Source organism: Methylomicrobium lacus LW14, assembly GCF_000527095.1.
Lineage (GTDB): Bacteria > Pseudomonadota > Gammaproteobacteria > Methylococcales > Methylomonadaceae > Methylomicrobium > Methylomicrobium lacus.
This window is the reverse complement of the sequence record NZ_AZUN01000001.1, coordinates 287,740-403,082: the sequence shown is the minus strand read 5'-3', so window position 1 is coordinate 403,082 and position 115,343 is coordinate 287,740. Positions and strand designations below refer to the sequence as shown.

General features: G+C 55.6%; 109 protein-coding genes (2 of these 109 only partly in view). 34 read left to right on the top strand and 75 right to left on the bottom strand.

Translation table 11 applies throughout. The annotated features are described in order from the left end of the window. A protein-coding gene (locus tag METLA_RS0101805) for a transglycosylase SLT domain-containing protein (RefSeq protein ID WP_024296924.1) crosses the window boundary here: on the bottom strand, window positions 1–77 show its 5' portion. Its footprint begins 1,831 nt before the window's first position; the window shows 77 of its 1,908 coding nt (coding positions 1–77); the start codon lies at window positions 75–77; its stop codon lies beyond the left edge, outside the window. A 108-nt stretch (window positions 78–185) separates the two neighbouring features. Here METLA_RS0101805 and METLA_RS0101800 point away from each other — a divergent pair, with 108 nt between their 5' ends. After that, window positions 186–1,997, top strand: coding sequence for an ABC transporter ATP-binding protein (locus tag METLA_RS0101800; RefSeq protein WP_029646322.1), 1,812 nt, complete (start codon window positions 186–188; stop codon window positions 1,995–1,997). A gap of 56 nt (window positions 1,998–2,053) precedes the next feature. Beyond that, window positions 2,054–2,887, top strand: a complete 834-nt coding sequence (locus METLA_RS0101795) for a PHP domain-containing protein (protein ID WP_024296922.1) — start codon at window positions 2,054–2,056, stop codon at window positions 2,885–2,887. 103 nt (window positions 2,888–2,990) lie between these two features. On the opposite strand, the gene METLA_RS0101790 is transcribed toward METLA_RS0101795, so the two are convergent. The 10 genes from METLA_RS0101790 to rpsB form a co-directional block, all read right to left on the bottom strand. Then, complete coding sequence (locus tag METLA_RS0101790; RefSeq protein ID WP_084480040.1) at window positions 2,991–3,947, bottom strand: quinoprotein relay system zinc metallohydrolase 2; 957 nt, start codon at window positions 3,945–3,947, stop codon at window positions 2,991–2,993. A gap of 181 nt (window positions 3,948–4,128) precedes the next feature. Next, on the bottom strand, window positions 4,129–4,872 hold the full coding sequence (locus METLA_RS0101785) for a DsbC family protein (protein WP_024296920.1): 744 nt from the start codon (window positions 4,870–4,872) through the stop codon (window positions 4,129–4,131). A 67-nt stretch (window positions 4,873–4,939) separates the two neighbouring features. Next, the gene (rseP, locus tag METLA_RS0101780) at window positions 4,940–6,313 is read right to left on the bottom strand and encodes an RIP metalloprotease RseP (RefSeq protein WP_024296919.1); all 1,374 of its coding nucleotides are present in this window, start codon (window positions 6,311–6,313) and stop codon (window positions 4,940–4,942) included. A gap of 6 nt (window positions 6,314–6,319) precedes the next feature. Then, the gene (gene ispC / locus METLA_RS0101775; protein ID WP_024296918.1) at window positions 6,320–7,504 is read right to left on the bottom strand and encodes a 1-deoxy-D-xylulose-5-phosphate reductoisomerase; all 1,185 of its coding nucleotides are present in this window, start codon (window positions 7,502–7,504) and stop codon (window positions 6,320–6,322) included. Next, on the bottom strand, window positions 7,504–8,373 hold the full coding sequence (locus METLA_RS0101770; protein WP_024296917.1) for a phosphatidate cytidylyltransferase: 870 nt from the start codon (window positions 8,371–8,373) through the stop codon (window positions 7,504–7,506). Before METLA_RS0101770 ends, ispC begins: the two co-directional genes overlap by 1 nt. Window positions 8,374–8,393: 20 nt before the next feature. Then, entirely contained in the window at window positions 8,394–9,161 is a 768-nt protein-coding gene (locus tag METLA_RS0101765; RefSeq protein WP_024296916.1) for an undecaprenyl pyrophosphate synthase, read from the bottom strand. 14 nt (window positions 9,162–9,175) lie between these two features. After that, on the bottom strand, window positions 9,176–9,733 hold the full coding sequence (frr, locus tag METLA_RS0101760) for a ribosome recycling factor (RefSeq protein WP_024296915.1): 558 nt from the start codon (window positions 9,731–9,733) through the stop codon (window positions 9,176–9,178). Then, entirely contained in the window at window positions 9,733–10,458 is a 726-nt protein-coding gene (pyrH, locus tag METLA_RS0101755) for a UMP kinase (RefSeq protein WP_024296914.1), read from the bottom strand. Before pyrH ends, frr begins: the two co-directional genes overlap by 1 nt. 55 nt (window positions 10,459–10,513) lie before the next feature. After that, window positions 10,514–11,395, bottom strand: coding sequence for a translation elongation factor Ts (gene tsf / locus METLA_RS0101750; RefSeq protein WP_024296913.1), 882 nt, complete (start codon window positions 11,393–11,395; stop codon window positions 10,514–10,516). Window positions 11,396–11,481: 86 nt separating this feature from the next. Beyond that, window positions 11,482–12,225: a 30S ribosomal protein S2 gene (gene rpsB / locus METLA_RS0101745; RefSeq protein WP_024296912.1), complete on the bottom strand. Its 744-nt coding sequence runs from the start codon at window positions 12,223–12,225 to the stop codon at window positions 11,482–11,484. Between the two features lie 411 nt (window positions 12,226–12,636). Here rpsB and map point away from each other — a divergent pair, with 411 nt between their 5' ends. Next, window positions 12,637–13,401, top strand: coding sequence for a type I methionyl aminopeptidase (gene map / locus METLA_RS0101740; RefSeq protein WP_024296911.1), 765 nt, complete (start codon window positions 12,637–12,639; stop codon window positions 13,399–13,401). 5 nt (window positions 13,402–13,406) lie between these two features. Next, the gene (glnD, locus tag METLA_RS0101735; RefSeq protein WP_024296910.1) at window positions 13,407–16,037 is read left to right on the top strand and encodes a [protein-PII] uridylyltransferase; all 2,631 of its coding nucleotides are present in this window, start codon (window positions 13,407–13,409) and stop codon (window positions 16,035–16,037) included. Window positions 16,038–16,080: 43 nt separating this feature from the next. On the opposite strand, the gene METLA_RS0101730 is transcribed toward glnD, so the two are convergent. Genes METLA_RS0101730 through METLA_RS0101720 form a run of 3 tightly spaced genes read right to left on the bottom strand, consistent with a single transcriptional unit; the run spans window position 16,081 to window position 20,252 of the window. Continuing rightward, window positions 16,081–19,482 (bottom strand): NAD-glutamate dehydrogenase domain-containing protein, encoded by a 3,402-nt coding sequence (locus METLA_RS0101730; protein WP_084480038.1) that lies wholly within the window; start codon window positions 19,480–19,482, stop codon window positions 16,081–16,083. Then, window positions 19,479–19,904, bottom strand: a complete 426-nt coding sequence (locus METLA_RS0101725) for an ATP-binding protein (protein ID WP_024296908.1) — start codon at window positions 19,902–19,904, stop codon at window positions 19,479–19,481. The genes METLA_RS0101730 and METLA_RS0101725 overlap by 4 nt, the downstream gene beginning before the upstream one ends. A gap of 9 nt (window positions 19,905–19,913) precedes the next feature. Further along, window positions 19,914–20,252: an STAS domain-containing protein gene (locus tag METLA_RS0101720; RefSeq protein ID WP_024296907.1), complete on the bottom strand. Its 339-nt coding sequence runs from the start codon at window positions 20,250–20,252 to the stop codon at window positions 19,914–19,916. A gap of 289 nt (window positions 20,253–20,541) precedes the next feature. On the opposite strand from METLA_RS0101720, the gene METLA_RS0101715 reads away from it, so the two are divergent. Further along, window positions 20,542–21,054 (top strand): peroxiredoxin, encoded by a 513-nt coding sequence (locus METLA_RS0101715; protein ID WP_024296906.1) that lies wholly within the window; start codon window positions 20,542–20,544, stop codon window positions 21,052–21,054. A 48-nt stretch (window positions 21,055–21,102) separates the two neighbouring features. Here METLA_RS0101715 and METLA_RS0101710 read toward each other — a convergent pair whose 3' ends face one another. Together METLA_RS0101710 and METLA_RS0101705 are read right to left on the bottom strand one after the other, a co-directional pair. Next, a complete protein-coding gene (locus tag METLA_RS0101710) occupies window positions 21,103–23,274 on the bottom strand; it encodes a zeta toxin family protein (protein WP_024296905.1) in 2,172 nt (723 codons plus the stop codon). Between the two features lie 54 nt (window positions 23,275–23,328). Beyond that, the gene (locus tag METLA_RS0101705; RefSeq protein ID WP_024296904.1) at window positions 23,329–23,559 is read right to left on the bottom strand and encodes a sulfurtransferase TusA family protein; all 231 of its coding nucleotides are present in this window, start codon (window positions 23,557–23,559) and stop codon (window positions 23,329–23,331) included. A gap of 82 nt (window positions 23,560–23,641) precedes the next feature. On the opposite strand from METLA_RS0101705, the gene cysG reads away from it, so the two are divergent. After that, complete coding sequence (gene cysG, locus METLA_RS0101700) at window positions 23,642–25,042, top strand: siroheme synthase CysG (protein WP_024296903.1); 1,401 nt, start codon at window positions 23,642–23,644, stop codon at window positions 25,040–25,042. Window positions 25,043–25,298: 256 nt separating this feature from the next. Next, entirely contained in the window at window positions 25,299–25,637 is a 339-nt protein-coding gene (locus METLA_RS0101695; protein ID WP_024296902.1) for a cytochrome c, read from the top strand. 163 nt (window positions 25,638–25,800) lie between these two features. Here METLA_RS0101695 and METLA_RS0101690 read toward each other — a convergent pair whose 3' ends face one another. From METLA_RS0101690 to METLA_RS0101680, 3 genes are all read right to left on the bottom strand, one after another. Continuing rightward, window positions 25,801–26,400, bottom strand: coding sequence for a hypothetical protein (locus tag METLA_RS0101690; RefSeq protein WP_024296901.1), 600 nt, complete (start codon window positions 26,398–26,400; stop codon window positions 25,801–25,803). 135 nt (window positions 26,401–26,535) lie between these two features. Next, window positions 26,536–27,750 carry an argininosuccinate synthase gene (locus METLA_RS0101685; RefSeq protein ID WP_024296900.1) on the bottom strand — a complete coding sequence of 405 codons (1,215 nt, stop codon included), beginning with the start codon at window positions 27,748–27,750 and terminating at the stop codon, window positions 26,536–26,538. 52 nt (window positions 27,751–27,802) lie between these two features. Further along, window positions 27,803–29,323: a fumarate hydratase gene (locus METLA_RS0101680; protein WP_024296899.1), complete on the bottom strand. Its 1,521-nt coding sequence runs from the start codon at window positions 29,321–29,323 to the stop codon at window positions 27,803–27,805. A 31-nt stretch (window positions 29,324–29,354) separates the two neighbouring features. Here METLA_RS0101680 and METLA_RS23680 point away from each other — a divergent pair, with 31 nt between their 5' ends. Then, window positions 29,355–29,489 carry a hypothetical protein gene (locus METLA_RS23680; RefSeq protein WP_281171922.1) on the top strand — a complete coding sequence of 45 codons (135 nt, stop codon included), beginning with the start codon at window positions 29,355–29,357 and terminating at the stop codon, window positions 29,487–29,489. A 39-nt stretch (window positions 29,490–29,528) separates the two neighbouring features. Here METLA_RS23680 and METLA_RS0101675 read toward each other — a convergent pair whose 3' ends face one another. From METLA_RS0101675 to METLA_RS0101620, 12 genes are all read right to left on the bottom strand, one after another. After that, window positions 29,529–32,138: a glycosyltransferase gene (locus METLA_RS0101675; protein WP_024296898.1), complete on the bottom strand. Its 2,610-nt coding sequence runs from the start codon at window positions 32,136–32,138 to the stop codon at window positions 29,529–29,531. 311 nt (window positions 32,139–32,449) lie between these two features. After that, window positions 32,450–33,868, bottom strand: coding sequence for a dihydrolipoyl dehydrogenase (gene lpdA, locus METLA_RS0101670; RefSeq protein WP_024296897.1), 1,419 nt, complete (start codon window positions 33,866–33,868; stop codon window positions 32,450–32,452). A gap of 23 nt (window positions 33,869–33,891) precedes the next feature. Next, window positions 33,892–35,205, bottom strand: coding sequence for a 2-oxo acid dehydrogenase subunit E2 (locus tag METLA_RS0101665; protein WP_024296896.1), 1,314 nt, complete (start codon window positions 35,203–35,205; stop codon window positions 33,892–33,894). Between the two features lie 13 nt (window positions 35,206–35,218). After that, window positions 35,219–37,897 (bottom strand): pyruvate dehydrogenase (acetyl-transferring), homodimeric type, encoded by a 2,679-nt coding sequence (gene aceE / locus METLA_RS0101660; RefSeq protein ID WP_024296895.1) that lies wholly within the window; start codon window positions 37,895–37,897, stop codon window positions 35,219–35,221. A gap of 386 nt (window positions 37,898–38,283) precedes the next feature. Then, window positions 38,284–41,745 carry a DEAD/DEAH box helicase family protein gene (locus METLA_RS0101655; protein ID WP_024296894.1) on the bottom strand — a complete coding sequence of 1,154 codons (3,462 nt, stop codon included), beginning with the start codon at window positions 41,743–41,745 and terminating at the stop codon, window positions 38,284–38,286. Then, window positions 41,746–42,888 (bottom strand): restriction endonuclease subunit S, encoded by a 1,143-nt coding sequence (locus METLA_RS20450; protein ID WP_029646318.1) that lies wholly within the window; start codon window positions 42,886–42,888, stop codon window positions 41,746–41,748. Between the two features lie 12 nt (window positions 42,889–42,900). Then, entirely contained in the window at window positions 42,901–43,662 is a 762-nt protein-coding gene (locus METLA_RS23825) for a GIY-YIG nuclease family protein (protein ID WP_084480037.1), read from the bottom strand. 26 nt (window positions 43,663–43,688) lie between these two features. Beyond that, entirely contained in the window at window positions 43,689–45,287 is a 1,599-nt protein-coding gene (locus METLA_RS0101640; RefSeq protein ID WP_024296891.1) for a type I restriction-modification system subunit M, read from the bottom strand. Between the two features lie 273 nt (window positions 45,288–45,560). Beyond that, complete coding sequence (locus tag METLA_RS0101635) at window positions 45,561–47,390, bottom strand: LTA synthase family protein (RefSeq protein WP_024296890.1); 1,830 nt, start codon at window positions 47,388–47,390, stop codon at window positions 45,561–45,563. A gap of 334 nt (window positions 47,391–47,724) precedes the next feature. Continuing rightward, on the bottom strand, window positions 47,725–48,450 hold the full coding sequence (locus tag METLA_RS0101630) for a GTP-binding protein (RefSeq protein WP_161635373.1): 726 nt from the start codon (window positions 48,448–48,450) through the stop codon (window positions 47,725–47,727). 157 nt (window positions 48,451–48,607) lie between these two features. Further along, window positions 48,608–48,961, bottom strand: a complete 354-nt coding sequence (locus METLA_RS0101625; RefSeq protein WP_152539346.1) for a PleD family two-component system response regulator — start codon at window positions 48,959–48,961, stop codon at window positions 48,608–48,610. 411 nt (window positions 48,962–49,372) lie between these two features. Continuing rightward, complete coding sequence (locus METLA_RS0101620; RefSeq protein ID WP_024296887.1) at window positions 49,373–49,912, bottom strand: chemotaxis protein CheW; 540 nt, start codon at window positions 49,910–49,912, stop codon at window positions 49,373–49,375. Window positions 49,913–50,424: 512 nt separating this feature from the next. Here METLA_RS0101620 and fae point away from each other — a divergent pair. From fae to METLA_RS0101595, 5 genes are read left to right on the top strand one after another with little or no spacing between them, the layout of a single operon-like run. Continuing rightward, on the top strand, window positions 50,425–50,976 hold the full coding sequence (fae, locus tag METLA_RS0101615; RefSeq protein ID WP_024296886.1) for a formaldehyde-activating enzyme: 552 nt from the start codon (window positions 50,425–50,427) through the stop codon (window positions 50,974–50,976). A 15-nt stretch (window positions 50,977–50,991) separates the two neighbouring features. Further along, entirely contained in the window at window positions 50,992–51,621 is a 630-nt protein-coding gene (locus tag METLA_RS0101610) for a paraquat-inducible protein A (protein ID WP_024296885.1), read from the top strand. Next, window positions 51,618–52,232, top strand: a complete 615-nt coding sequence (locus METLA_RS0101605; RefSeq protein WP_024296884.1) for a paraquat-inducible protein A — start codon at window positions 51,618–51,620, stop codon at window positions 52,230–52,232. The genes METLA_RS0101610 and METLA_RS0101605 overlap by 4 nt, the downstream gene beginning before the upstream one ends. Then, window positions 52,232–53,812 (top strand): PqiB family protein, encoded by a 1,581-nt coding sequence (locus tag METLA_RS0101600; RefSeq protein WP_029646315.1) that lies wholly within the window; start codon window positions 52,232–52,234, stop codon window positions 53,810–53,812. The genes METLA_RS0101605 and METLA_RS0101600 overlap by 1 nt, the downstream gene beginning before the upstream one ends. Then, complete coding sequence (locus tag METLA_RS0101595) at window positions 53,805–54,458, top strand: PqiC family protein (RefSeq protein ID WP_024296882.1); 654 nt, start codon at window positions 53,805–53,807, stop codon at window positions 54,456–54,458. Before METLA_RS0101600 ends, METLA_RS0101595 begins: the two co-directional genes overlap by 8 nt. A gap of 32 nt (window positions 54,459–54,490) precedes the next feature. Here METLA_RS0101595 and METLA_RS0101590 read toward each other — a convergent pair whose 3' ends face one another. The 9 genes from METLA_RS0101590 to METLA_RS0101550 all read right to left on the bottom strand — a co-directional run bounded on the left by METLA_RS0101590 (window position 54,491) and on the right by METLA_RS0101550 (window position 62,090). Beyond that, a complete protein-coding gene (locus METLA_RS0101590; protein ID WP_024296881.1) occupies window positions 54,491–56,038 on the bottom strand; it encodes an HAL/PAL/TAL family ammonia-lyase in 1,548 nt (515 codons plus the stop codon). A gap of 94 nt (window positions 56,039–56,132) precedes the next feature. Next, window positions 56,133–57,059, bottom strand: a complete 927-nt coding sequence (locus METLA_RS0101585; RefSeq protein WP_024296880.1) for a lysophospholipid acyltransferase family protein — start codon at window positions 57,057–57,059, stop codon at window positions 56,133–56,135. Then, the gene (locus METLA_RS0101580; RefSeq protein ID WP_024296879.1) at window positions 57,056–57,790 is read right to left on the bottom strand and encodes a glycosyltransferase family 2 protein; all 735 of its coding nucleotides are present in this window, start codon (window positions 57,788–57,790) and stop codon (window positions 57,056–57,058) included. Before METLA_RS0101580 ends, METLA_RS0101585 begins: the two co-directional genes overlap by 4 nt. Next, on the bottom strand, window positions 57,787–59,493 hold the full coding sequence (locus METLA_RS0101575) for an ApeI family dehydratase (RefSeq protein WP_024296878.1): 1,707 nt from the start codon (window positions 59,491–59,493) through the stop codon (window positions 57,787–57,789). Before METLA_RS0101575 ends, METLA_RS0101580 begins: the two co-directional genes overlap by 4 nt. Continuing rightward, on the bottom strand, window positions 59,483–60,034 hold the full coding sequence (locus METLA_RS0101570) for a COG4648 family protein (RefSeq protein WP_024296877.1): 552 nt from the start codon (window positions 60,032–60,034) through the stop codon (window positions 59,483–59,485). Before METLA_RS0101570 ends, METLA_RS0101575 begins: the two co-directional genes overlap by 11 nt. 36 nt (window positions 60,035–60,070) lie before the next feature. Further along, entirely contained in the window at window positions 60,071–60,319 is a 249-nt protein-coding gene (locus tag METLA_RS0101565; RefSeq protein ID WP_024296876.1) for an acyl carrier protein, read from the bottom strand. A 7-nt stretch (window positions 60,320–60,326) separates the two neighbouring features. After that, window positions 60,327–60,575, bottom strand: coding sequence for a phosphopantetheine-binding protein (locus METLA_RS0101560; RefSeq protein ID WP_029646313.1), 249 nt, complete (start codon window positions 60,573–60,575; stop codon window positions 60,327–60,329). Beyond that, complete coding sequence (locus METLA_RS0101555; protein WP_024296874.1) at window positions 60,565–61,362, bottom strand: lysophospholipid acyltransferase family protein; 798 nt, start codon at window positions 61,360–61,362, stop codon at window positions 60,565–60,567. The genes METLA_RS0101560 and METLA_RS0101555 overlap by 11 nt, the downstream gene beginning before the upstream one ends. Then, on the bottom strand, window positions 61,347–62,090 hold the full coding sequence (locus tag METLA_RS0101550; RefSeq protein WP_024296873.1) for a beta-ketoacyl synthase chain length factor: 744 nt from the start codon (window positions 62,088–62,090) through the stop codon (window positions 61,347–61,349). Before METLA_RS0101550 ends, METLA_RS0101555 begins: the two co-directional genes overlap by 16 nt. Before the next feature lie 170 nt (window positions 62,091–62,260). Here METLA_RS0101550 and METLA_RS0101545 point away from each other — a divergent pair, with 170 nt between their 5' ends. Together METLA_RS0101545 and METLA_RS0101540 are read left to right on the top strand one after the other, a co-directional pair. After that, window positions 62,261–62,662 carry a Rossmann-fold NAD(P)-binding domain-containing protein gene (locus METLA_RS0101545; protein WP_024296872.1) on the top strand — a complete coding sequence of 134 codons (402 nt, stop codon included), beginning with the start codon at window positions 62,261–62,263 and terminating at the stop codon, window positions 62,660–62,662. A 297-nt stretch (window positions 62,663–62,959) separates the two neighbouring features. Beyond that, on the top strand, window positions 62,960–63,751 hold the full coding sequence (locus tag METLA_RS0101540; protein ID WP_024296871.1) for a hypothetical protein: 792 nt from the start codon (window positions 62,960–62,962) through the stop codon (window positions 63,749–63,751). 79 nt (window positions 63,752–63,830) lie between these two features. Here METLA_RS0101540 and METLA_RS0101535 read toward each other — a convergent pair whose 3' ends face one another. Next, window positions 63,831–64,661, bottom strand: coding sequence for a quinoprotein dehydrogenase-associated SoxYZ-like carrier (locus METLA_RS0101535; RefSeq protein ID WP_024296870.1), 831 nt, complete (start codon window positions 64,659–64,661; stop codon window positions 63,831–63,833). 217 nt (window positions 64,662–64,878) lie between these two features. Between METLA_RS0101535 and METLA_RS0101530 the strand changes: the two genes are divergently transcribed. From METLA_RS0101530 to METLA_RS0101505, 6 genes are all read left to right on the top strand, one after another. After that, on the top strand, window positions 64,879–65,484 hold the full coding sequence (locus tag METLA_RS0101530) for a LemA family protein (protein ID WP_024296869.1): 606 nt from the start codon (window positions 64,879–64,881) through the stop codon (window positions 65,482–65,484). 1 nt (window position 65,485) lies between these two features. Continuing rightward, a complete protein-coding gene (locus METLA_RS23675; protein ID WP_281171920.1) occupies window positions 65,486–66,328 on the top strand; it encodes a TPM domain-containing protein in 843 nt (280 codons plus the stop codon). Further along, complete coding sequence (locus METLA_RS0101520; RefSeq protein WP_024296867.1) at window positions 66,322–66,828, top strand: TPM domain-containing protein; 507 nt, start codon at window positions 66,322–66,324, stop codon at window positions 66,826–66,828. The genes METLA_RS23675 and METLA_RS0101520 overlap by 7 nt, the downstream gene beginning before the upstream one ends. Beyond that, a complete protein-coding gene (locus tag METLA_RS0101515) occupies window positions 66,829–67,365 on the top strand; it encodes a DOMON-like domain-containing protein (protein WP_024296866.1) in 537 nt (178 codons plus the stop codon). 70 nt (window positions 67,366–67,435) lie between these two features. Further along, window positions 67,436–68,638 (top strand): exo-beta-N-acetylmuramidase NamZ family protein, encoded by a 1,203-nt coding sequence (locus METLA_RS0101510; RefSeq protein WP_024296865.1) that lies wholly within the window; start codon window positions 67,436–67,438, stop codon window positions 68,636–68,638. A 91-nt stretch (window positions 68,639–68,729) separates the two neighbouring features. After that, window positions 68,730–69,380, top strand: a complete 651-nt coding sequence (locus METLA_RS0101505; protein ID WP_024296864.1) for a DUF599 domain-containing protein — start codon at window positions 68,730–68,732, stop codon at window positions 69,378–69,380. 33 nt (window positions 69,381–69,413) lie between these two features. Here METLA_RS0101505 and METLA_RS0101500 read toward each other — a convergent pair whose 3' ends face one another. Genes METLA_RS0101500 through METLA_RS0101480 form a run of 5 tightly spaced genes read right to left on the bottom strand, consistent with a single transcriptional unit; the run spans window position 69,414 to window position 78,915 of the window. Further along, window positions 69,414–70,973, bottom strand: a complete 1,560-nt coding sequence (locus METLA_RS0101500) for a complex I subunit 4 family protein (protein ID WP_024296863.1) — start codon at window positions 70,971–70,973, stop codon at window positions 69,414–69,416. Then, the gene (locus tag METLA_RS0101495) at window positions 70,970–72,559 is read right to left on the bottom strand and encodes a complex I subunit 4 family protein (RefSeq protein WP_024296862.1); all 1,590 of its coding nucleotides are present in this window, start codon (window positions 72,557–72,559) and stop codon (window positions 70,970–70,972) included. Before METLA_RS0101495 ends, METLA_RS0101500 begins: the two co-directional genes overlap by 4 nt. 7 nt (window positions 72,560–72,566) lie before the next feature. Then, window positions 72,567–74,129: a proton-conducting transporter transmembrane domain-containing protein gene (locus METLA_RS0101490; protein WP_024296861.1), complete on the bottom strand. Its 1,563-nt coding sequence runs from the start codon at window positions 74,127–74,129 to the stop codon at window positions 72,567–72,569. Window positions 74,130–74,131: 2 nt separating this feature from the next. Continuing rightward, a complete protein-coding gene (locus tag METLA_RS0101485) occupies window positions 74,132–77,428 on the bottom strand; it encodes a DUF2309 domain-containing protein (protein ID WP_152539345.1) in 3,297 nt (1,098 codons plus the stop codon). A gap of 23 nt (window positions 77,429–77,451) precedes the next feature. Beyond that, window positions 77,452–78,915, bottom strand: a complete 1,464-nt coding sequence (locus METLA_RS0101480; protein ID WP_024296859.1) for a complex I subunit 4 family protein — start codon at window positions 78,913–78,915, stop codon at window positions 77,452–77,454. 690 nt (window positions 78,916–79,605) lie between these two features. On the opposite strand from METLA_RS0101480, the gene METLA_RS0101475 reads away from it, so the two are divergent. The 4 genes from METLA_RS0101475 (at window position 79,606) to METLA_RS0101460 (ending at window position 85,915) form a co-directional block, all read left to right on the top strand. Beyond that, on the top strand, window positions 79,606–82,224 hold the full coding sequence (locus METLA_RS0101475; RefSeq protein WP_024296858.1) for a YbcC family protein: 2,619 nt from the start codon (window positions 79,606–79,608) through the stop codon (window positions 82,222–82,224). Further along, window positions 82,221–84,128: a proton-conducting transporter transmembrane domain-containing protein gene (locus tag METLA_RS0101470; protein WP_024296857.1), complete on the top strand. Its 1,908-nt coding sequence runs from the start codon at window positions 82,221–82,223 to the stop codon at window positions 84,126–84,128. Before METLA_RS0101475 ends, METLA_RS0101470 begins: the two co-directional genes overlap by 4 nt. A gap of 596 nt (window positions 84,129–84,724) precedes the next feature. Then, window positions 84,725–85,141 (top strand): exosortase system-associated protein, TIGR04073 family, encoded by a 417-nt coding sequence (locus METLA_RS0101465; protein ID WP_024296856.1) that lies wholly within the window; start codon window positions 84,725–84,727, stop codon window positions 85,139–85,141. Between the two features lie 75 nt (window positions 85,142–85,216). Further along, window positions 85,217–85,915, top strand: coding sequence for an OmpA family protein (locus tag METLA_RS0101460; RefSeq protein ID WP_024296855.1), 699 nt, complete (start codon window positions 85,217–85,219; stop codon window positions 85,913–85,915). 173 nt (window positions 85,916–86,088) lie between these two features. On the opposite strand, the gene METLA_RS0101455 is transcribed toward METLA_RS0101460, so the two are convergent. The 3 genes from METLA_RS0101455 to METLA_RS20445 all read right to left on the bottom strand — a co-directional run bounded on the left by METLA_RS0101455 (window position 86,089) and on the right by METLA_RS20445 (window position 87,827). Beyond that, window positions 86,089–86,280: a cyclase family protein gene (locus METLA_RS0101455; protein WP_024296854.1), complete on the bottom strand. Its 192-nt coding sequence runs from the start codon at window positions 86,278–86,280 to the stop codon at window positions 86,089–86,091. A gap of 143 nt (window positions 86,281–86,423) precedes the next feature. Further along, a complete protein-coding gene (locus tag METLA_RS0101450) occupies window positions 86,424–87,452 on the bottom strand; it encodes a 3-oxoacyl-[acyl-carrier-protein] synthase III C-terminal domain-containing protein (protein ID WP_024296853.1) in 1,029 nt (342 codons plus the stop codon). 111 nt (window positions 87,453–87,563) lie between these two features. Further along, window positions 87,564–87,827, bottom strand: a complete 264-nt coding sequence (locus tag METLA_RS20445; RefSeq protein WP_024296852.1) for a hypothetical protein — start codon at window positions 87,825–87,827, stop codon at window positions 87,564–87,566. 195 nt (window positions 87,828–88,022) lie between these two features. On the opposite strand from METLA_RS20445, the gene METLA_RS0101440 reads away from it, so the two are divergent. Further along, window positions 88,023–89,390 carry a class II fumarate hydratase gene (locus METLA_RS0101440; protein WP_024296851.1) on the top strand — a complete coding sequence of 456 codons (1,368 nt, stop codon included), beginning with the start codon at window positions 88,023–88,025 and terminating at the stop codon, window positions 89,388–89,390. 76 nt (window positions 89,391–89,466) lie between these two features. Here METLA_RS0101440 and METLA_RS0101435 read toward each other — a convergent pair whose 3' ends face one another. The 8 genes from METLA_RS0101435 to gshB form a co-directional block, all read right to left on the bottom strand. Continuing rightward, complete coding sequence (locus METLA_RS0101435; RefSeq protein ID WP_024296850.1) at window positions 89,467–90,465, bottom strand: sterol desaturase family protein; 999 nt, start codon at window positions 90,463–90,465, stop codon at window positions 89,467–89,469. 616 nt (window positions 90,466–91,081) lie between these two features. After that, window positions 91,082–92,362 (bottom strand): dihydroorotase, encoded by a 1,281-nt coding sequence (locus METLA_RS0101430; protein WP_024296849.1) that lies wholly within the window; start codon window positions 92,360–92,362, stop codon window positions 91,082–91,084. After that, window positions 92,359–93,324, bottom strand: a complete 966-nt coding sequence (locus tag METLA_RS0101425) for an aspartate carbamoyltransferase catalytic subunit (RefSeq protein WP_024296848.1) — start codon at window positions 93,322–93,324, stop codon at window positions 92,359–92,361. Before METLA_RS0101425 ends, METLA_RS0101430 begins: the two co-directional genes overlap by 4 nt. Before the next feature lie 3 nt (window positions 93,325–93,327). Further along, complete coding sequence (gene pyrR, locus METLA_RS0101420; protein ID WP_024296847.1) at window positions 93,328–93,846, bottom strand: bifunctional pyr operon transcriptional regulator/uracil phosphoribosyltransferase PyrR; 519 nt, start codon at window positions 93,844–93,846, stop codon at window positions 93,328–93,330. Beyond that, window positions 93,836–94,336, bottom strand: coding sequence for a Holliday junction resolvase RuvX (ruvX, locus tag METLA_RS0101415; protein ID WP_024296846.1), 501 nt, complete (start codon window positions 94,334–94,336; stop codon window positions 93,836–93,838). Before ruvX ends, pyrR begins: the two co-directional genes overlap by 11 nt. Further along, window positions 94,329–94,892 (bottom strand): YqgE/AlgH family protein, encoded by a 564-nt coding sequence (locus METLA_RS0101410; RefSeq protein ID WP_024296845.1) that lies wholly within the window; start codon window positions 94,890–94,892, stop codon window positions 94,329–94,331. The genes ruvX and METLA_RS0101410 overlap by 8 nt, the downstream gene beginning before the upstream one ends. Window positions 94,893–94,938: 46 nt before the next feature. Beyond that, a complete protein-coding gene (gene tolA, locus METLA_RS0101405) occupies window positions 94,939–95,856 on the bottom strand; it encodes a cell envelope integrity protein TolA (RefSeq protein ID WP_342665846.1) in 918 nt (305 codons plus the stop codon). A 4-nt stretch (window positions 95,857–95,860) separates the two neighbouring features. Then, window positions 95,861–96,808, bottom strand: a complete 948-nt coding sequence (gshB, locus tag METLA_RS0101400; protein ID WP_024296843.1) for a glutathione synthase — start codon at window positions 96,806–96,808, stop codon at window positions 95,861–95,863. 313 nt (window positions 96,809–97,121) lie between these two features. Here gshB and rpmB point away from each other — a divergent pair, with 313 nt between their 5' ends. Both rpmB and rpmG read left to right on the top strand, forming a co-directional pair. After that, the gene (gene rpmB / locus METLA_RS0101395; protein WP_024296842.1) at window positions 97,122–97,358 is read left to right on the top strand and encodes a 50S ribosomal protein L28; all 237 of its coding nucleotides are present in this window, start codon (window positions 97,122–97,124) and stop codon (window positions 97,356–97,358) included. Window positions 97,359–97,370: 12 nt separating this feature from the next. Next, window positions 97,371–97,526, top strand: a complete 156-nt coding sequence (rpmG, locus tag METLA_RS0101390; protein ID WP_006890747.1) for a 50S ribosomal protein L33 — start codon at window positions 97,371–97,373, stop codon at window positions 97,524–97,526. Window positions 97,527–97,596: 70 nt separating this feature from the next. On the opposite strand, the gene METLA_RS0101385 is transcribed toward rpmG, so the two are convergent. Beyond that, the gene (locus METLA_RS0101385) at window positions 97,597–98,922 is read right to left on the bottom strand and encodes a cyclic nucleotide-binding domain-containing protein (protein ID WP_245598714.1); all 1,326 of its coding nucleotides are present in this window, start codon (window positions 98,920–98,922) and stop codon (window positions 97,597–97,599) included. A 216-nt stretch (window positions 98,923–99,138) separates the two neighbouring features. On the opposite strand from METLA_RS0101385, the gene METLA_RS0101380 reads away from it, so the two are divergent. Genes METLA_RS0101380 through METLA_RS0101370 form a run of 3 tightly spaced genes read left to right on the top strand, consistent with a single transcriptional unit; the run spans window position 99,139 to window position 101,476 of the window. After that, complete coding sequence (locus METLA_RS0101380; protein WP_024296840.1) at window positions 99,139–100,503, top strand: DegQ family serine endoprotease; 1,365 nt, start codon at window positions 99,139–99,141, stop codon at window positions 100,501–100,503. 51 nt (window positions 100,504–100,554) lie between these two features. Continuing rightward, on the top strand, window positions 100,555–101,070 hold the full coding sequence (gene moaB, locus METLA_RS0101375; RefSeq protein WP_024296839.1) for a molybdenum cofactor biosynthesis protein B: 516 nt from the start codon (window positions 100,555–100,557) through the stop codon (window positions 101,068–101,070). 1 nt (window position 101,071) lies between these two features. Further along, window positions 101,072–101,476 (top strand): DUF423 domain-containing protein, encoded by a 405-nt coding sequence (locus tag METLA_RS0101370; protein WP_024296838.1) that lies wholly within the window; start codon window positions 101,072–101,074, stop codon window positions 101,474–101,476. 123 nt (window positions 101,477–101,599) lie between these two features. Here METLA_RS0101370 and METLA_RS0101365 read toward each other — a convergent pair whose 3' ends face one another. From METLA_RS0101365 to METLA_RS0101340, 6 genes are read right to left on the bottom strand one after another with little or no spacing between them, the layout of a single operon-like run. After that, a complete protein-coding gene (locus METLA_RS0101365; protein WP_024296837.1) occupies window positions 101,600–101,845 on the bottom strand; it encodes an HP1242/YdcH family protein in 246 nt (81 codons plus the stop codon). Between the two features lie 51 nt (window positions 101,846–101,896). Beyond that, entirely contained in the window at window positions 101,897–102,538 is a 642-nt protein-coding gene (locus tag METLA_RS0101360; protein ID WP_024296836.1) for a ribonuclease T2 family protein, read from the bottom strand. 16 nt (window positions 102,539–102,554) lie between these two features. Further along, the gene (locus tag METLA_RS0101355) at window positions 102,555–102,875 is read right to left on the bottom strand and encodes a non-heme iron oxygenase ferredoxin subunit (protein ID WP_024296835.1); all 321 of its coding nucleotides are present in this window, start codon (window positions 102,873–102,875) and stop codon (window positions 102,555–102,557) included. A gap of 17 nt (window positions 102,876–102,892) precedes the next feature. Further along, complete coding sequence (locus tag METLA_RS0101350; protein WP_024296834.1) at window positions 102,893–103,678, bottom strand: class I SAM-dependent methyltransferase; 786 nt, start codon at window positions 103,676–103,678, stop codon at window positions 102,893–102,895. A 49-nt stretch (window positions 103,679–103,727) separates the two neighbouring features. Continuing rightward, a complete protein-coding gene (sufU, locus tag METLA_RS0101345; RefSeq protein WP_024296833.1) occupies window positions 103,728–104,180 on the bottom strand; it encodes a Fe-S cluster assembly sulfur transfer protein SufU in 453 nt (150 codons plus the stop codon). Then, window positions 104,180–105,403 (bottom strand): cysteine desulfurase, encoded by a 1,224-nt coding sequence (locus tag METLA_RS0101340; RefSeq protein WP_024296832.1) that lies wholly within the window; start codon window positions 105,401–105,403, stop codon window positions 104,180–104,182. The genes sufU and METLA_RS0101340 overlap by 1 nt, the downstream gene beginning before the upstream one ends. A 90-nt stretch (window positions 105,404–105,493) precedes the next feature. Between METLA_RS0101340 and METLA_RS0101335 the strand changes: the two genes are divergently transcribed. Next, the gene (locus METLA_RS0101335; protein WP_024296831.1) at window positions 105,494–106,054 is read left to right on the top strand and encodes a Uma2 family endonuclease; all 561 of its coding nucleotides are present in this window, start codon (window positions 105,494–105,496) and stop codon (window positions 106,052–106,054) included. Window positions 106,055–106,099: 45 nt separating this feature from the next. Here the strand turns inward: METLA_RS0101335 and sufD are convergent, their stop codons facing one another. From sufD to METLA_RS0101295, 7 genes are all read right to left on the bottom strand, one after another. Next, window positions 106,100–107,422 carry a Fe-S cluster assembly protein SufD gene (gene sufD, locus METLA_RS0101330; RefSeq protein ID WP_024296830.1) on the bottom strand — a complete coding sequence of 441 codons (1,323 nt, stop codon included), beginning with the start codon at window positions 107,420–107,422 and terminating at the stop codon, window positions 106,100–106,102. Continuing rightward, window positions 107,422–108,165: a Fe-S cluster assembly ATPase SufC gene (gene sufC / locus METLA_RS0101325; protein ID WP_024296829.1), complete on the bottom strand. Its 744-nt coding sequence runs from the start codon at window positions 108,163–108,165 to the stop codon at window positions 107,422–107,424. Before sufC ends, sufD begins: the two co-directional genes overlap by 1 nt. 51 nt (window positions 108,166–108,216) lie before the next feature. Next, a complete protein-coding gene (locus METLA_RS0101320) occupies window positions 108,217–109,149 on the bottom strand; it encodes a bestrophin family protein (protein ID WP_024296828.1) in 933 nt (310 codons plus the stop codon). 244 nt (window positions 109,150–109,393) lie between these two features. After that, window positions 109,394–109,603, bottom strand: a complete 210-nt coding sequence (locus tag METLA_RS0101310; protein WP_024296827.1) for a type II toxin-antitoxin system HicB family antitoxin — start codon at window positions 109,601–109,603, stop codon at window positions 109,394–109,396. A 45-nt stretch (window positions 109,604–109,648) separates the two neighbouring features. Beyond that, window positions 109,649–109,855 (bottom strand): type II toxin-antitoxin system HicA family toxin, encoded by a 207-nt coding sequence (locus tag METLA_RS20440; protein ID WP_245598713.1) that lies wholly within the window; start codon window positions 109,853–109,855, stop codon window positions 109,649–109,651. Next, entirely contained in the window at window positions 109,855–111,303 is a 1,449-nt protein-coding gene (gene sufB / locus METLA_RS0101300; RefSeq protein WP_024296826.1) for a Fe-S cluster assembly protein SufB, read from the bottom strand. Before sufB ends, METLA_RS20440 begins: the two co-directional genes overlap by 1 nt. 51 nt (window positions 111,304–111,354) lie before the next feature. Continuing rightward, window positions 111,355–111,819 carry an SUF system Fe-S cluster assembly regulator gene (locus tag METLA_RS0101295; RefSeq protein WP_024296825.1) on the bottom strand — a complete coding sequence of 155 codons (465 nt, stop codon included), beginning with the start codon at window positions 111,817–111,819 and terminating at the stop codon, window positions 111,355–111,357. A 179-nt stretch (window positions 111,820–111,998) separates the two neighbouring features. Between METLA_RS0101295 and ppnP the strand changes: the two genes are divergently transcribed. Continuing rightward, window positions 111,999–112,313, top strand: a complete 315-nt coding sequence (ppnP, locus tag METLA_RS0101290) for a pyrimidine/purine nucleoside phosphorylase (protein WP_024296824.1) — start codon at window positions 111,999–112,001, stop codon at window positions 112,311–112,313. A gap of 27 nt (window positions 112,314–112,340) precedes the next feature. After that, window positions 112,341–112,769, top strand: coding sequence for a YcgN family cysteine cluster protein (locus METLA_RS0101285; protein ID WP_084480205.1), 429 nt, complete (start codon window positions 112,341–112,343; stop codon window positions 112,767–112,769). Between the two features lie 92 nt (window positions 112,770–112,861). Here the strand turns inward: METLA_RS0101285 and arsB are convergent, their stop codons facing one another. The 4 genes from arsB to METLA_RS0101265 all read right to left on the bottom strand — a co-directional run. After that, the gene (gene arsB / locus METLA_RS0101280) at window positions 112,862–113,965 is read right to left on the bottom strand and encodes an ACR3 family arsenite efflux transporter (RefSeq protein WP_024296822.1); all 1,104 of its coding nucleotides are present in this window, start codon (window positions 113,963–113,965) and stop codon (window positions 112,862–112,864) included. A gap of 21 nt (window positions 113,966–113,986) precedes the next feature. Then, window positions 113,987–114,466, bottom strand: coding sequence for an arsenate reductase ArsC (locus METLA_RS0101275; protein ID WP_024296821.1), 480 nt, complete (start codon window positions 114,464–114,466; stop codon window positions 113,987–113,989). Between the two features lie 53 nt (window positions 114,467–114,519). Next, window positions 114,520–114,975 carry an ArsI/CadI family heavy metal resistance metalloenzyme gene (locus METLA_RS0101270; protein ID WP_024296820.1) on the bottom strand — a complete coding sequence of 152 codons (456 nt, stop codon included), beginning with the start codon at window positions 114,973–114,975 and terminating at the stop codon, window positions 114,520–114,522. A 93-nt stretch (window positions 114,976–115,068) separates the two neighbouring features. Then, window positions 115,069–115,343, bottom strand: the 3' portion of a protein-coding gene (locus METLA_RS0101265) for a metalloregulator ArsR/SmtB family transcription factor (RefSeq protein WP_024296819.1). 73 nt of this gene lie beyond the right edge of the window; only the last 275 of its 348 coding nucleotides appear in the window; its start codon lies off the right edge, out of view; it ends in the stop codon at window positions 115,069–115,071.

Sequence of the window (115,343 nt, the reverse complement as noted above, 5' to 3'; positions counted from 1 at the left end):
AGCCATTCGCGCGCCCAACCGGCATCGGCCGGTAATATCAGGCATAGCGCCAGGAAAAGAAATTGCAAAGACTTCATTCGGTTTGAGAAGTGGATGGAAACGGCAGCGCCGGTCAGTTAAGCCGTGCGCGGACAAACTATGCCGGAGCCCGAGGCTCCGCTATAATGATGCGGAAAATGAAGACTATGAATGAAAACGTGCACTCCAAGCCCTCCCCATCCCAGGCGGCGCCTTTTAGCTGGAATTATATCTTTCAAATCGCCCGGCAACATAAAAAAGCGCTGATTTATTCGCATATCATCGCGATATTGGCGATGATCTCCAGCGTGCCGGTGCCGCTGTTCATGCCGCTCCTGGTCGATGAAATTCTGCTGCATAAGCCCGGCCTGATCATCCAGACGCTGAACCCGCTGGTGCCGTCCGCCTGGCAGGTGCCGATCTTCTATATCGGGGCCGTGCTGGTCGCGAGCCTGCTGCTCCGGATCATCGGGATCATTTTCAACATCATCCAGGCGCGCAAGTTTTCCTGCATCGCCAAAGACATCATCTTCCGCATCCGCCAGAACCTGATCGATCATCTGCAGACGATTTCGATGGCCGAATACGAAAGCCTCGGCACCGGCTCGATCGTGACGCATCTGGTCACCGATCTCGACACCATCGACAATTTCATCGGCAACACGATCAGCAAGCTGTTGGTCGCCAGCCTGACCATCTTCGGCACCGCGGTGATCCTGCTCTGGATGAACTGGCAACTGGGCCTGTTCATCCTGCTGCTGAACCCGATCGTGATCTATTTTACGCGCGTGGTCGGCAGCAAGGTCAAGGATCTTAAAGCCAAGGAAAACACCGCCTACGGCATCTTCCAGGAAGCGTTGACCGAGACGCTCGAGGCAATCCATCAGATCCGCGCCAGCAACCGCGAAAAACATTATTGCAAACAACTGGTCGAATCCGCGCTGTATGTGAAGGATTACTCGGCCGCCTATGCCTGGAAAAGCGATGCGGCGAACCGGCTCAGTTTCCTGATTTTTCTGTTCGGTTTCGACGTGTTCCGGGCGCTGGCGATGCTGATGGTGTTTTATGCGGACCTGACGATAGGCCAGATGCTCGCGGTATTCGGCTATCTCTGGTTCATGATGGCGCCGGTGCAGGAAATCCTGAACATCCAGTACGCCTTTTACGCGGCGAAGGCGGCCCTGGCCCGGATCAATAGGCTGAAGGCGCTGAAACAGGAACCGCATTATCCTCATCTTGAAAATCCGTTTCGGGATAAAAAAACGGTCGCTATCCGGATCGATGATCTGCATTTCAGCTACGGCGACCAAACCGTGCTGAACGGTATCAACCTGACGATCAACGCCGGCGACAAGGTCGCGCTGGTCGGCGCCAGCGGCGGCGGCAAATCGACCCTGATCCAGACCCTGATCGGCCTGTATCCGGCCCAGAGCGGCACGATTTATTTCGATGAGACGCCGATGGAACGGATAGGCCTCGAAGTCGTCAGAGAGAACGTAGTCACCGTTCTGCAGCAGCCGATTTTATTCAACGACACGATACGCGCGAACCTGACTTTGGGACGCGACGCGACCGACGAGGAATTATGGCGGGCGCTGACGACCGCGCAACTCGACGACATCGTGAAGGACTTGCCGACAGGACTCGACACGATCGTCGGCCGCCACGGCATGCGTTTGTCGGGAGGACAACGGCAGCGCCTTGCGATCGCCAGGATGATCGTCGCAAAACCGAAGGTCGTGATTCTGGACGAGGCGACCTCCGCGCTCGACAGCGAAACCGAACACAAACTGCATCAGGCGCTGGCCGAGTTCCTGAAAGGCCGGACCACGATCATCATCGCGCACCGGCTCAGCGCGGTCAAGCAGGCCGATCATGTCTATGTATTCGAAGAAGGCAAAATCTGCGAACAGGGGCGGCATGAAACGCTGATCGCGCAGAAAGGGCTGTATGCGAAGCTGTACGGCGAATATCAATAAGCGCAGGTCAAGGCAATAAAAAAGCTTGCCGGATTACACAAAATAATAACGATACCATGTCAGAAATTTACGACCTGCATTGCCATTCCACCGCCTCCGACGGCGCGCTTGCTCCGGCCGCACTGGTCGAACGCGCCCATCTGCAAGGCGTGACCGCGCTCGCGCTGACCGATCACGACACCACCGCGGGACTCGACGAAGCCCAACGCGCCGCCGAAGCCGCCGGCATCCGCTTGATTTCAGGCATCGAACTGTCCACCAGCTGGCAAAACAAATGCCTGCATATCGTCGGGCTCGGCATCGACCCCGCCTATGCACCGCTCGCCGAAGCGACGCATAGGCTGCGCAACACGCGCCTTGAGCGCGCCGAACAGATCGCCCTGAAACTCGAAAAGAAACGCATTCCCGGCGCCCTCGAAGCGGTCAGGCGAATGGCCGGCGACAGCATGATCACACGCACGCATTTCGCCGACTTCCTGCTCTCGCAAGGCCATGTGCTGAGCCAGCAGGAAGCCTTCGACCGTTACCTCGCGAAAGGCAAAGCGGCCTACGTCGCCACGCCCTGGGCGGAGATGAGCGTCGCGGTCGACTGGATCATCCAATCCGGCGGCGTCGCGGTGCTCGCGCATCCCTTGCGCTACCAGTTGACCGCCAGCTGGCTCAGACGCCTGCTGACGGCCTTCAAGGAAACCGGCGGCCAGGCCGTCGAGATCGTGACCGGACGCTATAACGCCGAAGAAATCAAGAATATGGCCGATTATGCGAAGCGTTTCGGCCTCGCAGGCTCGGCAGGCTCGGACTTTCACAACCCGGCCAATCAATATGTCGAACTCGGCCGGCTCGCGCCCTTGCCGGCGGGCATCCAACCGGTTTGGGAGTTGCTGCACTAGGCCCGGCCGTCGCTGTGTTTGAGCGCTCCATTGCCGGCGGCGACGCGCGGGTTCTGCCGGAATTTATGCGGTCAAAAACGCCGATCCTCTCGGATCGGCGCGTTCAATCTTCCCATTCCAGTTCCGCAAACGCGGTCGAAACATTTTTGCGGTGAAAATCGTCGAAGAGCTTCCATTCGGATTTTGCCTGATAGCCGATCGATTCGAGCGCCTGCTCCAAGAAACCTCCGCTTTTGATCAAGGCCCTGATGTCGGTCAGCAGCGCCTGCAAATAACGCTTTTCGGCTTGCAGGCTTTGCGGCCAGTCGGTGACTATGGGGCCGTGCCCCGGAATCACCGTTTTGTAAGGATGACGTTCCAGTTGCTCGATCTCCGCGAGCCAGCCTTTCAAACTGCCGTCGATGACCGGCAGGTGTTCGAGGAACAAGAGATCGGCCAACCAGAGGGTATCGGTCAACGGATCATAGATCGACAAATCGTTGTCGGTATGCGCGGGCCGATGCGCGGTCAGTTTCAGGATGCGTCCGCCGAGATCGATGTCGAGTTGCTTTTCGACCGCAATATCGGGCGGAATGATGTCGCCCGCGGTTAAATCTATCCCCAACAATTCCTTGGCCTTGGCCAGATAAAACCGGCCGCGCGCGGCCATCGCCCGGGCCAGATTATGATGGCCGACAAACTTGACGCCGTCCGCCTTGAACACGCTGTTGCCGTAGATATGGTCGGGATGCACATGGGTGTTGATCACATAACAGATCGGCTTGTCTGTCGTATGCTGGATCGCAAGGTATAGCGCCCGGCCCTGATCCGGATTGCCGCCGGTATCGATCACCGCGACACAGCGTTCGCCGACGATGAAGCCGATATTCGCGATCGCGCCATGGTTGTGAGTGTCCGGGATTTCATGCGGCCCCTGATGCACGTAGATGCCCGGTGCGACCTGGGTCACCGACAGCACGTTGGCGGCTGCCGCGGGCCGCATCGCAAATAACAGCAGCGCCGAGCACACCAGCAGCAAGGCTCGAAACGGGATTTTATTCGCTCGATCGCGACTCGACATGGGCTTGCCTTGAGGATGATTGAGGAGATGAATAGAGGGACGAAAAGCCCCGCTCGATTGCAGATTATATAGAGGAAACGTAAGCCGCGAGAAGCGAATCGATTCGCCTCTCGCCATTGCCTGTCCTGTCCCAAGGCTGGGTAAAAACAGCTGGATTCCGGGACCGAAAGCTCGGGAGAGCTTATTTTTCGGCCGCTTCCTTTTTCAGCTCTTCAACCAATTGTTTGGCCGGAACATAGCCGGGCAACAAATCGCCTTTTGCGGTGATGATGGCGGGCGTACCGTTCAGTCCGAACTCCTGAACCAATTGCATGTGTTGGTCGACCGGATTCTTGCAGGTCTTTTCTTTTAACGGCAGGCCTTTTTTGGCATTGGTCAGAGCGGCATTACGGTCGTCGGCACACCAGACCGAAATGGCTTTTTTATAAGAGTCCGAGCCCTTGCCGGCGCGGGGAAAGAACATGTAGCGTACCGTGATGCCTTGAGCAAGATACTGATCGATTTCGGAATGCAGCTTGCGGCAATAGCCGCAGTCGATGTCGGTAAACACCGAAACCGTGTATCTTGCAATTTTCGGCTTGAAGATGATCATGTTGTCTTCGCCGAGCTTTTCAATCGCCGCCTTGCGCACGCCGCTCATTTTCTTCATCACCGCAACCATTTTTTCTTCGGTCAAATCGGTGCGTGAAGCCAGGTCGACCAGATGCCCCTGCAGCAGATATTTGCCGTCTTCGGAAACGTAGATAATATTCGCCCCGACTTCGACCTCGAGCAGACCTTTGATTTCGGAGGGTTTGATCGAATCGATCTTGATCGACGGATCGGCCTTTGCCAGCGCTTTCTTGACGTCGTTCTCATCCGCACGCAGCGTGCCCACGGACAATGCCGATACAGCAAAAGCAACAACAGAAATAATTTTCTTCATGATCTGCTCGTTTTAAGTTGTGAATAAATTCTTGCGGAACTTGGAAAGGATGCCATCAAAAGATCGGCTATTGGAACAGACGTTGAATATCCATGATCATGCCCAATGCCATCAGCGTGACCAGGATCGCAATGCCGATCTGCTGAAAGAATAGCTGGCTTCTCTCGGAAAGCGGTTTGCCTTTAACGGCTTCGATGCCGAAAAACAGCAAATGGCCGCCGTCCAGCACCGGTATCGGCAACAAATTCAACACGCCAAGACTCACGCTGACCAGCGCGATGAACTTCAGGAAATGTACGAAGCCGATGTTAGCGGATTCGCCCGCATATTGCGCGATGCTGATCGGGCCGCTCAAGTTTTTGACCGAGGCCTGGCCGAGCACCATCTTGCCCATCATTTTCAGCGTCGAAAACGAATAGTCGTAGGTCTTGATGAAGGCCGCGGGCACCGCTTCGAGCGGGCCCAGCGAATAGTTGGCCGTCAGCGAGTTTCTGATGTCTTCGGGAATGAACACCGAGGCGCCGATTTTGCCCTCGGCCTTCGGCGCTTCGCCTGCGCGGGCCGACGGAATCTCTACGACTTTCGGCGTGATCGACAAGGCCTGGCGCGCACCGTCACGCTCGACTTCGATTGCTATCCGTTGGCCTGGATGGCTTCTGACATACTCGACCCATTGCTGCCAGTCGCCGATCGGCGCGCCGTCCGCGCTGATCAGCAAGTCCCGAGGCTTCAGACCGGCCACCAAGGCCGCCCCGTCCGGCAACACCTTGTCGATAACCGGCGGCAATTTCGGCACCCAGGGAGTGAATCCGAGACGCTTATACAGCTTCTCGGGATCGGAGACATCGGCATGGTCCAATTTGACCCACCGGACATCTTCCCTGCCCTCCCTGTCTTTGACGATCAGCTTGATTTCCTGGTCGCCGTCGAGCGCCGCGCCGATCAAGACATTCAATGTCTCGGTCCAGGTCGGCGTCGGCTTATTATTGACCGAAATAAATTCGTCGCCTTCGAGCAGACCCGATTCCGCGGCGATCGTGCCCGCTTCGATCTTGCCCAGAATCGGCTTGACGCCTTCTTCGCCGACGACCAAGGCCACCCAGAATAACAATACGGCCAGAATCAGATTAAAAATCGGCCCCGCCGCGACGATCGCGGACCGTGCCGCCAGTCCTTGCCGGTTAAAGGCATAAGGCAGATCCTGGCTTTTGACTTCACCCTCGCGCTCATCGACCATCTTCACATAACCGCCCAGCGGTATCGCCGAGAGCACATATTCGGTCGCCTCCGGCGTTTTCTGGTAAGACCATAAGACCTTGCCGAAGCCGACCGAAAAGCGCAACACCTTGACGCCGGCCTTGCGCGCGACCCAGAAGTGCCCGAACTCGTGGAACGAAACCAGAATGCCGATCGTGAGGATGAAATAGAACAGAGTGCTCATGAAAAATTAGCCGGTCAATTGATCGATAATTCGATTAGACACGATTCTAGCTAATTTATCCTGATCCAAAATAATTTCGAGCGAGTCGGCCGCCCTGACTTCGACCGCCTCCATGCAGCGTTCGATGATCACCGGAATGTCGGTAAAGCGCACCCGGCGATTCAGGAAGGCATCGACCGCGATTTCGTTGGCCGCATTCAATACCGCCGGCATCGTGCCGCCGGTCTCGATCGCCTGGTAGGCCAGGCGCAAGCAAGGAAAGCGTTCCAGGTTCGGCTCTTCGAAATCCATCTGGCGGACCGTGAAGATATTCAAAGGCTCCACGCCGGACTCGAAGCGCTCCGGCCAGGCCAGTGCATGCGCGATCGGAACGCGCATGTCCGGGTTGCCCATCTGCGCGAGTACGGTGCCGTCGATATAATCGACCATCGAATGAATCACGCTTTGCGGATGAATCACGACCTGGATCTGTTCCGGCTGCATGTTGAACAACAGGCAGGCTTCGATCATTTCGAGGCCTTTGTTCATCATCGTCGCCGAATCGACCGAGATTTTCTTGCCCATGTCCCAATTCGGATGCGCGACCGCCTGTTCCGGAGTCACAGTCACCAGATCGGCGACCGGCGTCTGCCGGAACGGGCCGCCCGACGCGGTCAACAGAATGCGCCGGGCCGTCTTCGCGCTGACGCCGGTTTCATAAGCCGCCGGCATGCATTGAAAGATCGCGTTGTGTTCGCTGTCGATTGGCAAAAGCTGCGCGCCCGACTCGGCGATCGCCTGCATGAAGATGTCGCCCGACATCACCAGGGCTTCCTTGTTCGCCAGCAACACCGTCTTGCCGGCCTTCGCCGCCGCCAATGTCGGCAGTAATCCTGCCGCACCGACGATCGCGGCCATCACCGAATCGACAGAGTCCAGTGTGGCGGCTTCCGACAAGGCCTCGGCCCCGGCCAGCACCTTCACTTCAGCGACCGCGGTGCCGGCGATTTTTTCCTTGAATGCTGCGGCTTTCGCTTCGTCGGCGACCACGACCAGTTCCGGCCGATGGCGCAGGCATTGTTCGAGCAACAAGTCGACATTGTTGTTCGCGGTCAGCGCGACGACCTTGTAAAGATCAGGATGTCTTGCGACCACATCGAGTGTGCTGACGCCGATCGAGCCGGTCGCCCCGAGTATGCAGATGCCTTTCATCAGACCAGCCCGGAAATCAAGTAAATGCCTGCATAAAACAACGGAATCGCCGCGATAATGCTGTCAACCCGGTCCAGAATGCCGCCATGGCCAGGAAGGATCGCGCCGCTGTCCTTGACGCCGCGCTGGCGTTTGACGACGCTGAAAAACAGGTCGCCGTAAACTGAAATCAACACGGTCAATACCGACAACAAGGCGAAATCGGCCGCGAAAACATAATTGAAACCGTAAATCAGGCTCAGCACGATCGCGCAGACCACTGCGGCCCCCAAGGCGCCGTAGAAGCCCTCGACCGTTTTGCCTGGGCTGATGTCCGGCGCCAATTTGGTTTTACCGTACTTCTTGCCGACGAAATAAGCGCTGATGTCGGCCGCCCAGATCAGGATCAGGAAATACATCGTCATCGGCGGCTCGTAGAAAGTGCGCAGCCGGCTCAGGAACATCCAGCAGGCGAGCAGGATGAACCAGCCGATCAATACCTTATAACGCAAACGCAGTTGCAGGTTCAGCACCGAGTGCGGCAGGTTTCTGATGCAAATCATCGCCACGATCCAGAACAGAATCGGCGGGATCACCAGCCATTCGAGGATACCCGAATACAGCCGGATTTCCGGCCAGTTGGTCCATTGCGCCAACAGTTCCAGGAACTGTGTCCAGAGCTGCAGCCCGACCATCGGCACGACCAGCGCCAGCAGAAACAACACTCTTTTGGCGATCGATTGCACATCGATCAGATACAGCCATTCCCAGGCTGCGGCCAAGGTCAGGACGGCGAGCAGCAGGGAAAAATATTCGGAAGGCAGTGTGAATACCGCCGTGGCAATCAGGGCGGCCAGAATCGATGCAGTGATAATTCGCTTGAGCAACATTGTTATAATTATCGTTAAAGTTAGAGGGTAAGCGTTTTGCCGAGCACCTGTTCGCCGGTATGACCAAAGCGCCTTTGCCGGCTTTTGAAACTCAAGATCGCCCCGTCGAGCGCTTTCTGGTCGAAATCAGGCCAGAGGGTATCGGTGAAATACAATTCGGTGTAGGCGAGTTGCCAGAGTAAAAAATTACTGACCCGCTGTTCACCGCCGGTTCTGATGAATAAATCCGGTTCCGGCAAATCCGCGGTCGATAAATGGCGATTGATCAGATTTTCATCGATGTCCTGCGCCTGCAATTCGCCGGCCGCTATTTTTTGATTGACCGCGCGAAACGCCTGGCATAAATCCCAGCGGCCGCCGTAGTTGACCGCTATCACAACGGTCAATGCGGTATTGCCTTGGGTTTGCGCTTCACCTGCAGCCATTTGCTCTTGCAAGGCCTCGGGGAAGCGGCTCCGGTCGCCGATAAAGCGCAAACGGATATTGTTTTGATGCAAGCGATCGATTTCGGCCCGCAAAGTCACCAGAAACAATTCCATCAGCAGCGAGACTTCCTCGGACGGACGCCGCCAGTTTTCGCTGCTGAACGCGAACAGTGTCAGCACCTCGACCCCTTCCTGGGTGCAATGCTCGACGATTTTGCGGACCGCCTTCACGCCGGCCCGGTGACCGACCGCGCGCGGCATGAAACGCTTTTGCGCCCAGCGGCCGTTGCCGTCCATGATAATCGCAATATGGCGAGGCACGCCGTTGTCGGTGGAGTTAAAGCTTGCGTTGCCTGACGACATGGCTGGCATCCGCATCAAATCGACAACAAATCGGCTTCTTTGGCTTCCAACAACTTTTCGACTTCCTTGACATATTGGTCGGTGATTTTTTGGATTTTATCTTCCGCATTGCGCGCGTCGTCCTCGGAAATCAGTTTTTCCTTCAAGGCTTCCTTGATCGCATTGTTCGCGTCGCGGCGGATGTTGCGAATCGCCACGCGGCCGTTTTCGGCCTCGTGTTTGACCACCTTGACCAGATCACGGCGGCGCTGTTCGGTCAACGCCGGCAGAGGAATCCGGATCGTCATGCCGGTGGTGGACGGGTTCAGGCCGAGATCCGACTTCATGATCGCCTTCTCGATCGCCTGCACCATGGTTTTTTCCCATGGCGTAATCGTCAGCGTCCGCGCGTCCTCGACCGCGATATTCGCGACCTGGGACAGCGCCGAATCGGTGCCGTAATAAGACACGCTGATCTGGTCGAGCAGGCTCGGATGCGCGCGCCCGGTCCGGATCTTCGCAAATTCGTGTTTCAGGGCTTCGATGCTTTTGCCCATGCGGGCCGCTGCGTCCTGTTGAATGTCACTAATCATTATTTTGCTCCTCGTTCAATCAGCGAACCGATTTCTTCGCCCTTCATCAGCCGCATCACCGCGCCTTGTTCAAAGATGTTCATCACCCGCATCGGAATGTCATTGTCCCGGCACAGCACGAGTGCAGTGGTGTCCATCACATTCAAGCGTTGATCCAGCGCCTCGTCATAAGTCAGACGCGGATAGAAGACCGCGTCCTTGACTTTTGCGGGGTCGGCAGAATACACGCCCTTGACCTTGGTCGCCTTGATCATCAGTTCGGCGTTGATTTCGATCGCACGCAGACTGGCCGCCGAATCGGTCGTAAAAAACGGATTGCCGGTGCCGGCCGCAAAGATCACGATGCGGCCTTTTTCCAGATGGCGGACAGCGCGGCGGCGAATATAATCCTCGCAAACCTGATTGATTTTCAGCGCGGACATCACCCGGGCCTGCAAGCCCTGATGCTCGAGCGCGTCCTGCATCGCCAGCGCATTGATCACGGTCGCCAGCATGCCCATTTGGTCGCTGGTGACCCGATCCAGTCCCTCGGACGCCTTTTCGGCGCCGCGCAGGATATTGCCGCCGCCGATCACCAGACCGACCTGGACGCCGAAATCGGATAATTCCCGGATTTCGGCGGCCAGACGGCTCAGGATGTCGGAGTCGATGCTGCCGCCCGCTTCGCTCATCAGCGCCTCGCCGCTCAGCTTTAATAAAATTCTCTGGCAAATCGGTGTTTTCATAAGTTTGTCGGATGGTTTATTAATAGCTTGTTACAAGGTCTGCCGTCAGCCCAGTTTAGCTGGCCCGCACCTGCGCCATCACTTCTTCGGCAAAGTTTTCTTCTTTCTTTTCGATGCCTTCACCGACTTCCAGACGGGCAAAACGCACGACGCCGTTGCCCTTTGAAGACACCAGCTTGCCGACCGAGACTTTGTCGTCCTTGATGAACGGCTGACCCAGCAAGGTCACTTCCGCGAAGAATTTGCTGATGCGTCCGGCCACCATTTTTTCGATGATGTCGGCCGGTTTGCCGCTTTCGGCAGCCTGCGCCTTGAAGATTTCCTTTTCCTTTTCGATCGTTTCAGCAGAAATCTCGGCGTCGGAAACACAGATCGGCTTGCTCGCCGCGATATGCATCGCCACGTCCTTGCCCAATTCCTTGTCCGCTTGGGTCAGCTCGACGATGACGCCGATCTTGCTGCCGTGCAGATAGCAGGCGGTGCCGCCTTCGGCAGTGTGGAATTTTTGGAAACGTCTGACTGTGATGTTTTCGCCCAGTTTCGCGATCAGCGCGCGGCGGGTTTCTTCAACGGTCACGCCGTCGCTCAATTTCACATCGAGCAATTGTTCGTCGGTCGCGGCATCGGCGCTCAGCAGCGCAGTCGCCACATCGTTCACGAATTTGACGAAGTCGGGCGATTTGGCGACGAAATCGGTTTCGCAGTTGATGTCGACGATCGCGGCGGTTTTTTCATCGTCGCTGATCTTGACGCCGATACTGCCTTCCGCCGCGATACGGCCGGATTTCTTATCGGCTTTCGCAAGGCCTGCCTTGCGCATGTTTTCGATGGCCAACTCCATGTCGCCGTTTGCCTCTTGCAGGGCCTTTTTACATTCCATCATGCCGGAACCGGTTCTTTCACGCAGTTCCTTAACCATACCTGCAGTAATACTCATTCTTTATGTTTCCTAATCTTATCATCACTATGAAAACGCCCCCAAAAGGAGGCGTTTTCCGGTCTCATCGAACAGCCTGTTTGGGCTTATTCGGCTGCTGGAGTCTCTTCAACGAAGTCATCCGCCTTAGCCGACAATCCTTGGGTCGCGGCTCTCGCTTCCTGAATCGCGGCGGAAGCGCTTTCGCAATACAACTTGACCGCGCGGATCGAGTCGTCATTGCCCGGAATCACATAATCGATGGCTTCCGGCGAGTTGTTCGAATCGACGATACCGACCACCGGAATGCCCAGTTTGCGGGCTTCGCTGATCGCATTTTTCTCGTAACCGACATCCAGCACGAAAATCACGTCCGGAATGCCTCTCATGTCTTTGATGCCGCCCAGGCTGCGCTCGAGCTTTTCGAGTTCGCGTTCCATCATCAGGGCTTCTTTCTTGCCGAAACGCTGATACAGGGTGCCGTCGGCCTTCATCGCTTCCAGTTCCTTCAGGCGATTGATCGACTTTTTGATGGTCTTGAAATTGGTCAACATGCCGCCCAGCCAACGATGGTTGACATAAGGCATGCCGCAACGGATCGCTTCTTCCGCAACCACTTTGCGCGCCGCTTTTTTGGTGCCGACAAACAGGACACTGCCCTTGTTTGCGGACATTTGACCCAGATAATTCATCGCGTCGTTGAACAAAGGCAGCGTTTTTTCCAGATCGATGATATGGATCTTGTTACGGGCGCCGAACAGGTACGAAGCCATTTTCGGGTTCCAGTAACGGGTTTGGTGTCCGAAGTGAACACCCGCTTCCAACATTTGACGCATTGAAACTGCCGCCATTAATTTTTCTCCTCAGTATAAAGTTTCGGAACCAAGTTCCGGTGGGTTACGCCTCCCCTTACCCCGCTTGCCAACCCGCCGCAATATGAAAAAGCAGGCACCCTGGCAAGTGTGACGGTAAGGGTGAGTATTTATTTCAGAAAAACTGAACCTAACTTTATACCATATTTTGACGAAATCGACAAATCCAATTCCCGGTCTTTTGCCGCCATGCTTTGGCGCAAGCGCCGCAAAATGCGGGCAAATTGTCCGCCATTTTACCGAGATAATCCGCGCCAAAGTTCGTCCAAAGTGGATATATGATATATTGACGCGCTTTTTACGGCAAAACTCAGCGTTTTTCTGGCGCCGTAAACCCTGAACTATTATTTTATTGAACTTCTTAAATTGCATTGAGTCTTTGCCCAAGCTATGAGCATTACCATCAAAACCGAATCCGAAATCGAAAAAATGCGCGTCGCCGGCCGTCTGGCCGCCGAAGTGCTGGAAATGATCGAACCGCATGTCGTGCCGGGCATTACGACCAATGAATTGGATACTATCTGCCACGATTACATCGTGAACGTGCAAAATGCGATTCCGGCGCCGCTGAATTACCACGGTTTTCCGAAATCGATCTGCACCTCGATCAACCAGCAGGTCTGTCACGGCATTCCCTGCGAAAAAAAACTGAAATCCGGCGACATCATCAATATCGACATCACCGTGATCAAGGATGACTATCACGGCGACACCAGCAAGATGTTTTGTGTCGGCGAGGTCAGCCCGCACGCCCAGCGCTTGATCAAAGTGACGCAAGAATCGATGTATCTGGGCATTCAGCAGGTCAAACCCGGCGCGACGCTGGGCGACATCGGCGAGGCGATCCAGAAACACGCGGAAGGCAACCGCTACTCGGTGGTCAGGGAATTTTGCGGACACGGCATAGGCAAAGTCTTTCATGAAGACCCCCAAGTGCTGCATTACGGCAAAGCCGGCGCCGGCGAAGTGCTCCGGCCGGGCATGATCTTCACGATCGAACCAATGATCAATATCGGCAAACGCCATATCAAGGTCTTGTCGGACGGCTGGACCGTCGTGACCAAGGACCGCAGCCTGTCCGCGCAATGGGAGCACACCATACTGGTCACCGCCGACGGCTACGAAATACTGACGTTACGCCAGGAAGAAAGGTAAAACCCTTGAACGACTCCACCGCTACCCTGCCCCTCACGGGTTCCGACAGCCTGCCGTTCTTTAAGCAGCTGCTCAAAGAAAAGGACTGCGAACTACGCCTGCAATTCGATCCGCATCAGTCGGTGCTGCCGCTGCTGCACGCCAAATCCGATTTCATCGACACGATCCTGTGCCGCTGCTGGCGCCTGTTTCTCGGCGACCATGCGCCCCGCCTGAGCCTGGTCGCGGCCGGCGGTTACGGCCGGCGTGAGTTGTTTCCGTATTCCGATATCGACATCATGGTCCTGCTCGATTCGGAAGGCGACGCTCCGCATCAGGACGCGCTGGTGCAGTTTTTCACCTTTCTCTGGGACATTGGCCTGAAACCCGGCCACAGCGTGCGCACGATCAAGGAATGCGTGCGCCTGGCGATGGACGATCAGACCATCATCACCAGCTTGATGGAAATGCGGCTGATTTGCGGCAATCAGGACCTGTATGAAACGCTCAGGGGAGACATTTCGCCCGACAAGATTTGGCCTTCGGACCAGTTTTTCGCCGCCAAGATGGAAGAGCAGCGCCAGCGCTACGCCAAATTCCATGACACCGCCTACAACCTGGAGCCGAACATCAAGGAAGGCCCCGGCGGACTGCGCGACCGTCAGGTCATCGCCTGGGTATTCAAGCGCCATTACAATTCCTCGACCCTGAAGGAGCTGATCAAATACGGGTTTCTGCCGGTTTCCGAATATAACGAACTGGTCGATGCGGTCGAGGTGCTCTGGCGCATCCGCTACGCCCTGCATTTACTGACCCATCGCTGCGAAGACCGGTTGATTTTCGACTATCAACGCGAACTGGCCACGCAATTCGGCTTTAGCTGCGCCGATCAGCATTACAATCAGGATGTCGAGCTGTTCATGCAGTTCTATTTCAAAACCGTGCAGGGTCTCGAACGCTTGAATGAAATGCTGCTGCAGTTGTTTCACGAACGCTTCATCAACGGCCATACCGACATCAAGCCTATTCCCGAGAACGCGCAATTCGTTGCGATCAACGGCTATCTGGAAGCGGTCGACGAGCAGATTTTCGCCAACCGTCCGGTCGCCCTGCTCGAACTGATTCTGATCCTGGAGCAAAATCCCGAACTCAGAGGGGTGCGCGCAACCACGATCCGCCTGATCCGTAAAAGCCTGCACCTGATCGACGATGCTTTTCGCCAGGACAAGACCGCGAACCGGCTGTTTGTCGAAATCTTCCAGCAGCCTAGAGGCCTGACCCACCAGCTCAGGAGGATGAACCGCTACGGCATCCTGGCCGCCTACCTGCCCGCCTTCGCGAACATCGTCGCCCGCATGCAGTACGACCTGTTTCATATCTACACGGTCGACGAGCATACGCTGTTCGTTATCCGCAACCTGCGCCGCTTTTCGCTCGAAAAACACAAGGACGAACTGCCGTTCTGCAGCCAGATCTTTCTGTTGATCGGCAAACCCGAACTGCTTTATTTTGCCGGGCTGTTTCACGACATTGCCAAAGGCAGAAACGGCGACCACTCGACGATAGGCGAAGACATCGCCAAGGAATTCTGCCAGCAACACGGTTTTTCCGCGCACGGCACCAAGCTGATCGGCTGGCTGGTACGCCATCACCTGATCATGTCGATGACCGCGCAGCGCAAGGACATCAGCGACCCGGAAGTGATCCATGAGTTTGCCCAGCAGGTCGGCAGCGTCGAATACTTGAATCATCTCTACCTGTTGACCGTCGCCGACATTCGGGCGACCAATCCCGAACTGTGGAATTCGTGGAAGGATTCGCTGCTGAAGGAGCTCTATGCCGCGACCCATCAGATGCTGCGCCGGGGCTTGCCGAACCCTGTCGGCCAGACCGACCGCATTCTCGAAACCAAGAAAGAAGCGCGCGAGGAACTGATTCAGCTCGGTTTGTCCGAACAGGACATCGACGCCTCCTGGCGGCATGCGAACGACGATTATTTCCTGCGCTATTCGGCCGATGAAATCGTTTGGCATACGATCGCGATTGCCTCTTCCAGCGAAGCCGAGTTGCCGCTGGTCTTGCTGCGCCCGCAAACCCAGCACGGCAGCGCGGAAGTTTTCGTCTATACGAAAAATGAAGGCAACATCTTTTCGATCAGCACCGCGACGCTGGACCAATTGGGCCTGACCGTGCTCGACGCCCGAATCATGACGACCACGGACAATTATGCCTTGAACAGTTTTCAGGTGCTCGAACAAAACGGCCAGCCGATCCGGGATTTGATCCGGGAAGTGCACATTTGCTCCTCGCTGCGCAACAATCTATTGCATAAGACGGTCCAGGAGCGCAAAAACATTCATCGCCAGTCCCGGCAAGCGAAACACTTTCCGATCCCGACCAGCATCCAGTTTCATGCCGATCCGTTGTGCCATTGCACAATCATCGAATTGATCACCACCGACAGAGCCGGACTGCTTTCGAAAATCGGCCGCGCCTTCCTCAAGCAACAGATCAATCTGCATAACGCCAAGATCACCACGATCGGCAGCCGCGCGGAGGATATATTCTACATCACCGACAGCACCCTGCGGCCGATTACCGATCCCGGCGCCCTGGAAAAACTCCGGGAAGAAATCATCAGCGCCCTGGAAAGATAACAGCCGGTCAAGACGGATATGACAGACTAACCGCTCCCTGAATTTAAACGGCCTTGACGCCCTGCATCAAAGCCGTTTGAGGGCACGGAAAGCCCCGTACCCACTTTTCCATCTGGTCGCAAAGCACCAGATAGGGATACAAATGAGTCGGTGCGAGATGGTTGACCTCCTCGACAAGATCGAAATAACGGATCATCTCGCCATGCGCTTTAGACGCCGCGAAATAGGCGGCGCACGAAGGCGCGGCACTGGCCACGATCTCGAGCAATAAATCGCCGGCCAGCGTCATCAATTTTTCCCGCAAGGCCCCGCAGACCCTGTCCTGCCACACATCCTGGCTCGGCAACAAATTTAGCCGCGCAAAGACCGCATCCAGCCTCAGCAACGCGGTGATTTCCCGATAAAGCCGCGAAACAGCCGCAACATCCTGCTGCGCCTTTGCCGCCAGATCCACCAGCCATAAAAAATCATCCAGACCGGTGATGAAAGCCATCCTGAGGGCGAGTTCACTTGCCAAGCCCTGGCCTTGATAGTACGCCAGGCGCGCCTTGATCGGCTCATCATCCAAGCCAACCTGTTCGCCGAAATAGCGCCAAGCGTCCTGCAAGCCCCGCCGATAAAATTCCATGGTCGCGGCGTCGGGCCGAACCCGGTGCTGACGGCGCAACATCCAGCCGCAGAAGCGGTCGAGAAGGCTTTCGATGTCGAGCAAGCACTGATATTGCAGCGCCGCCGGGACTTGATTATCCAGACTCTCGATATGCCGCCGCAGATCATCCGCGTCCAGGAGGCGTTCAAAGCCGAGATACCAGTGGATCCGCGCCGACAGATCGTTTTTCTCGCCGTCAACAGGCGTGCTCAAAAAACGGCAGCCCGCCTGATTGATGATCTTGTTGCTGATGAAGGTCGCCTTGATCTGCTCGGCTAACGGGTGCAGGGACAGCGCGTCCTGATACCCCTTCACGATCGGATCGGGAAAATAAGCGCTGAGATAGGTATCGCAGCATGGATCGCCGAGCAGATCCGAGTTCTCCTGAATCTGTTCGGTCAGAAACATTTTGGCGGCCGACATCAGCACCGCAAACTCAGGGCGAGTAATCGCCTTGGACGCACGGTTCTGCACGTCTTTCTCGCCGGGGAACAACTCGCTGGCGCCTTCGAAAAAGCCCGCAGCCTCCAGACGTTCGGCAACCTGGAAAAACAGCGTCGCGCTTTCGGCCGCGCGCAATTGTTCCAGCGACAGGCATTGGCTCTGCGCATAATTGTCCGCCAGCACCAAACGACTGACCTGCTCGGTCATCTCGGCAAACAAGGTTTGGCTGCCGACCAGCCGGTTCTTCTTGGTCAGCAGCGTCAGAAAGATTTTCAGGTTGACTTCATGATCGGAGGTATCGACGCCGGCCGAATTGTCGACCGCATCGGTATTGATGCGGCCGCCCTTCAGGCCGTATTCGATGCGCGCGAGTTGGGTAAAGCCCAGGTTCGCGCCCTCGCCGACCACCTTCGCGCGCAGCAGGGCTGCATCGACGCGCACATTGTCGTTCGCGCGATCGGCGACCTCTTCATGTTTTTCGCTGCCGGCCTTCACATAGGTGCCGATGCCGCCGAGCCATAGCAGGTCGGTCTCGGCGGTCAGCAGATACCGTATCAGCGATTCGCCGTCGAGCGAGCGGTAATGCACGCCGAGCCATTTTTTGACCTCGGGCGACAAGGTGATGTCTTTCGCGGAACGCGGATACACGCCGCCGCCTTGGGAGAGCAGCGCGCGGTCGTAATCGTTCCAACTGGAACCCGGCAGCTCGAACAGGCGCTTGCGTTCCCGCAGCGCCGCCTCGCCCTCCGGCGGATTCGGATCGAGGAAGATATGCTGACCGCTGAATGCCGCGCGCAAACGGATAACAGGCGACAGCAGCATGCCGTTGCCGAACACGTCGCCGTCCATGCTGCCGACCCCGACCACGCTAAACGCCTCGTTCTGGATGTCTTTGCCGACTTCGCGAAAATGCCGTTTCACGCATTCCCAGGCGCCGCGCGCGGTAATGCCGAGCGCCTTGTGGTTATAGCCGCGCGAGCCGCCGCTCGCAAACGCATCGCCGAGCCAGAAGCGATAGTCTTTTGAAACCGCATTCGCGATGTCAGAAAACTGCGCGGTGCCCTTGTCGGCCGCGACGACCAGATAGGGGTCGGGATCGTCGTACACGACCAGATGCGGCGGATGCGACACGGCCTGCGCCTCGTCATAATTATCGGTTAGGTCGAGCAGGCCCCTGATCAGCGTCAGATAGGCCTGTTTGCCGGCCTCCTTCAGATCGCTCCGCAGGCCGATGCTGGTCAATACGAAGCCTCCCTTAGCGCCGGTCGGCACGATCAGCGCGTTTTTGCTGATCTGGGTCTGCATCAGGCCGAGAATTTCGCCGCGAAAATCGTCCGGCCGGTCGGACCAGCGGATGCCGCCCCGCGATACCTTGCCCGCGCGCAGATGAATGCCCTGCATCGTCGCCGCATGCACATAAATCTCGTATTGCGGCTTCGGCGGCGTCATCTCGATCACGCCGAGGCTGTCGATTTTAAACGCGATCGAATAATCGGGCGATTGCCGGCGCAAATGAAAATTGCAGCGCATCGTCGCGTCGATCAGATTGAACAGGTTGCGCAAAATCCGGTCGTCATTCAGATCGGCGACCTTCTCCAGGCTTTGCAACAATTCCAGATGCATCGGCAGCAGCGCCTGCTCTTCCCGGGACTCGGCATCCTCGCCGTCCTGATAGGGCCTAAAACGCGCATCGAAATAATGAAACAGCGACAATGCCACGCCGGGATTGCAGAGCAGCGCACGGTGGATGCTCGCGCGGGTCGTGCGATGGGCCAATTGCAGATAGTAATTCCGGTAGGCGCGCAGCACATCGATTTCCTGCCAGTCCATGCCGGTCAGGATGATCAGCTTGTTCAGCGCGTCGTTTTCGACGCGCCGCTCCAAAATCGCCTGAATCGCCGCCAGCAGGCGCGGCCGGAGGCGCGCCATCGGCATGCAAGGATTTTGTGCGGGCTTGATCGTGAAGCTCTTGATAAAGTACGGCGAGCCTTCGACATCGGCGAGGAATTGCACCTGATCCATCGCCCGAAGATGCAGGTTTTCAAGCACCGGGATGTATTCGTCGAGAAATCGCTCCTCGCGGCTGTAGAAATGCAGCCGGTAATGCTCGACTTTTTGGCTCGGACTCAGCAATCCTGCCGACGGACATCCTGCCGTCTGCAGGCGCTCCAGATGCAGCAGGTCTTTCAGCGCAAAGCGCGGCGGGACCAGCGCCTGATAGTTCTGGGTCGCCAAGGACCGGTATTTGGCGCACAACGCGCGCCCCTTGTCCTTGCCCAGCGCGCGCTCGGCCAGCTTCAGCAAGGCATGAGGCCAGGTTTCGCCGCTTCCCTTCATCAGCGCCCCAGTCATTTCAGATGCTTGATGATTTCGAGCACGTTACCGTCGTTGATCCGATTGTAGGTGACAGAATCCATGAACGTGCGAATGAAAAAAATCCCCATGCCGCCTTCCTTCGGGTGCTCGAAATCCGGGATGTCGACCTTTTCGAGGTCGAAGCCCTGGCCGTGATCGTAAACCTTGATATTCAATTCCTGATCGTCGATATGAATCGTGATGCGGACCGTATCCTTCGGATCATTGTAATTGGCATGCTTGATCGCATTGGCGGTCGCCTCGGTCAAGACCAGATTCAGGTGATACGCCAAGGCCTCGCGATCGCCGGCATATTCCTCCAGATCCTTCGCAATTTGCTCGCCGATACTGCCGATCAGATTCAGATACTTGGTCTGCGTCGGGATAATCACTTCAACCTGGATAATGGGATCGCACATGGTCAACCTTCAACTGTCACTTCCGATGGCTTCTGTTAGATCACCATAAATCTCAAAAATTCGGTTCAGCCGCGTTAATTCGAACATCGACAGCACCTGTTGCTTACAGCCCGCCAAAATAAACCGGCCCGACTTCGCCATCACATTCTTGTGCCCGGACAACAGAGCACCGAGACCCGAACTGTCAATGAAGCGCACCTTATCCAGCTGCACGACGATATTGACTTCGCCCTGCTCGATCAGACGCAGAAACATTTCCTTCAAGCCGGCCGAATTGTGCGCGTCGATGCGCTCTTCAAGCACATTCAACACACTGTAGCCGTTGATTTTCTCCAGATTCGCATTCATCGCTGCTTCCATTTTATCGTTGTTCATATCAGATCCTACCCCTGCCAGATCACACCGGCAGGCTTGCGGTTTCCTGTTGCTGGGACAACTTTGATCCGCCATATCGAGACAATGGCTAGACTTTCGTTTCCCGGCTGATTATCATGCGAAGGACATCGTCTGTAAACGGTGTTCCGCTCCTAATCGCTCAGACAAATAAACACGCTGTCTTGCTCATCGGCCACAAGCGTCGAAGCCTGGTCTTTCGCTGAGTGTACCATAATAACTATAAAGCTATTTGAGGTGTTCGATGTTAGAAAAACTCCAACCCGCCCCGATGTTCAGAGCGATGAACCAGAATAATCAGCTGGTCAGCCTGTACGATTTCGCCGGCGACAAAAACATCGTCTTGTATTTCTATCCGAAAGACGACACCCCCGGCTGCACGATCGAAGCCAACGACTTTACCGCGCTCGCCGACGAATTCGCCAAGCTCGATACGGTCGTGATCGGCGTCAGCAAGGACACTTGCCAATGCCATGTCGACTTCATCAAGAAGTACGACCTGAAAGTCGAACTGCTCGCGGACACCAAGGGCGAAATGTGCGTGAATTACGGGGTCTGGCGCGAACGCGAGAAAAACGGCGTCAAAAGCATGCACATCCTGCGCTCGACCTTCATCATCGACAAGGACGGTATCCTGCAGGATGTTGCCTACGGGGTCAACCACGAAGGCCATGCCCAGGCAACGCTGGACAAGCTGAAAAATCCGCAGCCTGAAGAAGCGGAAGCGGCAAGCGAGACTGAAGCCCCGGCAGAATAAGCGCTATTCAGCCGGATGGTGGGCGGAAAGGCTCCGCCCACGCCAATACTAACCGCTCACCGACCCTTGCAGACGGGTCATCCACGGCTCTTTGGTATGCGGATCGACATGGAACGCCAATGCTTCGGGTTTGTGTAACAGCCCTTCCTCGCCGGAGGCATGCGGATTGAGCTGACGTTTTTCGACGAAATCGATCATCCGGCGGGTGTTGTAGATCAACAGCACCCGGTTGCCGTTTTGCACCGGATAAATCTGGTAGGCCACGTTACTCTCGTCAAACGCCGGATTACGCGCCAGCAATCCTGCCAACCGGTCCTGGTCTCCCAGGGACAGCACGTTCAACAGCGAATCGTAGCGCCAGGCGATGATCAGGCGCAAATGCTCGGCCATGCCGCCGCCCCCCTGCTTCTCGCGCAAGATTTCCACCTGCTGGTCGGACAAGAGGAAGCTTTCGGCGACCAGATAATGCTTGCCGCGCTCGCCGTCGTTCGCGAACAGCGCCAGTTTGTCGAGCGCCGGGTCTTCGAGCGCGTTCAGAAACGATTCGGGCGAACGGATGTGCTTGTAGACGGTGATCACCCACGGCAGCGCGCGGCCGGTGTCTTCGAAGCGCGACTTCACGCTGTCGATCACGCCGGAGCGGAACAGTTCTTCCTCGCGCCCTTGCGGCTTTACGATGAACGCATCGACCGCCGCGATCTGAGTATGAAAACCGGCCTCCTTGAATTGCTTGACCAGGTTCGAATAACGCGGATGATAGGGGATGCTGGTGCCGTCATAGAGCAGGTTGTAGCCGAACGTGCGCGCATGGTCGGCGACCATGTCGCGCAGGCGGTTTGCGAACGGTTCGACATAGACGTAATCGTCGCTGTGATGGCCGGCGGTGGTCAGCACCAGATATAAATCGCTGACCTTGCGGAACTCATCCAATGACGCGATCACGAAATTGTCGCCGCATTGCGCCTTGGCGATCTCCTCGACCGCGGTCTTGCCGGCGCCGGCGCCGCCCATGCACATGAACAGTTTCGGATTCGCATCCGGGGTTTTGCCTTCAAAGATCGCCGCTTTGGCCGCTTCCAGCTTCGCGATGATGTGGCCGAGGCGTTCGTAGGCGATTTCGACGGCGCGTTTCAGCCTGACATCGCCATCGGCCGCGATCAGCAAGCGGTTTTTCAGCGCCTCGTTATTGGCCAGCTTGAAAATCGGCGTTTTGCCGCCTTCGCAATGCCTGAGCAGTTCCATCAATTCGGTATGGCTCGGCAGACGCAGGCCGGTCAGCATGTTGATGTCCAGGCAGAACAGCGGCGCCACGTCATCCGCGCTGATCCGAACGCCATCGATGTCGTGTTTTCCCGCTTCACGCAGAGACTCGGTGCCCGGCAAATAACCGACCAGATGCTCGGAAACCCGGCGCGGAAAATCCGCGAAATGTTTGCCGGCCACAAAGTCTTCTTCATGCACGCTGTCGAGCGGCACCAGGCCGCCGTCGATTCTGACCAGGCAATCGATGCCGTCCTCGGTGCGGTGCGACAAAAACGGAATGCCGCCGACGAAGGTTTTATGTTCCGGCCATTTACCGAAAGCGTTCGACTGGTTTTGCAGGCTTTGCGTGCGCGTAGGATCGAGCGCATGTTCAAACGCGGTCGTCAGCGCGTCCAGCGAACTGCTCTGATCATGCAAAGCCTGCGCATCTTCGGCGCTCAGCCGGCGAAAATCGATGCCGGCTTCATAAACGCTCTTGAAGGCCGGCAGCTTGCCGAGCACGGTCATGAAAAAATCGAGCGTGATCCGGTTGCCGTACGAAAACGGCCGAATCCTGCGCATCTTCAGATAGAAACCGGCCAGGCGTTCGGCAATGTCGACGGTGCGGATCACGAAACCGTTATTGTCGAAAACGGCCGTGTCGCGGCACTTTTCATCGTCGAGCACGAGTCCCGCCACCGCCTTGCGGAATTGCTGACGCTTGCCCGGATCGAGCATCGACCCCGGCCGGTGCCCGACGGTCAGCTGTTCCTTCCAGTCCTGATACATCTCCCGGTGAATATGCGAGAACAGCTCGGTCAGATAGGTTACGCGCTTGGTTTGATCGTGCGAAACGGTTGCCTCGTTTTCCTGGCGCAGCGCGGACAGCAGCACGCAGCCGCGCGCGATCGCCAATACCGTGCGCAATTTCTTCAGTGGCTTGTATCCCGGAATGGGAGGAAGGACGCTATGATTCATGATGTCGAAAGGAGGCAAGAAAGACGAAGCGGCGGAAAAACATCCAACGGTCGCTTATTTTTTGCGGATATAAAAAATTTGCTGCCCCGCGTGCCGGGCAAACTCGATGATTTTATGCCCGGACTGGTCCGAATAAACGCCGATATCCAGATGCGCGGCCGGATCGGTCGCGATCATTCTGACCACATCGCCGCTGTCCATGTCCAGCAAGGCTTTTTTCAGGCGCAAGAGCGGCAGCGGGCAATGCAGGCCCGTTGCGTCGACTTCGATATTAAATTCAACCATCGTTCGATTTTAACTTGTAATGACTCGGTAAAGACCCCCTATAATACCATTCTCCCAACTCTCCGAGAATGATCGCAGCGAAATGGATTATTTCCCACTTTTTATAAACCTCAAGGACCAGCCCTGCCTGGTTATCGGCGGCGGCGAAGTGGCTGCCAGAAAGATCGAACTGTTGTCCCGGGCCGGCGCGCGCATCACCGTGGTGGCCGAAGAAATCGGCGGCAGCGTCACCTCGATCCAAACCAGCCCTCCGTTGACCTTGCTGCAAAAGCGCTTTGCGGCCGAGGACTTGGGTGAGGTTCGGCTGGTCGTGTCGGCGACCAATGACGGTGAAACCAACGCCTGGGTCTCCCGCCTCGCGAAGGAACGAAACATCCCGGTCAACGTGGTCGACAACCCGGCGCTGTGCAGCTTCATTTTTCCGGCGATCATCGACAGGTCGCCGGTGATCGCCGCGGTTTCCTCGGGCGGCGCCTCGCCGGTGCTGGCGCGGCTGCTTCGGGCCAAGATCGAAAGCGTCGTGCCGCCGAGTTACGGACGCCTGGCCCGGCTTGCCGAAAAGTACCGCGGCAAGGTCAAAGAGACGATTGAAAAGCCCGCGCTGCGGCGGATATTCTGGGAAAACCTGTTCCAGGGACGCGCGGCCGAACTGGTGTATGCGGGCAAGGACGAAGAAGCCGAGCACTATTTACAAGAAAGCCTGGCGCAGACCGATCCACAGCAAGCTACCGGCGAAGTCTATCTGATCGGCGCAGGGCCAGGAGCGCCCGATTTGTTGACCTTCCGCGCCTTGCGGCTGATGCAGCAGGCCGATGTGATCGTTTATGACCGCCTGGTCACCCCGGAAATTCTCGATCTGGCGCGGCGCGATGCGGAAAGGATTTATGTCGGCAAACAACGCGATGACCATACCCTGCCCCAGGAATCGATCAATGTCTTGCTGGCCGACCTCGCCAAAGCCGGCAAGCGCGTCGCGCGAGTCAAAGGCGGCGATCCGTTCATCTTCGGCCGCGGCGGCGAGGAAATCGAAACCCTGATGCAGCAAGGCATTCCTTTTCAGGTGGTGCCCGGCATCACCGCCGCCTCAGGTTGCGCGACCTATGCGGGCATTCCGCTGACGCACCGCGATCACGCGCAGTCTTGCACCTTCGTAACCGGCCATCTGAAAGACGGCACGGTCAATCTGAACTGGACGCAGCTGGCCGCGCCGAACCAGACGATCGTGATCTACATGGGCCTGGTCGGACTGGAGCAGATTTGCGCATCGCTGATCGCCCACGGCAGCCCGAAAGACCTGCCGATCGCGTTAGTCCAACAAGGTACCACAGAGCATCAGCGGGTGATTACCGGCACGCTCGCCACGCTGCCGTCCCAGGTCGCCGGCGAACACATCAAGGCGCCGACGCTGATCATCATCGGCACGGTCGTGAGCCTGCACAGCAAGCTGGAATGGTTCAAGACGACTCAAGATCCCGCCAGTTGAATCGGCCTGCGTCAATCGGGCGTAAATCAGCGGATTTTCGCCCGAAACGCTAGCCCTGATCGCCAATCCTTGCGATAATAACGCCGGTTCAATTCAGTCCGTGTTCATTGTCAGCAGCGATAATAGCTCGCAACGAATTGATAGCGTCGATCGAAAAGAATAAGAATTGAAGTTTCCTGTTAAATTCCTTATCCTTAGCGAGTTTAACTATTAATCGGACTGTTCTGCAGTCCTTTCATCATCAAGAGAGGTCAACATGAAAAAATCATTAGCCACATTCGCGGGTATCGCTTTGATCACATTGAGCGGACAAGCTTTCTCCAGCGAAGCTACCGAAATCGGTAAAAAAATCTATGATCGTTCTTTCGGCCGTGGCTGCGGTACTTGCCACGACATCGCTTCTAACCCACAACTGTCTGAATTGATCAAAGCCGGCACCCTGGACAGAGCGAAATTCGAACAAGTTCTGCGCGACGGCAGAGGCGGCATGCCAAAAGCGCTGGATGAAATCATGAAAAACCCAGCCGTTAAAAAAGCCGGTCTGACCGAAGAACTGGCTGTTGATGATTTGTACGAATATCTGAAAACGAAATAAGCCTCTGCGCTTGGCAGGGTGTTGGATAACGCCCTGCTCAAGGCAGCGAGTGAGTTTTCGTAAACCCTTTCATAGAGCCAAGTTTACGCAAATTCACCTCAATAAAAAAAAGCCGCGTCTGCCATCTGGCAAACGCGGCTTTTTTATGTTCCGCAACAAGCCATTAGGGTTTGTGCAGATAATTCTTGATCGTTTGACGGTAAGTCAGGAGATTCAGATTCTTAAACCAGATGCCGGCGATCGCCGCCAACATCAAGCCGCAGGACGCCAGACTGACATAGATCAGACGCTTTAATTGCGACATCTCTTGCAGCACCTGCTCGTTAGTCTCGGCCGTCTTCTGAACCTTTTGCGCCGGTTCCGAATAGGAACGCAGCACCTTCACGTCGTTTTTCAAATCCTCGATCGTGCCCAACGAGCTGGCCGCCGCCCCCATTTTGATGCTGTCTTCGAGCATTCTGAGCTTGCTTTCGATCGAACCGCTGACCAGACCGATCACCTGGCCTTTCAACGCATTCACTTCGGAGCTCAGCACCGAATTGCCCTCGCCCGCATTCGCCAGGGTCGGCTGCTTTTTCGGATAAGCACCGGACTGATAGGGCGGAACCACAAAATAACCGAGAACAGCGACCAAAACAGTCAACAGACAAACAGTCCGCAGCAAGAACCGATTCGCCTTAACCAAAGCCTGAGCCGAAGGGATGCTTTGCAGTCTGCCTCGCACCTCGATGATCTGTGAATGAAATTCTTGATTTTCGCTCATCAATTAACGCCTCTCGAACCGGATAATCGCCCCCTATCCGGTTCAATTCTTTTTATAGTTATGAAAAGATCGTAATACTATGACTCGGCACGAATTATACAAGCTAATCGGTCATCGCCACATAATTTTTGTGAATCAGCGCAATTGTTTTGCCGCCGCAATCCGCATCCGAAGCGCATTCAGCTTGATGAAACCTTCGGCATCCTTTTGATTATAAGCGCCGCCGTCGTCCTCGAAAGTCGCGATGCTTTCGTCGAACAGACTGTCGGTATCCGACTGACGGCCGACCACGGTCACATTGCCTTTGTACAATTTGACTCTGACCTTGCCGTTCACATTGACCTGGGAGGCGTCGATCATTTGCTGCAACATCTGGCGCTCAGGGCTCCACCAGTAGCCGTTATAAACCAACGACGCGTAGCGCGGCATCAATTCGTCCTTCAAATGCGCGACTTCGCGGTCCAGCGTCAAAGATTCGATCGCGCGGTGCGCTCTCAGCATCACGGTGCCGGCCGGGGTTTCGTAGCAGCCGCGCGACTTCATGCCGACATAACGGTTTTCGACGATGTCGAGCCGGCCGATGCCGTTTTCGCCGGCAATCTTGTTCAGTTTCTCCATCACTTCGGCAGGCGTGTGCGGCACGTCGTCGATCGCGACGATGTCGCCTTGTCGGTAGGTCAATTCAAGATAGGTCGGCTTGTCGGGCGCGGTCTCTGGCGAAACGGTCCAGCGCCACATGTCTTCTTCCGGCTCAGCCCAAGGATCTTCGAGAACGCGGCCTTCATAGGAAATGTGCAGCAGATTCGCATCCATCGAATAAGGCGACGCCTTGCCTTTTTTCATTTCGACCGGAATGCCGTGCTTTTCGGCATAGTCGAGCAGGGTTTGCCGCGAAGTCAATTGCCATTCGCGCCATGGGGCGATGATGTGGATGTCCGGACGCAACGCATAAGCGCCCAGTTCGAAGCGCACCTGATCGTTGCCCTTGCCGGTCGCGCCGTGCGAAATCGCGTCGGCGCCGGTTTCATTCGCAATCTCGATCAGCCGCTTTGCGATCAAAGGGCGCGCGATCGAGGTGCCGAGCAGATATTCGCCTTCATAAATAGCATTGGCGCGGAACATCGGAAATACGAAATCGCGGGCGAATTCTTCGCGCAGATCATCGATATAAATTTCCTTGATGCCCATGGCTTGCGCTTTTGCGCGCGCCGGCTCGACTTCCTCGCCCTGCCCCAAATCCGCCGTAAAAGTCACGACTTCGCAGTCATAAACGTCCTGCAGCCATTTAAGAATCACAGAGGTGTCCAAGCCCCCGGAATAAGCCAATACCACTTTTTTGATTTCCGACATAGCGCCTTAAATTTCTTGGTTAAAAATACCGCTAATTATACCGAAAGCGGGCTCAGGATGACAGGACCGCGAGATCGGCGATCTTTTTCCGCCAGATGACCGGCGCGGTTTCGTGCACCGAAACGCCCCGGCTGTCGACCGCGACGGTGACCGGCATGTCTTCGACGACGAACTCATGGATCGCCTCCATGCCCAAATCCTCGAACGCAACCACGCGGGATTTACGGATCGCCTTCGACACCAGATAGGCCGCGCCGCCGACCGCCATCAAATAGACCGCCTGATGTTTTTTGATCGATGCGATCGCCTCGGGACCGCGTTCGGCCTTGCCGATCATGCCGAGCAAGCCGGTATCCGCCAGCATCGTTTCGGTGAATTTGTCCATCCGCGTCGCGGTCGTCGGTCCTGCCGGCCCGACCACTTCGCCCGGCACCGGATCGACGGGGCCGACGTAGTAGATGAATTTGTTCTTGAAATCGACGCCTTTCGGCAAGGCTTCGCCGCGCTGGATCAGGTCGGCCAGGCGCTTGTGCGCCGCATCGCGGCCGGTCAGCAAGGTGCCGCTGACCAATAAGGTATCGCCCGGCTGCCAGCTAGCCGCTTCATCGCGCGTGACCGTATCGAGATTGACGCGCTTCGCCGGCGCGCCTTCCCGGCTGATTGCCGGCCAGTCGTCCAAACGAGGGGGCGCGAGTTCGGCAGGACCCGTGCCATCCAGTACGAAATGCGCATGCCGGGTCGCGGCGCAATTCGGAATCATCGCAATCGGCAAGTTCGCCGCATGGGTCGGATAATCGAGGATTTTAATGTCGAGCACGGTGGTCAGGCCGCCCAGTCCCTGCGCGCCGATGCCGAGCGCATTGACTCTTTGATACAGGTCGAGGCGCAGCTCTTCAAGCGCATTGCTGGGACCGCGCGCGATCAACTCCTGAATGTCGACCGACTCCATGCACGCCTGTTTGGCCAGCAGCATCGCTTTTTCGGCGGTGCCGCCGATGCCGATGCCGAGAATGCCGGGCGGGCACCAGCCGGCGCCCATCGTCGGCACCGTTTTGAGCACCCAGTCGGCAATGCTGTCGGAGGGGTTCAGCATCGCAAATTTGGCCTTCGCTTCCGAGCCGCCGCCTTTGGCCGCCACATTCACTTCGACCTTGTCGCCCGGCACGACCTCCATATGGATTACCGCCGGCGTATTGTCTTTCGTGTTGCTCCGTTTGCCGGCCGGGTCCTGCAAAATCGACGCGCGCAAGACATTGTCCGGATTCAAATAGGCGCGCCGGACGCCTTCATTGACCATGTCGGCGACACTGAGCCTTGCATCCCAGCTCACCTGCATGCCGATCTTCAAAAATACCGTCACGATGCCGGTATCCTGGCAAATCGGCCGCCGGCCTTCCGCGCACATTCGGGAATTGATCAGGATTTGCGCCATCGCATCCTTCGCGGCAGGATTCTGCTCTTTTTGGTAGGCCGCATCGAGCGCCTGGATGAAATCAGCAGGATGATAGTAGGAGATATACTGCAAAGCATCGGCGATGCTTTGAATGAAATCGTCTTGTTTGATGATCGTCATACGGGGTTATTACCGGAGAGATGGAACAGACATGAATATTTTGACAGGGTCGGCCAGCGCGCGTTTGCCGATCCATTCAGGATCAATAACGATCGAAGCGGACGTAAAAATCAATCAAGGAAGCCATGTCGTCAGGGCGCTTTTGGGGGCGCCCCGACCTATCTGATGGGAACCCCGCCAGGTTGTCAAACCCGGCAGGTCAACGTCAAATCGACTCGTCGATCTCTTCGATCGTCAACGCCGATTTTTTAGTGTAATGCGGCAAGATGCTCATCAGCAGCGTAATCACCGTCGCCAGATACGGCACGGCCTGTACCGACAGCACGCCCATCCACAGCTTTCCGCTCAGATTGTCGAAATGCTCCAGTGAGTTCATGCCGACCACGCCTGCGATCAGCAACAACAACAAGAACAATTCCTGGCGGACCACCATCAGACCCGCGAACAGCGGCCCCTGTTTTTCATACTTCGGCGTGCGCATGAACGGCTTACCCGGAACGAACATGCCCTGCCAAACACCCCTTGCGACCGTATGAGTCAGCGCCAGGCCGGACAGCGAAGCGCCGAACGACTCCCAAATCGAGCACGGCACCTTGGCTTGATAGAGCCACAGGCTGCGCAGAATTTTAAAGGTAAACAAACCGATCGTCGGCAACAGGAACGCGGTAACCGGCAGTTCGCTGTGAATCGGATCGAGCAGAATCACGCCGGTCAAAATCAAGCTGGCAACCGTAAATACCAGAGCCAGCGCATCCGAAAACCACGGCAGCCAGCCGGCGACGAAATAGTAGCGCTGAGCCGAGGTCAACGGCGACTTCTTGCTTGGGGTGAAACTCTTCCAGTGCGCCTTGATGATCTGCATCGCGCCGTAAACCCAGCGGAATCGCTGCGTCATGTAACCGGACATCGTATCCGGCATCAGGCCGCGACCGAACGAATCCTTCACATAGACCGAATCGTAGCCGGCTTCATACAGACGCAGACCCAGTTCGCTGTCCTCGCAGATGCACCATTCGGACCATTTGCCGACTTCGGACAGCGCCGATTTGCGCACCATCGTCATCGTGCCGTGCTGGATGATCGCATTGTATTCATTCCGCTGCACCATGCCGATGTTGAAAAAGCCGGCATATTCCCAGTAGCAGAAGCGTTTGAAGGTGTTCACATGAGCATCGCGATAATCCTGCGGCGATTGCACGAAACCGACGTTCTCGTTATCGAAATAAGGCACCATCGCCTTAAGCCAGTCCGGCGACAGAATATAATCGCTGTCGATCACCGCGATGATTTCGGCATCCGGAGCGGTCTGTTCGAGCGCATGGTTGATCGCGCCGGCCTTGAAGCCGGGCCAGTTTTCGAGATGGAAAAAGCGGAATTTCTCGCCCAGCCGTTCGCAGTCATCGCGCACCGGCTCCCACACCTCGGCGTCCTTGGTGTTGTTGTCCATCACCAGCACTTCATAATGCGGATAATCGAGCTTGGCCAGCGCCTCCAAGGTTTTCCGCACCATCATCGGCGGTTCGTTATGAATCGGCAGATGGATAGAAACCTTCGGATAACGGAATTCCGGCGTCGGCGTCAGCGGCTGGAAGCTGCGCGTGGTGCGGCGGTGCCAGACCACTTCGACGATTTCCATCGTTTCGATCAACAGAATCGTCAACGCCAGTATCTGCATCAGGATCAGCAAAACCCAGAATGCGATCGTCAATTCGGTCTGATATTGCTGCGCGCCGATCGACACGGTCCAGAAGATGAACGACGCCGCCAGGTTGGTGATCAGACCGAAAAAGACGATGCCCGGCAAGGCCAGCGTTCGACGCGTAAACAGGAACAGGCCCATCAACACCGCGCTGACGCCTGCCGCGCCGGTCGCCCAGTGTTTCCAGCCGGGTAAAGCGACTACCGCGCCGTCCATCGGATATTTGGCTTGGCGGTCGGCATTGAAGATACCCCAGTAGGCGCCGGCCGAACCTTCGATCTCCATCTTCCACGGCTGGTCGAACGCTTCGACGATGTAGTAAGAGAGCTTTTGATCGGCGGCCCGGTTCAGAAATTCACGCAGGAAAAACGCCTGATTGGCGCGCGAGGCGGTCGCATGCTTGTACGGCTGCCCGTCCGAAGGCCAGCCGACTTCGGTAATCACGATCGGTTTATTCGGATAGGCCTTCTTCAATTCCTCGTATTTTTCGAACACAAAATCGACCGCATCCTCGACCGCAATGCCGTTCCAGTAAGGCAGGATATGGGCACCGATGAAATCGACCTCGGCGACCAGTTCGGGGTGCTTGAGCCAAATGTCGAAGGTTTCCGAGGTACTGACCGGACGCCAAGTGCGCTTCTTGACCTCGCGGATATAATCGATCAGTTGCTGCGTGGTGATGTCGTTGCGGAACAACACCTCGTTGCCGACCATCACCCGGACAATCCTGTTGTTATTTTCATTGCTGACCTGCAGCAGGGTCTCGATTTCCTGACGGTTTTTTTCGAGATCGCCGTCGATCCAGGCGCCGACGGTCGTATTCAGATTATGCTTGGCGGCCAGTTCTGGGATCTTATGCAAGCCTTTCAGCACGCTGTAGGTACGTACCGCATGCACCTTGTTTTCGAGCACGGCCAGATCAGAATCGATTTCGGCCTCGGTCGGGAATTGACCGTTTTTCTGGGTGTATTCTTTCCGCCGGGGATCGAAAGTCACCCCCATCGTGGTCTTGGTCCAAGACTTCAATTGCAGCGGGTTGTTGATGTGACTCCAAATGCTGAAATTGACCATGACCAACACGGCCAAGGTTAGCAAAATCGTTAGTGTTCTTTTCATCAAGATACTCGAAAGTATTTTATAGTGAATGCGGTTGTTGGGAATGAAGTTTGGAAAGGGTCGGCCGATAAGGGCTCGATGATGTCGAGCCGGATCGATAAAACCATCATAAGCCGACCGTTTTGATCCGCAGAATTATAGAGCAAATCGCCCGCGGCAAATGCTAATTTTAAATCATTTGTTTATGTGGAGCATCCGCCATGCGCTCGGACTTCGTTATGCCAGCCCCGATCCGGGCTGCAGGACGGCATTGCCCCGCTCTCTCCGGTAAAAGACCGAAGAAAGCGGAATCATAGTCCACTTTTCTTACATTAACCTTTTTTGATATAAAGGTCGGTAATCGTGCCGTTGATCATTTCGGCCGCAAAACCGAATGTCTCGGACAGGGTCGGATGCGGATGGATCGTCAGCGCGATGTCGTCCGCGTCGGCGCCCATTTCGAGCGCCAATACCGCTTCCGCGATCAACTCGCCCGCGTTCGGACCGACCATGCCCGCGCCAAGTATCCGGCCGGTTTCCTTGTCGCAGAGGATCTTGGTCACGCCTTCCTTGCGACCGAGACTCAGCGAACGGCCGCTCGCGGCCCACGGAAATACAGCCTTGTCGTATTCGATGCCCTGCTGCTTGGCCTGATTTTCGCTCAGCCCCATCCAGGCGATTTCGGGATCGGTATAAGCGACCGAAGGAATCGTCAAGGCATCGAAGCCGGCTTTATGGCCGGCCGCGACTTCGGCTGCGACCTTGCCTTCATGCGCGGCCTTATGCGCCAGCATCGGATTGCCGACGATGTCGCCGATCGCGAAAATATTCGCCACATTCGTGCGCTGCTGCTTATCGACCGGAATGAAGCCCTGTTCATTGACCGTGATGCCGGCCGCTTCCGCGCCGACCAGCTTGCCGTTCGGCCGCCGCCCGACCGCGACCAGCACCGCATCGAAAATGTCCGATTCGGGCGCGCCCTTGCCTTCGAACGCGACTTTCAGGCCGTCGGCCTGCGGTTCGATCGCCGTGACCCGCGTTTCGAGCCAGAGGTTTTTGTATTGCTTCTTGATCTTGCGCTGCAGCGGTGTGACCAGGTCCTTGTCGCAGCCCGGAATGATCTGATCCATCAATTCGACCACGCTGATCTCGGAGCCGAACGCATGATAGACGGTCGCCATTTCGAGACCGATGATGCCGCCGCCGACGATCAACAGCTTCTTCGGAACCTGCTTCAGCTCCAAGGCATCGGTCGAATCCCACAAGCGCTCGTCGTCATTCGGAAACGACGGAATTTGCGTCGGATGCGAACCGGCCGCGATGATCGCCTGATCGAAAGTGATCGTCTTGACGCCCTCGGGCGTCTCGACCTCGACAGAATTCTTTGATGTAAAGCGGCCGGTGCCCTGGACGAGATTGATTTTGCGCTGTTTGACCAGCCCCGCCAGCCCGTCATTCAACGATTTGCTGACGCTCGCCTTCCAGGCGCGAATCTTATCGATGTCGATCTCGGGCTTGCCGAATTTCAAACCGTGACTCTGAACCTCTTCCGCTTCATGGATCAGCTGCGCCATGTGCAGCAGCGCCTTCGACGGAATACAGCCGACATTCAGGCACACCCCGCCCAATACCGGGTAACGTTCGATCAATGTGACCTGTTTGCCGAGATCGGCCGCGCGAAACGCCGCGGTATAGCCGCCGGGACCGCCGCCCAAAACCAAAACTTCCGAATGCAATGTTGCGTCGTTCATATCGCGATGAGTCTCCGGGGTTCTTAAAGTAACAGGCGGCGAAGATCGCCGAGATAGGTTTTGATTGCGGCCATAAAGCGCGCGCCCTCGGCGCCGTCGATCACGCGGTGATCATAGGTCAGATCCAGCGGCAGCAGCAAACGCGGAATAAACTCGCTGCCGTTCCAGACCGGCTGCATCTTGGCGCGGGTGACACCCAGAATCGCGACTTCCGGCGCATTCACGATCGGCGTGAAGGCGGTACCGCCGATGCCGCCGAGACTCGAGATGCTCATACAGCCGCCCTGCATGTCGCCCGGCAGCAGTTTGCCCTGGCGCGCCTTCTCGCTTTTCTCGGCCAGTTCGGTGGCCAGCTGGTTGATGCTTTTGCTATCGACGTTGCGCAATACCGGCACGACCAGGCCGTTCGGGGTATCGACCGCAATGCCGATATTGTAATATTTCTTCAGGATCAGGCTCTCGCCGTCGCTCGACAGCGAAGCATTGAAGCTCGGGAACTGCTGCATCGCCGCAACCAGCGCCTTGATCAGGAAAATCAGGCCGGTGATTTTGACCTCGCCGTTCTTCTTTTCGGCATTGATCTGAGTCCGGAATGCCTCCAGGTCGGTGATGTCGGCCTCCTCATGGTAGGTGACCATCGGCAGATTCAGCCAGACTCGGCTCAGGTTTTGTCCGGTCAGGCGTTTGATTTTACTCAATTTGACCATTTCGGTCTCGCCGTATGGCGAGAAATCGACCGCCGGAATCGCCGGAATGCCGCCGCCGGTCGCAACCGCCGGTTCGGTCAGTGCCTTTTTGACATAGGCTTTCACGTCTTCTTTCAGGATGCGGCCTTTGCGGCCGGTGCCGGCGGTCACTTTCGCAATATCGACTCCCAACTCGCGTGCAAACAGGCGCACCGACGGCGAGGCGTGCGCGGCCAAGGCGGCGCCGGTTTCTTCCGGAATCGCGACTGGCGCGATCGGCGCCGCCTTCACAGGAGCGGGAGCGGGAGCGGGAGCCGCTACCGGTTCCGGCGCTTTCTCGACTTGCGGCGCTTCGACCGGCGCGGCTTGCGCTTTCGGCGCTTCCGCCTGTACGACCGGCGCAACGCTCGCTGCCGCGGCGACCGTCGCAATCAAGGTGCCTTCGGACACCTTGTCGCCGCGCTTGATAAAGACTTCCTGGATCGTACCGGCCGCACTCGACGGCAAATCCATGCTGGCCTTGTCGGTTTCGAGCGAAGCGACCGTCTGCTCCAGTTCGACCACGTCGCCCGGCTTGATCATTACCTCGACCACATCGATATCGGCGACATTGCCGACATCAGGCACTCTAATTTCAACCAAATTCGTCATTTTTTGTTTCCGCTTAAACTAACCAGGGCGCTTTGATCTCGGGATCGATGCCGTATTTGGCGATCGCGACTTCAATCTTCGCCGCATCGAACTGCCCCAAATCCGCGAGGCTCCTCAATGCCGCGATCGTGACATGGTGGCGATCGACCTCGAAGAAACGGCGCAGATTTTCGCGGGTATCCGAACGGCCGAAACCGTCGGTGCCCAGCACGATGTACGGCGCGGCGACATAAGGCCGAATCTGATCGGCAAAAGCGCGGTTGTAATCGGATGCGGCGATCACAGGGCCTTGCTGATTCGCCAGACAATTGCTCACATGCGGCACTTTGGCCGGCTCGGTCGGATGCAGGCGGCTCCAGCGTTCCGACTCGCGGCCGTCGCGCGCCAGCTCGGTAAAGCTCGGGCAACTCCACAAATCGGACTCGACGCCCCAGTCGCTGCGCAACAATTCGGCCGCCGCCTCGACTTCGCGGAAGATCACGCCGGAACCCAGCAACTGCACGCGCGGGCCTTTCTTCTTCGCGCCCTGGCGGAAACTGTACATGCCCTTCAGGATGTCCAGTTCGATGCCCTTCGGCATCGCCGGATGCTCGTAGTTTTCGTTCATCACCGTGATGTAATAGAAGATGTCTTCCTGATTCACATACATCCGGCGCAGGCCGTCCTGAATGATCACCGCCAGTTCATAGGCATAGGTCGGGTCGTAGCTGATGCAGTTCGGCACGGTCGCGGACATCAGATGGCTGTGGCCGTCTTCATGCTGGAGACCCTCGCCGTTCAATGTGGTCCGCCCTGCGGTGCCGCCCATCAGGAAGCCGCGGGTGCGCTGGTCGGCGGCCGCCCAGATCAAATCGCCGACGCGCTGGAAGCCGAACATCGAATAATAAATAAAGAACGGAATCATCGGCACGTTGTGCGTCGAATAGGAGGTGCCGGCCGCGATCCAGTCGCAGAGGCCGCCCGCCTCGTTGATGCCTTCCTGCAACACCTGGCCGTGCTTGTCTTCCTTGTAGAACATCAATTGATCGGCGTCCTGCGGCGTATACAACTGGCCGACCTGCGACCAGATGCCGAGCTGGCGGAACATGCCTTCCATGCCGAAGGTTCTGGACTCGTCCGGCACAATCGGCACGATGCGTTTGCCGATGTTCTTGTCTTTGACCAGAATGTTCAGCAAACGCACGAACGCCATCGTGGTCGAAATCTCGCGGCCTTCGCCGGTCGCCTCTAAAAGCGCCTTGAAATCGTTCAATACCGGCACGTCCAGCGCATAAGACTTCGCCCTTCTGGCCGGCAAATGCCCGCCCAATTCGGCGCGGCGCTGCTGCATATAAGTCAGTTCTTTCGAGCCTTCGGGGAAAGTCAGATAAGGCAGATCGTGCAACTGTTCGTCGCTGACCGGTAGGTTGTAACGGTCGCGGAACTTGCCGAGCGAGCTGTCGCTCATCTTCTTTTGTTGGTGGGTGATGTTTTGCGCCTGGCCGGACTCGCCCATGCCGTAGCCTTTGATCGTTTTCGCGAGGATTACGGTCGGCTGACCCTGGTGGTTGACCGCCGCATGATACGCCGCAAACACCTTCGGCGAATCGTGGCCGCCGCGGTTCAATTCCCAGATGTCGCGGTCGGACCAGTCGGCCACCATCGCTTTCAATTCCGGGGTATTGAAGAAATGCTCGCGCACATAGGCGCCGTCCTTCGCCTTGAAGGTCTGATAATCGCCGTCGACGCACTCCATCATCCGTTTCGCGAGCAGGCCTTCGGTGTCGCGCGCCAACAAGGTATCCCAATGCTGACCCCAGACCACCTTGATCACGTTCCAGCCGGCACCGCGGAATTCGCTTTCGAGTTCCTGAATGATCTTGCCGTTGCCGCGCACCGGACCGTCCAGCCGTTGCAGGTTGCAGTTGACCACGAAGACCAGGTTGTCCAGTCTTTCGCGTCCGGCCAGGCCGATCGCGCCGAGCGATTCGGGTTCGTCGGTTTCGCCGTCGCCGAGGAAGCTCCACACCTTGCGTCCGGTCGTGTCGGCCAGGCCGCGGTCGTGCAGATAGCGCATGAAACGCGCCTGATAGATCGCCATGATCGGGCCGAGCCCCATCGATACGGTCGGGAATTGCCAGAAATTCGGCATCAGCCATGGATGCGGATAGGATGACAAGCCGCCGCCGCCGACTTCCTGACGGAAACTGTCCAGCTGTTCCTCGCTCAGGCGGCCGAGCAGAAACGCGCGCGCATAATCCCCGGGCGTCAAATGGCCCTGGGTAAAGATCAAATCGCCGTCATTTTGGTCGGAAGGCGCGCGCCAAAAATGATTGTAGCCGACTTCATATAAGGTGGCCGCGGACGCAAAACTCGCGATATGGCCGCCGACGTTGGTATGCTTGTTCGCCCTGAGCACCATCATCATCGCATTCCAGCGCACATAGGCGCGGATGGTTTGCTCGATGTCCTGGTTGCCGGGGTATTTGGCCTGTCTCGCGACCGGAATCGTATTCAGATACGCCGTATTGGCGCTGAACGGCACATCAAAACCGCAATGCCGCGCGGCCGCGACCAATTGTTCGATCAGAAAATGCGCGCGTTCGTTGCCGTCTTTTTCCAGAACAGCCTGCAAGGCTTCAATCCATTCCCTCGTTTCAGCCGGATCGATGTCGTTCTGCCCGGTAATTTCTGAAATTAAATTGTTGGCCATTCTATGTTCCTGTTCTAGCGAGTAGTGTTTGAATTCGTTGCGAGTGAAATTGATACATTTCCGGAGCATTCCCCCAAGGTTCCGTCCCTATTTGCAAAAATCGCCTTAGCAGACAGCGGAGCCATCAGACCTCGTCTTAAAAAGGCGCATAGTATATAACAAATGAGAACGCTCACAGAACCTGTTTTAGCAATTCCGGGGGGTAAGGGAGAACGGCCGGTAATGCGCAAGCTCTTGCGCTCCGCGCAGGAATGCCGTTCATCGCGCAAGCCTTGCAAGCAGTGATTGCTGAATCCAGCCCATAGGAGCATGAAAGCCTTACAACCAATTTAAATGTACAATTAAAAACCCGATGACTCATACGAACCTCATCACTATCGCTCGACTTACGCCACAGCCCTTTGGCGAATCTCTCTAAGAACTTCAACCATCTGGTCTATCTTGCCAGACGGAAACACACCCTCCGGTCCCAGCGGATTAATATCGGTGAATGGCGACTCATATAGCCTATCCGGTTCCATCACGCCGTTTTCGGTCAGGTATTGCACGACAAGGTTGATGAATTCAATCTGGTTCGGCGTAGCCGTGGTGCCGCTGATGAACGCGCTGAATGCCTGCGTCGCCGCCTCCCTATCCAGACCTACCAGCGAACGGATGAAGATGCCCAAGCCGTGACTTTGTTCTTTCGCCTGGTTGATCAGTTCCTGCGAGCCGCCGGCTTCAATCAGCATGCGCTCCAGTTCGCCAAGGTCTGATGGCGTCAGCGGCTGATTGCGGCGCAACCTTTGCAGAGAAACATGGCTTTCATGCGCCTTCAGGAACTGACGGGCCTTCTCCCTGAATTTCGCCAAGTCCATGCCGGTGCTGACCTGAGGCAAATCTATTCTCGTCTCATCGCCCAATTCATCCTCGAAATCGGTATAAACAATTTTTTTCTTGCCCTTCTCGATCAGTTTCACCAAGGCCCGCAGATTTTTCCGCGCGGTTTCCAGCATTGCCACGGTCACATCCTGCCACCATTCGTCCTCGGCAATCGCCTGTATCAGCGGCATTTGCGCTCTGATGGCCGGAATCGCATCCTGTTCTTCCAAGGCACTCGCAATCGCCTGGATCTTTTCGCGCAGGCCGACAAATCCGGGCTTGGCTTGCAGGATGGCGAGTTGGGTTTGCAGCACCAGCATGTCGAAGCGCTTAGCCTCTTCGTCCTCGTCCGCCAGTTCCGTGGGCAGGTTGGCCACGTTTTGCGCCAGCTCGTTGAAGTCTTCGCTGGAGAGATTCTGCCACGTCTCGGATTCCGCATACTTTTCCACCGCTTTACGTTGCGGCCGCACGACAAAGTTATCGAGGTTCATAGCCGTGACGGTTTGGTGCAGAAAAGCGGCCAGTTCCTCCCGCAACTGGGTTTCATTGAGCAGGTAATCCGCCTGCTCAGCGATCTGTTTCCTGGCAGACAACTTCTTGTCCAACTCCGCAATCATCTCCAACCGGGCCTTGAATAGCCGAGCGCCGAGAGGTTCACTGGCCGAGCCGTCGATATGCTCCGGATTCTGGCTGAAAAATTCCAGATTCTGGCAATAGTCGAACAGGTAAAAAAACTGCTTGTCCTGTCCCGGCGCGAATAAATCCGGGCAAAGCCGCGTCCCGCGCCCGACCATCTGCCAGAACTTGGTTTTAGAACGCACAATCTTGAAAAACACCAAATTGACGACTTCGGGCACATCGATGCCGGTATCCAGCATATCGACCGAGATGGCGATATGCGGCATTTTGTTCTTGTTCGAAAAGTCGTCAATCAGGCTTTGCGCGTATTCGGTCTTGTAGGTCACCACGCGCGCGAAATGGCCCTTGTATTGCGGATAATTGGCGTTGAAGCGTTCGGCGATGAATTCGGCGTGGTCGTTGTTCTTCGCGTAAATGATGGTCTTGCCTAGCCGATCGCCGCCGGCCACTTTCTGCCCTTTGGTCATCAGATGCGCCAGCACTTTATCGACGGTGTCGGTATTGAACAGCCACTTGTTCACGGCTCCGGCATCGACGGTGTCCGGCGTGGTGCCGTCCTCGTTCCATTCCAGCGCGTCCCACTGCTCCTTTTCTTCTTCGCTGAGGTCGTCATACTTGATGCCTTCGCGCTGAAACTTGAGCGGCACCGACACGGCTTTAGGCGGCACCAAATGCTTGTCGGCGACGGCTTCGTCCAGCGCATAGGCATCGGTCGGCACGCCGGTTTCCAGGTCGAACAGGCCGTAGGTGTTGCGGTCGATTTCATTCTTCGGCGTCGCGGTCAGACCGACCAGCATCGCGTCGAAGTATTCGAAGATGGCGCGGTATTTTTGATACACCGAGCGATGCGCCTCGTCGATCACGATCAGGTCGAAATGGCCGACACCAAAGCGGCGCTGGCCTTCGACTCCGCTCAGGCCACCGCTCAGGCCACCGCTCAGGCCACCGCTCAGGCCACCGCCCGCACTGAGCGAAGTCGAAGTGTCGATCAAGCCCATCATCGTCGGATAAGTCGAGACGCAAACCCGACTGTCGACGTGCTTTTCGGTGACCAGATTGACCGGTGATGAATCGGGAAAATGCTGCTTGAAGGCGTTGACCGCCTGGTTGACCAGCGCCACCCGGTCGGCGAGAAACAGCACGCGCTTGACCCAATTGCAGCGCATCAACACATCGGCCAGCGCGATGACCGTACGCGTCTTGCCGGCGCCGGTCGCCATGACCACCAACGCCTTGCGCTGGTTATCGATCTCGAAAGTTTCGCCGATACGGCGAATCGCGCGGGTCTGATAATAGCGTCCGACGATGTCGGGGTTAATCACCGCCTGCGCCAGTTTCTTGCGCGTGCTGCGCCGCTGAATCAACAGTTCCAGTTCGGGCTTCTTGTAAAAGCCCTGCACCGCGCGCGGCGGATGGCTGGCATCATCCCACAGCCAGTGTTCGTAACCGTTCGAGTAGAAAATGATCGGACGCTGGCCGTGCATAGTTTCCAGGCAGTCGGCATAAAGCTTGGCCTGTTGCTGCCCGACCTTGGCGTCCTTCCGCGTCCGCTTGGCTTCCACCAAGCCCAGCGGCTTGCCGTCATCGCCCCACAGCACATAATCGACAAAGCCTTTGCCTTGTTGATTGGGCATGCCGGTGACTTCGAACTCGGTATCCTGCGGCTTGTCCAGCGCCCAGCCGGCTTCTTTTAGCAACAGATCGATGAAGTAATCGCGGGTTTCGGCCTCGGAATAGTCGTGGGTGTCCGGCCGCGCCGAGTTGGCTTTCTTGACGGCGGCAACTTCCTCGCGCAGTTTTTTCAGTTCTTCGTCGAGGGCGGCCTTGTCCGATAGTAGACTGGAAAGCTTCTCGTCGCGCTCGTGCAGTTGCGTTTCCAGCCTTTGCAATTGCGCCAGCGTTTGGGGTGGTACGGTGCCAGCAGCCGGCAACAAGGATGGCTTGAACAGCAGGCCGGGGTCGGGGCGCGCTTTTTGGCCATAGGTCCGTCCCAGCCAATAGCAAAAATGGAACAATTCCCGCGTTGCGGCCAGTGCATCGGCCGGCATCATCTTACGGCTGCTATGCACCGCCAGATTACCCAAATCCTTAATCAGCTTGGCCTTGATAAACAGCGTCTCGCCGACTACCTTCCGAAAAGTCGGTTCGTGAATCAATGCGTTCAGGTGGTCCTGATACGGAAGCTTCAGTCCGCTGTCATGCTTATATAACCACGTCATCGCCAGTTCCAGCGTGCGCCGGGCGTAGAAGCAGGAGGTTCGCGGATCGGCGTTCGCCATGCCTTCCGCTTTGATAGCCGCTTCGTGAAGGAAAGACCACTCGGACTGGAGGAAGGCGAAGTTGCTCATTTACAGTTCTCCACGGAATGCGCGGTGTTGGAGGGAGGCAAACAAGGAATCCATCTCAGACAATGACTGTTGGTGCTGATTTTTTTGATTTTGTATAGTGGCAACTCGCTCGGCGAATAGACGTTGCTTTCCCATTGAAGGCCGCGGGATTAGTAGATTCTGTATTTGGTCGAGGTGAAGGTCAGGCACTCCGATGCCTTTGATTCTGCTATCGGCCTGTTTTTTTATTGCTGCAGTCCCCAAAGCGGCATTCAGAAAATGCGAATCCACTAACTTTCTATCCGGCTTGATTAAGCAAACACTTACATAAAGCGAAAATTCCCTTTCAGTATCAACGAGCGCTGGACGTCCGTAAGTTGCTCCAACCTTGGTATATAGAATATCTAAATACTCGGCTTTACAACGTCTTGTGAATTTCTTATGGTCCTCTAAGCTGATGTATTTACACCCATCAAACTTAAGCAAACCAGTAGTAATGTCTTTCACCGAAATAAACGGAACACCTTCATCAGTGTAATTTGGTTTTTGATGCACGCCATCAGTAATTCTTGTCGTTATCTCTGAAAGACGGACGACTCTTGTGTCATGAGGATTAGTTAAAGGGTCACCAAACATGTCAATGAAAATGGACTGTGTAAGGCTGTCCAGTTGCGCCAAGGCTTCTCGGCGCTTGGCTCTGAGCGTATCAGCGTGGTCGAGAATGGCGGCGATGCGGCGTTGTTCTGGGAGGGGGGGAAGCGATATTGCAAGTTCTCCGATGTCCTCTTTGTTTACTTGCTTAAATGTTGCCCCCTTTGCTTTGGTGGCTAAGATAGGCTTGATATGTGTGAGCCAATGCCACAGGTAACGAGAATCCAAACCCTCTTTGGTACGCAATCCAGCAACACCGCGACCAAGACAGTATTCGCCGTCGGCGATGACTTTTTCACCAATGGTTGCTCGTATTCCAAGGATAATGTCGCCATGCTTGCTTAAACGAGAAGCCTCAGTTGTGTATTTCTTTGCATTAGGATAGAGGTCGCCAAAATCTCCGGCTCCAGCAATAAGCGGCCAGCCATTACCATTGGCATTATACGCCTCTCCGCTTGGAGCTTGCCCCATAGATATATCACAACATTCGCTTAGCCGTTGCATCCTTCTCATTCTGATACTCCCTTATCTTTTTTCATAGACTTTCGAAAATGTAGCTATATGTGCGGCGTTACCCTCAGCCTTGTTCCCTTCGACTCCGCTCAGGGGACGGTCATCTCCGCTCAGGGGACGGTCATCTCCGCTCAGGGGACGGTCATCTCCGCTCAGGGGACGGTCATCTCCGCTCAGGGGACGGTCATCTCCGCTCAAGGAACGGTCATCAATGTTCAAAGATTGATCGGCTTCGCTCTGAGAACGGTTAGGGTTGGGGGACTCGCTGAGGCTTTCAATTTGGCTAGGGCTCGTCAACTGAGCGGAACGATGATCTGAGCACGTCAATTGAGAACTGCCCGTTCCCCGAGTAGAACTCTTTCCTGTTCCCTGAGTAGAACTCGTTCCCGTTGGCTGGGTAGGGCTTATTTCCGTTGGCTGAGTAGAGGCCGTTTGTGTGGGCTGGTTAGAGCCCGTTCCCTGAGCGGAGTCGAAGGGAACATTACGGCAATGACTCTCATTTCGACACTCCGCTAGTCGATGCAGCATATTCGTATCCCCTGCCATCAACGCCTGCTTCTTTTTTCGGCTCCAGCCTTGAATCTGTTTTTCTCTGGAATAGGCGTCTTCGATTCGCTCGCATTCTTCGCAGTAAGCCAGCGATACCGGTAGGTGCTTGGCAGTATGCTTGGCACCTAGACCATTCTGGTGTTCCCACAACCGGCGCTGCAAATCCCAGGTACTGCCTGTATAGTAGCTGCCGTCTGCGCATTCGAGGATGTATATGTAGGGCATATGGTAGTTCCTCCCTTCGACTTCGCTCAGGGAGCGGGTGGTGGTGTTTGCGAGGATTGCGGCAAGTCCCGTTGGCTGAGCGGAGCCGAAGCCAACATACCCTCAAGCACTTTCATTCCCGCCTGAATCTCTTCCTCCAGCTTGGCCAATTTCGCCAAAATCTCCTTGGGCGGCAAATGTTCGACTTCCTCATGCACCACTTCCTTGTAGCGGTTGATCGAAAGGTCGTAACCATTGGCGGCGATGTCCTCCTTGGGCACGCAAAAACTTTGTTCGGTACGGGCACGTTGCCGCTCGCTGCGGTCGCGCAATGCCCAGCGCGTCAGCACATCCGGCAAATTGTTCCTGGCATGCTCTTCGGCGCTGAGGGTATGCAGCGGCGCCAATCCGAGCTTGTCCTCCGCCAACAGCGGCTGGCGCTTGTCGTCCAGGCTCCAGCCATCGGCCTTCATGTCGTAGAACCAGACGTGGTCGGTGCCGCCGGAGTTGGTCTTGGTAAAAATTAGTATAGCGGTCGAAACGCCGGCATAGGGCTTGAAGGCGCCGGACGGCAGCGAAATGACAGCGTCCAGCTTCTGCTCCTCGACCAGCATTTGCCGCAATTGCTTGTGCGCCTTCGAGGAACCGAACAGCACGCCATCCGGCACGATGACCGCCGCGCGGCCGCCGGGTTTCAGCAGGCGCAGGAACAGCGCCAGAAACAACAGTTCGGTTTTCTTGGTCTTGACGATGGCCAGCAGGTCTTTCGCGGTGTTTTCGTAATCCAGCGACCCAGCGAACGGTGGATTGGCGAGAATCAGCGAGTATTTTTCTTCGTCGCCGGCATGGTCCTGCGCCAGGGAATCCTTATAGCGGATGTCCGGATTATCGACACCATGTAATGCCATATTCATGCTGCCAATGCGCAGCATGGTATTGTCGAAGTCGTAGCCGTGGAACATGCCTTGATGAAAATGTTCGCGGGATGTGGCGTCGCGCAGAATTTCCGGATGCTTTTCACGCAGGTATTCGCCGGCCGCGACCAGAAAGCCGCAGGTGCCGCTGGCCGGGTCGCAAATCACGTCCTTCGTGGTAGGTGCGGTCAATTCGACCATCAGCCGGATGATGTGGCGCGGCGTGCGGAACTGGCCGTTTTGCCCCGCCGCCGCAATCTTGCCGAGCATGTACTCGTAAAGGTCGCCCTTGGTGTCGCGATCCTCCATCGGGATATGGTCGAGCATGTCCACGACTTTCGCCAGCAGCGCCGGCGTCGGTATCGTGAAGCGCGCGTCCTTCATGTGGTGCGAATAGGTGGAGTCATCGCCGCCCATCGTGCGCAGGAAGGGAAACACATGTTCGCCGACCACCGTGTGCATCTCGGCCGGGGCGAAGTTCTTGAAGCGGGACCAGCGCAGGTCGTTGTAGTCGCGGCCCCTGGCGTCGTTGCCTTCCGGAAAAATGCGCCGCTCCATCGGCTTGCCGAGGCGATTCGACTTATTTTCTTCCAGCGTATGCAGTTCGTCCAACCGGCGCAGGAACAGCAAATAGGTGATTTGTTCGATGACTTCCAGCGGGTTGGAGATTCCGCCGGACCAAAAGGCGTTCCAGATTGAGTCGATTTGGCTGCGAATTTCGCCAGTGAGCATGTTTATTCAGTCCCTGTTCGTTTTAGTATTCGGCTATTTTAGCCAGAAAATGATGGCTAAAAATCGCAATACTATACAACAGGCAGGCTGCTCTACGCATTGTTCCAGGGACAATCTTTAGTTGTCGGGATTTCCATTACAAAATTTGCCGCACTCGAAGTCAATATCGACTCTCAGGCGCCAATAAATTTTATTTTGAACGGCAAAAGTTCCTGACGCACGTAATGTAGAGCGCGGAGATGGGTGGTGATCGCGCATCCGTAGCGACGCCAACTAATGAGGAACCGCACCTCGTTCAGGCGGCCCGACAAACGCCTGCACGTCCGGCTGCGGCGGATGTTCGGGCCGCGTTTCCTGCCGGCCGATGAACAGGTCGTTGCTGACGATATTCACGTTGCGCAGCCATTCGGCCGATTTTTGGCAGGTTTCGTTATAAGGCGGCTCCTTGCAGACTTCGATCTTGCCGTCATCGAGCAGATCGAAATGCAACCCCGGCAAAGGGCGGATGCGCATGCCCTTGACAGGCTGCGTGTAATCCATGATCGCGGGCTCGTCGTAATTCAACAGTTTCAGTATCAACGCCGGCACCTGGTACAGCGGCAGACTGCCGGCTTTGACCGGCCCTTTGCGGCCATTCAGAATCAGCATCGGCGTGCTGACATAGAACTTGAACATCTCCGGCGTAAATTCGCTGCGGTTCGTCGCCAGTACGCCCGAATCGACATAGCCCGCAAAATTCTCGCCCAAAAACGGCAGATGATCGCCGAACAGGACGATGATGCCGTCCGGGTCGCGTTTCTGCATCTCGGCGATGAAACCCATCAACTCCCGCGATTTGTAATACACCGTATTCGCATAGGTGGTGACTTCCTCGACCGGCGATGGCGAGGAGACTTTGAACGGGCGGCTTTCGCTGAGCGGATAATTCCAATGTCCGAAATAAGTCACGATGTAATCGAGGATCGGCTGTTTGGCTTCGAGAGCGGGTTTGATTTTGTCCAGCACTTGCCGGTACAGAGACACATCGGACAGGAACTCCCGGTTCATGTCGTCCTGCATGAAATCACCGAGCGACCAATAGGTCTGGAAGCCCATCCGTTCATACGCATTGACCCGATTCCAGAATACCGGCACGTTCGGATGCGAAGCGGTCGTCTTATAGCCTTTGTCGGCCAATATATGCGGCAGACAGGGCGCCTGATTCAATAACTGGCGCTCGAATTTGACATTGTCTTTCACGACCGGAAAACCGCACAGCACTTCAAATTCCGAATTGGCCGTGTAACCGCCGAAGACCGGCGCCATCGCATGCGCATAATCGGCGCTTTTCCAGAGTTTGCGAAAATCCGGGGCCAAAGGATTCTGTTTGTAGTGCGCTTTTTTCAGGCCGTTCGGATCCCAAAACGATTCGAGCAGCACCAGATGCACATTGCGCGGCGTGAACGTTTTGCCGGCATGATCCTCTGGCATTTGTGCGGACAGCAAATTTTGCGCCGCTTCCTGTGCCTCGTCCATGTCCGGCGGCACATCGGCCATCAGAAAATAACGCGAGCCTTCCTGCAGGCTGTACATCGTCGCGCCGTGCCAAAGATAATTCGAACGCTGATCCCAAACCGAATTGCCGAAATGTTTATCGAGCGGCTCCACGATCATCGCCGGCTGATAAACGACCGTCATGCCGATCAGAATCGCAGCCAAACTGGCCAGATAAGCGCTCCAGTGCCGCATCGTGAAATTGAACAGGAATAAGCTCGCAATCGCCGCCAACGGGATCGCCGCCGCGAAAAAGCGCCAGCCGTCCAGAATCAACAGCAAAGAACGCAACGCAAACACATCGTCCGGCATGATCGGACCGCCGAAAAACGAGATTTTGACTGCATTGCCGATGTATAAAACGCCGGCCAGCAAGGTTTGCAGCACCAAAAATATCCATAGCCGCCGCGAGCAGGCAAACAGCATATAAGCCACAAACAACTGTAATAAAAAGTCGTACGGAATCGCCACCGTTTGCAATTGCACATCGAACTTGAACGTGCTGATCAGGTAAAACACCAGATAGAGCAAAGTGGTCGAAAACAGCGGCGCTAAATATTTATACGGCATGATCGGACAAAAAATGGCTGATACGACAGTATCGACCCATGGGGCTGAATGAAAAATGAACGCGCCATCTTATCACACCATGTCAATCAGCTTATCGACCGCCTCGACTTATTTACGACCACCCCATTCCGCCATTCTCCGATCGGTTTCATATGGACGCGGATGCGCGTGCTGAATGTTGCGGGCCTCGGGATAGTTTCCTCTGCCCGGACCATCAGGGAAATACCGCGAAAAAATTTGGGAACTGAGCTTTAGACCCTGTCAATGGGGTGAACGACTGATTTAGGCTAATCCGCCAATTCAAAGGTGTGCCGCTGCGTTGCGCTAATGCGCCTTAGATTTTACCGTTCTTGGAATTCCTGATTTGTAAAAGTAATTTAAACAAGACTTTTTCAACCTCCTGTTTATTTCTGGCATCAAGCAACATGACCGGACAAGTGAATCCATTTTTTAGAATATAGGTATGATAATCCAGTAAGCTGGTTTGTGTGTTATTGTCATCAAAATGAGTAATCGCTATGACTCCTGATGAGCTTGCCAAAAAGTGACCATGCTGGTTGAGATAATAGTCGATTTCAGTTAACGGGTTCAGACACCCATTATCAATCATCACAATCATGCCACTGGCGCCTTTGCACAAAATATCGGACATAAAGTCAAAACGCCTTTGCCCTGGCGCGCCATAAATATGAAGTTTGGTGTTTTCAATATGGGCGACTCCATAATCGATGGCGGTAGTCGTTGTTTCTTTACGGTGCAAGGCGTCGGTTTCAGTGGCTCTTGTCTCGGTAGAGATGACAGGTATTTCACTAATTGCTTTTATGGAGGTAGACTTACCGGAGCCCACATTGCCTGCAACGACAATTTTAAGTTCATTTTTTTTAAGAAGTTCTTGCTTTCTTCTTATATTAGGTTGAACGATTGATTCAGCCATCGCCGTGAAGGCATCTTGTTTCCCTAATAAACCGACGGCATCAGAACTCCGTCTATCCAATAGCGTGTTGAAAGCCTCCGAGTTAACGGCCGATTCCGAGGTTAATGCGATATTTTTCATATACATAAACATACCCTTTCTTGTTTAAGATGACTAAGCGCCCAACAAAAGTTTGACCTGCCTATTTTCTGTCGAGCCACACAATCAAGGACTGATAAAGTCATCAATACCTGTTTATTTAGTGCTACGAATTCAGTTTGAATTTTTTGCAATGCCAAATAATTTAAACTGGACTCATTTTCGCGGCCATGAGTTCTTCGTTAAATTTAACTCTCAGGCTTCTCGCGTCCTGTAACTGAGCCCAAATACGATTCGCTAGTTGATGTTTGTCGCTAAAAAAAATAATCGGAATATTTTTTGTTTCATGGTCGTTTTGTAAGGCGATCACGATTTGATAAAATTTTTCCTCTAGTGTCATGATATCCATATAAATAAGGTCAGGCTTTTCTAATTTAGCTTTATTAATAACGTCTTTACGGTTGTTAGCGCAAACTAAAATATAATTTGCGCTTTCCAATGTATTTTTTTGATACGAGACTTCTGTTGTAGATGCGTAACAGAATAATATTTTCCGCATTGACATAGCATCACCTTTAAGAGTCAAATAAAAAGTTTTGACGTATTTCGATACACATTATTGAGATAGAGCCAAGTCCAGCGAGGGCGAAGATTGACCTTTAGGTTGAACCCGCATTAAGCCTTAAATAAGGTAGACACACCCAAAATTTATTTTAGCTTAAACACAAAAAATTCCTAGCCATTAAAATGAGTTTTTAAACCAGACTTCTTAAATCCGCCCACGACACGCTGACGGCCTGCTTTTTTATGGCGGCTCATTCGAGCCTGTGGATCCATTGGCGATCTGCCGTTAGATGACAACGTGCATGATCGACTTTGGTTAAATCAGTTACGATGCATGTACAAAATGGTAGCGTTAAAACAGAGTGGCTATAGCTGACGTTTTCCGATGGGCTCTATGTCGCCTGAGTCAAACATCAACTCCTTCCGATCCACAACGCTGACTGCCTAATGCCTCAAATAAATCGTCAAAATTCATTTTGAACCAAACCAGGCCGCGTTGCTTAGCATTATCGGTATATTGAAGCACCGGTAGCTTCGCTAGATCTTTGACGGGCGGAAATAATGCACTGCCTTTGACTTCCGGAACCCCGTCTATCCATAAAGCTGCGGCTTTATCACCTTCGCCAATCAGGCATAGGCATCTATTATCCGGATCCGGCAGATCCTCACTGATCGCCACGTGTAAATCGAAAACCGGCACATCATTTCCGCGCAAATTCAGCACGCCGTTTATCCACGGAGCGGGGTTTGGCAATGGTTCAATTGATGCATGATCGATGACTTCACAATAATGGGAGGCAGGCAGCAGAAATCCGATACGTCCAATGCAAATTCCGAAGGCCATTGCTTCATTTGCTAAAGACATTGCCGAATTGGCTATTAAGTTCTGCATTGCTGATTTTTCAACCTTGCTCCCTTCTTCAACCGCTGGGAATTTTTCATACATAGAAAAGCACTCCAGATGGAAACATAAATATGCTTCCGTTAGTGATTCAAATTAGAACTATCTAATTCCGAGATGGCAATCAAATTTCACATTCTGTATTTAAGCCGAATAGCTGCCAGCCTTTGGCGCTTGCTGGCAATAATGATGCGCGGTATCGATTACGACTGGATTCCACTATAAGGCGCCCAAAAGCGTTTTTTATGCGCTAAACAAATTATGCTTGTACTTACCACTTTTTTTTACCCGCACCCAAGTCTAGCGTTTTTTATAATTCCATATCCAGTAAAATTACTTACTTTTTAGATCTTGTTCACAATAAAATCCAGCAATCCCATAGAAAAATCTATAAGCAAGTGCACCATGTCGCCCCGGCCGCATTTCAAGCCTTTTGTCATTGTCTATGGAATTTATCGCTAGCACTCTATTTGCCCCGCGCTTTCTCATCCTATATTGCCGCCCTCCTCCATCCGTCATAGAATGGGCGTTTCTCAGCTCAACTTAGCGGATTTGTTATGTCAGATAAAATTTGGTTCAGAACCGGCGAAGCCACCGTATTTTCCAGCGAAGGTCAAGGCACCGACGCGATGCCCGAAATTCTGATCGGCCATGTACAGGGGCCTGCCGGCCATGCGTTTGCAAATTTGATGGGCCAAACCGAGGGTCATACCCGGATGTTCGCGATTCGCGCCTGCAACCAGCAGGTACGTCCGGCCACCTTGATGGTGCCGAAAGTGACCATCAAATCATCGGCGTATGTGAATCTGCTCGGCGGCCCGGTGCAATCGGCGATTGCCGATGCGGTGCTGGACAGCGTGATCGACGGTGTGCTGCCGGCCGATCAGGCCAACGATCTGTGCATCATCGCGATGGTCTGGATCGCGCCGGAATGCGCGACCAATCCGGACCTGGACCGGAAAGATCTGTACCGGACCAATTATGAGGCGATGAAGCTGGCGATTTCGCGCGCGATGAGCAATTCACCGACGATCGAGGAATTGAAAGCGAACCGGCATAAGATTTTCCATGAAATGTACGATCCGGAAACCGGCGAGTCGCAGTGGTAACACGGGTTATCGCCGATGCGCGCCCAGCCTAGGCTGCAACTGGAAGCCTGCCCGGAATGCGATGCGCTGCTGAAACCGGCAGCGCTCGACTCTGGCGACAAGGCGCATTGCCCGCGCTGCGGCTTTCTGTTGCAGCGCGCGCAAAAAAACAGCATCGAACGCAGCCTGGCCCTGTCGATCACCGGCCTGCTGCTGTTCATCCCGGCTAATTGCCTGCCGCTGCTCGGCATCAAATTCCTCGGCAATACGAAAGACGGCATTCTGTTTTCCGGCGTGATGGCGCTCTACGCTGAACATATGTGGGCGGTCGCGGCCCTGGTGTTTCTGTCCAGCATGCTGTTTCCGCTGGTGAACATCCTGTTGACACTCGCGATCAGCGCGCATCTTTATTTGAATCGGCCGAATCGTAACCTGGCGCAGTGGATGCGCTGGCTGCAACATCTCGACGAATGGGCGATGCTCGAGGTCTATACGCTCGGTATCATTGTCGCCTGCGTCAAGTTGTCATCGATGGCCGACCTGCGCTTCGGCATGGGCTTGTATGCGTTTGTCGGCCTGCTGCTGGTCGCGGTCACCCTGGCCGGCAGCCTCGATTCCGCGCTGTTTTGGCGGCGCATCGACGCCTTGCGCCGGAAACCGGCATGAAGTCTCTGCCCAGTGCGCTACGGCAAGGCTTGATCCGCTGCGACGAGTGCGGCGCGCTCGCGCAGCGCGGTGCGGCATCAAGGCCCTGCCCTGTCTGCGGCAGTTCGCTGCATGCGCGCATCCCGAACAGCCTACAACGTACGCTGGCGTTTTTACTCTGCGGCTATGCGCTGTATGTTCCGGCCAATATTTATCCGATCATGACCGTGACCCAATTCGGCGTCGGCGAGACGCATACGATCCTCGGCGGCATTTTGACCCTGATCGAAGGCGATATGCTGCCGATCGCGATCCTGGTTTTCATCGCGAGCATACTGGTGCCGCTGTTGAAACTGATCGGCCTGAGCCTGCTCTGGCTTTGCGTGTTTTACCGCTGGCAGGTCAACGCGCGCCGCTGGACCTTGATGTACCGGATCATCGCCTTCGTCGGCCGCTGGTCGATGCTGGACATCTTCATGATTTCGATCCTGATTTCATTGGTCGATCTCGGCGGTGTCGCCCAGGTCCTTGCCGGCCCCGCCGCGACCGCCTTTGCCTCGGTCGTCGTAATCACGCTGTTTGCGGCCAAGAATTTCGACCCCCGCCTGATTTGGGATAATCAAAAAATTTGATGAACGACGAATTTTCCTACGAAACCCAAGACACGTCGCTGAACAAGAAGGCCGAGTTGCCTCTGGTCTGGCTGCTGCCGATTTGCGCGTTCATCGTCAGCGGCTGGCTGATCTATAAATCGGCCTCCGAAAAAGGCCCTGTGATCACGATCGATTTTCCGACCGCCGAAGGACTCGAAATCGACAAGACCAAGATTCGTTATCTGGATGTCGAAATCGGCAAGGTCACCGACATCAACATCAATCAGGATGCGAAAACGATCCAGGTCACCGCGCAGATGCACCACACCGCCGAAAATTACCTGAACCAAAACACCAGCTTCTGGGTCGTGCGCCCGCAAGTGGGTCTGGCCGGCATTTCGGGGCTGAATACGCTGATTTCCGGCGCCTATATCGAAGTCAAACCCGGCGACGGCCCGCATCAGCATCATTTCACCGGCCTGCCCGCGGCGCCGGTGCTGAAGACCGAGGCCAAAGGCAGGCAATTCGTGCTCGAAACGGCAAACCTCGGCTCGCTCGGCCCCCGCACACAGATCAATTTTCACGGCATTCCGGTCGGCGAGGTGTTGACTCAGGAACTCTCGGTCCATGCCGACTCGATCCGTCTGGTCATCTTCATCAAGGCCCCTTACGATCAATTCGTGCGCAAAAACACCCGCTTCTGGAAAGACAGCGGCATCGATTTATCGGCGGGCGCGGATGGCTTCAAAGTCCGCACCGGCCCGCTGGTCTCGATGCTGAGCGGCGGTATCGCCTTCCGCACACCTCCTGACGATACGGTCAAGGATGTGAAACCGGAATATGCGATGTTCCACCTCTACGACACCTACGAGCAATCGACCCAGATCGAATACCGCAACACGCTCAAATATGTGATGTATTTCAACGGCTCGGTGCGCGGCCTGACCGAAGGCGCGCCGGTGCAGCTGCGCGGGATACCGATCGGCGCGGTCACCGGCATCAGCCTGGAACTGGACGCCAAGACCGCGGACATCCGGATTCCGGTCACGGTCGACCTGGAGCCGGACCGGATCAAGGAAATCAACAAGCAGCCGAACGTCAGCAATAAGGACATGATGTCACGTCTGATCAGCAAGGGCCTGCGCGCGCAACTGCAAACCGGCAGCCTGTTGACCGGCCAACTCCTGGTCGATCTCGATTTTCATCCGAACAGCAAAGTCGCCTTGCACTCAAACAACAGCACTTATCAGGAATTCCCGACCATCCCGAGCTCGCTCGATCAGTTCACGCATGCGGCGCAGACGATCATGGACAAGATCGCCAAACTGCCGCTCAATGAATTGACTACCGAAATGAACAGCACCCTGAAATCGCTGCAAGTCACCTCGAAGGCGGCCAACGGCATGCTGACCGATGCCAAGCAAACGATGGGCAGCGCCGATAAATCGCTGCAATCGGCCGACCAGCTGCTACGCTCTCTCGAACCGGGCTCGACCACGCGCCATGAGATCGACAAACTGCTGCTGGAATTGAATCAATCGGCCAATTCGGTCAAGCAACTGACCGATTATCTGGAACAACACCCGGAAGCACTACTACGCGGTAAAGACGATGAATAAGTTGATATGTAGGGTGGATAAGCAAAGCGCATCCACCTCGGCGGTTTTGGTGGATGCGCTGCGCTTATCCACCCTACCCTTCCTGTCCATATGGCTGCTATCCGCCTGCGCCGCGACGCCGGAAACGCATTTCTATGTACTGAGCCCCTTAAGCCTCCCGGCGCAATCCTCTCCATCCAAAGCCCCGAAACGGCTGATCGGCATCGGCCCGGTCACCGTGCCCGCGCTGCTCGAACGCAAGCAGCTCGTCACCCGCACCGGCGACAACAGCATCACATCGAGCGAATTCCACCAATGGGCCGCGCCGTTAAAGGAGGCGATCACCGAAACGCTGGCGCAAAACCTGTCCGTTCTGCTGCAAAACGACATCATCAAAGCCTATCCGTGGAGCGCCTACGGCGACATGGATTTTCATGTGATCATCGACATCGCGCGCTTCGAAACGAACGCCGCGCAAACCGCCGAACTACGGGTAAACTGGTCGATCATGGACGATAAAAGCCATCGCCTACTCAAGCACGGCCAAGCCAGGATTGACCGCCATCAGGCCGGTACTGGCCATGCCGATACGGTCAAGGCATTGAGCGAAACCCTAGAGGAATTCAGCAGGCAGCTAGCCGGCAGCCTGGCTTCTCTAACCCCTTAGCATAATGCGGAACGGGATGAGTGACTCCCGTCTTACTCGGTGCCGTATAAAAGCAAACCCTGATCTCGTATCGACTCCACCATCCAACGCAATTCCTTTTCGAGACCTCTATCTTCGCTCAAAAACGGGCTCCGTTCGCGCACCTGCTGCAGCGTGCGGACGACAGCAGGACTCAACGCCTCCAGGCCGCCTCTGAGTTCCACGCCCTGCACCGCCGCCAGCAGCATAGCGGCGGCGACCTGTTCGGTCAGTTCGATGATGCGGATGCAGTCCCGGGCCGCGATCGTGCCCATGCTGACCTTGTCCTGGTTGTGGCATTCGGTCGAGCGCGAAAAGACGCTGGCGGGCATGGTCAGTTTGAGGGCTTCGGCAGTCCAGGCCGAGACCGCGATCTGCACGGCCTTGAAGCCATGGTTCAGGCCGGCGGCGGGGCCGCTCGCGCCGGACAGGTTAGCCGGCAGACCCTGATTGAATTTAGTATCCATCAACTGCGCCATTTGCCGGTCCAACAGATCGGCCAGATTGGCGACCGCGGCCTTCATACTGTCCATCGCGAAGGCGATATGGCCGCCGTAGAAATGGCCGCCGTGCAGCACATGTTCGCCTTCCGCGTCGATGATCGGGTTGTCGTTCGCGCTGTTCAGTTCGTTTTCGATAAACTGGCGCAGCCAGGGGAGTGCGTCTTCGAGGACGCCGATCACATGCGGGGCGCAGCGTAACGAGTAGCGGTCCTGCAGGCGGGTGTCGTGGCGCGGAGCGGCTTCGGTCAACTGCAAATCGGCGCGGATACGGCCGGCCGCACGATTTTGGCCGGGATGCGGTTTGACCGTGAACAGTTTTTCGTCGTAGTGATAGGCATTGCCTGCCAATGCGATCGAGGCGAGGCTGGTGATTCGAGTCGCCAGGCGCGAAAGGTATTCCGCCCGCCGATAAGCCAGACAGGCCACGCCGGTCATCGCCGCGGTGCCGTTCATGATCGCGAGGCCTTCCTTCGGTTTCAACACCAAAGGCTCGATGCCAAGCGTCGTGAAGACCTCGCCGGCATGGCGGCGCTCGCCCTGATACAACACCTCGCGCTCGCCGGCCAAGACCGCCGCGACATAGGACAGCGGCGTCAAGTCGCCGCTCGCGCCGACCGAGCCTTCCTTCGGGATCAACGGCAGGATGTCATGTTCGAGCAGAGCGGCCAGACGCAGGAGCAGCAGGTAACGGACTCCTGAGTAGCCTTGCGCGAGGCTGTTCAGGCGCACGGCCAGAATCGCGCGGGTTTCTTCGGCGCTGAAATGCTCTCCGAGGCCGCAGCCGTGGAAGGTGTACAGATGCCTTGAAAGTTCGTTGACCCATTCGAGCGGAATCGGAATGGTGCAGGAATCGCCGAAGCCGGTCGTCACGCCATAGACGAAGCCTTGCTCATTTAACAGCGTCTCGATGAAGCGCGCGCCTTTATCGATACGATCGACGAAGGCCGGCGCCCGGCTCAATTCGGCGAATGCCTGCCTGTGCGTAATCCGGCCGATGTCTTCGATACTGAGCGGATGGCCGTCAAAAATGACGGTTTTGCTGATTAAGCCCCCTTTCATCGCGGCAACTCCAAGGCCATCGCCGCCGTTCTTATCCAGTAAACCCAACCTGCAAGAGCATGAATCGAATCATCCTCTAATCGGTATAACAACTTCATGATTCCTTGTGCCAAAACGGGTAAAAATTAAACCATTGCAACGGCTCCTGCAGACAATAGGCCTGCAAACGGTTCGCGTAGCGCTGGATTGTTTCCTGTAATGCCTGCTCGCGCTGCTTTCTCGGATACCTGAGGCCGCCGCTGAAAGGGTCGAAATAAATGACATACTTGCCGCGTCGCTTCAGGCAAAATACCGTCAAAACCGGACATTTCAACAACGCCGCCAAAATGAACGGGCCTTCCGGAAAAAACGCCTTGGCGCCTAAAAAATCGGCCTCCGCGACACGATATTGATTGTTCACCGGCGTCCGGTCGGCCGCGACGATCACGATCTCTCCCTGATCGATCTTGTCCGCCAGCCGCATCGAGGTAGCCGCGCTAATTTCAGTGACCTGGATCAGATTGAGCCGGCTCGCGTCGTTGTAATAGCTCAACAGCTCGCTGAATTTTTCGGCATGCCGGGTATGCACGAGCACATTGATCCGAATGTCTTTTTTGAGATTCGCAAGCACCCTGCAGACTTCCAGATTGCCCAGATGCGAGCCGAGCAGCAACACGCCCTGCCCACGTTCGAGCCACGACTGTAACGCTTCACGCCCCAGGCATTCGACATCGCCAAGCGCAATCAGTCCGGACCAAGCCGCCAGTTTGTCGAGTATCGCTTCCGCGAAGGTCATGAAATGCCGAAAGCTGTCCAGCAAGCCGCCGCTCACTTGCAAATCCGCCGAGAACCCTGCGACACGGCGCAGATAATCGCGGCTCGCGGCTCTGCCCCGCCGGTTCACCAGCCAGTAGTAAGCGACCACCGGATACAAAAAACACTGCACGATAGGACGCCCGCCGAAGCGATAAATCCACAGCAGCAGACGCATACCCCAGACCAGGCTGTACTCGCCCATCTCCGCCCAGTGCGGTTTTTTCATCGCCAATGCCTCGGAATCAGGCGAGGCAGGCGCGCCAGCATGCCGAAAAACAACCGCGCGTGGATTTTCGAGATCATCAGATTGTCGCGCCACAGCCGAAAATGCGAGACGCCGTCCAGCGGGTAACTGACCCGGGTCGGCAGATTGATCACCCACACACCCTGCCAGTACAGCCTGACGATGATGTCGATATCGAAATCCATGCGCCGGCTGATCTTGGCGTTTGCGCAGAGCCGTTCGACCGCCGCCAGCGGATACAGCCTGAAGCCGCACATCGCATCGCCGATCGCCAGTGACAAGGTATTGATCCAGACCCAGAGATTGGTGAACTGGCGGCCATACTGGCGGCTAAGCGGCGCCTCCTTGCCGAAGACCGGCTGGCCTGCGATCAACGCCTCCGGGTGCTGCCGGCTCGCCTCCAAAAAGCGCGGGATGTCTTCGATTTGATGCTGGCCGTCCGCATCGATCTGCAAGGCATGGGTAAAGCCTTGCGCGGTCGCAGCCCGGAAGCCGTCGAGCACCGCCGCGCCCTTGCCGCCGTTGTCGGCGCGGACGATCAAGGTCAGCCAATCGGCTTCACGGCGGGCGCAATCTTCGAGCACCTCCCGGCAAATCTTAGAACTGCCGTCATCGATCAAAAAGCCAGGCAAGCCGAAAGGCTTGATCGCCGCGACCACATGCGGCAGCGCCTGTTCATGGTTGTAAACGGGGATGATGAGGCAGGTTTTCAAGACTCGGCTCCATAGACCAGGCGCCCGGAACTGTAGGGCTCGGCTCCCCTGCTGTATTGGAAAACCAATTTGCCGGAAGCTTCACGCCATTCCAGGCTTAATTCCAGTTCGTCATCCGGACGGATCATCTTGCCGAACTTGATCACTTCCATATGCGAAAAAGGCGCGGTGACCGGAAAAAAAATCTTGCCGAAATGCTCCGCCCAGCCGATCTGCACCACGCCCGGCAATAACGGAAATTCCGGAAAATGATCAGGAAAATAACTGAGCTCCTTCGGCACTTTGATCCTGAGGCGCACACAGGCCACATCCATTTCGGCGGCCAGCACTCTCGGCAGGCTCCGGGTATCGGTATTCATCAGCGAGGTCAAAAGTTCCTGGTTCACTTTGCCTTGCGTGGTCAGCGGAATTGAGTTCACGAACAGCCATTTTCTGGGCAGCGTCACCGCGTCGAAACTGTCGGCAAGGACGCTACGCAATTGTTTGATCAGCGCGTTTCTACCCTGCTCCTGAAGCTGTGCCGCGCCACTATCATTCAAGACCGCCGCGATCGCGACCACATCCCGGTGACGGGCCAGCACCAACGCGTAGGCTTCGGCAATCCAGTGCGTATCCTGAAGACGCTGCTCCAGGGCGGTCAGCGACAGCCTTTTCTCTTCGATCTTGACGATACGGTCCTGCCTTCCGTGCAGCAGAAAGCGGCCGTCATCCAGTTGGGTCAGACGATCATCCAACGGCAGGCCGTCCTGAGCGGTCAAATAAGGCGAATAAAGATGGGGCCTGTCGGCTATCCATTGGATCCGGATATCCGCAAACGGCTGCCACGACGCGTCGATCTGCCCGGACGCCTGCCGCCAGGCAATGCCGCCGGTCTCGGTGCTGCCGTAAACTTCGATCACCTTGCGGCCGCTGGCAGTGAAGATTTGCCGGGCCGCTTCCGCTGGCAAGGGGCCGCCTGAGCTAAAAATCGCCGCAAGGCCGGCGATACCCTGCCAGGGCGATTGCTCGTCGAGTCGCTTCAGATGGCCGGGACTCGCGATCCAGCAAGTCTTGGCGGCATCGCCATCAGCCAAGAGCGCTTCGGGGCTCAAAAACATTGGGCTATGGAAACAGCGCCCCGCCGACAGCGGCCATAACACCCTGAACAACAGGCCATAGATATGCTGATGACTGACCGTGCCCGCAATACATGCATCTTCCAGCAAGCCTCCCCAAAGACTTTCCAGCATATCAATTTCGGCCTGTAACTGGCGCAGGGTTTTCGGCACCGCTTTCGGCGGCCCCGAGGAACCCGAGGTAAACAGGACGATGCAGGGAACATCCATAGCGAGAGCCGTAAGACGGCTATCCGAGCCTTCTGTCGTCAGTAAATCCGCATCGAAAGGATCATCCGGCCAGTCGCCCAGCAGTCGGCATCGTTCAAGACGCAGTTGCCGCGCGGTTTCGGGCAGATTGTTGCCGGAAATCCAGACTTCCTTGCCGGCATGCAGCAGCGCGAACAACAGTACCGCAAACGGATAGGCATCCTGCGTATATAACGCATAACGCCGATCGGGTTCTCTCCGCAATGTATGCGCCCAAGTGCCGACCGCCTTAGCGAATTGATCACTCCGATACAGCATCCCCTGATGGCGTGCGATCGGCACCGGGTCCTGCATCACTTCGATGCCGCACGTTGACAGCAAAATCAAATTATTCCACATGCTTTTGTGTTCTGATCCGCACCAGGTATTCGCCGCCAAACAAAGTGCCCATCAGCAAATAAGCTATCAGGCCGTTGTATAAACTCCAGATTTCGAAACTGCTCCATAATGCGGTCGCCAACGCGATGCCGCCGTTCAGCATGAAAAAGCCGCACCAGACCTGGGTCACACGCCGCGTATAAGCAACGCCCGAAGGCGGCAGGTCCGGATGACGCAGGCGGGCCAGACGTTCGATCACGGTCGGCGGATGGAACAGACTCCAGGTAAACAGCGTCAGCAACGCGCCATTCATCATGACCGGATAAAATCGCAGGGTAATCGGATCGTTGCGCCAGATCGCGAGCGCGCAAAAGATCATACCGGCGATCACTATCAGCCGGCCGCCTAGTGCCTTGAAGCCGCCGAAAGCCTGTCTGATCATCAACAAGCCTATCAAAACTGCGGCGATTTTCCACGGTTCGAAATACTGGATGCCGAAATAGACCGCGAAGGGATAGGCGATAGTCAAAAGACCTATGACGATGTTGATCAATGGACGCATGCAATCTTGTTTCACCTCTCGCCTTGGAGCTTTCCCCTATGCATTGACCATCTTATAAACCGCCTCGACCACATCGCCGATCGTGCGCGCCGTTTTGAAATCCTCCGGCTTGACCGCCTTGCCGGTTATTTCCTTCAGCCTGACGATCATATCGACCGCATCGATGCTGTCGAAATCGAGGTCTTGATACAGCCGCGCCTCCAGCGTAATGTCCTCTTTGTCCAATTCAAACATCTCGACCATCAAGCCCTGAATGGCCGCCAAAATTTGTTCACGATTTTCCATCATTTTCTCAACTGCGCGCGGTTTGAATATAGTTGGCCAAGGCGGAAATCGAGGCGAATATTTTCGTCACGTCTTCTTTTTCGGCGTTGATTTTAACATTATATTTTTTTCGGATCGCGAGGCCCAGTTCGAGCGCGTCGATCGAATCGAGCCCGAGCCCTTCGTTGAACAGCGCCGCATCGCTGTCGATGTCATCGACGCCGATATCCTCCAGGTCCAGCGTCTCGATGATCAATTGTTTCAATTCATTTTCCATGGTTCTGATAGATTTCTCTCTGTTCGGTAAAATAATCCTGTAAAAACTGATTCAAACGGCGCACCGCGATCGATTTGGGTTCAATCTGCTGAAACGGTTCCAGCGGGATGTCCTCGCCGACATGCATCGCCAGATGAAAACGCTGACGGTAAGGAATGCTGTACCACGGCTCGGCCTTGGTCAAGGTGCTCGGATAACAGGACAGAGTGACCGGCGTGACGATTTTTCCGGCCTGCAAGGCGATCGCGGCGGCCCCGCGTTGAAAGCGGTAAGGCTTGCCGGGCACCGAACGGGTGCCTTCCGGAAAAATGATCATCGAGCCGCCCGCGCGCAGCCAGTTCACGCATTCCTCTATCATCTGTTCGGGATCGCCGTTGCTGATGTAACCCGCATTCAAAATCGGCCCGCGCATGGCCGGATTGCGCCAGAGCGACGCCTTCACGATGCAGCTGGCTTCCCTGACCCGGCTGATCAGAAACACGATATCGACCAGCGTCGGATGGTTCGCGATGATCAATTGGCCTGGCCGGTTCAATTTTTCGAGCCCGACGATCTCATAAGTCATGATGCCGATCTGGTGCATCAGGCCGATGAACACATAAAAACTGTAATGCACCACGTGCTGGCCGCGTTTGATCCGCTCCCGGCGGCTGCCGGGTAAGACCGACAGGAGCGGAAATACCAGCACCCAGAGCAGAAACCCGCCGACGCCGAAGGCCGTGAAACTGACTGCGGTGCCGAAAAGCCGCCAAAGATAGGTCAGCTTGTAGATTAAATTTTTTCCCATCGCCAACCGCGCCCCTGAAAACTCAAACCGGACTCCGTGTTGTCGCCCTGCAAAAAATCGATAAACGGCGGCAATTGCAGCGGCTGCTCGCGGTCATCCAGGCATTCCGGCGCGCGGCTCAAATGCAGCGCCATGCCCGCCCCACCCAAGGATAGACGAAGTGCCAGGGCGCAAGGAAATTCGGCATTCAATTTAAACGGAGCGAGAGGATAAAAGTCGGCGATCGGCTCATCGTACAGGACCACGAGCACCTGTTCGGCGCCTTCCTGCAACAGACCGAGCGCTTCTAGGAAAGCCGGCGCGAGGCCATCGAGCCCAGGTGCCATTACCGTGATTTCCTGTTGATTGTGGTAGGCGATCGAATACAGCCCCGCGATCGCATTATGCACCGACAAACTGAATGCGGTCGGCGATAGTTCCTCGCCGGCCTGAATCATTTGCAGCATTTCGAGCGCTTTGCCAACCTCGCCATGCGCGGAACTGAAGACCGTCGGCAAGGTTTCTCCGGGCTTCAGGCATTGATCGATCGCATTGAAAACCAATCTGGCCAACGGGCTCAAACGGCGCTGCTGTAACTTCGGGATGAAATCGGGTACTTTGGGCAAACCGTTGCTGATTTCCCGCGCGCCGAGCCGAAAGCCGCTCCAGCCATCCTTGCTGTGCAGACCCGGCGCGCAGACGCCCCAGTCATTCAGCACAAAATCGGCAACCTTAGGGATGGCGAGCATGGTTCGTCGAAAAAACTAGGCAGAGGTCGAGTAACAGAGACACGGCTAAAAAATTTCAATCAAAGGCGCGTTTATACCATAAAACGCGCGCCGAGCGCATTTTGGCAAATTCGGCTGCGTAAATGTTAAACTAGGCCATCGCAACTTTTGGGTAAAAGAGAAACCGATCGATGAACATCACACAAACTGCATCTTCTTTTGCCGGCATCGTCTTGCTGGCGTTATTGAACGGCTGCGCCTCCACCGCGCCCGAAACGAAAGCCGCAGAAGCCGCGCCCGCGCCGCGGGTCAACGACTTCCCGACCCGCGACCGCGTCGAATATGTGCTGAACTGCGTCGCTCAACACGGCGGCCTGAGCTACATCACCCAATACGCCTGCGGCTGCAAAATCGACAAGATCGCCGAAAAAATGTCTTTCGCCGATTTTGAAGCCGCAAAGACCTTCGGCTATTTGCGCAGCACGCCCGGCGAAGCCGGCGGCGTTTTCCGCGATCCGAAGCAAGCGAAGGACCTGCGCAAGGTGCTGAAAGAAGCCGAAGCGTATGCCGAGAGGCAATGTTTTGTGAAATAACCGCCGTCATCGGGCGCAATAGGCTATACTCCTATTGCGTCCAAATGATTCCTGGCTTGTCGCCACCTTTGCGGTAAGAAAAGAGGCTGCCCACGCTTGGCAACCCATAGCGCTAGCTAGCCCGCTCAAAAAAGTGAACTATTTCACAATAATCCGGTGAGTAACTTCACAGAAACCCTCTTCCCGCTGCTTTAGGATGTAGCGTGGCGTAATCGTTCCACCTTGCTCCTTCGATCATCGTTGCAACATCAGGATCGGCTTGTTCGAGCTTCGAACTTAATTATGGGGACATCAGATATGCATCGTTCGGCCACCCTTACCCAAAACGGCTTTCTCGAAATGCTGAATATTTTTGACTGCGTCAAGTCTTCTTTGGTCGTATCCGGCCATTACGACGCGGCGACCGCTGGCAGCAAAGCCTCGTATCCCGGAGTCGTGGAAACTCTGTCGTTCGAAACCGGGGCGGATTTGGTGCGCCGCGCGCATAGGCTGTCTAAAAACTGCCGCCTGGCGCTATGGGTCAATGACATGGCGATCAGCCAGGCGGAACGCGACGACTTCAAACAAAATTACACCCTGCCGTATCCATACGCCGAAATCCTCCGCCGTCATCAGCTGAAGGATCACGACATTTGCGTGCTCTATGAAAGTGCGCTACGCAACCAGGCAGAAACGGGACTGCGCGCCATTTATAAAAAAATGCCGTACCTGTTTGACCGGATCGAGGCAACGGATACAGCGTTGCTTCGGAGTGTGGGCGCTGCAGCCTCCCGTCCGACCGAACCGGGGGCGGAGCAGACCGCTTATGTGATTCGGGGCCCCTATCGGGAGTCGCTCGTCCTGAAGGACGGGCCGCATCCGCAATATAATCTGATCCTGGCCACCTTGTTGCATGAACTTAACAAACGCTTCTCGCCCGGCATGATCATCACCATCTTTAACGAAACCGATGTGTACCGTCTGAGTCTCGGCATGCACGTGGCAAGAACGCTGTTTGGCCTGGCCACGCCAATGATGAACGTCTATTGCGATCACGAAGAATTAAGCGCATTCAACTTCGCGTCTATCCCGCCCAAATACCGGCGATAACTGCATTCTTACGCAGGCTCGGTCAGACGGCTTATATACCACCTGACCGGCGATTGCCTTGCATTATCCGGCCTACAGCTTACTTAACCTCGAATGTTTCGCTATATGTCGAGCCTTTTGCACAGGCATCCCGCGCGATCGGGCTTTCGCAGGAAGTATCTCTGATTTCCGCTTTCAAGACCCCGGCCGATGGCGGCACGAAATAGAATCGGAAATTCGGGTCCGAACTGATCGCAATATCGGTCTTCGCTGTCAACACCGGCTTGCCGTTGAAGGTGACTTTCAACTGCTCGATAAAATGCGACTTCTTGACGAAGCGCGTCATCTGATCCATCTGCATGCCGGTAATGTTCGGATGGCTGATCATCAATTGCACCAGATTCGGTTCGGCCGTTTTGACGCCGCCATCGAGCCGGAATTTCATTTTGCCGAGCCGTTTCAACGAGGCATCGAGATCGGCGCCGATCGGCGCGGAACAGCCGCCGCTCGCTTTCACGAATTTCTTCGTCATCACCAGTCTGCCGTCGTTCAATTCGGCGATCGCGCGAATATAGCTGTAGGTATTGACCCGTATCCGCATCGCCAGATCGGCCTTGCCGCTGTCGGGCGTCAAGGCAAACTCGCCGACGAAAGGAAACGGATTTTTATCGACCAGCACCAGGATTTTTTTGATGTAAGTGTCCTGCGTCTGCGGGATTTTGCTGACGATTTTCAACGGCACCAGCGCCGGATCTTCGGCCCGGTAAGGCGCTTCGAGTTCTATCACTTCATTGCCTTCCGTAATCGTTTTACCGGCAAAATATTGATTTTTTAGCGTCGCGTTCCATTCGTTTTCATCGCCTTCGGCAAAGGCCGCCAATGGTGGCATGGACAAAACCAGCACAAGCGATAGAAATTTAGTCACATTCATTTTTGTTTAACCCGATGATGGAATAATTTTTTCATTATGAGGCCTGCGCATAGCAAGGACAACCCTAAACAGCAGAGCGGCCGGCCCCATTCTTGCGGTTTACAGCATAGGCTATTGTAACCGCTGTCTCGGGAACCCTATAATGAAACACGGCTCAAAGAGAAGCTAAATCGATCTCTGCAATCCCATCGTCAAAACCTTAGACTGCGAGGTTCAAATGTATCAATGGATAATCGCCCTGCTCCTGGCCAGCATCCTGTCCGGTTGCGGCTATAACGACCTCCAGGTTAGCGATGAAGACGTCAAGGCCGGCTGGGCGGAGGTGCTGAATCAATACAAGCGCCGCGCCGATCTGGTGCCTAATCTGGTCAATGTGGTCAAGGGCTACGCGGCTCACGAAAAGGATGTCCTGGCCGAAGTCACCGAGGCGCGCGCTCGCGTCGGCGCGATCCAGGCCACGCCCGAACTGGTCAACGATGAGGAAGCGTTCAAAAAATTCATCGCGGCCCAGGGCCAGATGACCGGCGCCCTATCGCGTCTGCTGGCGGTAGCCGAGAATTATCCGCAGCTGAAGGCCGACGGACTGTTTCGCGATTTACAGGCACAATTGGAGGGAACCGAAAATCGCATCACGGTCGCGCGCAATCGCTACATAGACACCGTAAAGAACTACAACGTGATCGTACGCTCGCTGCCGACCAACCTCACCGCGATGCTGTTCGGCTACAAAACCAAGCCCAGCTTCACGGTCGAAAACGAGCAGGCCGTCACCGAACCGCCAAAAGTCGATTTCGGCGCGCCGGCCCCGGCGCCCGGCCGGTAAAATGATTCGGATGCGGTCGCGGCTCAGGCCGGCTTTAGGACTGATTCTGCTGCTGTTCCTCGGTACAGCTTTGGCGCAGCTTGCGCTGCCCGATTTGTCGAGGCGCGTGACCGATCTGACCGGCACGCTCACCGCCGAGCAGACGAACGCGCTCGAAAACAAGCTCGCCGCATTCGAAACAGAAAAAGGCAGCCAGATCGCGGTGCTGATCATCGATACCACGCAGCCCGAAGACATCGCCGCCTACGGCATCAGGGTCGCGGACGCCTGGAAAATCGGCCGAAAAAATATCGACGACGGAGCGATTTTGATCGTCGCCAAGAACGACCGCCGATTGCGGCTCGAAGTCGGCTACGGACTCGAAGGCGTACTTCCCGACGCCGTAGCCAAACGCATCATTGCCGACACCATCAAGCCTTACTTCAAGCAAGGCGAATACGCCGCCGGCATCGATGCCGGCGTGACTGAGATCATGGATCTGATCCGGGGCGAGGCTTTGCCTGCGCCACAGGCAAGCGCCGATAATGCCCCCTCGGAATCGGCTTTCTTGTTCATCCTGGGCGCCGGCCTGATCGCGGGCTTCATCCTGTCCCTGATACTGGGACGTCCCCTGGCAGGCTTGATCGCAGGGCTCGGCTGTACGGCCGTGTCGGCGCTGTTCTTCGGCTTGGGATTTGCGATCTTTTTGGGCATCATGGTGTTCTTTCTGATCATCGGCGGCAACCGCTATAGCGGCTGGTCCAGCGGCGGCGGTTATCGCAGCGGCGGTGGCGGTGGCGGTGGCGGCTCCTGGGGCGGCGGCGGGGGCGGTTTCGGCGGCGGAGGCGCGTCAGACTCATGGTAAATATCAAACGTTGGCTCAAACATCTGTTCATGCCGCCCTGGCGCTGGCGCGCGGCCTTTCCTTCGGCCACGCTGAAAGCCATCGAACAGGCGATCGGCCAATCCGAAATCCGGCACCGCGGCGAGCTGCGCTTTGCGGTCGAAAATACGCTGCCGCCCATGCAGGTGTGGCGTGGACGCACGGCCGCCGACCGGGCGCAGCAAATTTTTTCCGATTTGCGCATCTGGGACACCGAAGAGAACAGCGGCGTCCTGATTTATCTGATGCTGGCCGACCGGGAGGTCCATATCGTCGCAGATCGCGGCATCGCCCGGCGCGTTGCGCAAACCGAATGGGACGCGATTGCCTCGGCGATGCAGCAGGCTTTTCAGCGCGGCGATTTCCGGGATGGCGCACTGACCGGCATCGAATCCATCACCAGCCTGCTTACAACGCATTTTCCCGCCGCTGCGCTGAACCCCAATGAACTGCCGAACCGGCCCGTCGTTATCAAGGAATAAATGCCGAATCTTAACCTGCTCCGTCACCCCGATACCCCTTGTCCAGCCATCGATTCCTTGCAGGTTGAACTCGAACGCTGCGCCGGAAACAGTATCATGCTGCACTATCGCTTGACCGGCGACCTCACCACGATTCTGCTCCCCGAACCGAAGCCTGCCGTCGAGACCGACGGACTGTGGCAGCATACCTGTTTTGAACTGTTTGCCGCCCACGCCGGCACGCCGGCCTATTATGAATTCAACTTTTCGCCTTCAGGCCAATGGGCTGCCTATGCTTTCGAAAATTACCGGCAACGCAGGCCGTGGACGCTCAGTCGGCCGCCCGTCTTGGCGTTAACGCAAACTCGAAATGAATTAATGCTCACCGCTAAAATCGCGGTTTCCGAGTTGCCGTTTGACGGCGGCGTGGACTCCCTGCAATTAGGACTCAGCGCGGTCGTCGAGTCGATGACTGGAGGCATCTCCTATTGGGCCTTGCAGCATCCGGGCGAGCGACCCGATTTTCACGACCGCGCGGGTTTTGTGTGCCTGCTGTAAACCTGATAAGCTTCAAGCCCTTTCGCCAAGCAATTTTTTTCGACAACGCACTTTCCGCAGCCACTCGCCCATGAAATTTGGCATAGACCGCTTACTTGAAGACTCCCGCCTGCGCGCGCCCTTGACCGGCAAGCGCATCGCCCTGCTCGCGCACCCGGCCTCGGTCACCCAGGATTTGACGCACAGCCTGGATGCTCTTGCCCGGCTTCCCGATGTGCAGCTCAGCGCGGCTTTCGGCCCGCAACACGGCCTGCGCGGCGACAAACAGGACAATATGATCGAATCGCCCGATTTCATCGATCCTCTGCACGGCATTCCGGTGTTCAGCCTGTACGGCGAGGTGCGCCGCCCGACCGCGGCGATGATGGACACGTTCGATATCTTGCTGGTCGATCTGCAGGATTTGGGCTGCCGGATTTATACCTTCATCACGACCCTGCGCTATGTGCTGGAAGCGGCGGCGGAGCACCAGAAATCGGTCTGGATTCTCGACCGCCCGAATCCTGCCGGCCGGCCGGTCGAAGGCTTGACGCTACGCTCCGGCTGGGAAAGTTTCGTCGGCGCGGGGCCGATGCCGATGCGCCACGGCCTGACGATCGGCGAAATGGCGCTCTGGTTTATCGCGACGCTCATGCTCGATGTCGATTGCCGGGTCATCATGATGGAAGACTGGGACCCAAACGCCGCCCCCGGCTACGGCTGGCCGCTCGGCGAGCGCACCTGGATCAATCCAAGCCCGAATGCGCCGAATCTCTGGATGACTCGCTGTTATGCCGGCACCGTGCTGCTCGAAGGCACCACGCTGTCCGAGGGCCGCGGCACCACCCGTCCGCTCGAGTTGTTCGGCGCGCCCGATCTCGATGCACGAAAATTGGTCACCACGATGCAGGCGCTCGCGCCGGCATGGCTCAGAGGCTGCCGTCTGCGCGAATGCTGGTTCGAGCCGACTTTTCACAAGCATGCCGGAAAGTTGTGCGCCGGCGTGCACATCCATGTCGAGGATCCGTCGTACAATCATGACCTATTCCATCCCTGGCGCCTGCAGGCACTGGCGTTCAAGGCGCTGCGCCGCTTGTATCCGGATTATCCCTTGTGGCGCGACTTCCCTTACGAATACGAACTCGATCGTCTGGCGATCGATGTGATCAACGGCTCGCCGTTACTGCGCGAATGGGTCGATGACGCGGAGGCCGAAGCGGGTGATCTGGAAAGGCTCGCGCACCGGGATGAAGAAGACTGGCAGGACAGTCGCTCGCCGGCTCTACTCTATTGATTGGGGACTCTGACGACCGGCGCCTTCGCTTCGCAAATAGCGGGCCTTCGGCGTATACTGGCCGGGTCTTTACCGGAAAAACCTGCCGCCCATGCAATTTTCGCTGCCGATCGACCTGCTGGCTTTCACCGCCAGCAGTGCGTTGATACTGCTCTACTATCTGTTTTTAAGCTGGCGCACCCGCCGCGATTCCAATTTCAGCGTACACCGTTTCAACCGGAAGGTGCGCGAAGCCTGGGTCGAGATGGTGGCCAAGAGCGGCAAGATGGATATTCTGGCCGTGCAGACCCTGCGCAATTCGGTGATGGCCGCCAATTTCATGGCCTCGACGTCGGTGCTGCTGATCATCGGCACGCTGAATATCAGCGACAAGATCGAAAAATGGGCCTATGCCTGGCACCCCGGATCGGCAGCCGAAAGCGTAGGCGGTGAATTATGGCTGATCAAACTCGGTTTATTGGTGCTCGATTTTTTTATCGCCTTCTACTGTTTCACGATGGCGATACGTTTCTTCAATCATGCCGGCTACATGGTCAATCTATTGGCGGGGTCGCCCGAAGCCGGCGTTTCGTATGCACAGGCCTGCGCCTATCTGAACCGGGCCGGCGCTTATTATACCTACGGCACCCGCAGCTTTTTTCTCAGTCTGCCGCTGATTCTCTGGTTTTTCGGGCCCTATGCCCTGGTTTTGGCGACGCTGATTCTGATCGCGGCGTTATACAAACTGGACCGGGCGCCCTGATCCCCTCCTTGGGGCCTGGTATTTCCTCAGGCATTACTCGCCCGCGTCCGGTTTCGAAACACTTTCGTCAAAATCGTTTCCGTCCTGCATCGGCGGTTCCAGCAAGTGATTCAGCCAGGCTTCCGCAGCGGCCCGCTGATTTTCCAACACCGTATTCGGCCACAGCCCGAAGGAGATCACCAGTGCGCCTAACAGGCAAAGGACGCCGAGTTCGCGCGGGCGCAGATCCTGCAATTGCCTGACCGCGGCGCTTGCGGTCGGCCCCATGAAGGCGCGGCGCGTAAACGACGTCATGTAGGCCGCGCTGAGGGCCGCACCGGCCAGCGCCGCTATGGCAAGGCTCGGATGCGAAGTCAAGGCGCTGACAATCAACAACAATTCGGCCGGGAAGCCGTTGGTTCCGGGCACCCCCAGACTGGCTAGCATGAACAGGAAATAAAAGCCGGTCAACCGCGGCATCACCTTGGCGAGTCCGCCCATGTGAATTCTTTCGGTGCTGCCGAGGCGATGGTGAATGAAGCCTGCGATCAGCATCAAGGCGCTCGCATCGACCGAAAAATTGACCAATTGAAACAGCGCGCCCTGAATGCCCTGCATGTTCAGCGATGACAATCCCACGATGATCAGGCCGATATGGCTGATGCTGGCATAAGCCAGCATGCGGCGTAAATTGCTTTGCTGCAAAGCGACCAGCGCGCCGTAGATCAAGGTGACCGCGCCGATGATGCCGAGCGCCCAGTTATATTCGACCGCCGCGGTCGGCGAGAGCGGCATCGCAAACCGGATGATGCCGTAAACGCCCAGTTTCAGCCCGGTCAGCAAGGCGGTCATCTGCGTCGAGCCTTCCATCGCAACGGTCGGCAGCCAGGTATGAAAAGGCGGCAAAGGCGCCTTGACCGCAAAACCGAGCATCAGCAGCAAAAATACCGCCGCTTCCCAATGCCCGGACAACGGCGTGGCCAGCAGCGCCGGCAGGCTAAACGTCAGATCGTTCGGAACAGCGCCCTTGATCGCGTTGACATGATTGAAGGCGAGCAGAATGATCGCAAACAACAAGGCGACGCCGCCGAACAGCATGACCAGGGTGTATTTGATCGCCGCATTGCGCCGGCCGGGACCGATGCCCCAGAGGCCGATCAAGAAGAAGATCGGCGGCAGCGTCAGTTCCCAAAACAAAAAGAACAGCATCATGTCCATCGCGCAAAACACGCCCATCGTGATGCCTTCGAGCGCCAGCAGCAGGGACAGATGAAAACGCGGCAGGCGCTGCACCGAATTCCAGGTCGCGAGCAACGTCACTAAAGTCAGCAACGCCGACAGCGGCAACAGCAGGATAGAGACGCCATCGACGCCGAGAAAATACTCGATGTGTAAATGCTCGATCCAGACATGATGTTCAACCCATTGCAGCTCGTTGCCGCTGTCTGCGCGAAAGCTTTGGACGGCAAACAGCGCAACGGCCAATTCCAGGCCAGCAATCAGCAAGGCGCTCCATTTCGCGGCCCTCAGGTTGCGGATAAAACCGAGCGCAAGCGCGCCAAGCAAAGGCAGCCAGATCAGGGCGCTGAGCAACGGAAATTCTGTCGCATTCATGGCTGTTCTTCCTCGATTTGGAGCTGATCCGGTTGCACTTCCTCCTCCGTTGGCCCGTGCTGCATCGAACTGTGGATCGGGTAGCCTTTCGTGATCATCGACGCATCCTGGTCGACCAGCCTGAGCCAGGGCCGCATATAAAAGCCGGTGCCGATCAACAAGACGCAGATGACCGCGGTAATCAGGCGCTCTTTAAACACCGGATGATGCAGGCTCGAATAAGGCTGTGCAAAGCGTTTGCAACTGGCCAAAAACATGCGCTGAAAGGCCCAAAGAATAAAGGCCGCGGCCAGCAGGTTGCCGGTCAAAATCGCGATCGCGAGCAGCCAGCCGTGCTCTTCGATGGTGCCCTCGATAATCAGGTGGGTCGCATCGAATCCGGGCGTGCCGGGCTTGACCAGCGTACTCAACGCCGATACCAGAAACAGCATGCCCAGGGTCAGATTCGAATCGAACAAACCGCCCAGCCTTGGCATCAACGCGGTGCCGGTACGTTCATAAATCAGGCCGACGCTGAACAGCATGCCGGCGGTCGCGAGGCCATAGGCAACCGACAGCATGATGCTGCCTTCGAGTCCGAAATCGTTAAAGCAGAATAAACCGATCACCAGAATGCCGGTCTGACTGAGCACCGCAAACGCCAACAGCCGCCGGATATTGATTTGCAATAAAGCCATCACCGCGCCGTAGAAAATACTGATCAAGGCCAACATCAACACCAGACCCGCCCAATTTTCGGCGACACCGGGCAACAGCGGCAGGATGAAGCGCAGCACCGCAAAAACGCCAAGCTTCAGACCGACCAGAAAAACCGCGCAGCTGGCGACCGTCCCATGTTCGGCCAGGATCGGCAGCCAGCCGTGAAACGGAAACAACGGCATCCTCACCGCGAAGCCATAGAACAACAACACGAAAACCAAAGTCTCGTCATGCAGATACGCATTGTTGTGTTTGATCGTGAGCCAGTCGAAAGTCAAAGGATGCTCGGAATCGATCAGGCCGAAACCCAGCAGCAAAAATCCGCCGAGGGTCATCAACAAAGCGCTGAGCCAGTATTGCAGAAAGCGGTCGACCGCCCAGCGCCGGCGCTGTCCGGTCCCGGAGTGCAGCGTCAAATAAATCACCGGTAACATTTCCAGGACGCTCCAGATCCAGAACTGCATCACGTTTAAAGCCGCAAAAGCGCCGATTAAAACCGTTTCGTAACCCAATACGCTGGCCACATAGGCACGGTCGCGATAACGCTCCTTCGCATGCGAAAAGGTATAGAGCATCACCAAAAAAGAAATCACCGCGGTCAGCGGGATGAACAGAATATTGACGCCGTCGACGCCGACCGTATAACTGAGCCCGGCAAAATGCGCCTGTTCGACCAGATGGATGCCGGATTCCTCGGCATCGAATACCGCAAGCAAATAGACACTCAACAGCACGTTCAAGGCCGTGCCGGCAAAACCGAAGCGCAAAGCTGTCGTGAACGAGCGCGAATAGAGCACCAGGGCCATCGCGGCAAGCGGTGCCAACGTCATCGTTGTCAAGACCGGAAAAGCGGCGGCTTCGGTCCAAGGAGTAACGGGAAAATGCATCAGCGCCTCAAAATGCGACCAGCAGGGTTATGAACACGAACAGCACCAGATAGCGCGGCCTTAAAATAAACGCTTCGAAGCGATTGCCGAACCGCCCGATCCGCCGGCCCAAATCCGTAGCATTCTTGCCATAGCCGCGCAACATGAAGCGGCTCTCAAGTCCGTGGATCAGGGCCGCCGTCCATTCGGCCAGCTTGCCGGCCAGGCCGCTGCCTTGCGCAAACTGGTCGGAGTCCTCGTTCAGGCGCGCGCCGATTTTTTGCTCCTGATATTGCGCCAGCGACGAGATCGCGCGTATCGCGGGTTCTGGGGAACCCAAGATCCGGTCGATGATCGAGTCGTCGAAATATCTGAGGTCATGAGACAAGCGCCCTATCGGCCTGACCAGCAAACTATCGGCCAGGGAATCCAGCCAGAACCGTTGCAAGGAGGCGGTATAAGCCCAATAATTTTTGGCCAGCGCCGGCTCGATCGGTTTGATCGGATTACCCAGTACATTGTGCATCAGCGACGGCGCCGCCAGTAATTGATAGGCGCGAACGACCACATGCGCGCATAAATGCCAGCCCGCCAATTGCCAGAATCCCAGTCCGCATTCGAAAAACATCAATCCCAATTGCACAGAGGTCGCCGCAATCAGCGAGGTCTTGACATCGGTTTGAGTCAGTCCGAGCAGATAACTGTAAATCGCGGTCGCCAAACCGACCACGGCCAGCGTCCCCATCGCAAACGGCGACATTTCAAAGAGCGGCTCCAGCAGGCAGACCAGAAAAACGCCCGCATGCACCATCACCGAGCCGTAAAAAACCGCGCTCGACGGCGTCGGGCCTTCCAGCGCGCGCAATAGCCAGGGCGTAAACGGCAACTGCGCGGATTTGACAAACGCCGCCAGCGCAAAACAAAACGCGATGCCGGTCGCTTCGCCGGTTGACAATTGCGCGGCCAGCGCATTCAACTGGGTCCAATCGACGCTTTCCGCAAAGGCATAGCTGAGCCCGATCGCGATCACGAAAGCGGCGTCGCCGAGGCGGTTGGTGACAAAGACACGCGTCGCATTCGCGGCGGCAACCGGACGGTCGTAAGCATAGGCGATCAGCAAATAGGAGCACAACCCGGCGATTTCCCAGCCCATGAAAGTCCCGACCGCGTTGCCGGACAACACCAGCCACTGCATCGCGGCCGAAAATAACGTCAACACGAAAAAGAAGCGGTGAAAACCGACTTCCCGGTGCATGTAATTGACCGAGAAGCGGAGCACGACGGCCAAAATGACCCCGAACAAGGCGGATAAGCGCAGCCCGAATCCCTGAGTCAGAAAGTTGATCGAAACTTCGAAGCTATCGCTTTGCAGCCAGGTTCCAAGATTGAACGTGCCCCGGTTCATGCCGAGCACATCGGCGCCGTAGAGCGTCAATGACAACAGGCTGGACATCGTGACCGTCCACAAGGCGATGCCGGCGGTCAGACCTTCTTTTTCTTCGCCGCTCAGCCAGTCGAACAGGACGCCGAGCCCCAGTATCAGCGCGGCGCAAAATGGCAGTAAAGGAATCAGGAAAACCAGTGAATCCATGCTTAGGCTCCCGCCGCTGCCGCTTGTCTGACCAGAACCGGGTCGACCGGCCCGGTTTGATCGCGGTAGGCGGCCTGCGAATTCTCGACCGTCACAATCGGCATCTCTTCTCCCTGCCAGCGTACAAAGCCCTTGCCGCGTTCGAACACAGAGATGTCGCCTGTCTCGGGATCGAGCGCATGTAAATGAATCCAGCCGTTCGCGATCAATTCGCGAAGCGAAGCCTGGCGCTGGTAAATGTGTTCGAGCACGGCGGTTTTGGCCTCGACGATCACCTGCAGGCGCATCGGCTCATGAATCTCGATCATCTGACTCGGCAAGCCGGTGCGCAGGTCGCTGCTCGCGCCTTCCATCACCCCGAACAGTCCGATCACATTATGCGGCGTTTTGGTGCCGCAGCCGAAGCGGTCATTATCGACCGTCGAAAAATAATATTCCAAATTAATCCCGGCCCCGACAGGCCCTACCGCCAGCAATATATTTTCGACGATCAGCCCTTCGGGGTCTTGCGTCGGATCGTAGGAAATCAAAAACATCCGGCGATCGAAAAAAGCGCCCTGACTGATCGACCGGCGGCCGATCACGGCGCAAGCGTTCGTCGCATGCCCCAATTCCGGCCGCGCTTGCGAAAAATCGTCGGCGCGCTCCTCGATATGCGCGAGCGCTTCATCCAGCGTCGGATTGCGCGGCGCAGAAGCCAGCCGCCGGCAGCGTTCATGCGCGGACCTTCGCCGCACCTCTGACAAGGTGGCGTGGAGTTTCTGCAACGCCGGTTGCAGCGCGGCCGGCACGTCGCTTTGATCGAACCAGATAATCTCTTCGTTGCAGGTATTATGTTCGGCGCCGATGAACCAGGTGTCCGCCGGCACGTCGATGCCGCGTTCTCCCAAGAGCTTGCGGATTTCCGGCCGGTTCGCCATCGCCGCGAACACGCGCGCGTTCGGACCGCCGTGCCGCCCGCTGCAGGCGCCGCAGTCATAGGCCGCCCGATGCGGATTGTTCTGGCTGCTCGAACCGTGCCCGACCAGCACGACCAACGGCGCGAAGCCATAGGTCAAGCCGGTGCTTTTCAGAAATCCTGCGACCCTATCGGCCTGCTCGTTATCGCTAAATCCCGATTTCGGCAGCTCCGGCACGGCGGTTTTCGGCTCGGCCGCGATAAACTGCAACCGCGTCGGCACTTCCGGCGCCACGGCTCCGGCCAGGCGGCTCAGCAGGCGGCTTTGCGGCTTCGGCAGCAAGGCCTTGGCCAAGAGCCCCAACAAAGCCGCCGGGGCGAACAGATCGATCAAGAGATGCGCGGACCAGATGCGGCGGCGTAACCCGTGATGCAGCAGATTGCCGAGCCCGAGATTCAGCTTGCGGCCCTCGTTATGCCGCCGTAGAGCCTCCTCGCTTCCCGAACGCGCAACTTCCCGGACTTCATTGACCGGCGTCACGACGACCGGACACAGCGGCGAAGTTTTGCTGTCATCCAAGCCCTTGTAATACATCGGCATGCCGAAAAATCCGGCCGCGCCGAGCGTTTCGACTGCCGGGCTGACTTCTTCGAGATGGCGCCGGAAACTTTCCTCGCGCTCGTCCATGCAAAAAATCAATTGCGCCTCCGGGCGCAGCTTACGGCTAACCCAACGCCCCCGTCCCCGATTCGCGCACAAGGCCTGAAACAGCTTTTCGCGGTAATTGTGCTCGTAAGCCGTCAGCCAGACCTTGCCGCGCTCCGGTAACGAAAACGCTTTCAGCAGCTTGAGTAAGGCCTCGACATCATCCCCGGACAAGGTTTCGACCGCATCGCCGCCCATCCCCAAATGCTGGCACAGGCGAAACAGCCGCCAGCCGCTGCGCCAGTGATAATGCCGGGATTCCTGCCGGGCCAGAGGACTCAATTGCCAGGTGCGGATCTGATCGGAAAGCTCCTTCCATTCCTCTCTAAAATGCCGCTCGGAACGCGCGCGGATAATCAGGGCCTTGGCTTTGTGCGCGAGATACTCCGGCAATTCGCCCTTGTACAATTCGCTGCGCACCATCAATTCGGAAAGGTTTTTCCGGAAATAGCTTTCGATCGTGGTGAGTCTGGCTTCGATTTTCCAGACATCCCGGCAAATCTGGCCGAGCCAGAGCCGGTCATAGATCAGCCGGATCGCCAGATAATCGGCAAGATTGATGTCCGCCGCATTGGCGGTGTTGTAGTTTGGATGCTGCTGCCGCCAGTTGATCATGCCCGACCAGCCCGGCAGCTCCAGCGCCAGCCGCCGCAAATAGTCGGCCCATTGGGCACGGGGAAGATTCAGGTAGGTCAACTGCTGGATGACCGCATCGAAAGCGTCCTCCGGAAGCCCATCCACCAGCCTGGACCAATCCGGCAACTCCAGAAAAACCGGATTCACATCGCACTGAAACATCTTGCGCCAGCCGGCATACAGGCCCAAGGACTCACGTTCCGGCAACTGCCAGGGCGCCATGCCTTCGTCCAGCGCCGAGGCGCAGATCCGAATCAACTGGGGTTTGATCACGTCGAGAATGTCGATGCCGGTGATCGCCCGAATGAAGCCGCCCAAGGTCAGGCCGTCGCCGACTTCCGCCAATAAACGGCTCAATGTGGCGCCGGCTTCCGTACGCATCCATTCATGCAAGGTTTGGTTGGCGCCGTCCGGCTGATCCTGCATCGCCAAAGCCAGCCATTCCTCGGCCTGCTCCAGAGACAAATCGAGCAGGTTTTCGGGGTGCGGAACGGTTTCTTGAAGATTCAGTTTGGCCAGCACGCTGTGCCAAAGCTGCCGGACCCGCTGCTTTTCGTCAAGGGATGACGCCCCCTCGCCGAGCAAACAGGCCCTGACCGCCTTCGGCACATCCTGTTGCACCTTGTCCAAGGCCTCCAATTCGTCGATATTCCAGTTCAACTGGCTTTCGGTGATCGGTTCCAGATCGAACAGCAAGGCGATCCGGTAAATGTCCTGGCGCAGAATGTTTTTGCCTTGGACAATACAAACGATGGCGTCGGCGTTTAAATCCTGATGCTGGCTGAGGGCGGCGGATAAATCGGCAGCGCTGATTCGGCCTTGCCGGTAATAGCCGCGGAACTTGCTATCGGGCAGATAGCCCTGAATACCGGTCATCCGTTCCACCGCCGCCAGGGCCTCTTCGAAAGGCAGGTGCTGATAACCGTGCAGGGTATTGTGATGCACGAAATCGAGAATCGGCGCCTGCCCCGGCAACACATGGTCCAGTTCATGCAATAGATGGTCGATCTCGGCGCGCAATGCGGCAGTATCGAGGTCTTCGTGGATTGCTGATGTCATCGCGTGTTCCTGCATGCCTATACCTACGGCGACACCAGTGAATAAAGGTGGGTGATGGTCGCTTCGGACAAATCGATCAACGGCTGCGGCATGATGCCCAGAATCAGGATGCCGCCGACCAGTATCCCGGCCGTGAACATCTCGGGCGCGGTCAGGTCGCCGATATGCTGCATCTTGGCTTTGACTGGCCCCGTAAACAGCAGGCCGACGGTCCGTATCGCATAGGAAGCGCTCAATAAAATGCCGACACCGAATAGAGCCATCCAGCCGCCCCATTGTTCAAAACCGCCGATCAGCGCGTGCAATTCGGCAACAAAACCGACCGTGCCCGGCAAGCCCATCGCGGCAAACAGGGCCAATGTCGTGAACACCGCAAAACGCGGCGTCACTTGCACCAACGAACTGTAATCCTGAATATTGCGGGTATGCGTTCTTTCATAAAGCAAACCGACCAAGAGAAACATCGCCGCGGCGATAAAGCCGTGCGCGGTCATTTGCAATACCGCGCCGGTCATGCCGGTCTTATTCAGCGAGGCGATGCCCAGCAAAACGATGCCCATATGACTGATAGACGAATAGGCCACCATCGCTTTCAAGTCGGTCTGCCGCCAGGCCAGCAGGCCGCCGTAGATGATCCCGATCAACGCCAGAATCATCAACGTGTGCTGAAAAAATTGCGCCGCCTGCGGCAGCATCGCGATCGCGCGCAGCAAGCCGTAAGCCCCCATTTTCAATAAGATGCCGGACAACAAGATGCTGACCGGACTGGGCGCTTCGACATGCGCCAAAGGCAGCCAGCCGTGCAGCGGGAAAATCGGCATTTTTACGCCGAAACCGATGATCAGACCGAGCAACACCAGAATCTGTTCGGTTCTGGACATCGAGTAGGTGGATTGACTCAGCGAAGCCATCAGCGAGCCGCCGTAGTCGAGATCGTACTGGCTGATCGCCAGCAGGCTGATCAGCATGAAAATCGACCCGCCCATCGTATATAGCACGAAATTCAGGCTGGCCGCATGACGCCGGCTGCCGCCCCAGCGCCCGATCAGAAAAAACAGCGGGATCAGCGTCACTTCCCAGAAAACATAGAATAACGCCCAGTCCTGGGCGAGAAACACCCCCAGCATGCCGAATTCGAGCAGCAGGAGGCAAAAATAAAAGCCCTTGACGCCGCTGGTAATCACATGGGAGGCTAGCAGGGCGCAAAATGTCAACAGCGCGGCCATGAACACCATCGGCATCGACAGACCGTCTACGCCCAGCGAATAGGCGCTGCCGACATCCGGATTCAACACAAAAAACTCGGTGAATTGCAATTGCGCCTGAGCCGAATCGAAAAGCGCCAACAGCCGGCAGACAAAAACCAAGGTCAGCAGTGAAAAGGTCTGCGCGACCAAACGAATGGAGAACGCGTTGTGCCCCGGCATGACCGCGAGCAGCAAGGCTCCCAGCGCCGGCGTCCAAAGCAATATGCTGAGTATCCCCATGTCGATATGATCCTTTAGACTGCATAAAGCAGATCAGTCTAGATTAGCAATACAAAAAACGAGCGCGACCGGCAAGCGTTTTCCGTTCCAGTTTTTACAAAAATCCTTCCGCCTTGCCCACACAAGGAAGCGAAGTCACGCCACGTATAGGTATCGACTCGATACAATAACCACGGCGGGCCGCCATTATACCTTTCCCTAGTGCCAAGGCAAGTCGTCTGAGTCTGCTCGCAAAGCATCAAGCCGTGCAAATGCGGGCATTCCACGGACACTCGACTCCATATTATGACGCTCAGGCAATCCGTAAAACGGGTCCAGGACGAGAGCCCGTCCCTCTTGGACAATAACTTCGGCAATTTTAACCGATAAACTGCACCCATTTCAGTTTAAATCCACCATCAAATGGTTTTTTCAACCCATTTTCCGCGCCATCCTATTTTCATTTTATATACAAAACAACACGTTAAATTCCGGCACGAAATATGCATTATAAAATTCATACTGAGAACGTGTCCGCAACATGGCAGTTTGCCTTGTCTAAATAGTTTTGATCAGGCATACGATCGCTAAAAGGCGCGCGGAATCTATCCGCCCCTTACCCTGACATAAAGCCATGAGCCGTGTAATCAGCTACCCATAAGACGATTTATCGATCGCCTCATTTTTATTCTCGAGGTTGAATGTCTCAAGATGACCATTACAGCACCACATAAACCCATAACGCCCCCCCCTGGAGACCACAGGACGACGCCCGGATTCAATCTGGAAGCGTCCATCGAGCATATTTCGCACTGGCTGCCGACCCAGGGACCGATCAAAGACTTTATCCACCATAATACCCTGCACGCCGTAGAGCACCATCCTTTTCATGAAGGCGTCGCTGTCGCTGCCAGAATTTTCGGTGCGCGCAGTTATTTGCCGCTGGCCGCTTATCAAAAACGCTACCGCTTGGGCAGAATCACCGATGCCGCGATTTCCTGGGCTATCGGGCAGTCGGCAGCCGATATCGAGGATGTCGCTAAATTCCGCGCGTCCTTGTTCATCGAAGACGACCGCAGCCACTACCCTCCGGTATCGCTGGCCAATCAAGGCATTCGCAATACCTGGCTGACCGGACTGGAAGTCAATCTGAATGCCTTGGTGCATCCGGTACTGTTCCGTCTGCTCGCCAACTTTTTGGATCAGGGCATCAGCCGCTGGACTCTGCCGCGCAGCGACGAACGCTTTTGGGATTGTGTCTGGCGGCTCGTGCACAACAGCCTGCTGCCTCTCTACCCCTTCCATGAACCCGCCGTGCGCGCGCTGCTGCTCGAAAAACCCGATCAGGTGATCCTGACTTGTCTCGAAAAGATCGTCGGCGACGAACAGCTTTACGAACAATATCTGCTCGAAATGCTGCTGGCGCATCCGGGCTGGGCCGGCATGGTGCGCCTCGTCGAGCTTAACCCGCAATCGCTGCTGGCGCGCCGCGGTATCTCCTTGAAAGAATTGATCGCGGTCGAACTCGCCTGCGAGCTGGCTTTTCTGCATTTGAAAAAAGGCCGCCAATTTAGGAATATCGCCGCCACGCCTCAATCCCATGCGATCCCGCTGCTCCATGACCAGGCTTTCAAACCGAAAGTGCCGCTGCGTCTGAAGGTCTGGCATGAAGCGATGGAATGGACGCTGCACGCCGAACTGCTGAAGGCGATCGGCACGCAGGCGACGCAAAGCCATGCAGACAGCAGCGCGCAAAGTGCTTCACCCTTCGCCCAGGCGCTGTTTTGCATCGACGACCGCGAATGCTCCTTGCGCCGTCACCTGGAAGAGCTGAATCCGGCGATCGAAACCTACGGCGCCGCCGGCTTTTTCGGCATCGATTTTCTGTATCAAGGGCTGGACGACGCCTTTCCTGTTGCGCAATGCCCGGCGATCATCCAGCCGAAACATCTCATCCGCGAATCCAGCCTGAGCCACGAAGCGGACAAAAAGAAGAGCGGCGACGAGCTGAAAAATCTGCACGTCAAATCGCATTCCCTGTTCCGAGGCTGGCTGTATACGCAAACCCTCGGCATCGGCTATGCGCTCGAGCTGGCCTGGGAGGTGTTCCGGCCCCGCGGACAATTGCCGAACATCCAGAAGCTGAGCGAAGTCAAGGCGCACACGCATCTGCATCTCTTGCGCGAGAGCGAGATACCGACCGCAGACGGCCGCATGCTCGGATTTTCGTTTACCGAAATGGCCGACCGCATCGAAGGCCTGCTGCGCAATATCGGCTTAATCAGCCATTTTGCGCCGCTGGTCGTGGTGGTTGCGCACGGCTCCAGCAGCGCGAACAATCCGCATTTCGCCGCTTACGACTGCGGCGCCTGTTCCGGCAAGCCCGGAGCGCCAAATGCGCGTGCCTTTGCCTGGATGGCGAATCATGACGCGGTGCGCGCGCTGCTCCGCGAACGCGGCATCGACATCCCCGCATCGACCCGTTTTATCGCGGCGATGCACAATACCAGCCGCGATGAAATCACCTATTTCGATGAGCACCTGCTCGCCGAGCAACCGGTCACCGGCCTCGAAACCTTCCGGGAAACGATGCAGCGCGCGCTCGAACGGAATGCGCTCGAACGCTGCCGCTGGTTCGAACTGGGCCCGCAGGATCAGGATAAACAGGCCGCGTACGCGCACGTCAAAGGTCGCTCGGTATCGATTTACGAGCCAAGACCCGAATACAATCACTCGAACAATCTGTACTGCATTGTCGGAAAACGCGCGCTGACGCGTGACCTGTATATGGACCGGCGCGCTTTTCTGCATTCGTACGATCCGGCAACCGACACCCAAGGCGCCGTTCTGGCCAGAATCTTGAACGCGGTGATCCCGGTCTGCGGCGGCATCAATCTGGAGTATCTGTTCTCGCGTATCGACAATTCGGTGTACGGCGCCGGCACCAAGCTGCCGCACAACGTGATCGGCCTGCTCGGGGTCGCGAACGGCGTCGAAGGCGATCTGCGTACCGGCCTGCCGAATCAAATGATCGAAGTGCACGAGCCGGCCCGTTTATTGATCGTGATCGAGCAATCCCGGGACATCATCGACAAGACCCTGGTTAAAATCGGCGCCCTCCGGGAATGGCTCGACCATGACTGGGTCAGACTCGCCTGCTATGAACCGGCCAGTCACGCCATTTATTTTTATTCCGGCAAGGGATGGCAGAGCGTTGATTTGTCCGACATCATGCCGACGCCCGAAGCGGCCGGTTCGGAAGAAATTTTTGCCGGCCAGGTCAAGACCGTTCCGGTCCACCGCTTAATGAAGACACGGAGTTCATCATGAATGCCTTACTGCTGGCTTGCCAGTTCATGCCATTACTGGGTTTCATCGTAATCTTCCTGACGCCGAAGGATCTGAAAAAGTTTGCCGAATTCGACTATTGGAGCGCCGACGAGAAAAAGATTTCCGCGATCAGTTATGGGTTCGCGGTCGCTCTGGGCATCAGTATCGTCGCCCTGCTCATTGTTTGGGCGCTGGCGGGCTTTCCCCGCTACGAGTACGAGGCTTTCATCCTTTACGAGAAAGGCGATTACCGCTTCCCGGTCCTCTTCTATCTCGACAAGGTCGGCGCGGTTTATCTGTTCTGCGTCTGGATCATTTTTTCGATCATCATCCGCTACTGCCGCTATTATCTGCACCGCGAAGCCGGTTATAAACGCTTCTTTCTGACCATTTTCGCGTTCGTGTTCGGGCTGAACATGGTCATTCTGTCCGGCTCGATCGATATGTTATTCGCGGGCTGGGAGATCGTCGGCGTTTCATCCTTTCTGCTGATCGCGTTTTACCGCCACCGCCCGCAGCCGGTGCGTAACGCCTTGCGCGCGTACACGATCTACCGCTTTTGCGACATCGGTCTGCTGCTCGGCGCCTGGATGACGCACCTCTTGTTCCATGAAAGCGATCATTTCAGTCAGCTCGCCGAGTTGTTCAAAACCGGTGCGATGCCGCCTGCCGGCTACCCTGCCCTGCTGGTGTTGTCGCTGCTGATCGTGATGGCCGCATCCGGCAAATCGGCGCAATTTCCGTTCTGTTTCTGGCTGCCGCGCGCGATGGAAGGACCGACGCCTTCGAGTGCGATATTTTACGGCGCCTTGTCGGTGCATCTCGGCGTATTCCTGCTGCTCCGCACGATGCCGATCTGGAGTTACCACATCCTGACGCGCGCGATCGTCTTCATGATCGGCTTGCTGACCGTTTGCATCGCCAGCCTGTCCGAAAAAACCCAATCGAACATCAAGGGCCAGATCGCCTATGGCTCGATCACCCAGGTCGGCTTCATGTTCATGGAATTGGCTTTGGGGCTGGAAGCCCTGGTGCTGGTGCATTTTCTCGGCAACGCCTTTTTACGCTGTTATCAGCTCTTGGTATCACCGTCGATCGTCGCGCATTTACTGCGCCTGGAAGGCTCCGCCGACGCCGAGTTCTACATCAAAAGCAGCACGATGCGCGACAAGCTGCCGGCCTCGATCCGCGATACCCTGCCGGACGTGCTGCGCAATACCTTGTATGTGTTTGCGTTACAGGAAGGCAATCTCGAATTGCTGGTCCGCTTTGTGCTCTGGGAACCTCTGAAAAAAATCGGCACCGCGATGAATGCGATCAGCCCCTGGATCAAAGGCGCAACCGCGCTGATCATTTTCGGCCTATTCCTGTTCGTGGCCGAAGTGGATCTGATGCAGCACAAATATCTGGCGATACCGGCCGCGCTCTCGATGGTATTAGCCACGTTGAGCGGCTTCAGCCAAAAACACAGCCCGTTCAGAACCTGGAACGACATCGCGCTCAGCTACTTTTTCGCCTGCACCGCGGTCTGGTTCATGGTCAACTCGGCCTGGGACGATGCGGTGCTGTTCCTAACCGGCATCATCCCGGCCTGGCTGCTCGGCATTGCGGTCTTAAACCGGCTACTGAAAGGAGAAAATTTTGCGGAGACGCCTTTCGCCTACCGCGGCATGGCGGAAACCCGACCCGGTTTATCGCTATTATTGTTCATCAGCTTTTTGGGACTCGTCGGTTTCCCGATCACCCCGGCCTTCGTCGGCGAAGACCTGCTGCTCTATCATGCCAGCAGCCAGCACCCCTGGTTTGCCGCGTTGATCGCCTTTTCGTTTGTGATGAACGGCATCGCCGCCGCGCGGATATTCCTCAGATTGTGCATGGGGCGGCCGGTGGAGTTAAACAGATAACCGAAATAGCAGCGGATAAGCCTTGGGCGTTCCGCTCAGGCGTCCGCCATCTGGCTCGTCAGACACAGTCGGAGCTATCGACAAGGGCAACGGAAGATGGGCGCAAAATCAAGCTGGGGGAATCCTGCTCACGGAGGTGGCAATACATGACTGGTATCCAGCCGGTTAACGGTTAATGAAGCAGGCGGGAAAGCATAGAGACATTTCAATAACACAATATCAGTAAATTAATTGCGCGAAAAAGTTCACTCGGCATCAATTTTTCACGTCACCCCGAAAAGCGGGCCTAATAACTGATGCCTCAACCTAGTTTTTACCGCTTGGCAAGCAAAACCCCACAAAAACGATTGAAAATCAATAAGTAGTTTTACTAGGTTCAAATATAATAAACTTTTGTTAAGATTCACTCCGAAATTAATTAATCCCCTACACCAACTGAACCATTTGACATTATTAATATCTAGTAATCGTCATGTCGACCTAAAGGGATTTATAACTTTCCGATCTCTTTTGCTTGATTCATTGGGTTAAATTTCTAGCTGAACTTGTTAGGCTATAAATTGTCCCATTGTTTAAACTTTTAGGAGGAATCAACAATGAACAACAAACACCTCTTTAGCCTCTGTGTTCTTGCCGGCGCTCTGTTGTCGGCGGGGCCGTCTCATGCAGAGGAACAGCATACTTATCTGTCTGGTTTTACATCCAAGGTAAATCAGGGTTTTTTCAATACGACCACGGGATGGATTGAGATCCCCAAAAACGTTGTCAATATCAGTCATGATCAAAACATATTCGTCGGTTTTACCTGGGGACTCCTCCGGGGTACCGCGCATGCTGTCAGCCGTACCGTTGTTGGCGTGGCCGAATTGATCACCTCTCCGATCCCAACCGACGATTATATTTCACCGCCCTATGTCTGGGACCGTTTTAGCGAGGATACTCGTTATTTTGGCGTGCATTATCCCGGCTTCTGGACGACTTATGGTCCACTCGATGATGGCGATGATGACTAGGTCAACGACCCGTTAGATAATCGTTGCATGCTTCCCTATGCAACGGCGGTTGATTTGGAATACGAGGATAAAATCATGAACAGACAATTTATTTACCTGCCCTGTGCGGTGTTCGCCGCGGCTCTCGCCGGGTGTACGCAGCCGCCCCATAAAGATATTCCGCTACTGACTTCGGAAGTTGATGCCATTGTTGGCGGCCACTACGGTCAGTCCATTTATCACGAGGAGTTGGCTGAGGAAAAACGCGAAGAGGCCATCAACGTATTAAACCACTGGAAAAACAACCATTACTGGAATATCGAAGAAGGACAACGCGCGGTCGATGCGGCCCGGGCTGCCTCCCAGCATCGGTTTGAATCGGAAAAAGCGTTGTGTCAGTGGTTGACGGCCGTGCATAGCCCTAATCATCATATGGGTGAAGTCGCGAAGCATGACGCCGCCTATTTTAGAACCGGTAGCGACGTCCCTTACAACACCGATCATCGAGCAATCTCGACGATGGCACACTATCTGCAATCGCATCCCGATGCGTTCGCCGATGTCACCGCTTTTACCGATACCGTTGGCAGTGAGGCCAGCAATCAGGCTTTAGCGGAAAGAAGAGCCGCAACAGTCGCCAAACTGCTCGTCGAGCAGGGCGCCAAGGCGGAACAACTTCGCGTCAAATCGGTGGGCGAGGCGGAAGGCCCCGACAACACGCCTGATCAGCAGCATCGAGTGGTCATCATCAGTACCGATCATCCCACGTATCAAGATTGCGCCGGCTTGAAATAATTTTTGGCGGCTGGTCCCTGTTGGCCTTGTCCTGAGCATTTTCCCAAAGCCAAGCGCGAAACGGAGAGATCCGCTTCTTTATGCAGGTGTGAATCCGTTCGCACCTGCATTGACGTCGAACGAGATTTCTTGTTTCGTTAGACTCAGCTTCCGCAAGCTTTATAGCTATGCCTTCATGAATCGGTTTTCTCGGTGCGTTTCGGGATGATCGCCAAAACTCGAGCCGGGAATCCGGTGCCTTTATTCATACTCGGCCAGTGGACGCCTCCGACCGCACCAGAATCTGGCATCTGATCGAGATTCGCCAGTAACTCGATCTGGTAATGGTTCTGTTTCAAGATATAAGCCTTTTTTATTTTTGACATTCACAGTAAACGAGGGCTGCCCCTCTCATTGCGGATATTGACACGGTACACCGAGCCTTCTTAACGGCAAGGTGGTGACATACAATCAAATGTACGACAAATCCTGGCGTATCCTTTAAGAAAACGCTTCGTAGCAACGGCAATTATTCAAGCCAATGCAGCGTCAACGCAGCCCAGGAAAACCCCGCGGCGCTACTGGCCAAAACCACGATATTGCCGGGCGCTACCTTGCCCAATTCCAGACTTTTCGCCAAACCCAACAAAGTATCCGCCGGACCGAGATGACCGAATTCGGACAAGGTGCTCAGGGTTTGATCTTCCCTCAACCCCAGCGCCATCAAGATTTGCTTGGCAAGGGTTTTCTTGACCTGATTGGTTAACAAAAGATGCACATCGTCCAGCCCATAGCCACTCTTTTCGAGCGAAGCCTTGACCACCAACTGATAATTCTTCAGGTAGAGTTCCGAAAAGATACGCTCAAGTTCTTCCGGATTTTCGACGTTCAACAAATGACTGCAACGCTCGGCGTCATATGGAACGCGGGTTCCCCCGGCGGGTATCTTCAGAAAATCGGCCAGTGAGCCGTCGGTCATGCCGTGATAGGCGAGGATCCGGTTCGTTTTCCCGCCTTTTTCGAGCACCACGGCCGCCGCCCCATCCGCCATGATGAAGGTCGACAAGCAGGCGGGATCGGAATAATTGAGCAAGTGGGATAATTTGTCGCTGCAAACAACCAGCGCATAACGATAACTGGCATCGGCAAGCAACATATTTCTGCAAATATGAATCCCCAGATTACCGCTATTGCAGAAATTTCTGACTTCGAAAGCAAAAGCGTCGCCGGCGCCGATTTCGCTCTGGATCTTCGCGGCGGGAGACCAAAAGCGGTAATCGTAATCGCCGGCGCCACAGTAAACGATCAAATCAATCTCGGACGCCGCAATCCCGGCTTTCCCAAGCGCATCGACGGCAGCCTTGACTCCCATCTGGCTAGGATGCTCATCGGCACCGGCAATAGGCTTTTGCACAATGCCTATCTTGTCGGCAAAGACCGAAGGCGGAATATCGCTGAGCTGCGCCATGTCATGACTGGTCATCATCTGATCAGGAAGGTAGCAGCCAATCGACTTGATGCCTACCCATTGCGCATTGTCTTGAGAATAAAGAGTCATAAATCCATCTGATTGGTAAAGCCTGGGTTACATTGCATTGGAAAATCAGGGGATTGAAAGATTTTCCGGCAATCGTTTGAAAGTGACGACAGAGACACCTGACGTCCCTGCTTAATTGGACTCATCTTCATCCGAAGGATTGACGGCATCATGGATACCCTGGCCTATGCCATGAACCGCGTTCCGGGTGCCGTGGCCGATTTCCCTCGCCACATCGCGGGTGCCATGCCCGATGCCTTTGGCCACATCGCGCGTCGTATGGCCGATGATTCTTCCGGTCTGTTTGATTTCGGCGCAAGCGCACACTAGACAGGATGAAAACATGACGAGCAGCGCCCGCCTGTTAAAAGCCGTCAACATTTTTTGTTCTCGCATTTAAATCCGTGATTTTACAACAGTTTGCAATGGCCGGGTAAAGGCCTTTGTTTCATAGACAACGAGAAGCCCCGTTAGCTCAATCGGGGAACTACCGTCCATTCGAACGAGGGCTTCGGAAACCTTCATCCCAAAGTTGATTCTAATGACTTATAAACGCTCGATTTGTGCAACCCTTTCAGACGAGGCCAGCCCATGTCCCCCTTCTACCGTATCGAAAAAGACAGCCTCGGCGAAATCAAGGTGCCTTCCTCTGCGCTATACGGCGCGCAAACCCAGCGCGCGGTCGAGAACTTTCCGGTCAGCGGCTTGACCTTGCCGCCCGCCTTTATCCAGGCGCTCGCGCTGATCAAAAAAATTGCGGCGGAAGTGAATGAAGAACTGGGCGAACTGGATGCGGCGCGCAGCGCGGCGATCATCAAGGCAGCCCGGCAGATCGTCGACGGCCGCCATCATGATCAGTTCCCGGTCGATGTGTTTCAGACCGGCTCCGGCACCAGCACGAACATGAACGTGAATGAAGTGATCGCCAATCTGGCAAGCCAGGCGGCGGGCATCGACATTCATCCGAACGATCATGTGAACCGCGGCCAAAGCAGCAATGACGTCATACCGACCGCGATTCATCTGAGTGCGGCGCTGGCCTGCCATCGCCACCTGCTGCCCGCGCTTGAACATCTGGCAAAAACCATCGAAACGAAAGCCGCAACGCTCGACCGGATAATCAAGACCGGGCGCACGCACCTGATGGACGCGATGCCGCTGCGAATGAGTCAGGAAATGAACGCCTGGGCGCTGCAAATCCGGAATGGCTCCGAAAGAATCGAGTCCGCCCTGGTCAGGATTTACCGTCTCGCGCAAGGCGGCACCGCGGTCGGCACCGGCGTCAATGCGCATCCCGAGTTCGCGGCCAGATTCGTGGAAATTTTACGCCAGGACACGGGCCTGCCGTTTGCACCGAATACCTCGTTCTTCGAAAGTCTGAGTTGCCAGGACGCCAGCGTCGAATTATCGGGCCAGTTGAAAGTGATCGCGATCAGCTTGCTGAAGATTGCGAACGATTTGCGCTGGATGAACAGCGGCCCCTTGGCCGGGCTCGGCGAGATCGAACTGCCGGCCTTGCAACCGGGCAGCAGCATTATGCCGGGCAAGGTGAATCCGGTGATTCCGGAAGCGGCCGCCATGACCGCCGTACAGGTGATCGGCAATGACGCGGCGATTACCACGGCCGGTTTATCCGGCAATTTTCAGTTGAACGTGATGCTGCCGGTAATTGCCTACAATCTGCTGCAAAGCATCGAGATTCTCGGCAGCGCCTGCCGTTTGCTGGCCGACAAGGCGATGGCGGGGTTCAACGTGCGGCTGGACAATATTTCGGAGCCGCTGGAGAAAAATCCGATGCTGGCGACCGCGCTGAATCCGGTCATCGGCTATGCCCAAGCCGCGGTGATCGCGAAGACGGCCTATCAACAAAATCGCCCGATTATCGATGTTGCGGCGGAAATGACCGACATACCGCGCGAACAACTCGAAATACTGCTGGATCCCGCCCATCTGGTCTAAAAGAGCGCGCCCCGGCGAGATTTCAATCCGTATTATCCCGCCTGACGCTTCGCCCGTTTTCGATTAAGCCTCCCGCTTAGCAATTCAGATAGCGGCCGCGCTGGACCTGTCGGAGTATTTCTTTTTTCGCTTCGAGCCAGTCGTACAATTCATAGCCCGGCGAAAATGCCCGTTTTTCGGCCTTGTAGTAGGCGGCTTCGGCAATCATCGCATGCATATTGACCGTAACCGCTCTGGTGCGGACAGGAACCGGCGCCGGTTGCGCGGCGGGATTCATGAAGCCGAACTTGACCAACCCCCATGCGGTTTGCGGCGATGCGCCCTTGATGCCGACAGCGGTCGGTTCGGCTTCCTTGCGCGACAAAAACAGCCGGTCCCAGACCGAAAAGATCGCTCCGTAATTGCTGTCATGCTCTGTGCGTTCGATCGAATGGTGGACTCGGTGCAAGTGCGGTGTCACGATCACCTGTCCGAGCCATTTTTCGCCCGCAAACATAATATTCGTGTGATGAAACATCACGAACAACGGATAGACCGCTTCATAGGCAAACACGACGGTCTTGTCGATGCCGAGCAGGATAATGTACGCCGATTTCAGCACGGTCGTGATGATCAATTCGACGATATGAATCCTGAAAGCGGTCGATACGTTCAAATAAGGATCGCTGTGATGGACCTTGTGAAACATCCAAAATCCATCGAATTGATGGCAAAGCCTATGCCATGCGTACAGCAGAACATCGAGCAGCAAGAACGACAGCAACGCTTTCCAGGCGGGACTCCGGATGTCGTTCAACAAGCCCTTGCCGGAAAAATGCTCCAGCGCAAACATTAAGCCGGCTAGCGAAAATAGCGACATCAGCAGACTGTTTAATAGGAACAATCCCAGATTCACTCGATAGGTGTTGACGATTTGTTTAGGTTTCAACGGCATTTTCGGCCGTTGAAATTCAACGATCGACAGCAGCGTAAAGCCCAAAACCACGCAAATGAACGGCCAATCGTCGGCCACGAAAGCCTGCCAGTCCGCCAGGGACGCTTGCAGTATTGAATAAATTTCGATGATGTTTAACATGACTTTTCCTCCAATAGGTTGTTGGAAAGGGCATTACAGAATTATCCCAATTATTAAATTTTCCTTACACAATCATCCTAATGATTAAATGTGACGGAATGATGAAAAAACTTCAATCGCTTTGTCGCAGGACTTTCTCTATCCCTTACAAAGCATAAGGCAAATTTAATGCCATGATAGGCATCAAATCTATTTTTCAGGCAATTAATTAAAAAAAGACAGCAACTAATTGTTTTAGTTGAAATTTGAAAAAATAAAGCGTAGCAGTTGAAGTTAGAATGGGGAGAGAAATCAGCGCCAGATGGCGATTTTTGCACCTTTACGGTGCGAACAGTTTGTTGTTGAGGTGCAATTTATGTTGCAGACATGAAGTAGACATGCCTCAATCGCAACAGTTCCATGCGAGTCACACATGACTCCGGAATTGCATTCATCGTCATTTGATCGAATCAAACGCCGGCATTTTTTAGACATTCGGGAATATTCCCGCCGCGAAAAACAGACCGCAATGACTTGTCGCCGTAGTTGATGGCAGAATTGACTTCGCTGGTTGCGACTGCAAGCTCGTCAAAACTGCCGGTCCCTCACGCGAGTGGGGAAGACCGGCAGACGCCTACTAGGCCGATTTATGGATGATAAGGCCCGCCTGCAAGGTATGCGTAACGCGGCCTTTCAGCGTGTGCCCCCAATAAGGCGTATTGGTGCCTTGGCTACGCCAATTGTCCTCATCGATACGCCAGGCTGAACCGGGAGCGAAGATGCAGACATCGGCCGACAAACCGGGCGTCAGCGCGCCGCGCCGCAACCCCAATATTTCAGCCGGTTTTGAAGTCAACGCCGCAATGCCTTCCGGCAAGGTCAGCGCGCCTTCCACGACCAGCTTCATGAGCAGCGGCAACAGCGTTTCCAAGGCGGAAATGCCGGGTTCGGTCTCGGGAAACGCGCCGAGCTTCGCATCAAGGTCATGCGGCTGATGATCCGAAGCAATGCCGTCGATCGTTCCGGTCGCCACCCCCTGACGTAAATACTGCTTATCGGCCTCGGTGCGCAACGGCGGCAGCACATGATAGGCGCTGTCAAATGGCGTCATGTCGTTTTCGGTCAAATGCAGCTGATGCATCGCGACATCGGCGGTCACGCGCAGGCCGTCGTTTTTGGCTTGCTGGATCTTGATCACCGAGCGTTTGCAGCTGAGCTGGCCGAAATGCACCCGGCAGCCGGTCAATTCCGCCAGTTCGAGGCATTGCGACAGCGCAATCGTTTCGGCGGCTTCCGGAATGCCCGGCAAGCCGTAGCGCGTCGCCAACGCGCCTTCATGCGCGCAGCCATTGTTGCCGAGCCAGTAATCGTTCGGGCGCAGCATCAGCAGCAAATCATGACTCGCCGCATATTCCATCGCCCGCCGCAGAATCAGCAGATTTTTGACCGGCTGATTCGCATGGCCGACCGCGATGCAGCCGGCCTGTTTCAGCGACAGCATCGAACTGAGTTCGGTGCCTTCGAGCTTCTGCGTCAGCGCGGCGATTGGCAGAATCTGCGGATAACCGGCTTTTTCAGCCAATTCCTTGATCAGTTCGGCGACCGCCGGCGTATCGATCACCGGCACCGTATCCGGCTGCAGGCACAGGGTCGTCACGCCCGCGCTGGCCGCGGCGAGCGTTTCGCTCTTGAAAGTTCCCTTGCGGCTTTGCCCCGGTTCGCGCAGACGCGTACTCAGATCGATGAAGCCGGGACAGACAACCTGCCCGCTCGCATCGATTTGAATGTCCGCCTCGAAAGCGTCCGGCTTGGAAGTAACCGACAGAATTTTCCCATCGGCAATGTAAACATCGCCGATGCGGTCGATGCTGTTGGCCGGATCGATGATGCGGCCGTGATTGATTTGTATCCGCTTCATAAGCTGGCTCCCTGCGGCTGCATCGCCATCGCCATCACCGCCATCCGCACCGCGATGCCGTTGCTGACCTGTTTCAATATCACCGATTGCGGCCCGTCGGCGACTTTCGAGTCGATCTCGACGCCGCGGTTGATCGGCCCCGGATGCATCACGATCGCATCGGGTTTGGCGATTTTCAATTTTTCCTCGGTCAGGCCGAAACATTTGAAATATTCGCTTTCGCTCGGCAACAAGGCCGAGCTCATGCGTTCTTTTTGCAGACGCAGCATCATCACCACATCGACATCCTTCAGGCCTTCGTTCAGGTTATGATACACCTTGACGCCGAGGGTTTCGACATGCGCGGGCAGCAAGGTTTTCGGGGCAATGACCCGGACTTCGGCCACGCCCAGGGTATTCAGCGCGATGATTTCGGAGCGGGCGACGCGGGAATGCAGAATGTCGCCGATGATCGCGACCTTCAGCGGCGCGAAGTCGTTCTTGAGCTGGCGGATCGTAAACATGTCCAGCATCGCCTGGGTCGGATGCGCATGCTGTCCGTCGCCGGCGTTGATCACGCTGATGTGCGGCGCGACCTGCTGCGCGATGAAATGCGCGGCGCCGCTCAAGGCATGGCGCACGACGAACATATCGACGAACATCGATTCCAGATTGCGGATCGTATCGAGCAGGCTTTCGCCTTTTGACGTCGCCGAAGTCGCGATATTGATGCTGAGCACATCGGCCGACAAACGCTTGGCGGCCAACTCGAACGTCGTCCGCGTGCGCGTGCTGTTTTCAAAGAACAAATTCACGATCGTTTTGCCGCGCAGGATCGGCACTTTCTTGACCTGCTGATCGGACATGCTCGCAAATGACTCGGCCATATCGAGAATTTCGGTCAACAGCGCTTTGTCCAGCCCTTCGATCGTCAGGAAGTGCTTTAACTTGCCTTCCGAAGTTAATTGCAGATTGCCGGCCATCGGTTACGCCGCTCCCTTGACCAATTCGACATGCACGCCTAAAGGCTCCGGCCCGGTCAGCTTGATGCGTTGGCCCGGATTCAGCTCGATACGCATGCCAACACAATCGGGCGCGATCGGAATCTGCTTGCCGTCGCGCTTGATCAGCACCGCCAGCACGACCTGATTCGGGCGCCCGTAATCGAATATCTCATTCAACGCGGCCCGGATCGTCCGGCCGGTATAAAACACGTCATCGACCAGAATGATGTCGCGGCCTTCGAGTTGGGGCGGCAACTGGCTCGGCTTGACCTTCGGATTCATGCCGATTTGCGAAAAATCGTCGCGGTAAAAAGAAATATCCAAGAGTCCCAAAGGCTCCTGAATTTGCAGTTTTTGATGCAGGCGCTCGGCGATCCAGACGCCACCGGTGCGGATGCCGATCAGCAAGGGATTAGTCAGTTTACGTTCGGCAATGAGGGCTTTCAGCCGGTCGGCCAATTGGTCGATCAGTTCAGGAATGTCGATGTGGTTAGGATTCATTTTCTCGATGGCGGGCGTTAAGCCAGGTTTGCAAAATAAGCTGTGCGGCCAGTTGATCCTGGACTTCCCAGAGTTTCGTCGCGCTGACGCTGACCTCGTCGAACAAGAGTTGTTTGGCCTCGAAGGTCGACAGGGTTTCGTCCTGCGGGTAGACCGGCAGACCGAAACGGCCTTCCAGTTGCCGGCAGAATTTTAACATACGCGGCGTGACAGGATTATCTTCGCCGTTCGCCTGCCGCGAAATGCCGACCACCAGCCCGGCCGGTTGCCAGTCGCGGATCAACTCGGCGATGCCCTGCCAGTTCGGCTGTTGATTGACCGCCCGGAGCGTTTGCAGCGGACTTGCGGTCATGGTCGTGGTCTGCCCGACCGCGACGCCGATTTTCTTGGTGCCGAAATCGAAGCCTAGATAAGTATCGCCGGACTGTTTCGGTGCCAGAGGATCCCTGCGTTCGGAAGCTTTCGAGCGGCTAGAAAAACTCTCAGCCATGTCCCGCCGGCATCGTCAGCTGGTTGATATCGACGCCGATTTGCCCGGCCGCCGCCGCCCAGCGCATATCGATCGGCAGATCGAACAAGACCTTGGTGCCGAACGGCGAATTGAGCCAGGCATTGTCGCGAATTTCTTTCTCGAGCTGGCCCTCGCCCCAACCCGCATAACCCAGCGCGACCAGAAAGCGTTCCGGCCCCTCGCCGAGCGCGATCGCCTCGATCACATCGCGCGAGGTGGTCAGCGAAATCGTATCGGAAACCGGCATCGTCGCATCCCATTGCCCGCAGGTGGTATGCACGACGAAGCCGCGATCCTGCTGCACCGGCCCGCCGGCATAAATCGGCGCATCGGCGGCCGTATCGGAGGTCACGCGAATATCCATTTGCTTGAAAATTTCGCCGAGCTTCATGCCGGTCGAGCGGTTGATCACGATGCCCAGAGCGCCCTCGCGATTATGCTGACACATGTAGGTGACCGTATGAAAAAAATTCGGATCGGCCAGATTCGGCATCGCGATGATGAATTGATTGTTTAGATAGGTCGCTTCGTTCATGGCTATCACTTAAAGTGTCTAAGATTACTGCACAGGCTGCAACGGTTTAGCGCGTCGTAATGCCCGACACATCGGAGAACTTCCAGACCCGTGTCAACACCAGGACATTCAGTTCCTTCAACAAATCCTGAGGCAGCGGAGCGAACGGCGCACTCATCCGGACGATGTTTTTGGCCGCTTCGTCGAGCTCCGGAATCCCCGAGGATTTACTGATCCGGATGCTGTAGATGCTGCCGTCAGCATTGATGCCGACATCCATGGCTAATGACACACTGTCCGATTTAATTGTAGCCAAAAGATTTTTCTTCGAGGCGACTTCGGGATAATTACGATTTCCCACTCTTTCGACTTTGTTTTCCCAGTCTTTCAGGTACTGCGACGCAAGATATTTATGCGCACTGACCATGCTGACGGATTTGATCTTGCTTTGCTCGCCGCTCAGCTGTCTGTCACGAATTTCAGTGCCCAACTGCGTAATCTGTTGCTGCAGCGCCTCGGGCGTCAGGACCGGATGATGGCGCGCCTCGGCCGCGGGTTCCTTTTTGTCGGGCACCGGCGCCGCTTTCACCTCGGCAATCTTCTTTTCGGACTTTTGCTGAGTGACGACTTTTTTCTGGACCTTCGGCCGACTCGGCTGCTGTTCCGGTTCGGCCTTTACCAGATGCTTGCTTTCCCGGCTATTGCCCTCATTGGCGATTTTCTGGGCTTGCGGCTTCGGCTTGATATCCTGTTCGCCGGCGCCTACCTGATTTTCCTGTGCCAGCATTTTCGCCTGTTTGGGCGCTTTCTTGGCTGGCGTATCGACCAGCGTGATCTCGATCGAGCGCTTGAATTCTTCCGGCGTCGATTCGGAAAAATCGACGCCCAGAATGATCAGCACATGCAGGGCCGCCGCAACAACCCAGAAGGCCAGAATCGTATCATTGCCGGGTGTCGTCGTGGGTTCGAATATCGCGCGACTCATCATATCAGGCAATCGTACTCTCGATATGATCCATCAACATACCGGCAATATTCAGGCCGAACTCGCGGTCCAGTTCCTGCACGCAAGTCGGACTGGTCACGTTGATTTCGGTCAAGGTATCGCCGATCACATCGATGCCCGCAAACACCAGGCCTTTTTCCTTCAGCGTCGGCCCGACCTGCTTGGCGATCCACCAATCGCGCTCGGTCAGCTTTCGGCCCTCGGCACGGCCGCCAGCCGCCAAATTGCCGCGTGTTTCGCCCGGCGCCGGAATCCGCGCCAGCGCATAAGGCACCGCCTCGCCGTTCACCAACAGGATGCGCTTGTCGCCGTCGACAATCTCGGGCAAATATTTTTGCGCCATCACATAGCGCGTATTATAACGTGTCATCGTTTCGAGTATCACGCTCAGATTGGGGTCGCCCCGGCGCAAGTGGAATATCGAGGTGCCGCCCATGCCATCCAGGGGTTTCAAAATAATCTCGCCCTGCTCTTGCAGAAAAGCGCGAATCCTTTCGGGTTCTCTGGCCACCAGCGTTTCGGCGCAGCATTGCGGAAACCACGCGGTAAACAGCTTCTCGTTCGCATCGCGCAGCGACTGCGGTTTGTTCACCACATAGACACCCAAACTTTCCGCGCGTTCCAGCAAGTAGGTGGCATAGATGTATTCCTGGTCGAACGGCGGATCCTTGCGCATCAGGATCACGTCGAGCTGATCCAGAGACAGGTCTTGCTCCTGATGAAACTCGAACCAGCGTTGTGGATCCCGCTTAACCGACACCATGCGGGTGCGCGCATAAGCCCGGCCATTGCGCAGATAAAGATCGTTCAATTCCATGTAATGCAGTTCCCAGCCTCTGGCCTGCGCTTCGAGCAGCATCGCAAAGCTGGTATCTTTTTTGATATTGATCTTCTGGATGGAATCCATCACCATGCCGAGCTTGATTGACATTGTTTTCCCGTTCGTTGACTTGAAATAAAGGGGTTCCCGCGCCAGTGTGCGGATGAATCGCCCATCCTCTTGATGGAACGATAATGAAGCCGCGTCCATGCTGATTGGCGTCCATACCGATAGAGGGAGCCGTGCGCGTCTATATTATCACTGCTTTGGGGCAGCAAAAAACAGCCTGCGCCGCGTCAGTGCTGTCAAAATCAGAACTCGCCGGGCAATTTCCGGTTTATTTTATCGGGAGTTATTTACCTTGAAAAGAAATTTTGGTATAAAGTTAGATTAACTTTTGAATCAAGACACATAGAGGGTAATCATGTCTAGAGTCTGTCAAGTAACGGGTAAACATCCTGTTACCGGAAACAACGTTTCGCACGCGAACAACAAAACCAACCGCCGCTTTTTGCCTAATCTGCAACATCACAGATTTTGGGTGGAAAGCGAAAACCGCTGGGTACGCCTGAGAGTTTCGACCAAAGGCATGCGGATCATCGACAAAAAAGGCATCGACGTGGTTCTGGCGGACCTGCGTGGCCGCGGTCAAAAAGTGTAAGGAGAAAGAAAAATGCGCGATAAAATTAAATTGATATCCACCGAAGGCACGGGTCATTTCTATACCACGACCAAAAACAAAAGAACCATGCCTGAAAAAATGGAAATCAAAAAGTTCGACCCGGTTGTCCGCAAGCATGTGATCTATAAGGAAGCGAAGATCAAATAAGCTCGCGTTCAGTCCGCTCTCCCGGACCCACCACGGCGTTTTGTCCGTGGTTTCGTCCGGGCGGTTATTTTCAGGCCTTATTTTTGAGTGTTTGCAGCATCTGCTTGAGTTGCTCGAAATGCTTGGACAACATCACGAAGCGGTCTTCGATCTGTTTCTTTTCCATGTCCAACCTGTTACATTTCTCGTTGAGCTGCCTGACGGCTCGCCTTAATGCTTCATTCTCCGTTTTGAGTTTCTGAAGCAGCTCCTCCGGGCTGGCAGCCTGTTTCTTCAGCTCGAAAGTATCCTCCTGCTCCAATTGCGGCAGCGTCTCGGCCGTCGCTTCGACCTGCTCCTGGATTTCCTCGGTTTGCTCGGCCTCCGCGATGGACGCCATGCCGCCCTTCAGAATGACCGCCTTATAGCGGTTCTTCAGCAGAAAAAATGCACCCGCCTCGCTGGATCGCCCGTCTCGGCAAATGACAACCACCGGCTTGTCCCGGTTCAAGTTTTTGAATTGCATCCGCAGCGAGAAGAACGGCACATTGATCGCGCCGTCAAGATGGTGTTTGTCGAATTCATCCGGCGAACGAATATCCAGCACCGCCGCGCCCCCCTGCAGCAGCGCAGGCAACTCTTCGTAACTGACGAAGGCCAGCGAAGGCGCCTTGATCAGGCTGATGAACTGCTTTTTGCTCAGTCGCAATAACGACATGTCGGTCAGCGCGGTGACCGAAACCGTACGCGGCGCATCGGTAATCAACGCATCCTCGCCGAAAATCTCGCCTTTTTCGAGCACAGCCAGGCGGATATCCTTTGAATTGGGCGTGGGCTTCCGCGTTACGGCGCATTGGCCGCTGTTCAAGAAATAAAAATAATCGCCAACAGCGCCTTGTTCGATGATCACTTCGCCCTGCTCCACAACCACCTCTTCCAGCGCGATCAATACCTTCTGCAAATTGGCCGGCGGCAAGCGCTGAATGATCGGTAATTTCAATAGCCCCGTCATCCAGTCGCCTGATTCTTCATCAATATCTTCTTCAACCACCATCATGTTTTTTTCTTCCTTATATTCCAGTTGCGGCGGGTTATTGACCCGGTCCGCATCAAGCCGGACAAATCGCACCACGCCTTTCGCAACCGCATCGATCTTTCTCGGCAATTGGTGCGCCAAGGCAAATTTGGACGACTCATGCGCAGAGGAGATCACATCGATCACCAGACCGTCCGCCTGTAGCGCGACCTCGCCATCGATCAGGTAGAACAAGTGATTATCCGTATCCCCTCTTTTAAACAACGCTCTATCCTTAACCTCTTCTATCACCACCTCGTTGCACAAGTCATTGAACAAAGGCCCCGGCAAGGTTGCCAAAGGAACCAGCTTGCGAATGCGCAAGGTATCTTCTGAATTCACATCTATCGCCATCGGTCCATTAATGCAATTAACACTATTAAAGCATAGTTCGAACACATCGGCCTGTTCTAAAACCTGCCGGAATATTGAATAACTTCACGCTATAGCAAAAAAACAAAGCCTTTGTAGCGATACCCCCATGATCATGGGGCCTTGTTTTAAACATTTTTGATCCTATATTATCTACTGCCTCGTTTAACTCGCTTGGGAATCTCTATGAGAAAAAATATTGGAAAACACTTTGCGATACCGGTTCTTTTATCTCTTGGCTTCGGATTGACTCCCCCCGCAAGCGCGGCGCTGCCGGCTTTCCTGGGCGGCCAGAGCATGCCGTCGCTGGCCCCGATGCTCGAAAAAAGCATGCCGGCGGTGGTGAATATTTCGACGACCACCAAAATCGAAGTCGAGCAAAATCCTTTGCTGCAAGACCCCTTTTTCCGGCACTTTTTTAATCTGCCCAATCAATCGCCGCGCCAGCAGCAGAAAAGCAGCCTCGGTTCCGGCGTAATCATCGACAGCGACAAGGGCTATGTGCTGACCAATAACCATGTGATCGACAAGGCGGACAAGATCATGGTGACCTTGAGCGACGGCCGCCAACTCGACGCGCATCTGGTCGGCGCCGACCCGGAAGCCGATGTCGCGGTGATCCAGATTCCGGATGATAACCTGACCGAACTGCCGATGGCCGATTCGAGCCAGTTGAAAGTCGGCGATTTCGTCGTCGCGATCGGCAACCCGTTCGGTCTCGGCCAAACAGTCACCTCAGGCATCATCAGCGCGCTCGGACGTTCAGGACTCGGCATCGAAGGCTATGAGGACTTCATTCAGACCGACGCCTCGATCAACCCTGGCAATTCGGGCGGCGCCCTGGTCAATCTGAACGGCGAGTTTATCGGCATGAATACTGCGATTCTCGCACCGAGCGGCGGCAACGTCGGGATCGGCTTTGCGATTCCCTCCAACATGATCGCGAGCATCAAGGACTCCCTGGTCAAGCACGGCGAAGTTCGGCGCGGACTGCTCGGCGTCACGACACAGGATTTGACGCCCGACCTGGTCAATGCCTTCAACCTGACCAACCGCCAGGGAGCGGTGATCAGCCGGATCGAAAGCAATTCGCCTGCCGCCAAGGCCGGCCTCGAACCCGGCGATGTGATCGTCGCGGCCAACGGCAAGCCGATCAAGAACAGCCATGAGATACGCAATATCGTCGGGCTCCTGCAAATCGGCGAGCAAGTGAATATCGAGTTCTATCGCGGCAATGAAAAAAAACAAGTCACCGCGACAATCGGCAAGCCTGAACGCCTGCACCTGAACGGCGAAAAACTGCATCCGACCCTAAAAGGCACGGTATTGGGCTCCACCTCGAAAGATCAGGTCGAAGGCATCCTGATCGAAAAGATCAATACCGCCTCCTATGCCTGGCGTGTGGGCCTCAGGCCCGGCGACGTGATCGTGACGGCCAACCGCTTCCGCGTTCACAGCATGGAGGAATTGAAACAGGCCGCCGATCCGAGCGCGCCGCTGATGATCAATATTCAGCGCGGACAGGAAGGTTTCTTCGTCGTCTTGCGATAATCTGCAATGCTGGTAACATGTGCGGGCTACTAAACCGCACATGAACCCTTGATGACGAAATCTTTCCTGCCCTTAAACATTGCCGTGTTGGTCGTCTCGGACACGCGCACCGAGGCCGACGACACTTCCGGCAAGACTCTGGTCGAACGCGCGGCAGATGCAGGCCACCATGTCGTCGAAAAAAGGATCGTGCCCGATAATGTCTATCGGATTCGGGCCGTCGTCTCGGACTGGATCGCCAACGATGAAGTGAATGTCGTGATCACGACCGGGGGCACCGGCGTGACCGGCCGCGACGGCACCCCCGAAGCGGTCAAGCCTTTGCTCGACAAAGTCCTTGACGGCTTCGGAGAAACTTTCCGGATGCTGTCCTACCAGGACATCAAGACCTCGACGATCCAGTCGCGGGCGATCGCCGGCGTCGCGAACGGCACCTATCTGTTCTGCCTGCCCGGCTCCTCCGGCGCCTGCCGCACCGCCTGGGACGGCTTGATCAAGGACCAACTCGATGCCCGCACCAAACCCTGCAACCTGGTCCAGCTGATGCCGAGACTGAAGGAAATCTGAGATGCAATCGATTTTTCTGTTTTTCGGCGCGATCTGCGCCTTCATTGGAGTCGGCATGGGCGCGTTCGGCGCGCATGGCCTGAAAAATGTGCTCAGCCCGGAAATGCTGACGGTCTATCACACCGGCGCCAGTTATCAGATGTGGCATGCGCTCGGACTGATCGGCATCGCCCTGGTGCGCCGCGACGATCCCACGTCCAGACTACTGAACTGGGCCGGCTGGCTGATGCTGATCGGGATTGTACTGTTCTCGGGCAGTTTGTATCTGCTCGCGATCATGGATTTGAAACAGCTCGGCATGATCACGCCGTTTGGCGGCGTCTGTTTTTTGCTCGCCTGGTTATTGCTGGCCGTTTATGCCGGAAGAAAACCGCAAGCCAGCCGCTATTCATCCCGAGACAGATAGAAGAATTTAGCGCCACAAAGCGTTCAAAAAAAAGGGTACGCGTCACGTACCCTTTTTTGACAATTCCTGATGAAGTAACCTCTGTGTACTCTTGCAGTTGGACTTGCCGCAACCGCACTAGAATTATTCGCTTGCCTTTTGCAGCATCCCGTACAACTCATCCTTCAACTGCAAGCGCCGCAGCTTCAGGCTTTCGAGAAACTCGTCCGAATGCGCCTCAATTTCGAGTTCGGTGCGGCGGATTTCGTCGTCGAGATCGTTATATTCCTGATGCAGCCTTGCAAAATGGGAATCAGTGGTTTTCAACACATGGATCTGATAACGGTATTCGGGAAATTCAAGCGCCAAATGGTGTTTTTCGCCTAACATATCGGTCTCCTTATCAAAGTAATTGAGTTGATTATTGAGGGTTGTTTTTACTTAACGGATATTTCTGACCACAATACCCGATTTTCCGCAGCTTTTCAGGCTTTTTTTCTGTACATCCTCTGCGCAGGATATTGCCTTAGCACCGCTGCTATCATAGCAGACGTAGATTTCTTCCAGGTAACGTTGCTTGCCCGTGCACGAAATCGCGACCGCATCGGCGGCAAGCCCTGGATTGGCAGCCACCACAAACTGGGTCAGCTGTTTCGTATCGGTGCGCAGCGGCTTTGCCAGGTTTTGCAGAGCGGGCGGCGTCTTGATGCGTTGTTTGAGTGTCTCGGAAAGCTGCAAGTACTCGCCGGGCGCGAGTCCAGAACAGGTGCCGTGTTTTTCCCATTCATGATAGATCAGGCCTTTGCTCGGATAAAGATCGGCGTATTTCCGCACCAGCTGGCCGGGCAGCGGCCGGCTGTCGCAAAACTCCGGATAACTGCGTTGATATTGCGGCCACAGGCCGTGCAGCACCAAGCCATAACCCAGACTGCATTGTTTTTCCTTCGGATGCGTATCGCAAAACTCCGGCGACCAGGACAGGCTCATCACATAATAATCGAAGGATTTCCGCGGCTCGGCCCCTGCGGGGGACGCAAAAACAGCGGCGAGCAGTAAACAAACCAGGTAGTTTTTGAATCTCATCGATCTTTCCTCCAGCCTAATCCCAACGGTCGTCCCGCACCTGCACCCTCTCGGCTTCGATGCGCACCGGAAAACTGTGAATATCTTCATAAGCCGGCGCGGATAAGACGGCGCCTGTCTTTACGCAAAACCTCGCGCCGTGGCGCGGACAAATGATTTGATCGCCGTCCAGTTCGCCGCTGGCGATTTCCGCGCCGTCGTGGGTGCAGACATCTTCGATCGCATAATAACAACCCTCGATTCTAAACACTGCCACATCGGTTCCGTCGACTTCCACGACCACATTCTCGCCGTCAGTCAAGGCAGTCTGCCCGCAAACATCCACCCAATCCGTCATCAATCCCCCTGTATTTTTTAACCTTTCAAATAGACATCATAACGCAGCAGTTTGCCCTGAAAACTTTCAGTCGGCTTGCCGCCCAAAGGCTCCGCATAATCGGGACTCTTGACGACCACGCGTTTGCCGGCGGCGTTGAATGCCGCGTCAAACAGCTGCTGCTTGTCCGCATCATCGCCCAAAAGATCGCGCAGCACCCTCATCGATTTCTTCGCGAGCGCCGATTTTTTGCGTTTGGGCGGAAACATCGGGTCGATGTAGATACAATCGGGCTTGCTCTCGAGATTCGCTAACAGCTCTATCGCATTACCTCGAATCAAAGTGGGCGGCACCAGATCCAGCCTTTGCATCCAGTCCAGTTCATGCAAGCGCCTGAAGCCGTCGGCAAGCAACTCGGCCATCACCGGCGACCGCTCCAGACAGGTCAGTTCGTAGCCCATCCTAAAAATATGCAGCGCATCCTGTCCCCACCCCGTCGTCGCGTCGATCACCGTTTTTGTCTTGCGGCCCAGCGCCTGCGCCAGCGGTCCCTGTTTCGGCGCGGGCCAGGAACGCTGCTCGCCGGCGCGCGGTTCGATTTCGACCATCAGGCCGCCGGCTTTCATCAATTCATTGTCCAGAAGCGTCAGGCAACCGTCGCGCCAGCTCAAGAAAAACGCTTCGTGCGGGCTGAAATCCGCGGCGCCCGCGTTCCGTAATGGAACAGCCAAACGTTCGGCCAACTGCTGAAAAAGCCCTAACTCGCCCTGCCCTTCATAGAGCACGGCGAGTTTGCCGGCATAAGCGGAATCGGGTTCAATCATCGGCGCATCGTAGCGAAATCACCGCGGCGGACGCTCGCTGAAAAGCGCGTCACTCCGTAGAAACCGGCGTATGCTGATTCTGCAGCGCCGCATCGAGCGTATGCCAGGCCAGCGTCGCGCACTTCACGCGCGCCGGATATTCCCTGACGCCGGCCAATACCGCCAGCTTGCCGAGCGCTTCGAGTTGCAGATTGTCGTCCTTGCCGGTCGTCATTTCGTGGAATTTTTTGAACAGTTCCTCGGCTTGCTGTGCGGTCATGCCCTTGATGATCTCGGTCATCAGCGACACCGACGCGGTCGAGATGGCACAGCCCGAACCCTGGAAACTGGCGTCCTTGATCACATCGCCGTCCATTTTCAAATACAGGGTCAGACGGTCTCCGCACAAGGGATTGAAGCCGTCCACCTGGCGATCCGCGTCTTCGATGACCCGGAAATTGCGCGGGTTGCGGTTGTGATCAAAAATGACCTCCTGGTAGAGATCGCGTAACTCATCAAACATCAGCCAAATACCTTAATTAACGATTCTATCCCTTGCATCAACACATCGATTTCTGCGCGGGTGTTATACATTGCGAACGATGCACGCGCGGTCGCCGGCACCCCGTAAAAATCCATCACCGGCATCGCACAGTGATGCCCTGCCCGAATTGCGATCCCTAAGCTGTCGAGCATCGTGCCTATGTCATGCGGATGGATGTTATCGAGCACGAACGACAGGATCGCGCCTTTGTGTTCCGCTTCGCCGATAATGCGAAGGCCCTTGATCTTCCTGGCCTGTTCTGTCGCATAATCGAGCAATTCGGCCTCATAGGCCGCGATGCTATCCATCCCGATCGCGTTCAAATAATCGATCGCCGCGCCGAGTCCGACCACGTCCGCAATGCTCGGCGTGCCGGCTTCAAACTTGTAGGGCAGCTTATTATATTCCGATTTCTCGAAAGTCACCTTGCGGATCATGTCGCCGCCGCCCTGATAAGGCGGCATCGCTTCGAGCAATGCCTGTTTGCCGTACAGCACACCGATGCCGGAAGGCCCGTACAATTTGTGGCCGGAAAATACATAAAAGTCGCAGTCGAGCGCCCGCACGTCGACTTTCATGTGCGGAATCGCTTGCGCGCCGTCGAGCAGCACCGGGATGTTCCGGGCATGGGCGGCGGCGATGATCCGCCCGACCGGATTGATCGTGCCCAACGCATTCGACATATGCGCGACCGCCACCAGCCGGGTCTTGTCGCTTAATAACGCTTCAAATTCGTCATAGATCAATTCGCCTTTCAGGTTGATCGGCGCGACTTTCAATACCGCGCCAGTTTGCTCGCACAAGAGCTGCCAGGGCACGATGTTCGAATGATGCTCCATCGCGGTGATCAGGATTTCATCGCCGGCCCGGATGTTGGCCCGACCGTAACTTTGCGCAACCAGATTGACGGCCTCGGTCGCGCCGCGAACGAAAATGATTTCCTTCTCGCTGGCCGCATTGATGAAATCCTTGACCTTGGTTCTTGCACCCTCGAACTTGTCGGTCGCACGCACGCTCAAAGTATGGACGCCGCGGTGGATATTCGCATAATCATGCCGGTACAAATCGCTGATCGCGTCGATCACCGCATTCGGCTTCTGGCAGCTGGCGGCATTGTCCAGATAGACCAGGTCTTTGCCGCGGATTTTTTCGGCCAGAATCGGAAAATCGGCTCTGATTTTTTCTATGGGGAAAGTTGTCATCGTAGTGTTTGGCCTAATATCGGCGTGTTGCTTTATCATGATTGACATATTATATTTAACCTTTGCTGCAAATCCGGTTCAACGGCACCCATGTCCACAGTGAATCCCACCAAACATCTGACCAATCTCGATGAATGGCGCCGGCTCGGCGAAGCGAACATTTTTCCGCCTGACAGCCGCCTCGAACTGATCGATGGAGAAATTCTCGAAATGGCGCCGATTGGCTTTAACCATGCGGGCCATGTGATGCGGCTCATTAATTTTTTTGCGCCATTGCTTGCGGGTAAAGCTGTCGTCAATGCGCAAAATCCACTCCAACTTGGCGATCTGTCCGAACCGGAGCCGGATTTCATGCTGTTGAAGCCGAATCCGGATTTTTACTCTTCGCGCCATCCGGTTGCGAACGATGTGCTACTGCTAATCGAGGTCGCCGACAGTTCACTGGCCTTCGATCAAAAACAAAAACTGCGTTTGTACGCTTTGCATGGCATCCCGGAATACTGGCTGCTGAATCTGAACGACAACTGCCTCGAAGTCTATCGCCATCCGCACGGCGAGTCATATGAACAGAAGACCACGCTACGCGCCGGCGACTCGATTAGCCTGTCGCAGTTGCCCGACATCGCAATAAAACTCTCGGACATTCTATAGACCACATCGTTGGGTTGCCGCTTAGCAGGCAACCCGACCGACAAACTACAACCACGCCTTTTCGACGCCTTGCTGCGGAAACCGTTGCAACAGTTCTCCCAGCACCAGGTCGTGCAGCTCCCTGATCTTGATCTTATCGACCATTTCGTTCGCAAACGCAAAGGTCAGCATGTTGCGCGCAGTTTCTTCATCGACACAGCGGGATTGCAGGTAGAAAACCGACTTTTCGTCCAGTTGGCCGACCGTCACGCCATGCCCGCACTTCACGTCATCGGCATAAATCTCCAGTTGCGGCTTGGTGTCCGCTTCCGCATCGGTCGATAACAACAGATTGCGGTTGTTCATTTCCGAGTCGGTTTTTTGCGCATCTTCCGCCACGATCACCCGCCCCTGGAACACGCCGCGCGCCCGGTCATCCAGTACGCCTTTATACAATTCGCGACTGGTTGCGTAAGGCTTCTGGTGAACGATACGCGTATGATTGTCGATATGCTGACGCTTGCTGCCAATATACAATCCGTTCAGGATACATTCCGAGGCGTGGTCCAGATCGGCATGAATGTCGCTACGCGCCAGGAGTCCGCCGAACGCAAAGTTGTGATGCGCAAAGCGGGCATCACGATCCTGTAAGACATACGCGCCGCCGAAATGGTAGGCCTTTTCCGACTCGACCTGCAATTTATACAGCGTCAGATCGGCATTCGCGCCCACAAACACTTCCGTCACCGCCGCCGACAGATAGGCGCAATCCGCGCCGATAAACGTCTCGACAATTTCGGCCTGCGCCATCGTCTCGGTAATGATAAGATTGCGCGTGGTCGCCAAGGCATCGGCCTCGGTCACGACATGCAGCAGTTGCAACGGCTTCGCTAGCAGGTGTTTGGCCGGAACATGCACGAACACACCATCAGAAAACCAGGCCGTATTGAACGCGACAAAACCGTGTTCGCTGTCCTTAACCGCCTTTCCCAAATAGTTTTCGATCAACTCGGGCTGTTTGGCCAGCGCCTCCGCGAAGCCGAGTACCGACACCGCCTCGGGCAGGCCGTCAAGCTTCGATAGCTCGGCCGAAAAACGGCCGTTCAGCAACACCACAGACCAGGCATCGTGCAGGCGGCAAGTATCGAGCCATTGCTTGTCGATTTGGCCGGAGGCCGGCACCAAGGCGGGCTTAAACAGTTTCTTCTCGATCGCGGAGACGTTCGTGTAACGCCATTCCTCCTCGCGCGGAGACGGAAAGCCGCCGGCGGCGAACAGTGCGAGCGCCTCGCTGCGCCGTTTCATCAGCCACGGCAAATCCCGGCCCGGCAATTGCGGCGCGATCGCATCATATTCCGCCGAATACCGGCTTTGAGTCAGCGCACTCATCATGCCGCCTCGAGCCAGCCGTAGCCTTTTTCTTCCAGTTCCAGCGCCAGTTCGGGGCCGCCGGACTTCACGATCCGGCCGTGCGCCAATACATGCACCACATCCGGCTTGATGTAGTCGAGCAGGCGCTGATAATGGGTCACCATTACGAACGCACGCTCCGGCGAACGCAAGGAGTTGACGCCGTCGGCAACGATCTTCAGCGCGTCGATGTCGAGGCCCGAATCGGTTTCATCGAGAATGCACAATCTCGGCTCCATGATCGCCATCTGCAAAATCTCGTTGCGCTTCTTCTCGCCGCCGGAAAAACCTTCGTTGACCGCGCGGTACAAAAACTTTTCGTCCATTTCCAGCAGCTTGACCTTGTTTTTGACCAGGGTCAAAAAATCCATCGCATCGACTTCCGACTGGCCGTGGTGCTTCCGAATCGCATTCAGCGCGGCCTTCAGCAGATAAATGTTGCTGACGCCCGGAATTTCGACCGGATATTGAAACGCCAGAAACACGCCTTCGCGCGCGCGGATTTCAGGCGCCATCTCGATCAGGTCCATGCCTTGATAGGTCACCGAACCCTCGGTCACGGTATAGCCGGCCTTGCCTGACAGAATGTGCGCCAAGGTGCTTTTGCCGGAACCGTTCGGCCCCATGATCGCGTGGATTTCTCCCGCCTTGATCTCTAAATTGATGCCTTTCAGAATCGGCTTGTCGCCCACACTGACGTGGAGATTTTCTATGCTGAGCATTTCGTTTACCTGTGTTATTTAATGGGTTTGATACCCAGATCTTTACAAATTTTAAAAGCTATCTTCGTTATCATTCCTGCTTGCCGTCACCGCTTCCAGCAAGGCCAAGCCGTTGGCCTTAATCGTGTTGCATATGCCGTGTAAAGGCAAATGACTCAAACTATTCGTCGAGAACGGGTACTGCAATTCGAAGCCGATTCTGTCCAGCGAAAGCAAGGGATAGGCGACCAACAAAAAAATGAAAACACTGTTCAGGCCGGCTTTTTCGATCAATGAAAAAGGCAACAGCAGTAAAAAAATCAAAATAAAGCGGCGCACCTTGATCGCGTAAACCAGAGGCATCGGTGTTTTCAAGATTCTTTCGCATCCGCCGAGGCAATCGATCAGATACGTTCTTTGCCGCTCCAATTCCTTAAAAACCGTCTCATTGATGTCGTGACGACGATAGGCTTGATCAAATAATCTGGCAATTTTTCCGGCTGCGAAGCTCGGCATATGTTGAGCGGCTTGCAGTTCCTGAATTTGCTGGGTGCTCAACAAGTCTTTCAGCTCATCAAAATTTTGACTCTGGCGCAGGGATTCCTTGCAGGCAAACGCAAAGGCGATCGCCCAGTAAGTGATTTCGCGCCGCCAAACGGCACCGTCCGGACCGTAATTCAACGCGGCCAGCAAAATGTTTCGGCTGGCATTCACGATGCCGCCCCACAACTTTCGCGCTTCCCACCAGCGGTCATAACCGGCGTTGGTTCGAAATACCAATACCACGCCGAGCACGGCGCCGATATATTCAAACGGCGTGACGTTCAAATGCGGCAACGGTGTCCAATATCGATCGATCAAAGCCAGAATCAGCGGATAGCAGGAAGCCAATAAAAGTCCCGGCAGCAATCTTGGCGTGACCGACCCGCGCCACATCAGGGCGCCGTGCAAGAATCTGCCGGCTTCTTCCTGATTGGCGGTTACATAAGCGTCTGCTTTCTTCATGTCATTGCCGAAATCACAGCTCGGCTGGGTTGAGGAACGAAACCCAGCATTTTCGGATAATTGCTGGGTTTATCAACCCAGCCTACAGTGCTTCCATCAAGCCTCATCCAAAGCCGCATAGTATTTTTTTGCGTCTTCAATGGCCATCGCTTCGCTTTCATCTTCGTTCATCAACAATGTATTGTCTTTTCAATTCCATACTCTAACTCCGATAAATCGGTAATAGGCTAGGCTGCCGTAATTTTTAAGCATACAGTAAACGTCCTTTGGGTTCAGGAATAGGCCGACCTAACTCAACCGCAGTCTCTATCCATTCCGCAATCACTTGTTCGGCATTTCTGACCGCTTCCTGATAACTGTTTCCATCCGCCATACAACCGGCTAATTCGGGGACTTCCGCGATATATGCCTGATCTTCTTCGCTCCAATAAATGATCATTTCATATTTAGTCATCGTCTAACTCTAAATGATAGCGAACAATAATTTGACGGATTTGCTTCACTTGCTATAAGCCTTTGCCATCGCACCGATCGGCTGGATATTCAAAATCTCGACAATTCCTTCTTTACTGAAAATGTGATGGTCGCCGCGAATACGCTCTTGAAACCCCAAACGGTTCAGCAATTGCCTCAACTCGGAAAATAAAATATTGGCATCGGAACGTCCATGAATGACTTTCTGTAAGATTTTGTGGTACTTACCCACTAGCCGACAGAACCTTCCAGACTCAAACCCAACAACGCCTGCGCCTCGACCGCAAACTCCATCGGCAATTCCTTGAACACTTCCTTACAGAAGCCGTTCACGATCATCGACACCGCATCTTCGACTGATAGTCCGCGTTGCTGGCAGAAGAACAGCTGGTCTTCGCTGATCTTCGAGGTCGTCGCTTCATGCTCGACCTGTGCCGACGGCTGTTTGACCTCGATATAAGGGAACGTATGCGCGCCGCAGCGATCGCCGACCAAGAGAGAATCGCATTGCGTGTAATTGCGCGCATTCTCGGCGCTTTTCAGCACCTTGACCAGACCACGGTAGGTATTTTGCGCCTTGCCGGCCGAGATGCCTTTCGACACGATCGTGCTGCGCGTGTTCTTGCCGATGTGAATCATCTTGGTGCCAGTGTCGGCCTGCTGATAATTGTTGGTCAGCGCGACCGAATAAAACTCGCCGATCGAATTGTCGCCGGTCAGCACGCAGCTCGGGTATTTCCAGGTGATCGCCGAACCGGTTTCGACCTGCGTCCACGACACCTTCGAGTTGTCGCCGCGGCAATCGGCCCGCTTGGTCACGAAGTTGTAGATGCCGCCCTTGCCTTCCTTGTCGCCCGGGTACCAGTTTTGCACGGTCGAATATTTGATCGTCGCATCTTTCAGCGCGATCAACTCGACCACCGCCGCATGCAGCTGGTTTTCATCGCGCATCGGCGCGGTGCAGCCTTCGAGGTAAGACACATGGCTGCCCTCGTCCGCAATGATCAAGGTCCGTTCGAACTGCCCGGTATTGGCCGCATTGATGCGGAAATAGGTCGACAACTCCATCGGACAGCGCACGCCTTTCGGGATATACACGAACGAACCGTCGGTAAATACCGCAGAGTTCAACGCCGCGAAAAAATTGTCGCCAGGCGGCACGACCGAACCGAGATATTGTTTGATCAATTCGGGATGTTCGCGCAACGCTTCAGAAATCGGGCAAAAAATCACGCCGGCATCTTTCAATTTGCCTTTAAAAGTTGTCGCGACCGAAACGCTGTCGAATACCGCATCGACCGCGATGCCGGCCAGACGCTCCTGTTCGTCGAGCGGAATGCCGAGTTTTTTGTACGCTTCCAACACTTCCGGGTCGATGTCGTCCAGGCTTTTCGGGCCATCTTCCTTGCGTTTCGGCGCCGAATAATAGCTGATCGACTGGTAATCGATCGGCGGGAATTTGACGAAGGCCCATTCGGGCGTTTTCATCGTCCGCCAATGGCGAAACGCCTTCAGGCGGTATTCCAGCATGAATTCGGGTTCATTCTTGACCTTGGACAACCGGTGAATCACGCCCTCATCGAGACCCGGCGCGAAGGTTTCGGTTTCCAAGACCGTCACGAAGCCTTGCTTGTATTCCTGACTGATCAGGTTCTGGATTTCTTGAGCGCTTGCTGACATAAAAACTCTCTACATTGAATAAGGAAAATGCCTAAGCCATTTTCCGCGAAACTAAGCAAATTTTTCCTTGGCGTATAAACTCGCCACCGGAATCAAAATTTCTGCCGGCGCCATCGCCGGCTGGATCATGTCCGCCAAAGTCACCGACTCCAGCGCATTTTGTATCGCCTGATTGATCAAGCCCCAATTGCCGCGGATGCCGCAGCCTGATGCCTGCTCACAGCCCTCGTGCGAAATGCTGCACTCGGTCAGCGCGATCGGGCCTTCCAGCGCGCTGATGACTCTGGCGACGGTAATCTTGTCCGGCGAACTGGCCAGCGCGTAGCCGCCTTTCGCGCCGCGCGTCGAAATCAGCACATGCTCATGAACCAGCAGTTTAAGAATTTTACTGACTGTGGGCAAGGCAATTCCCGTCACAGACGCGATTTCTATCGCCGCATGCACATCGCTGGCATCTTTCGCCATGAAACTCAAAATCACCGTGGCATAATCGGTCAGTTTACTTACCCGTAACATATCCACCCCCGTTAATTAGGACTATTTTAGTCTTATTTAATTCCACAGTAAATAACTAGGTTTTATTTTTTTGATCACTTGTAGAACGACTGGCACGATCGATGCTTTCAAACTGAACGCAAGAATCCATAATCTGCTATCATGTCGGCCCCTAAAACTTAACTCTTACCAAGGCATCCATGTCCGAATTCAGCAATGTCACCGTCGTCAAAAAAGCCAATGTCTATTTCGGCGGCAATGTTTCAAGCCGCACGATCCGTTTCGCGGACGGCACGCTCAAAACGCTCGGCTTCATGCTGCCTGGCGAATATACGTTCAATACCGCCGATCCGGAACTGATGGAAATCCTCGACGGCGATCTCGACGTATGGCTGCCGGGCGCGCAACACTGGCAAACCGTCAAAGGCAGCGAATCGTTCAATGTGCCGGGCAATGCGCAATTCACGGTCAAGATCAAGGCGCCGACCGATTATATCTGCTCGTTTTTGAAATAAGACCGGATCGTTATGCAGGCCGACGCAATGAATTTCTGGCAAAGCAAAAAGCTGGACGAAATGAGTACCGTAGAGTGGGAGTCGTTATGCGACAACTGCGGCAAGTGCTGCCTGAACAAGCTCGAGGACGAGAAGACCGGGGAGATTCATTTCACCAGCGCGGCCTGCAACCTGATCGATCTAAAAACCTGCCGCTGCACGCGCTATGCGGAACGCACCCGACTGGTGCCGCGCTGCCTTGACGTGCGGCAACTCGCTGCCGACGCCTTCCACTGGCTGCCATCGACCTGCGCCTACCGACTGCTGTCAGAAGGGGAAGACCTGCCTTCCTGGCATCCGTTGATCTCGGGACGCCGCGACGGCGCGCAGCGGGCGGGCGTTTCGATAGCCAGTTATGCGATCAAGGAAAACCAGGTCAGACGGCTTGAGGATCACATCATCAAATGGTTGGATTGAAAGGGTTGATAAAAAGATAAATCAACCCGACTGCTGTATTGAAAAGACTGGAACGGAATACGTTTCCGTTCCAGCCTTGGTATCTGAGGACTTTACCCGCCCACGAAGAATTTCCGCCTGAAATAAAGCGCCACTTTGACCAGTCCGATCAACACCGGCACTTCGACCAAGGGCCCGATGACCGCGGCAAACGCCTGTCCCGACTGCAGGCCGAAAACCGCCACCGCGACCGCAATCGCCAATTCAAAGTTGTTGCTGGCGGCGGTGAATGACAGTGTCGCGCTGATGCGATAGCCGACGCCGGTCCTGGCCGACATATAAAAGGTGACCAGGAACATGATCAGAAAATAGATCACCAGCGGCACCGCGATGCGCAAGACATCCATCGGCAACTGCACGATGTATTCGCCTTTCAGCGAGAACATGACCAGAATCGTGAACAGCAGCGCAACTAATGTGATCGGGCTGATCTTGGGGATGAACTTTTCTTCATACCACTCCCTCCCTTTGCGCCGCACCAGAAAAAACCGGGTCAGCATGCCGCCGAAAAACGGAATGCCCAGATAGATCAGCACGCTTTCGGCGACCTGCCCCATCGTGATCGGCACGGCCAGGCCGGAGGCAACGCCGAGCCAGTCCGGAAGGATCGTCACGAAAACATACGCATAAACCGAAAAAAACAGCATCTGGAAGATCGAATTGAAAGCGACCAGACCGGCGCAGTATTCGGTGTCGCCTTCGGCCAGTTCGTTCCAGACCAGCACCATCGCAATGCAGCGCGCCAGGCCGATGATGATCAGGCCGACCATGTATTCCGGATAGTCGCGCAGAAAAACGATCGCCAAGGCAAACATCAGCACCGGACCGATGATCCAGTTCTGGACCAGGGAAAGCACCAGCACCTTGGTGTTTTTGAAAACCTGGGGCAATTCCTCGTAGCGCACCTTCGCCAGCGGCGGATACATCATCAGGATCAGGCCGATCGCGATCGGAATCGACGTGGTCCCGACCTGGAATTGGTTCAGCCATGCGGTGAAACCGGGTGAAAAATAGCCGATCGCGACGCCCGCGATCATCGCGGCGAAAATCCACAAGGTCAGGAACCTGTCGATGAATCCCAGACGCTTGGGCTGACCGGAGTCTTTTCGAAGATTTTGACGACTTACGGTATTCGCTAATAAGTCCGATTTTGACATGCTGATGCCCCCTAAATTTTATTAGCCATCGATTTTGCCGATCGCATTCAATTCCGCCACCAATTCCTCGCCGGTCATCTCTTCCAGCGGCAACGCCAGCATTTGGTTGATGCGCCGCTCGATGGCCTTATAAGTGGCTTCAAACGCCGCCTTGACCTCATCGTCCGTGCCCTTCACATGGCCTGGATCGGACAAGCCCCAATGCGCCCTCAGAACCGGCCGCAAATAGACCGGGCAGGTTTCGCCGGCGGCGTTGTCGCAGACGGTGATCGCGACATCGATCGGCTGATCTGCAAATGCATCCCAAGATTTACTGCTCATGCCTTCGATGGAAATGCCGTGCCACTGCAGCAGCGCGACCGCGCCCGCGTTAAGACGCCCCAAAGGTTGGCTGCCGGCCGAAAAAGCGGTGATGCGCCCCTTGCCCAGATGGTTGAACAAGGCTTCGCTGATGATGCTGCGGCAGGAATTGCCGGTGCAAATGACAAGTACGTTTAACATGGTGTAATCCGGTTTTGATGAAAGGTCTGCGTTGTTTGCTTTAGCGATCCCGATCAGCCACCGCAACAGGAAGACGCCTTGTTCTCGGCTGGACGGCAGGCAAACGGATTTTCGCCATCGGACGGCGCTTTTTGATCGTTGAAGGTCGGAATTTCGGACAGCGAATGAAAGGACTCCCAGGCAATGCCTTGAGGATCGGTGATCCAGTATTTATCCGAACGCATATAACAACAGGCCGCTTGCTCCTGGGTTTCGATAGGCCCTTGCGTGGCATCGAGACACTGCTTGATCTCCTGCAGTTCGTCGCCGTCCTCCGCCTGAATGCCGAGATGATCGAGCCCGAGCTTGGCGCTGCGGTTCGAAATCGCAAAATTCACGCGCGGATCATCCAGCATCCATTTAGCATAATCGTGATGCCGAACCGTCGGCTCACAACCGAACAGGGTACTGTAAAAGCCGATGTTCCGGTCGAGATCGTCAACGGCCAGGTGAATATGGAATCTTTTCATTTTTATACCTATAAAGTGATATACGAATAAGCGAATATATAAAGGAAAATAACACTCGTCCGTGGGAACAACGCCTACGTCGCGATTAACGCCTCAACAACAGACCGAGATTTCCGGCCGGCAGTCCATCTTATTCAATCGATCCAGATCCTTTTGAAACTGCTCGCCCTCTAAAGCCGCCGCCAAGGCTTTTTCCAATAATGGAAACGCCCAGCCCGGCAGCTTCGGATTGATCTGGTAATACACCCACTGCCCTTCCCGGCTGTCCAGCAGCAGCCCGTTTTGACGCAAATACGCCAGATGCCGGGATATTTTTGGCTGCGACAAAGCCAAGGCCGCGGTCAATTCGCAAACGCAAAGCTTGCCTT

Coding starts and splice junctions, on each gene's coding strand:
- METLA_RS0101560 (WP_029646313.1), bottom strand. CDS start 60,575: ATGGAAAATGAATTGAAACAATTGATCATCGAGACGCTGGACCTGGAG.
- METLA_RS0101540 (WP_024296871.1), top strand. CDS start 62,960: ATGCATCGTTCGGCCACCCTTACCCAAAACGGCTTTCTCGAAATGCTG.
- METLA_RS0101715 (WP_024296906.1), top strand. CDS start 20,542: ATGTTAGAAAAACTCCAACCCGCCCCGATGTTCAGAGCGATGAACCAG.
- METLA_RS0101675 (WP_024296898.1), bottom strand. CDS start 32,138: ATGAAAAGAACACTAACGATTTTGCTAACCTTGGCCGTGTTGGTCATG.
- METLA_RS0101505 (WP_024296864.1), top strand. CDS start 68,730: ATGCAATTTTCGCTGCCGATCGACCTGCTGGCTTTCACCGCCAGCAGT.
- moaB (WP_024296839.1), top strand. CDS start 100,555: ATGACGAAATCTTTCCTGCCCTTAAACATTGCCGTGTTGGTCGTCTCG.
- METLA_RS0101685 (WP_024296900.1), bottom strand. CDS start 27,750: ATGTCGGAAATCAAAAAAGTGGTATTGGCTTATTCCGGGGGCTTGGAC.
- METLA_RS0101640 (WP_024296891.1), bottom strand. CDS start 45,287: ATGCTCACTGGCGAAATTCGCAGCCAAATCGACTCAATCTGGAACGCC.
- METLA_RS0101310 (WP_024296827.1), bottom strand. CDS start 109,603: ATGACTAAATATGAAATGATCATTTATTGGAGCGAAGAAGATCAGGCA.
- METLA_RS0101485 (WP_152539345.1), bottom strand. CDS start 77,428: ATGACATCAGCAATCCACGAAGACCTCGATACTGCCGCATTGCGCGCC.
- METLA_RS0101630 (WP_161635373.1), bottom strand. CDS start 48,450: ATGTATATGAAAAATATCGCATTAACCTCGGAATCGGCCGTTAACTCG.
- METLA_RS0101495 (WP_024296862.1), bottom strand. CDS start 72,559: ATGCATTTTCCCGTTACTCCTTGGACCGAAGCCGCCGCTTTTCCGGTC.
- METLA_RS0101535 (WP_024296870.1), bottom strand. CDS start 64,661: ATGAATGTGACTAAATTTCTATCGCTTGTGCTGGTTTTGTCCATGCCA.
- METLA_RS0101350 (WP_024296834.1), bottom strand. CDS start 103,678: ATGATTGAACCCGATTCCGCTTATGCCGGCAAACTCGCCGTGCTCTAT.
- METLA_RS20445 (WP_024296852.1), bottom strand. CDS start 87,827: ATGCGAGAACAAAAAATGTTGACGGCTTTTAACAGGCGGGCGCTGCTC.
- sufU (WP_024296833.1), bottom strand. CDS start 104,180: ATGTTTGATGAGTTACGCGATCTCTACCAGGAGGTCATTTTTGATCAC.
- sufB (WP_024296826.1), bottom strand. CDS start 111,303: ATGTCAGCAAGCGCTCAAGAAATCCAGAACCTGATCAGTCAGGAATAC.
- METLA_RS0101515 (WP_024296866.1), top strand. CDS start 66,829: ATGCCGAATCTTAACCTGCTCCGTCACCCCGATACCCCTTGTCCAGCC.
- METLA_RS0101655 (WP_024296894.1), bottom strand. CDS start 41,745: ATGAGCAACTTCGCCTTCCTCCAGTCCGAGTGGTCTTTCCTTCACGAA.
- METLA_RS0101285 (WP_084480205.1), top strand. CDS start 112,341: ATGAATTTCTGGCAAAGCAAAAAGCTGGACGAAATGAGTACCGTAGAG.
- METLA_RS0101720 (WP_024296907.1), bottom strand. CDS start 20,252: ATGAATGCGAATCTGGAGAAAATCAACGGCTACAGTGTGTTGAATGTG.
- METLA_RS0101765 (WP_024296916.1), bottom strand. CDS start 9,161: ATGTCGTCAGGCAACGCAAGCTTTAACTCCACCGACAACGGCGTGCCT.
- METLA_RS0101440 (WP_024296851.1), top strand. CDS start 88,023: ATGTCCCCCTTCTACCGTATCGAAAAAGACAGCCTCGGCGAAATCAAG.
- METLA_RS0101455 (WP_024296854.1), bottom strand. CDS start 86,280: ATGTCAAAAATAAAAAAGGCTTATATCTTGAAACAGAACCATTACCAG.
- METLA_RS0101465 (WP_024296856.1), top strand. CDS start 84,725: ATGAACAACAAACACCTCTTTAGCCTCTGTGTTCTTGCCGGCGCTCTG.
- fae (WP_024296886.1), top strand. CDS start 50,425: ATGTCAGATAAAATTTGGTTCAGAACCGGCGAAGCCACCGTATTTTCC.
- METLA_RS0101605 (WP_024296884.1), top strand. CDS start 51,618: ATGAAGTCTCTGCCCAGTGCGCTACGGCAAGGCTTGATCCGCTGCGAC.
- METLA_RS0101635 (WP_024296890.1), bottom strand. CDS start 47,390: ATGCCGTATAAATATTTAGCGCCGCTGTTTTCGACCACTTTGCTCTAT.
- METLA_RS0101595 (WP_024296882.1), top strand. CDS start 53,805: ATGAATAAGTTGATATGTAGGGTGGATAAGCAAAGCGCATCCACCTCG.
- METLA_RS0101570 (WP_024296877.1), bottom strand. CDS start 60,034: ATGCGTCCATTGATCAACATCGTCATAGGTCTTTTGACTATCGCCTAT.
- rpmG (WP_006890747.1), top strand. CDS start 97,371: ATGCGCGATAAAATTAAATTGATATCCACCGAAGGCACGGGTCATTTC.
- METLA_RS0101710 (WP_024296905.1), bottom strand. CDS start 23,274: ATGAATCATAGCGTCCTTCCTCCCATTCCGGGATACAAGCCACTGAAG.
- METLA_RS0101590 (WP_024296881.1), bottom strand. CDS start 56,038: ATGAAAGGGGGCTTAATCAGCAAAACCGTCATTTTTGACGGCCATCCG.
- METLA_RS0101770 (WP_024296917.1), bottom strand. CDS start 8,373: ATGTTGCTCAAGCGAATTATCACTGCATCGATTCTGGCCGCCCTGATT.
- cysG (WP_024296903.1), top strand. CDS start 23,642: ATGGATTATTTCCCACTTTTTATAAACCTCAAGGACCAGCCCTGCCTG.
- METLA_RS0101725 (WP_024296908.1), bottom strand. CDS start 19,904: ATGTGCGATCCCATTATCCAGGTTGAAGTGATTATCCCGACGCAGACC.
- METLA_RS0101370 (WP_024296838.1), top strand. CDS start 101,072: ATGCAATCGATTTTTCTGTTTTTCGGCGCGATCTGCGCCTTCATTGGA.
- METLA_RS0101600 (WP_029646315.1), top strand. CDS start 52,232: ATGAACGACGAATTTTCCTACGAAACCCAAGACACGTCGCTGAACAAG.
- map (WP_024296911.1), top strand. CDS start 12,637: ATGAGCATTACCATCAAAACCGAATCCGAAATCGAAAAAATGCGCGTC.
- METLA_RS0101680 (WP_024296899.1), bottom strand. CDS start 29,323: ATGACGATCATCAAACAAGACGATTTCATTCAAAGCATCGCCGATGCT.
- METLA_RS0101380 (WP_024296840.1), top strand. CDS start 99,139: ATGAGAAAAAATATTGGAAAACACTTTGCGATACCGGTTCTTTTATCT.
- METLA_RS0101410 (WP_024296845.1), bottom strand. CDS start 94,892: ATGAACGAAGCGACCTATCTAAACAATCAATTCATCATCGCGATGCCG.
- pyrH (WP_024296914.1), bottom strand. CDS start 10,458: ATGAAAACACCGATTTGCCAGAGAATTTTATTAAAGCTGAGCGGCGAG.
- METLA_RS0101565 (WP_024296876.1), bottom strand. CDS start 60,319: ATGGAAAATCGTGAACAAATTTTGGCGGCCATTCAGGGCTTGATGGTC.
- tsf (WP_024296913.1), bottom strand. CDS start 11,395: ATGAGTATTACTGCAGGTATGGTTAAGGAACTGCGTGAAAGAACCGGT.
- METLA_RS23675 (WP_281171920.1), top strand. CDS start 65,486: ATGATTCGGATGCGGTCGCGGCTCAGGCCGGCTTTAGGACTGATTCTG.
- sufD (WP_024296830.1), bottom strand. CDS start 107,422: ATGAGTGCGCTGACTCAAAGCCGGTATTCGGCGGAATATGATGCGATC.
- METLA_RS0101430 (WP_024296849.1), bottom strand. CDS start 92,362: ATGAAGCGGATACAAATCAATCACGGCCGCATCATCGATCCGGCCAAC.
- METLA_RS0101610 (WP_024296885.1), top strand. CDS start 50,992: ATGCGCGCCCAGCCTAGGCTGCAACTGGAAGCCTGCCCGGAATGCGAT.
- aceE (WP_024296895.1), bottom strand. CDS start 37,897: ATGGCCAACAATTTAATTTCAGAAATTACCGGGCAGAACGACATCGAT.
- tolA (WP_342665846.1), bottom strand. CDS start 95,856: ATGAGTCGCGCGATATTCGAACCCACGACGACACCCGGCAATGATACG.
- METLA_RS0101695 (WP_024296902.1), top strand. CDS start 25,299: ATGAAAAAATCATTAGCCACATTCGCGGGTATCGCTTTGATCACATTG.
- METLA_RS0101795 (WP_024296922.1), top strand. CDS start 2,054: ATGTCAGAAATTTACGACCTGCATTGCCATTCCACCGCCTCCGACGGC.
- ispC (WP_024296918.1), bottom strand. CDS start 7,504: ATGAAAGGCATCTGCATACTCGGGGCGACCGGCTCGATCGGCGTCAGC.
- METLA_RS0101790 (WP_084480040.1), bottom strand. CDS start 3,947: ATGTCGAGTCGCGATCGAGCGAATAAAATCCCGTTTCGAGCCTTGCTG.
- METLA_RS0101520 (WP_024296867.1), top strand. CDS start 66,322: ATGGTAAATATCAAACGTTGGCTCAAACATCTGTTCATGCCGCCCTGG.
- METLA_RS23680 (WP_281171922.1), top strand. CDS start 29,355: ATGAATATTTTGACAGGGTCGGCCAGCGCGCGTTTGCCGATCCATTCA.
- METLA_RS0101730 (WP_084480038.1), bottom strand. CDS start 19,482: ATGACTGGGGCGCTGATGAAGGGAAGCGGCGAAACCTGGCCTCATGCC.
- METLA_RS0101320 (WP_024296828.1), bottom strand. CDS start 109,149: ATGAAGAAAGCAGACGCTTATGTAACCGCCAATCAGGAAGAAGCCGGC.
- METLA_RS0101295 (WP_024296825.1), bottom strand. CDS start 111,819: ATGTTACGGGTAAGTAAACTGACCGATTATGCCACGGTGATTTTGAGT.
- METLA_RS0101490 (WP_024296861.1), bottom strand. CDS start 74,129: ATGGATTCACTGGTTTTCCTGATTCCTTTACTGCCATTTTGCGCCGCG.
- METLA_RS0101355 (WP_024296835.1), bottom strand. CDS start 102,875: ATGACGGATTGGGTGGATGTTTGCGGGCAGACTGCCTTGACTGACGGC.
- METLA_RS0101435 (WP_024296850.1), bottom strand. CDS start 90,465: ATGTTAAACATCATCGAAATTTATTCAATACTGCAAGCGTCCCTGGCG.
- METLA_RS0101690 (WP_024296901.1), bottom strand. CDS start 26,400: ATGAGCGAAAATCAAGAATTTCATTCACAGATCATCGAGGTGCGAGGC.
- rpmB (WP_024296842.1), top strand. CDS start 97,122: ATGTCTAGAGTCTGTCAAGTAACGGGTAAACATCCTGTTACCGGAAAC.
- METLA_RS0101575 (WP_024296878.1), bottom strand. CDS start 59,493: ATGTGGAATAATTTGATTTTGCTGTCAACGTGCGGCATCGAAGTGATG.
- METLA_RS0101470 (WP_024296857.1), top strand. CDS start 82,221: ATGAATGCCTTACTGCTGGCTTGCCAGTTCATGCCATTACTGGGTTTC.
- rseP (WP_024296919.1), bottom strand. CDS start 6,313: ATGAGCACTCTGTTCTATTTCATCCTCACGATCGGCATTCTGGTTTCG.
- METLA_RS0101665 (WP_024296896.1), bottom strand. CDS start 35,205: ATGACGAATTTGGTTGAAATTAGAGTGCCTGATGTCGGCAATGTCGCC.
- ppnP (WP_024296824.1), top strand. CDS start 111,999: ATGTCCGAATTCAGCAATGTCACCGTCGTCAAAAAAGCCAATGTCTAT.
- gshB (WP_024296843.1), bottom strand. CDS start 96,808: ATGTCAATCAAGCTCGGCATGGTGATGGATTCCATCCAGAAGATCAAT.
- METLA_RS0101620 (WP_024296887.1), bottom strand. CDS start 49,912: ATGTATGAAAAATTCCCAGCGGTTGAAGAAGGGAGCAAGGTTGAAAAA.
- METLA_RS0101530 (WP_024296869.1), top strand. CDS start 64,879: ATGTATCAATGGATAATCGCCCTGCTCCTGGCCAGCATCCTGTCCGGT.
- METLA_RS0101365 (WP_024296837.1), bottom strand. CDS start 101,845: ATGTTAGGCGAAAAACACCATTTGGCGCTTGAATTTCCCGAATACCGT.
- METLA_RS0101555 (WP_024296874.1), bottom strand. CDS start 61,362: ATGGGAAAAAATTTAATCTACAAGCTGACCTATCTTTGGCGGCTTTTC.
- lpdA (WP_024296897.1), bottom strand. CDS start 33,868: ATGAACGACGCAACATTGCATTCGGAAGTTTTGGTTTTGGGCGGCGGT.
- METLA_RS0101550 (WP_024296873.1), bottom strand. CDS start 62,090: ATGCTCGCCATCCCTAAGGTTGCCGATTTTGTGCTGAATGACTGGGGC.
- METLA_RS0101275 (WP_024296821.1), bottom strand. CDS start 114,466: ATGTTAAACGTACTTGTCATTTGCACCGGCAATTCCTGCCGCAGCATC.
- METLA_RS0101705 (WP_024296904.1), bottom strand. CDS start 23,559: ATGGTTGAATTTAATATCGAAGTCGACGCAACGGGCCTGCATTGCCCG.
- ruvX (WP_024296846.1), bottom strand. CDS start 94,336: ATGGCTGAGAGTTTTTCTAGCCGCTCGAAAGCTTCCGAACGCAGGGAT.
- METLA_RS0101360 (WP_024296836.1), bottom strand. CDS start 102,538: ATGAGATTCAAAAACTACCTGGTTTGTTTACTGCTCGCCGCTGTTTTT.
- arsB (WP_024296822.1), bottom strand. CDS start 113,965: ATGTCAAAATCGGACTTATTAGCGAATACCGTAAGTCGTCAAAATCTT.
- METLA_RS0101460 (WP_024296855.1), top strand. CDS start 85,217: ATGAACAGACAATTTATTTACCTGCCCTGTGCGGTGTTCGCCGCGGCT.
- METLA_RS0101785 (WP_024296920.1), bottom strand. CDS start 4,872: ATGAAGAAAATTATTTCTGTTGTTGCTTTTGCTGTATCGGCATTGTCC.
- METLA_RS0101335 (WP_024296831.1), top strand. CDS start 105,494: ATGTCCACAGTGAATCCCACCAAACATCTGACCAATCTCGATGAATGG.
- METLA_RS23825 (WP_084480037.1), bottom strand. CDS start 43,662: ATGCCCTACATATACATCCTCGAATGCGCAGACGGCAGCTACTATACA.
- METLA_RS0101475 (WP_024296858.1), top strand. CDS start 79,606: ATGACCATTACAGCACCACATAAACCCATAACGCCCCCCCCTGGAGAC.
- METLA_RS0101500 (WP_024296863.1), bottom strand. CDS start 70,973: ATGAATGCGACAGAATTTCCGTTGCTCAGCGCCCTGATCTGGCTGCCT.
- METLA_RS0101270 (WP_024296820.1), bottom strand. CDS start 114,975: ATGAAAAGATTCCATATTCACCTGGCCGTTGACGATCTCGACCGGAAC.
- METLA_RS0101545 (WP_024296872.1), top strand. CDS start 62,261: ATGAACATCACACAAACTGCATCTTCTTTTGCCGGCATCGTCTTGCTG.
- METLA_RS0101800 (WP_029646322.1), top strand. CDS start 186: ATGAATGAAAACGTGCACTCCAAGCCCTCCCCATCCCAGGCGGCGCCT.
- rpsB (WP_024296912.1), bottom strand. CDS start 12,225: ATGGCGGCAGTTTCAATGCGTCAAATGTTGGAAGCGGGTGTTCACTTC.
- METLA_RS0101480 (WP_024296859.1), bottom strand. CDS start 78,915: ATGGGGATACTCAGCATATTGCTTTGGACGCCGGCGCTGGGAGCCTTG.
- METLA_RS0101625 (WP_152539346.1), bottom strand. CDS start 48,961: ATGCGGAAAATATTATTCTGTTACGCATCTACAACAGAAGTCTCGTAT.
- frr (WP_024296915.1), bottom strand. CDS start 9,733: ATGATTAGTGACATTCAACAGGACGCAGCGGCCCGCATGGGCAAAAGC.
- METLA_RS0101425 (WP_024296848.1), bottom strand. CDS start 93,324: ATGGCCGGCAATCTGCAATTAACTTCGGAAGGCAAGTTAAAGCACTTC.
- pyrR (WP_024296847.1), bottom strand. CDS start 93,846: ATGAATCCTAACCACATCGACATTCCTGAACTGATCGACCAATTGGCC.
- METLA_RS0101340 (WP_024296832.1), bottom strand. CDS start 105,403: ATGACAACTTTCCCCATAGAAAAAATCAGAGCCGATTTTCCGATTCTG.
- sufC (WP_024296829.1), bottom strand. CDS start 108,165: ATGCTCAGCATAGAAAATCTCCACGTCAGTGTGGGCGACAAGCCGATT.
- METLA_RS0101510 (WP_024296865.1), top strand. CDS start 67,436: ATGAAATTTGGCATAGACCGCTTACTTGAAGACTCCCGCCTGCGCGCG.
- METLA_RS0101585 (WP_024296880.1), bottom strand. CDS start 57,059: ATGAAAAAACCGCACTGGGCGGAGATGGGCGAGTACAGCCTGGTCTGG.
- METLA_RS20450 (WP_029646318.1), bottom strand. CDS start 42,888: ATGAGAAGGATGCAACGGCTAAGCGAATGTTGTGATATATCTATGGGG.
- METLA_RS0101450 (WP_024296853.1), bottom strand. CDS start 87,452: ATGACTCTTTATTCTCAAGACAATGCGCAATGGGTAGGCATCAAGTCG.